The sequence below is a fragment of the Flectobacillus major DSM 103 genome (assembly GCF_000427405.1).
In the GTDB taxonomy this organism is placed as follows: domain Bacteria; phylum Bacteroidota; class Bacteroidia; order Cytophagales; family Spirosomataceae; genus Flectobacillus; species Flectobacillus major.
On sequence record NZ_KE386491.1, the window covers coordinates 3,729,812 to 3,845,154 of the forward strand.

Genomic DNA, 115,343 nt, shown 5'->3' on the forward strand with positions numbered 1-115,343 from the left:
CGCAATTGGTGTTCTGGATAATATCTATGCATTTCACCGCTACACTATCCATTCCAGCTACCTCATTCGAACTCAAGTCTACCAGTATCAATGGCACTGCAATCGTTGAGCGACCGTCTTTCACCACTGACTTAATAAACCGCCTACGCACCCTTTAAACCCATAAATCCGGACAACGCTCGCACCCTCCGTATTACCGCGGCTGCTGGCACGGAGTTAGCCGGTGCTTATTCTTATAGTACCGTCACCAAGCCTCGCAAGGCCTCCTTCTTCCTATAAAAAAGCAGTTTACAACGCATAACGCCTTCATCCTGCACGCGGCATGGCTGGGTCAGGCTTCCGCCCATTGCCCAATATTCCCTACTGCTGCCTCCCGTAGGAGTCTGGCCCGTATCTCAGTGCCAGTGTGGGGGATTATCCTCTCAGATCCCCTACCAATCATCGTCTTGGTGAGCCGTTACCTCACCAACTAACTAATTGGACGCATGCCCATCTATTATCGCCGAAGCTTTAACAATCAACTGATGCCAGTCAATCGTATTATGCGGTATTAATCTCCGTTTCCAAAGGCTATCCCCCAATAATAGGTAGGTTGCATACGTGTTACGCACCCGTGCGCCACTGTGTATTTCTACACCGTTCGACTTGCATGTATTAGGCCTGCCGCTAGCGTTCATCCTGAGCCAGGATCAAACTCTCCATTGTAAATCTCTTTAAATGTTAAGTTGTTCGTCTGTCTATTCTTTTTAAAAGAATCTCATAACGCACAACCTGTCCTTAGAATGTCGTATTATTCTTTTACTTCTCTTATCAGTTTCTCAAAGAACTCTTCCTCTTAATCAACTTTTTTACAGTCTCTTAAAATTTGATGCCAAATCTCTTCCGATTTAACTACCCTTATCCGTCGTTGGGAGTGCAAAATTCCGATTTTTTTTTCTTTCTACCAAACTTTGACAGGAAAAAAAACGATTTATTTTAAACAAAAAAGATAACTATTTGTTTTTTAGAACATTACGAACGAATATTTTTTGTATTTATTTACTACGTTTTTACAGTGTACATCAAAAATGATTCTCATAATACTAATATTGTGTAGTCGAAGACCTAATTATAGCAAAAGCCCGAATAGGTTATTATCCATACTCGGGCTTTTATTTACTATATAGTATTTCTATTCCGCTAGGAATGGGTATTTATAATCTAATGGTGATACAAAGTTCTCTTTGATAGTTCTTGGAGAAACCCATCGTAATAAATTAAGTGATGAGCCTGCTTTATCATTTGTACCTGACGCTCTGCCACCACCAAAAGGCTGTTGCCCAACAACTGCCCCTGTTGGCTTATCATTCAAATAGAAATTACCTGCAGCATTCTTTAATTTTTTGGTAGCTACTTCAAGTGCATATCTATCTTGAGCAAATATAGCCCCAGTAAGTGCATAAGGAGAAGTAGTGTCTACTAGTTCGAGGGTTTCTTCAAATTTTTCGGCATCATATACATATATAGTAAGTACAGGGCCAAAAATTTCTTCAGACATTGTTGTGAATCTTGGGTCTTTGGTCAGTACTACTGTTGGTTCTATAAAATACCCTTCTGATTTATCATATCCTCCGCCAGCAATAATCTCGACATCTTCGCTATTTTTAGCTAGTTCAATATAACCAACAATTTTATCGAAAGCTTTTTCATCAATAACAGCATTGACAAAATTAGAAAACGTTTCGACACTCCCTACCTTTATCTCAGATAAGAATGTTTTGGCATATTGCCATGTTTCTTCCCAAATAGTGTTGGGAATATAAGCACGAGAAGCCGCAGAACATTTTTGTCCTTGATATTCAAATGCTCCACGAACCAATCCTACTGCCAATGCTTGTGGGTTGGCCGATTGATGAGCAACTACAAAATCCTTTCCTCCAGTTTCGCCTACAATACGTGGGTATGACTTATAAATATGAATATTTTCGCCTATTGTTTTCCAGATATGTTGGAATACTTTTGTACTACCTGTAAAATGTACCCCTGCAAAATCTGGATGTTTGAATACGATATCGCCTGTAAGTGGCCCATCGGTATAAATCAAATTAATTACGCCATCGGGTAGGCCAGCCTCTTTTAATATCTTCATTAATACGTAGGCCGAGTAAATTTGTGTTGGTGATGGCTTCCAAACTACAACATTACCCATTAAGGCAGCAGAAGCAGGAAGATTACCTGCAATAGCTGTAAAATTGAATGGTGTTACAGCAAATACAAATCCTTCGAGTGGACGATATTCTAGTCTATTCCAAACAAATTCTGACGACTCAGGCTGTTGTGCATATATTTGGGTAGCAAAGTAGGCATTGAATCTTAGAAAATCTATCCATTCACATGCCGAATCTATTTCAGCTTGATAAGCATTTTTTGACTGCCCTAACATAGTAGCAGCGTTTAGCTCCATTCTATATTTGGTAGCAGATAAATCAGCGGCTTTTAGAAATATTGATACACGGTGTTCCCAAGATAGGTTAGCCCATTGCTCTTTAGCTTCCAAAGCCGACTCTATCGCCTTATTCACATGGCTTTCGTCGCCTTCATAATAATAGCCTAAAATATGTTGGTGCTGATGTGGGCTAGTTAATGGAAGTTTTTTTCCTTCCTTGATTTCCTCAGAACCAATAAACATAGGAATATCCAATACTTGCGATTTCATTTCGGCAAGTTTTGCTTGTAATGCTACTCTTTCCTTGGAATTGGGAGCGTAGCCAAAAATTGGTTCATTTTTAGGACTTGGTACGTTAAAAAAACCTGTGGACATTTGATGAAGTTTTAGTTTACATGGTAAAGTTACGGAGTTGTTTTGGTTATACCAACTACTGCTATAACACAGTAGTTTAGTTTAAAGGGTTAAGTAGGGAAGTATTTTTTGGAAGGTTTTTTCATCTAATAATTTCACTGCTAATAAATCTTTGAAGGATTCAAATTTTCCGTGTTGATTTCGGTAATTGATGATTGCTTTTGCTATGTAAGGTTTTAAATAAGGATGTCGAAATTGTTCGAATGAAGATTCATTAATATTAATTTTTATTGTACTAGGGTTCTTTAGTGTTGCATATTTCTTTACTTCTTGTATTACTGCAGAATCTAGGCCGTACACTTCGTAGAGTTGGTCGATGGCATAGAAACCTCCTAACATATCTCTATATTTAATAATGCGTTGAGAAAGCTTACTGCCTATTCCTTTTAGTTTTATTAGGGTTGTGGTATCGGCATGATTCAAATCAAAGCTTGTAATAACGGGCTTGGTCTGAGTAATAACCTTTAACTTATTATTATCGATAGCCTCTGATTGTGGAATCGTAATGTAAGGTTCTAATTGCAAATAGAGTTCTTCGGGAAAACCATAGATTTTCTTGACATCAGCTTTTTTACGGAAAATACCACCACTATTACGGTACTTCTCTATTCGTTTTGCTAACCAAAGAGGTATTCCTAATGCCGATAGGGCATCAACCGAAGATTCATTCGGATTGAAGTCATGTAATTGAATTACTTTTATGACCTCAGAATGCTCATTTTTAAAACTATTTGAATAGCTTTTCTGAGGTTTATCCACAAGTTCTAAATGAGCTAAGATTGTTTTCACATTTTGTTTGTCGATTAATAAAGAAGAACTTTCTTGTCTGGTGTTTATTTGCCATATAATAAAATGGCTAGTTACTAACACTATAAAGAGGAATATCATTACCAAAAAGCCTTGCATTTCGATTTTAGTGAAGCCAAAAAAACTTTGAATGTAGAACTGAATTTTCTCTTTCATGTGTAGGTAGAATTGAAGGTGAATAGATGAAAAAAAATACTTTATCAAAATAAAATTCTGTATTTCATCAAGATTGAAATAATTTTGTGCAATGTATTGTACGTCAATTTGTAAATACTGTTTTTAACTAGACGACAAATCGTAAGTTAGGTGTCTTAAAAATACAAAAGAAATCCTAATTTATTTTAACCAAAAAACGAATTTATGATACTCTATAGTACCAAACACGAAAGTCCTGATGTGTCTTTGGAAGAAGCTGTGTTTAGGGGATTACCTCCTGACAACGGTTTGTACATGCCTTATGAGATACCAACCTTACCTACATCTTTTTTTGAAAAAATAGAGAACTTGAGTATTTCGGAAATTGCCTTTGAGGTAACAAAGGCTTTATTAGGAGATGATATTGCCGATAATGACTTACAACAAATCATTGCTTCGTCAATCAACTTTGAAGCTCCTTTAGTAGAAATCGAAAAAGATACCTTTGTCTTAGAATTGTTTCATGGGCCATCTATGGCATTCAAGGATTTTGGTGCTAGGTTTATGGCTGCTTTGATGTCATATTTTTTACAGAAATCACATCAAGACATTCATATTCTTGTGGCTACTTCTGGCGATACAGGTGGTGCTGTAGCCCAAGGCTTCTATAACACTCCGGGAATCAAAGTAACTATTTTGTATCCTAAAGGTAAGGTTTCGGATATTCAGGAAAAACAACTTACTACTTTGGGGGGCAATGTTACGGCTCTGGAAGTAGATGGTACATTCGATGATTGCCAGCGTTTGGTAAAATCGGCTTTCTTGGATACAGAATTATCATCCAAATACAATTTGGCATCGGCCAATTCTATCAATATTAGTCGATTAATTCCTCAGTCTTTTTATTATTTTAGTGCTTATGCACAACTCAAAAAGCTAGGATATTCAAAGCCGCTCGTATTCTGTGTACCAAGTGGTAACTTTGGCAACCTTTCGGCTGGACTAATTGCCCAGAAAATGGGATTGCCCGTAAAGATGTTTATAGCTGCAACTAATGTTAATAACATTGTTCCTAACTATTTGGCAACTGGTATTTACGAACCCAAACCATCAAAAGAAACGATTTCTAATGCAATGGATGTAGGGAATCCATCAAATTTTGTTCGTATGCAAATTTTGGCTGGAGAGCAATATACTGAAGTTATCAAACATATTGTTGGCGACTTTAGTGATGATGTTGCAACAAGGGCTACGATGAAAGAAGTTTTTGAACGCACAGGCTATGTAATGTGCCCTCATACAGCAGTAGCTTACAGAGGGTTGAGTTCTTATGTACAACATCAAGGTGAAGAGGTTAGCGGAGTATTGCTATCAACGGCACATTATGCCAAGTTTTTGGATGTAGTAGAAGAAACCTTATCAACCAAAGTAGCAATTCCTGAAAGATTATCAGCATTGTTGTCGAAAGAGAAAGTAGCAATACCAATGAGTACCGTTTTTAGTGATTTTAAGAAGTACTTACTTTCATTATCATAAAAACAATAGGCTGTCAGCAAACTGACAGCCTATTGTTTTATAAGTACATTGATTCAATTTGTTGACTATATTTTGAATGAATCACTTTTCTTTTAAGTTTGAGTGTTGGGGTAAGTTCGCCACCTTCTATCGAGAAAAGTTTTGGAATTAGTACTACTTTCTTGACTTGCTCATATTTGGCAACATTATTCATCAAATGTTTGACATCGGCATCAAATTTCTCTAGCACTTTAGGGTTTTTGATGATTTGCTCATTGGATGAATATTCAATTTCGTGTTTGGTGCACCATTCTTTCAAAGCATTGAATTCTGGAACAAGCAGAGCCGATGGGAATTTTTGCCCTTCTCCTACAACAATAGCTTGTTCTATCAAAATAGACTCTTTGAGTTTGTTTTCGAGTAATTGTGGTGCCACATACTTACCTCCTGATGTTTTGAAAATCTCTTTTTTTCTATCGGTTATTTTCAGGAACTGTCCTTCTACAAATTCGCCAATATCGCCAGTATGAAACCAGCCTTCGCTATCGATAACCTCTTGAGTAGCTTCAGGCTTATTATAATAACCTTTCATGATACTTGGTCCTTTTACTAATATTTCGCCATCTTCAGCAATTTTTACTGATACATTTGGCAAAACAGAACCAACACAACCTACTCTAAAATTGGTAATGATACTTGATGATATTACTGGCGAGGTTTCGGTGAGGCCATACCCTTCCAAAATAGGAATACCTGCCGCCCAAAAGATTCTTGCTAAGCGAGGCTGCAAAGCCGCAGAACCAGAGGCTACCAGCTTGATATTGCCACCGAGTGCTTCTTGCCATTTACTGAAAATAAGTTTTCTTGCTATTGCTAACTGCGTATTGTACCACCAACCCATATCGGCCATTGGATCATATTTTAGGCCAAGGTTCAAAGCCCAAAAGAATAAACTCTTTTTTACACCAGTCAGTTCATATCCTTTAGCTACAATTTTATCGTACACTTTTTCCAGTAAACGAGGAACAGTTGCAAATACATGTGGCTTGATTTCCTTTAGGTTATCGGCTATGGTTTCCATACTTTCGGCATAATAAGTAGACACCCCATAGCGCATATACACATATACATCGGTACGCTCGTAAATATGACAAAGCGGTAAAAAGCTCAAGGCTCGGTCTGTTTCTTCTAGTTCAAGGTGCTTCCCTTCTATTAGCCCTTCTACGTTGGCTATAATGTTGCGGTGAGTAAGCATAACCCCTTTAGGTTTGCCTGTTGTACCAGAAGTATAAATAAGTGTTAATAAATCGTCGGACTGAACGGCATCCATATAGGGCTGTAGTTGAGCAATATCTTGCCCTTTGGCCAAATCTGTTACCTCAGACCAGTGTTTTGCCCCTTTAATATTATCGAAAGTATAAATTCCTTCAACCTCGGCAAGCGAAGCGGTAGCATCTTTGGCTTTTGATAATAAAGATTGGTCTGAAACAAAGACAAACTTTACGCCTGCATCAGCAAAAATATACTGATAATCCTCCATAGTAATGGTTGGATACATTGGTACAGAAACAGCTCCAAGTTGTTGTATTCCTAACTCGACAAAGTTCCATTCTGGACGATTATTGGAAATTATCGCAATTTTATCGTCTTTCTTGACCCCTAATTGCAACAAGCCCAAGCTTACCTGATTAACAATATCGATAACTTCTTTTGCTCCATATTTTCTCCACTGGCCATTTTGCTTATTAGCAAAAACATCTTCTTTATTTAGTGGTAAAACACATTTGTATAGCAAATCGAAAACTCTAGTGATGGCAAGATTACGTTTCATACTTTTCGCCTGTTGATTCAAACACGTTCTTATTTATGTACAATTATAACAACAATTTATTATAATCATTTACCCAAAGATAACAGGTTTAGCTATTTAAAAATAGTATGCAAGCATAATTTTTTTAAATTATTTTTAGATTTAATACTGGTATAAAATAGTATTTGAAAAACAAAAAAGGGTATTTTTTACGAATACCCTCATGATTATCTTAATGATTTTTGACTATTATATCTTCGGTTTTTCCGTTTGAATAAATGTATTGGAGTTCTACTTCAGGGTATACATTTTCTTCTAGTAGAATAAAGTTACCTAATTCGGTCATTTTATCGTTATCAAATTTTCCTGCGAAATATTCGCCATCTCTAAAATAAAATACACCTCGACCGTGACGAACGCCATTTTGGTATTCGCCTTCATACATTTTACTTCCATCTGCATAATAATGAATTCCGAACCCATGACGTTTTCCATTTTTCCACATTCCTTTATAGCTTCCTTGTGTTTTGTGGATAAAATACCCTGTACCATTACTACAGTTTCCTGAAATACAGCCTAGTTGTACACTTTTGTTAGTAACTTCTGGCTCTATTGTGGATAATTCAAGGGGGTCTTGAGGTTGGGGTATTATACTATTTTCTTGAGGCGTTTCAGCTGTATATCTTGTATCCTTTCTTTTTTCTTCTTCCCAGCCTTTGGCAATAGCTGCAAGACGCTGAGAGCGTGGAGGGTGGGTACTTGTCCATGTCTCTTGCTGAAAATGGTTCATCGCTAATTGGGCTTCTTCAAGGGTGGCACCCATTCGGTATAAACACGCTCCTGAAAATTCATCGGCTTCGAGTTCTTTTTTATGTTGGCTTCCTTGATTATTGGTAGGGTGATAGTATACTAAGTGCCCTACTTCATGAGCTAAAATCGATATAGCAGCCCAGTCTTTGCTAGTAATCTGTTCTACGCGACTCAAAAAGTTTTTATCATATATAATATGTGGAACGCCCTCTATTAATGTAGCATAGCAATTATCGGTTTCGGGACATTCTATCATTTTGAAAGGATTTCGAGATAGGTTCATAGACTCTGTAATTTTCTTAACCACCTTCTCGGCTCTACCTGTAGACATATAGGCTTGGGTTTGTAGGCTGCTACATATATCTGTATTTTTAACAGCTTTGCCAAAATAATGGCATATAAATACCTTTGGAGGAGTTTGTGCTTGAGTGGTGTGTAAAGCCAAACACAATAGAGATAGACAGAGTAATCCTATGCTTGAAGGTTTCATGGAAGTATTTGATTGAATTTACAGATGCTTTGTAAAGTTTATTCATTCAAAATTCCCTTCTTGGTTGGCTGTGGATAAAAAAGAAGGTCTGGTACAGACCTTCTTCAATACGAATTATAGTATTAGTTTATTGTGTCGCCACGAAGATTTCTAAATCTTTTTCTAGCCTCAGAGCCAAATATACTTCCAGGATATTTGGTTAAAAGCTCTTGATACAGTTTCATGGCTTTTGAAAATTCATTCTTTTTTTCTTGGTAGGTCTTGGCAAGAAGAAATAAAGCATCGTCGCCAAGGATGTCGGAAGGGTACTTATCCACAATTTTTTCTAATTGTTGAATACCTGCATCTATATTACCTTCTTTTAAATAAGTGCTTGCCATTAGATACAAAACTTCGTCTTCGAGTGGGTGTCCTTTGTGGATAACTAACATTTCTTTCATTTTGGCTATGGCTTCATCATTTCGATGCTGAAATAATAACAGCTCAATATTGGCATAATCTTGCATAGCTACTTCATTGCTATCTAAACCCGTATTATCTTGTATTAATAAGCTCAGATTCATTGCATCGTTGGCTATTTCTCTTGTTGTAGCCTGTTTTAGAATATCTAATACCTCTTTGGCCAAATCAAAATCACCTTTATAATAGGCTAATTTTGCATTTCGTAGCTTTGCATCATACCCTAGTGGGCTATCTTTCTGTGATTTTTCTACTTGTGAATATAATAAGGTAGCTTCCCAAGGCTCTGATTTCAAAATATAGATATCTCCTAGGTCTAGTTTGCACTTATCCACAAAGAGCCTATCGCCTGTGGATAACTTTATAGCCAACTCTAAAACAGCAACCGCCGTATCTTTTTCGTTTAGGTAAAACGCATATAATAGCCCTTTACTTCTCATAGCTTCAAGGGTTCGTTGATTAACGCCTAGTTCGTTCAACAATTTGGTGTATTCGTTGATAAGAATTCTAATATCATTTCGATTCACTGGATATGTGTTTTTTACGACTTCTTCTTTAGAGTTTATCAACAATCTTCGCCAAAGTGGATAATTCTGTAATTTGGGATATTCTCTTACTAAGTATTCAAATATCTTTCCTGCATTTAAAAAGTCTTTATTTTGGTAGGCCACAAAACCAAGGTCGGCCACCTGAGCTCCTTCACGTTTGTAACGCTTGTCCATAGCTCGTGCTTGTACAAATGCCTTGAAGAATTCTTTCTTTTGGGTAAGGTGCCAAATGAGCATTTCATTGTAATAAGGTTCATCAGGAAACTTCTGTACATAATTGTACAAAACCTTTTCCAATACCTCTATTTCTTTGTCTTCTTTGACTTCATCTTGTAAAATAGCCTGAAGTAGCTCACGGTTTTCGATAGGATGTCCAAAATTTAGGTATTCCTCAAGCATTTCTTGAGGTTTACCAAGCAGTCGGTACAACCTCCCTACTTGGAGGGCAAACTTGCTCTTATCCTTGAAGTATGCTCTATTTTGCTCTATCAATTGTATAGCTAAATCGTATTGGCTTTGGTTTGTGAGTTCACTAACCAACTGCATCGTTAAGGCATCATCTATCTTGGCTTTTTCAAAAGCCATATTAAATTGTTTTTGAGCTTCGTCTTTCTTCTCAATAAACGTTAATAGCTGAGCATAATCAATGATATAAATTGGATTATTTTCAGACCATTTGATTTGCTTTTTCAAAAACTTTTCTGCTTCCGAAAAATCTTTAAGCTTCACCAAGGTTTGTAAATAGGCTTTGTGGATACTTTGTGCAGATTCTTTATTTTTTGCCAATTTTTGAAAAATAGCTTTTGCCTTTTCATATTCTCCAGCTTTGACATATTCTAAACCCAGTTCAGCATCTTGAGCTAAAGTTTTCAAAGTGACTCCAATCAGACAGGTTACCAACAACAATATTCTTAACGATACCAATTTTAGATGCTTCATATTCATATATCTCAATTTTAGGATTCTCGAATCATTCTTTTTCCAACTTTGACTTTTCAACACAACATTAATTTAATAATATTTATTTTTTAAATTTTTTAAAAGAAAAGAAATCTACTATTCTTATTATGCTGTGGATTTGTGGATTACTTTCGTGGAAATTTTTTTTTCACGTTCAAATGTTCATAAGTATTTTTTTATACACATTAAAATAGGTATTTATTAACTATTAACTATTTGATTATTAATTAATTAACATTAATGGATAGTTATCCACATCCTTAGTGTGTGGATAAACAGCCTATTTTTGATGTGTGCTTATTTCGGGGATAATTGTGGGCAATGTACTGTATAACTTGTATAGTTATGCACGTTGATTAAAGCTAGAATATTGTTTCCACAATGTCTTAAATTCTATCCACAATTTTTGTACCTATTTTTGGGGTACTTATCCACACTTTTTCCCTATTCATTCACGTGTTTTGGGGAGTTATCCACAGCAATACTACTTTTCACCGATTTGGAAGTCAAAACCCGACAATTCAAAGTTCTGTTTGAGCTTAATCTTGTCTTTTATGTACATAATATCTTCGGGAAGTATGTTTTTATCCACATTTCCAGCATCCCATCTTTGATTTTTGTTATCATCAACGATTAATCGTATCATATATATACCAGGCTTGACAAAATCGAAGGTATAACTACTGGTGTTATTGTGGATAACTTGTCGTTCTACTTCTTTTTTCTCGTTGAGAAGCTGTACGATAAAGTTTTTATTGTGTGGATTAGTCACTTTACCCTCAATAAGGCCATAATTTTCGGGATCTCTGATAGGGTTAATTTGTTTAATCACTTTATTGGTATCGTTTTCCACAGAGATAAAGCTATTGGTTGGAATTGTAATTTTGACTACCTCTTTGGCTTTAGGGGCATTATCTATTTTGAATTTCAATTCTGTTTTTTCGTCATTCCATTGTAGATAACTTTCTTTCAGTTCTACTTTTTTGAGGGTATCGTTCAGTATTTCGATTTTTGAAATGTCGAATGTTTTGATGGGTTTACTAAAAGTGATTTTATAGCCAATCTCTTTTAAATCCACATCTTTTCCATTTTGTGGATAAATGTCGTATTTGAAATCATCTTTGATACTTTCTTCTTTTTTAGCTTTTATCTTGAATTTGATTTTTTGACTGAATTCAAAGCTTCTATCAAGTGAATCGATTACAATTAAATTGACTTTGGTGGTATCTGTGGATAAGTTTCTAGTATTAAATATTCTTAACTGATTCGCCTCGTTTTGTTGATAAGTCAGGCTGTCGGATGGTTGAGCAAATTGAATCTTTGCTTTTTTTATCCCTCTATTGAAATCTATATAATAGTACGAAGAAGTTGCACGAGTTTTTAGAATCTTAACGGGTGAGTTATCCACTTTGGCTAAGTTGATATTGAGGTTACTTAAATTTTTGGTAAGCAGGATTGTGTCTTTGATAATACCGATTTTTTCTTTTGTTTCCTCATATAATAGGTTGTTATTCACATCGGTAATGGCATATACTCTATATTTTCCAGTAGCAATATTTTCTATTTTAAAATTGCCACTACTGTCGGTTTTGGTAAAATAGTAAGGTTTTATTTTGGCTGGTCGCAGCGTGTCGGAGTATTTATAAAGCCCCACAGTAGCATCTAGTACACCTTTGTTTTCGATAAGGTCTTTTACATTTCCCTCTATTTTCAAAGAATCAATCGTTGAGCCAGTACTAAAAACGATTCTGATATTTTTGGCGGGATTTCGTTCGGTAATATCTTTAAAAGCTTCTCTGAAATTAAGACTATAGGTAGTACTATCTTTGAAGGGCTCTTCAAAAGTTAATCTAACACCTTTGGGAAGATTTTTGGAATTATAGAACCCCTCGATTGCAGGAGTTATCAACAATTGTTGTTGGATATTGTCGACATTGATGTATTCGTCAAATTGTAGTTCAATGATTTTGCCTTTGAAATTCTTGGTTTGATTTTCGGGAAAGCTTTTAACCAATTTAGGAGACAGTGTATCTTTTTTACCGCCTGTAGGTGCTACTACCTGTGCACAACTAAATAACATTTCTGTTATTATGAATCCGAGAAAAGTTATCAAGACTATGTTAATTGCTTTCATGTGTATATGTTGAAAACTTTGTTGATAAACGGTGTTAATGTGTATAACTTTTGGTTTATCGTGAGTATTGTTTTAAAATGAACGATATATGATATTTTTTATCCACAAAAATAAACCCTCGATGATAATTATTCATCGAGGGTTGTTGATAATTCTGTTGATAAGTCAAATTTAGCATTTATTTTTAGGAAGCCATCTATCTATTTCTGAATTAACACTAATTAACTTTTCTTTTTCTCAAATATGTAAATGATACTCGAATAGTTGTTATCGTTCTTCTCTCCTACCCCATTCGACTTGAGTCCGTTGAGAAAAGCTCCTATGTAGTTTGTTTTTCCTGTTTGGTATTTACTCGAAAGCATACTTACATAAAATGAGTCAAATTTCATAGGAAGATGCTTGACCAGCTCAAAGCCATGTGCTGCAAATAGCTGCTTGATGGTATCTTTTGAGAAATGGTATAAATGTCGAGGTACATCGTATGCCGCCCAACTTTCTTGATAAACCGAAGCGTCATAAGATTGGTAGTTGGGTACTGCAATAATAACTTTTCCGTCGTTTTCTATTTTATTGAAAAGCCAGTCGATAGTTTCGTTTAATAAATGTACGTGTTCTAGCACGTGCCACATTGTTATGATATTGAATTTTTGGTTGGTGAAAGCCGTGAGTACTTCAGAGGCTATTGAGGTATGAGTGATTTCTTCGGCTAGTTTACGGGCATCGTCGCTGGGTTCGATACCATTTACTTGCCAGCCATCTTCTTTGGCCGTATTCAAAAACATGCCAGTTCCACAACCCACATCCAAAAGTTTTCCTTTAGTATGATAAAGGCTATTGATAAGCTTCACTTTATCGAGTAGCGTAATTTTACGAACTTGGTGATAAATTTTTGCGACAATTCCTTTGGATGTATTGCTATGTGAAATATAGGCTTCGGACTGATAGTACTTACCTATTTCGGTAGCATTGGGTCTTGGATTGGTAAATTTAAAACCACAGGCAGTACACGCAACAATATTAAAAGCTTCGTGACTAACGGTATGGTCTTTACAAGTAATGAAATGGGTTGTTGTTGTATTTTTACAAACAGGACATTCTTCTATATATTCCAGCATTGTTTTTCAATTTACTTTTTTGATATTTTGGCAAATATACTAAAAGAAAAAGACCTGTAAGTGAAAATAAAACTTACAGGTCTTTTCTATAAAGCAAGGGTTATCGTCCCATGAATACCATTAAAACTGATATGTCTGATGCCGATACACCACTGATACGAGAAGCTTGTCCGATAGTAGCGGGTCTGATTTTGCTTAGTTTTTGTCGTCCTTCAATTGAAATTGCAGAAAGTTTTCCATAATCAAAATCTTGAGGAATAGATAGGTCTTCTAATTTTTGAAGTTTATCGACCATCTGTTGTTCCTTTTCTATATAGCTTTCGTATTTAACATTGATTTCGGCCTGTTCCAATATTTCACTATCAAATTGTTCTAAGAAGGTAGTAATATCTTGGCTTAGACTTTTGATATTTTCAAGATTGACATTGGGTCTTCTTAATAAATTCAATAAAGTAGTACCTTCTTTCAATCGAGCTGTTCCTAGAGCTTCTAGTTGGTCGTTGACATCGTCGGGTTTTACTTTTTTGAATTTTAGCTCATTGACAAGTTGAGCTGTTTTTTCTTTTTTGTTTTTTACCTTTTGTAATCTTTCGTCCGAAGCTAATCCTATAGTATATCCTTTTTCTGTTAGACGAATATCGGCATTGTCTTGGCGAAGGAGCGTTCTGTACTCGGCTCTTGAAGTAAACATACGGTATGGCTCTTCTGTACCTTTGTTGATAAGGTCGTCGATAAGTACGCCAATGTAAGCTTCAGAACGAGACAAAACAAAATCTTCTTTGTCTTGAGCTCTTTGATGTGCATTTATTCCAGCCATTAATCCCTGACAAGCAGCTTCCTCATAACCTGTAGTTCCGTTGATTTGGCCTGCAAAGAAAAGATTCTTGATTAATTTTGTCTCTAAAGTTTGTTTTAACTGGGTTGGAGGGAAATAATCGTATTCAATTGCATAGCCCGGTCTAAACATTCTTACGTTTTCAAAACCTGGAATTTTTTTCAAAGCAGCATACTGTACATCTTCAGGCAAAGACGTAGAGAATCCATTAACATATACTTCTACTGTATTCCATCCTTCAGGTTCTACAAAAATCTGATGTCTTTCTTTTTCTGCAAATCGATTAATTTTATCTTCTACCGATGGGCAGTATCTTGGGCCAAGGCCTTTTATTCGTCCTGCAAACATTGGTGATTTGTCGAAACCTGTTTTTAACACATCATGCACTTCTTGGTTGGTATAGGTAATCCAACAGCTTCTTTGCTCATTTAAGGGTTTTGTATCTAAATAGGAGAATTTAGCAGGATTTTCGTCGCCTTTTTGTTCTTCCATTTTTGAATAGTCGAGGCTTCGGCCGTCTACTCGTGGAGGAGTACCTGTTTTCATTCTGCCAGCTTCAAAGCCCAACTCTACAAGTTGTTCGGTAATACCAGTGGCTTTTCCTTCCGCTGTGCGGCCGCCACCAAAATTCTTTTCACCAATATGTATTAAGCCATTGAGAAATGTACCATTGGTAAGAACAACCGATTTTGCTCGGAATTCTATCCCTAATTGTGTTTTTATTCCTATAACCTGATTATTTTCCACCAATAATCCCGAAACCATTTCTTGCCAGAAATCAACATTAAGGTTTTGTTCTAATGCCAAACGCCATTCTTCAGCAAACCTCATGCGGTCCGACTGGCACCGAGGAGACCACATAGCTGGCCCTTTTGAGCGGTTTAGCATTCTGAACTGAATCATGGTTTTGTCAGAGATAATTCCCGACATACCACCTAGTGCATCTACCTCTCTTACGATTTGTCCTTTGGCAACACCACCCATTGCAGGATTACATGACATCTGTGCAATGGTGTTCATATTCATTGTAATCAACAATACTTTTGAACCCATTGTTGCGGCTGCATGAGCGGCTTCGCATCCTGCATGCCCTGCACCTACCACTATTACATCATAGTTATTATACATGATTGTTTATTATTTTCTACTTTGTTGTGACACTGTATTTGTATGAAATTACCTCAAGCTGTATTATTGGTATTGCTAATTGATAATTTAGAATATTTTTGTTTTGAGGATATATATTGCTTTATTATACTATCTACTCGTGAAATTTATGAAATGTTCCACGTGGAGACTTTTTGTGTTTTCACGAAAGGTTATTCATTAGCTAAATTGTTGTAAATAAAAATTTTCTTTCTCACGCATTCCTAGCTCATCTTCGTCCGAGTGGTCGTCGTATCCACAAAGGTGAAGTACACCATGTACCAATACCCTGAGTATCTCATTGGCAAAGCCAGTACCAAGCTCTTTGGCGTTATCTTCGACTCTTTCTACACTAATAAATATATCACCTTCAATAACCGTTTCGTCCTCTGAGTTATCGAAAGTAATAATATCAGTAAGAGTATCGTGATCTAAATACTCAACATTAATCTGGTGAAGATAGTTGTCTGAGCAAAAGATATAGTTGAGATTACCCATCTTAAAGCCTTCACTTTCAGCAACTTTTTTTAACCACGATTTTGTCTTCAGCTTTTGTTGAAGCGTAAAATCTACGTCTTCATTAAAAAATGTAATCATAATATATAATATCTGTTTTGAGATGAATGTATGAGTCGAGAGGCAAACTTCAATCTTTCTCTTTCAAAAATCCCTAAGATTGAAATGTAGCATGAAAAATAATTACAAAGATACGATATAAATTCGAGGTAGTGAAAATCAAACAATTATAACAATAATTTGTAAATTAGAATTGGAAATTAACCCTATTTTAAAATGAAAATATTTAACCACTTTACACTAATTACTCTTTTTCAATTATGCCCATTAATGCTAACCATTGCCCAAAAAGATAACCTAAGAAGAGACGATAAGTACTACGACACTGGATTGCCCAATAATTGTGACAAAGTACTGTATGCTGTATCGCAAAGAGGGGCTATCATTAATTTGGGGACACACGACAATTTGGTAGATCATTTAGTCATAGAGGCTCTCCTACCCTTTCGCTGCAACGCTATTGCCAAAAGTCTAAATAATAAAATCTTTGCTGTTCAAGCCGATAAAAGTACAGAACAGATAGTTTATGAATATAATTCGATAGCAAAGAATGGAAAATTTACCAAATGGGTATTGCCAGCCCATGATGATGGTGGCTGGATTTCGGCAGGGACTGACACTAAAGGAAAGCTGTATTTTGGCACAACAACTATGCGAACAATGGTAAGAATCGATTTGCGGAAAAAAGAAGTTGATGTGATTTGGGGGTCGAAAGATAAAATTAAGGGCGGTGAAAGAATGACTTGTTATGATGGATGTAACTTTTATATCAATGAAAGAGATGAAATTATGATAAAGGAAAACAAAAAAAATAGTAGCTATAGAATATCGCAGTATCCTAGCTTGGTATTGACTGAACAAAAAAAATGGAATAATCAATTTAATAACATAGTATGCAATGATTGGTACGAATACCGAAATACCAAAGATGAAGCTGTCTCGATATTTGCGACAAGAGACGGAATTGTGCAAATAAATGATAATCGATTAAAGCATATTCAACTTGATACGCTCAAATATGGAATATTAACGGATATAGCAGGTTGTGAAAGTTATGAGAGGCGTTCTCCATATATAGTGATTAATGAGAAAAAAGAGAAACTTATTTTAGAAGCTATTGCCAAAAAAGAAAATATTCGACTAGATAGAATTCTGTTTAAACAAGGCGAATCCAAAATTCTGACGGGTTCTTATGATGAGCTAGATGAATTGGTTGCTATTTTACAGAAAAATAAACAGATAAAAATTGTTTTAGAAGGACATACCGATATTTCGGGAAATCCAGAGGATAATGTTTTATTATCTTTAGAACGAGTCAATGCCTGTAAAGATTACCTAATATTGCAGGGAATCGATAAATCTAGGCTACAAGTAATGGGCTATGGAGGAAGTCGACCTATCAAAAAATTTGGAACAGAAGAAGAAAGAGCTATCAATAGAAGAGTTGAAATTAAGGTAATAGAATAAACATAAATAGTGATTGTTATTGAATAGAGTTTTCTCTAGTAAGATACAATGCTTTGCGGCTAAATATGTTTCATTTTGACACTTAATATGAAAAAGGCGGTCGAAAAACTAATTTCGACCGCCTTTTTCATGAATAGTAGCTCAATCTTTCTTATTTGAGCAAATAATAAACCTCTTCAAAGTTTACTTGATAGCCTTATGAATCCCAACAAATACCAATAGGTGGTCTCTTTTAATATTACCTATAATTTGGAATGATTCATGTTTATTATTGAATCTTCTTGAAATAGGAATCCACTTGTTGTTTGTAATAAGGGTTCAGATTTGGAGGAACCGTTTTGAGTAATTCAGTTTGTTTTTGCTTGTCTTTTACATACTGCTGAAATTGAGGAGGCACACGGCGTTCATAGTTTTTGGCAGTTTCAGACTTTCTTTTTTGGTCTTCTTCCTGTTCTTTTAATGCTTTTTCCGATTCCAACAAACGAGTCAATAGTTCTTGCTGACGTTTGATTAGTTCGGGGTTCAAGCGTTTATTTACAAGGTCTGTTTCTGTTTCTTCCATTTTCTTGATAAGGTCTTTTACCTCATCACCTAGTTTTTTACCTTGTTCTGTACCTTTGGCATTATCCATCATTTGTTGGAGCATCTTCCTAATTTGTGCCTGTTCACGTGCCATTTTAGCCAATTCTTCCGATATACCTCCCTTTCCTTGGCTTCCTTTCTGCATGGTTTGTTGCATTTGTTGATTAAGATTCTTCTGACTTTCACCCATGCCCTTTTGCTGACCTTTGCTTTTACTTTTTCCTTTGCCCGAGCCAGTCATCATCATTTGCTGATTTTGTTGCATTTGCTTTTGAACATCCGATAACAACAAAGCAAGGTTATTCATTGAGGTCATGGCAAATTGTTGCTTAGCATTGGTCATAGACATTTTACGTTCTTTAATGAGCTTGACGGCCTCGTTCATATAGGTTTTCATATTACCCATTTCGCGAGTAACAAAAGTTTCTATTTGTAATACACGTTTTGACAAAGTGTATAAACTATCTTCAATGACTTTGGCATCGTCTTGAAGCTTGATTTGTTCTTGAGATAATTTAATAAAGCGAGGGTCTGAAGGCGATATTCCTCTAAAATCCTTCATAAGGTTTTCTTGGTCGAACGAAAGTTTTACCAAATTTTCGAGTATTTCACGAAGCTGTTCTATATTTTCCTCATTCTCCTTCATTTCGCTTTGCTGCTTCATTTCCTGCAGTTTTTGGGCAAGGCTTTTCATTTTTTTAGCAGCTTTCTTTTGTTTTTCGGCAGCGGCCTTATTATCGCCTTTATCCATTTTTTGCTCAGAATCCTTTTGATCTTGTGAAATATCCTCTTGTTGTTCCTTATTCATATCGAGCGGGTCAGCGTTTTTAATCTCTTTATTAAGCTCTTCTGCGTCTTTGAGGTCTTTTTTAGTATCGTTAAATTCCTTGCTAAGTTTGTCTTGCTCTTTTTTCAAGGCATCATTTTGTTCTTTTTTTTCAGGGCTATTATCTGATTTTTTATCAAGTTCCTGATTTTTCTCGGCAAGATTTTCTTGCTTTTCAGCCTGTTTTTCTAAATCCTTGATAGCCTTATCGATTTTTTGGTCGAGCTGTAGTTTTTTGAAAAGGTTTTGCATACGTTCAAGTTCCTTTTCCATATTACGCTCTTTGTTGCGAAGCCTATCCATCTGCTCTATTAGCTTATTATCTTCAGGGTTTTGCTCCAGCATCTTTTTCAGTTCCTCATACATTTTCTGGGCTTCGGGGTCGAGCAGCTGATTCATCATTTTCTGAAGTGCTTCCATTTTTTGTTGCATTTCAGGCTTTTGTTCGTTGAAGCGTTGTTGTTTGTCCGTTAGGTTTTGGTTTTGTTCTTGCAACTTTTTGATTTCATTAATCAGCTCCTCTTTCTTTTTAGCAAGCTCTTCTACTAATTTTTTATCTTGAAAATCAAGTTCTTTTTTATTCTTTAGTCTATTTTCCAGGGCTGCTAATTCCTTTCTTAGCTTTTGTGCTTTTTCTATGGTTTTGTCTAATTGAGCTTCGGTTTTATCGACTGTATTTTCGATTTCTTTATTAATATCCTTTTTGCTTGGTACAGCATAGTTTAATACCTGTGAGCGGGTTGATTTTGGCCCATTTACGCCATCATTATCCCATACCTGAACAAAGTACTCGATACGGTCGGAAGGATTCAATTTAAGGCTATCTAAAGCCCATTGGTGATAGAAACTCTGAATCGTTTGGGTTTTATTGACAGGCAAGCCAAAAGAAGCATAATTTGCCGTCATAGGCTTACCATCGCGAATTACCTTATAAAATACAGCAAGCTTACTAAGGCCATAGTCGTCGGCAATATTCCCGCCCAATACCATGAAATTATATAGGGTCGAGTCTTTGTACTGTTCAAGGCTGAGTTGTGGGAATTTATCAGGAATAACGCTGATATTGAAACTAATGCCTTCTTTAGCATCAGTATATTGGTTTTTTAGAATAACTTGATAATTACTTGATTTGCTGGCTTTTAATGAAAAGTCAAAACCACCACCCAATAATTTTCTTTTAGCGGCATAACGTTTTTTGTCTCCTTCAAATACCAATAGAATAGAATCGGTATCGGTAACGTTAAAATCCCATTCAATCAGAGTACCCTCAGGAACGGTTATATTTCCGATATTCTGGAGACTTTCAGACGGTTTGCTGAGATAATTAGGGTAATTGAGGTTGATGTCGAAAAATGCAAGGCTAGGTTTGTTGACAAGTTCTACTTCATAATTACCTGATTTAAAGCCTGCTGCTTCAAATTGAAAATCGATATTGCTTTGTACCTTAGAAAAAGTAAAAGAATAATGTCGACTGTCGATAGACTCCATTTTGAGTTTACGGTCTTTGTGCAGAATATATACACTTTCAGGAATGGTATTTCCTTGAAGGGTTAATTTAATCGTAAAGTCTTCATTCTTAAAAGCTTGAAGCGATTTGTTGTCGAGCATAAAGCTAAAAGGTGCTTCTTCTTGATACTCATTTTTGAAATTGACAATACGTTCGGTACTTTTTGAAAAGAAAGCAGGATACAGCAACAAAACACCTACTATCAAAAATGTAGGAATTGCTAAATATTTGAGGTATCGTTTGTTATGGTCAATCTTGATAGCATCTGCAAACTTGATGATGGCTAATTGTTGCGATTTTTGTTGGATAGAAGCAGCAAGAAGTTCGTTTTGCTCTTGATTGAGTGCCTTCGACAACTGCAAGGTATTGAGCAATTTATCGGATACTTCTGGAAAATACTTTCCTATTTGCTCGGCAGCTTGTTCGTTAGACAATGGTTTTTTTGCTCCATAAAGAAAAACTAGAGGCTTTATAACCCAAAAAAACATTGAAATGCCAAAAGCCATAATAAACCCAAAGAACAAAAATGCTCGGAAGGTAGAGCCAAAATGGCCAAAATATTCGAGGGTATTAAAAACCAAAAAAGCGGACAGAATTACTGCCGCTGAAAATATAATACCTTTAACGAGGCGATTGAGGTAAAATTTACGTTTATATTCCTCAATTCGCATTAATAGAGAGGCAATAGGAGAATTTGTCATAGTTCGAAACGCTTCTGCGGATTTTATAACAATGCTTTATCCAAAATCATGCTAAATATTGGCAAAATCAATGATTGAAAGTAAAGGGATAGTATTTTGTAAGAAAAATTACCCTAAATAGGTGTTGAAAAACGATTAATCTATTTCGACAAGAGCTGGACAATGGTCAGAGTGTTTTGCTTCGGGCAAAATTAAGGCTCTTTTCAAACGACCCTCAAGTGCTTTACTAGCACAATGGTAGTCGATACGCCAACCCAAGTTTTTTTGCCTTGCCCCTGCCCTAAAGCTCCACCAGGTATAATGATGAGGTTCTGGATTAAAATGGCGAAAAGTATCAATAAAACCACTTTCCAAAAAGCCACTCATCCATGCTCGTTCTTCGGGAAGGAATCCTGAGCTATTGGCATTGGATTTCGGGTTATGAATATCGATGGCTTGATGACAAATATTGTAGTCGCCCGAAATAATCAAATTGGGAAAATTAACTTTGAGCTGGTCAATATATTGCTGAAAATCAGCGAGCCATTGAAACTTGAAATCCTGACGCTCTTGGCCACTCGACCCCGAAGGCATATACACAGACATCAACGAAAAATCTTCAAAATCAGTACGTAATACACGCCCTTCACGGTCATAAATTTCAATTCCACAGCCATATTCAACATGTTTAGGCTTTATTTTAGTGAGAATTGCTACACCCGAATACCCTTTTTTCTCTGCCGAGTACCAATAAATATGGTAGCCGAGGTCTTCAAACAATTGTTTTTCTATTTGATTTTCATCAGCTTTTACCTCTTGCAAGCAAATCATATCTGGATTAGCTGCTTTTAACCAATCAACAAACCCTTTGGTAATAGCCGAGCGAATGCCATTTACATTATAAGTTATTATTTTCATAAAATACACTATCTGAAGAGAGCTTGGCAAGCTTGTTAGTTTTAGGTAGCCCCAAAACTAACAAGTACCTAACAATTTTGGAATAATTACAATTTTAAAATACTTCTTTCTCAAAATACTCAATCACATGAGCTTTCAAAAGTTTTTCTTGTTCAAGCATATTCACAAATGGAAGCTTTTGTACAAGCTCCCAATGTGGCCAGCCATCTTGATCGAGCCCTTTTAATTCATAAATACCCGAAAAGCTCAATACCTTACAAATAGCAATGTGCATAAGGTCTTGTTTTTCTTCTTTGGTAAAAAATCTATGGCCTTTACCGAGTTCCTGAACACCAATTAAAAAAAGGACAGCATTGAGGTCGGCAGGACGTTTGCCCAGAATTTGCTCAAGTTTGTCGAGGAGAATATCCCAACTTTGACTGAGGTTTTCTATTTCTAAATCCATTGTGTGAAAGCCTAAAATACCTATAAAACACGATATTAAAGCTATTTATTGTTCTTGATGAAGAGCCTCCCAATATTCTACAGCTCTTCTTAAATGAGGAATAACGATAGTACCACCAATCAAGGTTGCTACCGAAAAGATTTCTTGCATTTCGGCATCTGTTACACCCAATTCGTAGCATTTGCCAAGATGATACTTCACGCAGTCGTCGCAACGCAAAACCATAGAACACGAAAGTCCCATCATTTCTTTGGTTTTTTCAGACAAAGCACCCTCGGCATAAGTATTGGTATCGAGATTGAAAATTCTTTTGATTACTTTGTTATCAGAGGAAAGAATTTTTTCATTCATTTTTCCTCTATAGTCATTAAAATCTTTAACTAAACTCATGGTCTTAATTTGTTTCTGAATAAATATGATAAATTTGAGACAGCGAAATGCTAAAATACAAATAAAACGGCTGAAAGCCTGATGTTTCGGGCAAAGTCATAGCGTTTTTAACCAACAATAGATTCTACAAAGATGTTCAAAGCCTTTCTTAATTTGATTTTGCCCATAACCTGTTGTGGCTGTTCTGAGCCATTATCTTTTGGAGAAACACATTTGTGTACCCATTGCCGTTTTGAGCTTCCCAAAACCAATTCTCATATAGAATTTTACCCCAAACTGGTACATAAGTTTGCTGGTCGGGTAAATCTAAAATATTCATGGGCTTATTTGAAATACACCAAAGGCGGTATAGTGCAGCATATTATGCACAGTATTAAGTATGGAGGTAATCAGGCATTGGGTGCCATGCTAGGTGCTTGGTATGGAGCAGACCTTAAAGCCAGTGGTTTGGGCAACGAATTTGACCTTATTATTCCTGTGCCTTTGCATCGCAAGCGATTATTGGAACGAGGCTATAATCAATCGGCTTGTATTGCTGAAGGTATTGGGCAGGGATTGTGTATTGAAGTAAACGAAAAAGCGTTAATTAGAAAGCAAGCTACGGTATCTCAAATCCATAAAAAAAGGATAGAGAGATTTGAAAATGTACAAGATGTATTTGAAGTAGTACAACCCCATGAAATCAAGGGAAAACGAGTGGTTATTGTTGATGATACCCTTACTACAGGAGCCACCTTAGAGGCCTGCGTATTGGCCTTACTTGAGGCCAAGCCCCTAGATATATCTGTTATCGTACTGGCACATGCCGAACTATAAATAAAAAGGGCAAACCCCATACAGAATGAAGTTTGCCCTTTTTTAATTTTATAGGTCTTATTTGTTAGTACCAGCCCTAATCATAGCACAACGGAAACCGATTGTTGCTGTTGACGAATCTTGGTCTAAATAACGACGTGTTCCAGGAGCCAGCCAATAAGCTACATCAGCCCATGAACCACCTTTATAAACACGTGATTTGTTGTCAATCATCGAGTTGTTATTCTTTCTATCGTAGTTTTTAGCATTATCCAAGAAATCATTTCTACGAATAGGGTTTAAGTCGTTCATGTCTTCATAAGATAATGGACGATACAAGTCATATACCCATTCATTTACGTTTCCTGCCATTTGGTAAAGCCCAAAGTCATTGGGTGGATAGAAATATACTTCTGTCGTAATAATAGCTTTATCATTAGATTTTCCAGCAATACCAGCATAGTCACCACGGCCACGTTTGAAGTTGGCAAGCATCTGGCCTTTTTGTTTACCTCTTGACGAACGCATAGAAGGGCCGTCCCAAGGATAAATACGCTGATTGGTTTGGTTTTCATCTTCGTATTGAGTCCCAATCATAGCTTTGGCAGCATATTCCCATTCTGCTTCGGTAGGAAGGCGATAAGCTGGCAAAACAATACCCGATTCGATAGGTAAACGTTGACCTGCTGTAAAAGCTGGTGCGGCTTTTGTTTCGGCTGCAGCTTTACCTTTACGACCTTTTGTAGATGTTTTTTTACTACTTTTTGCATTTTTAAGAGCAAGATCGTTGTTTACAGCGGCTGTTCTCCAAGAACAATAGTCGGTAGCTTGAGTCCAAGACACACCCACCACAGGGTACATCCGGAAACCAGGGTAACGAAGGTATTGTTCGATATAAGAGTCGTTGAATGCTAGCTCGTCTTTCCAAACCAAAGTGTCGGGGAGAGCCGATTCATAAAATTCTTGAGAAGAATCTTTTTGAACAGCATTCAAGTATTCGAGGTAGTGAACATTGGCAATTTCTGTTTCATCCATATAGAATGATTGTACAGAAACCGTTCTTTCGAGGTTGTCGCGGGTGTTGATAACATCCTCTTCCAAAGCCCCCATTGTAAAACGCCCCCCCTCAATAAACACGAGGTTGGGGCCTGTTGGCTGGCCTTTAAATTTTTTATCTACTTGGAAACCACCTTTTTTGTTGTAAGAAATCCCAGTAGCTGTACTGTTTTTCCCTAGCTTAACACTATCAGGTTTTTTGCTTTTGCAGCTACTTACTAAGGCAATACCCATTAGTAATACTGCTGCTGATTTGAGAGACAATTTCATTTCTTAGATAATTGGATTGTCGTGATATGATTATGAATTACGTAAATCTACATTTGACTAAACACAAAATTAGTGTTTTTGGTATAAAAACCTTTTGTAATAGGCAATTTGTTTGTGCTTTTCCTAAAATGTTTTTGCCTTACACTTAGGCTCTTCGAGGAATTATCGTGCAATAATGTTGGTTAAAATAGCATTCAACTCGTCGATAGAGGTTATTTTTTCAAAAATCAACATGATACGCCCTTTGGCTTCTTTCATCGAACATTTCTTAGAGTTGACTTTAATATAATCAAGAATCTTGCCAAAAACTGCTGATTTATAATACCTTTCGTTCTGGGAAGAAACGAAGAAACACTTTAAGTTATTATTCTTGAGTAATATTTTTTCGATTCCTAGCATTTCGGCTTTCCATCTAACACGCACAATATCAATCATATCGTTGACTTCAGGTGGAATCGGCCCAAATCTATCCAATACTGATTTTTGGAAATTTTGAAGGTCTTCTTCCGATTTCATATCGTCGAGTTGAGTATAAAGCGAAAGCCTCTCCGAAATACTGCTAACATATTGTTCTGGAATAAGTACTTGTAAGTCAGTTTCTATTTGGCAGTCAACTTTCAATTTTTGAGCCGTTTCAGACAAATCTTGTTCAAATAAAGCTCTGAATTCATTTTCCTTTAATTCCTGAACTGCTTCATCCAAAATTTTATGATACATTTCATAACCAAGGTCTGTAATAAAGCCACTCTGTTCGGCTCCAAGTAGGTTACCCGCCCCACGAATATCTAAATCTCGCATAGCTACTTTGAAACCATCGCCCAAATCCGAAAACTCTTCTAATGCTCCCAATCTTTTTCGGGCATCGGTTGTAAGCAATGATAAGGCAGGGGTTAGCAAATAACAAAAAGCCTTTTTATTTGAACGCCCTACCCTACCCCGCATCTGGTGCAAATCAGAAAGCCCAAAGTGATTGGCATGGTTGATAATCATGGTATTGGCATTTGGAATATCTAAGCCTGATTCTATGATATTGGTAGAAACCAATACATCATAATGCCCTTCTATAAAGCCCATCATTACTTTTTCGAGCTTTTCGCCATCCATTTGTCCATGAGCAATCCCTATTTTGGCATCGGGAACAAGCCTCAGTATTGTATTAGCTATTGATTCTAATTCGCCAACACGATTATGAACAAAATAGACTTGACCACCACGTTTTAGCTCATAACTAACAGCATCACGAATAAGAATATCGTTAAAAACATGTAGTTCGGTCGTAACAGGCTGACGGTTGGGCGGAGGTGTTGCTATTACCGACAAATCACGTGCTCCCATAAGCGAAAAATGAAGCGTCCTTGGAATTGGCGTGGCTGTTAGGGTAAGCACGTCTATATTTACCCGCATTTCTTTGAGGCGGTCTTTTACTTTTACTCCAAACTTTTGCTCTTCGTCAATAATCATCAAGCCAAGGTTTTTGAAAAGTACGTCTTTATTAACAATACGGTGCGTACCAATCAGAATATCGGTTTGGCCATTGGCTACCCTTTTGAGGGTTTCTTTGATTTGTTGGGTCGATTTAAAACGGTTGATATATTCTACACGACAAGGAAAATGCTCTAGTCTATCTCTGAAAGTTCTGAAATGTTGCATGGCTAGTACCGTTGTAGGTACTAAAATGGCCACTTGTTTGGAATCGGCAACGGCCTTGAATGCCGCACGAATAGCTACTTCTGTTTTGCCAAAACCTACATCTCCACAAACCAACCTATCCATTGGGTTAGGTTTCTCCATATCGGCTTTTACGTCGGCTGTTGCCTTAGCTTGGTCGGGGGTATCTTCATAGATAAATGACGATTCGAGTTCGGCTTGAAGGAAACTATCGGGCGAAAAAGCAAACCCTTTGGCCATTCTGCGTTGTGCATAAAGGGCAATAAGCTCTTTGGCAATATCCTGAACTTGTTTTTTTACCCTAGATTTTTTGTTTTCCCATTCTGGCGAACCCAATTTTGACATGGTTGGGGGACCACCTTCACGGCCAGAATATTTAGAAATTTTGTGTAAAGAATGAATCGAAACCATCAATACGTCATTGTCTCTAAATATAAGCCTAATAGCTTCCTGTTCGGATTGCCCAACGGTTACTTTATCGAGTCCCGCAAAACGCCCAATTCCGTAGTCGACATGGGTAACATAGTCGCCCACTTGTAGCGATTTTAGTTCTTTAAGAGTAAGAGCTTTTGATTTTGAATATTTGCTTTTTTCACGAAAACGATGAAATCTATCAAAGATTTGGTGGTCGGTATAACAAGTAATTTTGTTTTGTTCATCAATAAAACCTTCTCTCAACGAAATATTGAGAGGCTGAAACCTTACATTCTGGTCTATTTCTTCAAAAATCGTGGTGAGTCGTTCTAACTGCCGATGCGATTCGGACGAAATGATGTTGGTAAAATGAAAACCTTGATGCTCTCGTAGGTTATCGGCAAGGCGTTTAAAATCTTTGTTGAATGAAGGCTGTACTTTTGCTTGATAAAGCAGCTTTTCAGTTCCAGTTTTAAAATAAAATCTTTTTCCAAACTCAACAGTACCAAATGTTTTTATCTGATTAAGAAAACTTTTGCGGGTTTCAAAAAGTTGGTTGGGGTCGGAAACTACCTGAATACCGCCACTTCGAGCCAAAATTTGCTGCAAATTAGTTTCTACTTTTTCAAAACATTTCTCAACGATTTCCAAAGTCATTTCTACATCCTTAAACCAAAGACGGGTATTTTCGGGGAAAAAACTCAAAAAAGGTTCTCTGGTTTCTTGAATCAATTTGGTTTGCACATCAGGAATAATATTGATTCTAGAAACAGATTCTACCGATAATTGGGTTTCGGGGTCGAAAGTACGAATACTTTCGACTTCATCGCCAAAGAGGTCGATACGGTAAGGTAGCTCGTTGGCATAGCTAAAGACATCTATGATACCACCCCTAATAGAAAACTGGCCAGCTTCAAAAACAAAATCTGTTTTTTCAAAATCATAACTGCTTAGCATTTCGGCCAAAAATGCCGTGTCTAGTTTTTCGTTGATAGAAACAGTAAGGGTATTTTTGAGCAGAGAACGTCGGTTAATAACCTTTTCAGAAAGAGCTTCAGGATATGAAACAATGATAATACCTTCAGATTTGGGGTTATTGTTGAGCTTATTTAATACCTCGGCACGCATCAAAACATTGGCATTGTCGATATCTTCGTACTGATAAGCCTTTTTGTAAGACATTGGAAAAAGTAGGGGTATTTCGTCGCCAAGCAAACTTTGTAAGTCGTTGATGAAATAGGCAGCTTCTTCACGGTCGGGCAAAATGAATAAATGCGACTGACTGGTATTTTGGAGGTATAACGATGCGGCCAAAATAGCGTCCAAACTTCCCATTAATCCTTTAACTTGAATATGTGGATATTGAGAAATAGACTTGAGTTGCTCCGAAATCATTTGCACAAAACTGTCTTCACGGTAGAGCTTTAGGAAATCTTTAACGAGCATGATTTAAGGAAATAAGAAAGTATGAAAGACAAAACACCATTAGCCACAAAGACCCAAATACCGAATATTTGAGTCTTTGTGGCTATGTATATTACAAAAATAACGGGAAAAAGCGGGAAAAAGTTTTAATTCTTCAAAATCTCAAATTCTACCCGTCGGTTAATGGCCTGATTTTCGGGAGTATCGTTTGCTACTTTTGGCCTGTTTTTGCCATATCCTTTGGCAGTGATGCGTTCGGGGGCAATACCACGGCCAAGTAGGTAGGTGCGTACAATATCGGCTCGCTCTTGCGAAAGGCGGTTATTGATTTCGTCTGTGCCTACGTTGTCTGTATGTCCACTGATTTCGGTGGTAATACGACTATTAGTTTTGAGAAAATCAGCAATACGATTTAGCTCTGGATAAGACTCAGGACGAAGAGCTGCTTTTCCAAACTCGAAGAAGATGTTATTCATTGTTACTTTTGTACCTGCCTCAATAGGAGCTACAGCTATATCTTTACCTTCTATTTCAAGGTATTTACCATTGATTTTACTGAGGTCGATATTTTGCGAGCTACCCACATATCCTTCTATTTGTGTGGTAATACCATAGTTTTTGCCATAAGGCAATACAATTTTGTAAATACCACTAATAGGGTCGGGGCTGGCTTGGCCAAGTTCTTTTCCTGTAGTTAAATCTTCATAAATAATTTTGGCATTTTTAGGTACTTTACCTGTTTTGCTATCTATCAGTTTTCCCGAAACTAATACCACTGGGTCTGATTTGGTATTTTCAGGCTTGTCTGCAGGTTTTTTACTAGCCAAAATAGAAGGGTTGTTGGCTGGTTGAGCCTGAATGGGGCTGCTCTGCGAAACATCTAGTTTAAGGCGGAAAATATCTTTTTTGCCAAGCGACCCTTTGCCAGAAATAAAATAAGCATAATCGCCAGAAGCAGGAATGGTATAATAAGCGTCATATTCCTCGGTATTGATAGGTTCACCAATATTTTGAGGTTCAGTCCAATGAATCCACGTATCGTCTTTTCTCTTAGCAACATAAATATCATTACTACCCTTGCCCCCTTCACGATTGCTTGAGAAATAGAGTGTTTTGCCGTCGGCAGCTAGGAAAGGGGTGGTTTCGGTACTATTGGTATTGATGTCATCGCCAAGATTCATTGGAGTAGACCAAGTGCCATCATTTTCAAGGAAAGAAGCATAAATATCGTCTTCATCTGAGTTCTTTTTTTCGGAAAAAGCCATTAATAAAACCTTTCCATCGGCCGATAGAAAGCCATATTCGTTTTTCCCACGACTCAAACGTTCATATTTAGGCACGTCTATTTTTTTGGGAACACTCCAGCCCGTTTCAGTTTTTTTGGCAATCGAAAAACCACGAGTTTCATACTGGCCATTTACATAAGACCCCTTTACCAAGATGGTTTGGCCATCGGGCGAAATACTCAGAATACTGTTATATTGGTCTCGATTAAGGGTTTCGGGCATTCGGCGAGCGTTGGTCCATGCCCCCATTGTGTTTTCCGAAAACCAAATGTCTTGTGAACCCGCAATTTGTTCAGAGCCATTGACACCGTACTTATTTTGAGGGTGATTTTTGCGACCAAAATAAAGGGTTTTTCCATCAGGAGCCATCACAGGGTTCAGTTCAGAATATTCGGTATTAACCGCCGTACCAAGGTTTTCGGGTTTGTTTTGAGCGAGAATATCGGTCATCGAAACCGTGCCAACCAGAAGGTAAGCGAGTATGTTGTTATGGTTTTTCATTCCAAAAATAGCGTGCTTGAATAACGAATGATTAATATTAGGCAAAACGAATAGGCGTAAAAAAGATTGTTAGGCTTTATCAATCCACTTACCAACAGGGAAATCTGGGTAGTCGGCTTGTTCCATTCTATTGAGTAAGCTTTCAAAATTATCATCAATAAAAAGCATATCGAGGTTTACTTGTTTCAAGAAACCCTCCTCAACCATCTTGGCCATCATTTGAATAAGTGGGTCAAAAAAGCCATTGACATTCAATAAGCCTACAGGCATTTGATGGAGGCTGAGTTGCTTCCAAGTAAGTATTTCAAAAAGCTCGTCGAGTGTACCCCAGCCACCAGGCAAAGCAACAACGCCATCCGAAATTTTGGCCATTAATTGTTTGCGTTCGTGCATCGTTTCTACCACATGCGTTTCGGTAAGACCAGTATGTTGTACCTCCCACTTTTCCATAAATGATGGAATCACACCTATCACCTTACCCTTATTGGCTAACACCGCATCAGCAATCGTACCCATGATACCAACGCTTCCAGCACCATAAACTAATGTTTTATCTTTATCTGCTAATGTTTTTCCTGCTTGGGTAGCAGTATTTTTATAAATTTCATTGAAGCCTAACGACGAGCCGCAATACACTAAAATATTTTTCATGCTGAAAAGTTTGTGTGACTAAATTGAATAATATATTAAGAAACACAAAATAAGCTCTTTTCTGGAAAGTGTAGAAATCAATGCGATAAAATATCGTTAAGTGCCAATGATAGGTCTTCAAATTGGTACACAAAGTCGGTCTCTTTTTTGATACGATTATTAAGTACATAATTACCTCCTAGTACCAAACAGGCTAGTTCTCCAAATACTAGCTTTAATGCAAAAGCAGGTACATTGGGAAGCCATAATGGACGTTTTAATACCTGTGCAGATAATCGAGTGAGCGTTCGGTTGGTTGCTGGGTTAGGAGCTACTGCATTATATATTCCCTTCATTTGTTCATCAAACAGCGATTTGATAAATAATTTACACAAATCATCAATATGAATCCATGACTGAAATTGCTTGCCAGTACCAAGTGCCGCTCCAACGCCCCACTTAATTGGAAGGGTGATTTTGGGCAATGCTCCTCCTTGATTGCTCAGTACAATACCTATTCTAAGTTTGGTAGTACGAATGCCCAAAGTTGCTATTGTATCGGCTGAGGCTTCCCAAGCAAGCGTACATGTGGCCACAAAATCATGACCATGTGGGTATTCTTCCGAGATACGCTCCTCGCCAGTATCAGCTCCATAATAGCCAATACCCGAAGCCGACACAAACGCCTTGATATGATGCTTGAGTGAACCAAGCTTTTTAGCAATAAGCTCAATGGAGGCTGTCCGTGAAAAGATGATTTCTTGTTTTCGGGCGTCTGTCCAAGGCTTATCAGCAATACCAGCTCCTGCCAAATGAACCAAATAGTCGGCCTGAAGTAAAGCCTCGTCGTCGATGATTCCTTTGGCTATATCCCAATGATAGGTTTTTACTTGCGTATTGGTATTAGTAGGAGTACGACTTAGGTGCGAAACCGTATGACCTTGAGCTATTAGTAGGGCTGTTAAACGGCTGCCTACAAGTCCAGTACCACCTGTAATGAGTATATTCATGATTGAAAGGGTTGTTTTTAAGATAACAATATCATTAGCTAAGAGTTTGAGCGAAATGTAATAAATATTGATTTTCAATAAGTTATATTTCGATTAAACGTTCAGTCGAGTATTTGATAAAGATTTCTATCAATAGGCCTTTGGCCAATGCCGTTAAAACAGACAATGCTCTATTCTTCATGAAGCTAAAGGTACTTTAGGTGAGGGTAATATGCCTATAAAATATATCATAAATAGCGTTATTTCGATTGATTTATTATAGAATGAACGTTTGGTCGGTATATATTTTATTTGTCTTTAGATGGCAAAATAGGTTAAACCTAACAAGTTGTAGAATTGCTTCAATTTGCTAAAGCCATATAATTTTATCAAAAAAATATCTATCTTCGATTTTGGGATAAGTGCCCAGACAGGTTATAGGGTTATCCAAATAGATTCATCTCAAAACTGCTAATTAAAAAAAATGAAGCTGCATATCAAGAGTTTTTTATCTATGTTTGATGTTTTTGGTATTTTGGAAAGAGACCCATTTGGCAATTCCATGATAGTAAAAAGAATCATCATGTTTGTATTAGGTTGGATTACTTATGGGCGGTTGCGGGTATATAACAAAACCCGAATTTCGGGTACAGAACATTTAGAAAATTTACCACAAACAGGCGTATTATTTCTATCCAACCATCAAACCTATTTCATGGATGTAATATGTTTGTATCATGTTTTCTTTAGTGTAAAATGGGGCTTTCGTAATTCGATTAATTTCCCAGTATATTTGTTGGCCCCTAGGTCACGACTATTTTATGTAGCGGCTTCCGAAACGATGAAAGAAGGAGGTTTGTTGCCACGTATTTTCTCGCAGGCTGGAGCTATTTTGGTGAATCGCTCGTGGCGAGCCAAAGGGCAGAATGTACAAAGAGAGGTAGATTCTTCGGCCAATGACAAAGTTGGAAAAGGATTAAAATATGGCTGGGTTGTTAGCTTTCCGCAAGGAACAACCACTCCTTACGCCCCACTTCGTAAAGGAACGGCTCATTTAATCAAGGCTCATAACCCTATTGTTGTGCCTGTTGTAATTAACGGTTTTAGAAGGGCTTTTGATAAAAAAGGATTGCTTTTCAAAAAACGTAATACAACGCTGTCTGTAACATTTAAAGCTCCTATCAGGTTTGACCCAGATATGTCTACCGACGAAATTATGCACATATTAAGAGAACAAATAGAACAGCGTATTCCTGTTGAAAAATTGAAATGGAGACACGAAGAATCGTAATGGTATGTTGAATAAATCAAAGGGAATAGTTATCAATTATGTAAAGTATAAAGAAACGTCTATTATCGTGAAGATTTATACTGAAGAGTTTGGTATTCAGACCTATATCGAAAATGGTGTGAGAAGCTCAAGGTCGAAGAATAAAATTGCGTTGTTTCAGCCTTTAACTCTCTTAGATTTGGTGATTTATCATAAAGAAGGAAAGGATATTCAACGTATTGCCGAAATAAAATGTAATCATCCTTTCCATGAAATTCCGTATCAAATAGCCAAGTCTTCTATTGCCATGTTTATTACTGAAATACTGGTAAAAACCCTGAAAGAGGAAATGGCCAATAAGCAATTATTTGCTTTTGTGAATGATTCGATTGTGTGGCTTGATGAAGCCAAAGATCATTTTCAAAATTTCCATTTACAGTTTTTACTGAAGCTGTCGGCGTATCTAGGCTTTCTGCCTGAAACAGCTCAAGAAATGGCCGATGAATTAGCTTTACACGGACTGACCATCCAAGACAAGTCTGTTGTTATTGCTATCGAATCGCTATTGGTATCAGAATATGACAGGCCTCCCCTATTAACACTTACTCAGCGAAATACTATTTTGGCAATAACGCTCCAATGGTTTCATTTGCACATAGAGTCGATGGGCGAAATAAAGTCTTTGGCGGTATTGAAGGAGACTCTCCATTAGATTTTTCTTTTTAGCTCAAAATGTTTCCCTAAGTAAAGTCTTCTTACTTGTTCGTCATCGGCCAATTCTTGTGGAGTGCCTGCCTTGAGGATTTTTCCTTCAAAAAGTAAATAGGCACGGTCGGTAATCGACAAGGTTTCGTCGACATTGTGGTCGGTAATAAGAATACCGATATTACGAAATTTTAGCTTAGCCACAATACCTTGAATTTCTTCAACAGCAATAGGGTCAACTCCCGCAAAGGGTTCGTCCAACAAAATAAATTTAGGGTCTACAGCCAAAGCCCGAGCAATTTCGGTACGCCGCCGCTCGCCCCCCGACAATACTTGACCCAAGTTTTTTCTTACATGAGTTAGCGAAAACTCTTCTAAGAGTTGTTCGGTTTTCTCTTTTTGTTCTTTCTTCGAAAGACTTGTCATTTCCAAAACAGCTAAGATATTCTCTTCTACCGAGAGGGTTCTAAATACCGATGCTTCTTGAGCCAAATAGCCTATACCTAGCCTAGCACGTTTATACATGGGTAGGTCGGTTACATCTATATCGTCGAGGTAAACTTTGCCAGAGTTGGGTTTTACTAAGCCAGTAGCCATATAAAACGACGTTGTTTTGCCTGCTCCATTGGGGCCAAGCAAGCCTACAATTTCGCCTTGTGCTACTTGATAACTTACGTTGTTGTTGACCAAACGCTGTCCGTATTTCTTAACTAAATTCTCTGTTCTGAGTATCATATTTTGTCTTGGATGGAAATAAAATCATATTAACGCTAATCGTTGTCAAACTTTATATCTTTCAACATCAGCTGAAAGCTTTTCTTACCTTGCCACTCGTTGATTTCTATGGTATAGCAAATCGAGAAAGTAGGCGTAGTTTGGAGTCGTTCAAAGAAATCGTCGACCATACCAAAACCTACGCAGGTAAAGGCAGGAGAGCCTTCTTGATAAGCATTGAATTTAAGATGCTTTTCTTTCATTTTCATGGGCACACCATGAATTTTTACATGCTTACTCACAAATACAGGAGTCATATTGAGTGGGCCAAAAGGCGACATCTGACTCATGATTCGGTAGAATTTATCTGTAATAGCCGAAAGGGGCAAATTCAAATCTACCTCAATCATGGGCGAAAGTTGTTCGGGTAAAATACGCTGTGCTACGATTTCCTCAAATTTTCTACGGAAATTTTCTACTTCCGAAATCTCCAACGATAATCCAGCAGCAAACGTATGTCCACCAAATTGAATCAAATGTTCGGAACAGGCTTCTATTGCTTCATAAACATCAAACCCTGGTACAGACCTAGCAGAACCAGCGGCTTGGCCATGCGATTCGGTAAGAATAATGGTGGGGCGGTGGTATTGCTCGATACAACGGCTTGCCACAATACCAATAACCCCTTTATGCCATTTTTCGTTGAATAGAACCGTACTTTTAGCAGAAACAAACGCTTCGTTGGCCGAAATCATTTCGAGGGCTTCGCCTGTAATAGCAGTATCAAGTCCTTTGCGGTCGATATTATGTTTACTAATAATTTGGGCAAAATCGGTTGCCTCCTCATCGTTTTCAGATAAAAGAAGGTTAACGGCATCGTAGGCGTGTTTGATTCTACCAGCTGCGTTAATTCTTGGGCCAAGGCCAAAAACCACTTTGGTAATATCCATTTTACCTTCTAAAGATGCCGACTTAATGAGGGCTTTCAATCCTGTTCTTGGCAAGGTGTTGAGCTGTTGCAAACCAAAATAAGCCAACACCCGATTCTCGCCAACAATAGGCACAATGTCGCACGAAATACTGGTTACAACTAAATCCAGATAGGGCAATAGTAAACTTTCTGAAATGTCATGTACTTGGCAATAAGCCTGCAAAAGCTTGAAGCCAACCCCACAGCCCGTTAGTTCTTTGAAAGGATAGCCACAATCATCTCGCTTGGGGTCTAGTACTGCCACAGCAGGCGGTAGGTCGCTGTCGGGACGGTGGTGGTCACAAATAATAAAATCAACGCCATGTTCTTTAGCCCATTGTACCTTATCTGTCGACTTGATTCCACAGTCGAGGCTTACAATGAGTTTAAAGCCATTTTCGTAAGCATATTCAATCCCCTTTTGCGAAACGCCATATCCTTCGGTATAGCGGTCGGGTATATAAAACTCAAGATTTTGATAAACATTTTTATGTAAAAAGCCATAGAATGTTGCTACCGAGGTAGTACCATCGACATCGTAATCGCCATACACCAAAATTTTCTCTTGTCGTTCAATCGCCTCGGTAAGTCTAGCTACAGCCTTATCCATATCGGCCATAAGGAATGGGTTATGCAATTGGTCTAAACTTGGACGAAAAAAGGTTTTGGCTTCATCAAAAGAAGTAATACCTCGCTGTCCTAGAAGTGTAGCAATTTCGGGCGATATCTGGATAGTTCGCACCAATTCTTCTACCGTATTATTGGATGGGTTAGGCTTAAATATCCAACGTTTTTCTACCATGAAAATATTTTTATGAATCAAAAATTTCCTTTAAAAATCTAAAGTAGTTACAAAGTTAAACCTTGTTATTTGGCATTTCAATTAATTAAGCTCTTTTAAAGAAAATTAACGTTTAGTTAAAAACAATTAGATTGAAGTATATTAGGCAATAAATCGTCGAAAGTCTATACTTTTGCAGAATTTTAATCAACTCTTTCCCACTTCAAAATCAGATTATTAGCATGAAAAAAGTAGTATGTGCATGCGTTATTGCTCTATGGTGTTTTTGTGATATAGCTTTTACTCAGAATCAAAATTGGTCTCTTCATTTTCAACAAACGGTTATTTCTCAGCATAAACCGTCTTTTAAAGTTCCTTATGAAGGAGCAAACAGCTTGTCAGATACAGCCGAAACACAAACCTCTTTAACTACTACCATATTTATAGGCCGAAGGCTTTGGTCAGGAGCGGCTCTTTTTATCAACCCTGAATTGGCGGGTGGTAGTGGCCTTTCACAAGCCCGAGGCATTGCTGGTTTTACTAATGGCGAATGCTTTAGAATAGGTAACCCTGCTCCTGCGATTTATATGGCTCGTATGTTTATTCGTCAAGATATTGCCTTGTCTGATGAGCGAAATGGAAAACTCGGTAAGCACGTAATCGGAGAGCAACACGCTTATCCTACTGGTAAAGAGGATGATGGTATTAATAGTATTGCTGGCGAACGACCGCTCAATCGACTAACATTTGTACTTGGTAAGTTTTCGATAGCTGATTTTTTTGATAATAACCTTTATGCACACGACCCTCGAACCCAGTTTATGAACTGGTCATTAATGGCCAATGGAGCTTGGGATTATCCTGCCAATACAAGAGGATACACTTGGAATGCCTTGCTAGAGTATGTTCGTGAAAAATGGGCTGTGCGTGTGGCCACATCGCTTGTACCTACCTATGCCAACGGCCCTACACTAAACTGGAGTTGGTCTGGCAACCAGTCAAATACCCTAGAAATAGAAAAAAGTACCAATATCATGGGCTTGGTAGGAAAAGTACGAGTGCTAGGATTTTATACAACAACTATTATGGGTAGTTATGATTTGGCTGCTCAAATGACCTCGCCCGATATAACTGCTACACGAGCTACTGGTAGAAATAAATATGGTGTTGGTATCAATTTGGAACAAGCTGTAGCCAAAGATGCGGGGGTATTTTTTCGGGCGTCTATCAACGATGGCAAAAACGAAACATGGGCTTTTACTGAAATAGACCAAGCTATTAGTGCAGGGTATGTCAATACCAATCCTTTTGGAAGACAAGATGATTCGTTTGGTCTAGCGGTAGCATTGAATGGTATATCAAAAGAACACCGTAATTACTTAAATAAAGGAGGGTATGGGTTTATTATTGGCGATAGTAAATTGCCCAATTATGCTGCCGAAACCATAAGTGAAATCTATTATTCAGCCAAAATTACTGACTGGCTAACCCTTTCTCCCAATTATCAATTTATTATGAATCCTGCCTATAATAAAGACCGTGGCCCAGTACATGCCTTTGCGTTGAGGGTACATTCCGAATTTTAATATTCGATCTCTTTATTTTGCTTGCTAAAGGCACAAGAAGGTTTTAGGCAATTGCTCAGAAGCCATTTTGTGCTATAGTATCAATTGATTGCGTGCACTGTTATATCAAATTTCTGAATAGGGTTAAAAAAGGCTTTGTATTTCATTCATAGAAGTGGAATAAGGCTCATAAATTCGAAATTTTTTAACCCCTCAGATATCATTAATTGGGTATTTTAAAAGTCTTTTCTCTTTACCAAAAGAAGCTGTTTTATCGTTAAATTAGCTTTCCCAATTTTCCTCAATATTAAAACTATCTATTTCGTGAAAAAAATTACAAGAATCCTTCAATGGGGTTTGATGATTGTTCTTGGAGGACAGTTATCGCTTGCCCAACAAACTAACGTGCCTCATTCGTTACAAGAAAGAATGCAGTGGTTTCAAGATGCCAAACTTGGGGTATTTATCCACTGGGGTATTTATGCCGTAAAAGGAGTAGATGAAAGCTGGAGTTTTTATAATAAAAAAATCAGTTATAAAGATTATATGAGTCAGCTCAATGGCTTTACTGCTAGCAAGTACAATCCCGAAGAATGGGCTGCTCTTATCAAAGAAAGTGGGGCTGGTTATGCTGTACTTACAACCAAACATCACGATGGTGTAGCTTTGTGGCCCACCAAAGAAAACCATTATAGCGTGGTAAAGAACGCTCCTGCTAAAAGAGATTTACTCAAACCATTTTTTCAAGCTCTTGATAAATATGGCATTAAGCGGGGGGCATATTTCTCGCTTATCGACTGGAGTCATCCCGACTACCCTGCTATTACACGAGATAGCAACCGTTATAAAATGGAAAATGATCCTGCTCGTTGGCAAAGATTCCAAAAGTTTTTGCATGCCCAAATTGCCGAACTAAATACCAATTATAAGCCCGACTTATGGTGGTTTGATGGCGAATGGGAGCATAATGCTAAAGAATGGCAAGCTGAAAAAATCAATGCTAGTATTCTTCAGGCTAACCCTTGGGCTATTAGCAACGACCGATTACAGGACTTTGGCAATTATGAAACCTATGAGCAAACAATACCTCCAACCAAACCCAAGAAATTTCCATATTGGGAAGCCTGTATGACTTCTAATTTGAATTGGGGCTATCATCCCGACGATACCAATTATAAAACGCCTTATCAAGTGATTTCTATTTTTGCCGATGTAATTAGCAATGGCGGTGTGTATTTGTTTGATATAGGCCCCAAAGAAGATGGTACAATTTCTACCGAACAGGTACATTTATTGAAAGAACTTGGTAAATGGAATAAAAAACACAAAGAAGCCATTTTTGGTACATTGGCAGGTATTGAGGCTGGTCATTTTTATGGCCCCACAACCATTGCCAAAGATTCAACTACCTTGTACTTATTTTTGCAACCTAATACCAGCGGACAAGTTATGCTAAAGGGACTTGACAATACCATCAAGAAAATACGTGTAGTGGGTACAAATCATCTGTTGACCCACCAAGTACAAAGTAAAATGACATGGGGAAATGTACCAGGAATTGTCTACATAAATATACCTGCCGAGGTCAATGACCAATACATGACTGTACTAGCGTTGGAGTTAGATAAGCCCCTGAAAATGTATAAAAGTGATGGCGAAAAATAGTAAATCTATTTAGATACAAAGACCGAATTACAGATACAGTACGGCTAAACAAGCATTAAATTAAACCTAAAACTTTTATAAGCATTTATACGGCTTTAACTAAAAAAAGCTAGGTAGTTGGGCTCTATAACAGAACCCAACTACCTAGCTTTTTTTTAGTGGCTTTTTGATTAGCTATTAAACACCTTCGGCTACTACTTCTTTCACCTCAGGAACCATTCTTGTAAGTAAATTTTCAATACCAGCCTTCAAAGTCATTGTAGAAGAAGGACAGCCCGAGCAAGAGCCCTGTAATAATACTTTCACAGTACCCTCGTTGAACGAATGAAAGTTGATTGCTCCACCATCAGATTCAACAGCAGGACGAACATATTGGTCTAAAACAGCCTTGATTTTCACAACAGTATCTGAATCTGGCTCGCCCGACGAAGCGGTTTCATGAGCTTTGATAGTAGATTGAGTGAAAACTTCTTTTTTATCTTCAAAGAATTTTTTCAAAAATTGTTTTAAGTTAAATAATTGGTCTTCCCATTTTGTTTCTTCGTCTTTGGTAATTGTAACGAAGTTAGATGAGATAAACACTCTTCTCACAAAATCAAATCCGAAAATCTCAACAGCCAAAGGTGAGTTTTTATCTTCTGCAATAGCTTCTGATGGCGTTGCATAGTCAAAAGACGCTCCTTCTGGAACTAATTCAAAATTGAAGACAAACTTCATTGAATTAGGATTGGGCGTTGATTCTGTATAAATAAATATTTGTGATTTTAACATGATTCCTTCGTAATTTGTTTATTGGACTTGGTTGTTCTAACAAATACTATTCAAAATTAGTTTGGAATTCTGGATAAATGCACAATGTTTTTCGTAAAAAAAAAGAGATAGCCCTTTATACCTCTGGAATATTTACTTGTCTGGGATACGCCCTATTGGCGTATACAGTGAAAAGAAGTCACTTTGGCGAGCTATTTATTATCATAAGTTTGTTGTTTGGGTTATATATATGGATAGTTAACCACTCTGAAGGGTCTATGCGGGTATTGCTCCGATTGGCCTTTATTGTTAAAGGAGTTTGGCTATTGGCCACTCCTGCCCTATCCGACGACTTTTATAGATTTCTTTGGGATGGTAATATGCTGGTTATGGGGCAAAACCCTTACGCTATTTTACCCTCAGCTTATCCCAATCTTCCATATTTTACAGAGCTCAATTCGCCTAACTATTATACAGTATATCCACCAGTGAATCAATTTATTTTTGGTTTGGTAGCTTGGCTATCTTGTAATAATACACTAATAGGTATTGTTACACTAAGAGTATTGATACTGCTGGCCGACTGGGGGAATATTTATTGGATAAAGAAAATAGCTAGCCGACTAGGCTTGTCACCAAGAATAGTTTTGTGGTATGCTTTTAATCCGCTTATAATTGTTGAGCTAATAGGAAATCTACATTTTGAAGCTATTATGATTTTTTTTCTTTTGGGAATGTTCTATCGAGTTCTCAAAACAATGGAATCGCCTAAAACATGGCGATATACAAACGGAATATCAATAGCCTTATGGTACAGTTTGGCTGTATCGACAAAGCTAATCCCATTATTACTTGCACCAGTATTGATTCGGTTTTTGGGTTGGTCAAAAGCCTTTTTTATATTAGCGGTGTCGGGCATCATATTTGCTTTGGCATGGATACCATTGATAGATTCACAAGTTATCCACAATGTATGGTCGAGTGTGGATTTGTATTTTCAAAAATTCGAGTTCAATGCTTCCATCTATTATATCATACGAGCATTGGGTTTTTGGTTGACTGGTTTCAATATAATCCAGTGGTCGGGCGGAGGCTTAGGAATAGTTTCTTTGGTGTGTATACTCCTATTAGCTTGGGGCAAATATGATTCAATAATAATAAAAAATACCACTAAACTTTCAGAACAAATATTTATCATAGCCTTATTTAGCTTTAGTACTTACTATTTCAATGCCACGACGGTTCATCCTTGGTATATTACCACAATCGTAGTATTTAGTTTGTTCACGTCTTACCGATTTGTGCTGATATGGTCTTGGGCTACCATGATGTCGTATCATGCGTATCGCCAAAGTGTTGTTAATGAGGATGTTTACTGGATTGTTTTAGAATATTGTATTATTTTTGTAGTGCTTTCTTATGAGCTGATTGTCAGAATATTAGAGAGTAAACACTACCAAAAGTAGTTTTTTTGTTGGGAATCCCTCCGATTATGCCGAACTTAGTAGAGTGATTTTCGAATACTAATGTTAAAATGGCATTAGCGTACAAACCGTAAAAATTAGCTAATACAAATGTTAGATATTATTCAACTGCTTCCTGATTCGATTGCGAACCAGATTGCTGCTGGGGAGGTTGTTCAGAGGCCGGCCTCGGTGGTGAAGGAGTTGTTAGAGAATTCCATCGATGCAGAAGCCACCCAAATACAGCTTATTATAAGAGAAGCAGGCAAAACACTGATTCAGGTAATAGACAACGGCAAAGGAATGTCCGAAACTGATGCCCGAATGTGTTTTGAGCGTCATGCCACTTCCAAAATCCGTACCTCCGACGATTTGTTTAAAATCCGAACAATGGGTTTTAGAGGCGAAGCTATGGCCTCTATTGCAGCGGTTTCGCAGGTTGAACTCAGAACTCGCAGAAGCACCGAAGAATTAGGCACGCTGGTACGTATCGAAGCTTCAGAGCTAAAAGCCCAAGAAGCGGTGTCGACTATGGAAGGGAGCAATATTCAGGTGAAAAATCTCTTTTTTAATGTACCCGCTCGACGCAACTTCCTCAAATCGAACCCCGTTGAAATGCGTCATATCATCGAGGAGTTTCAGCGTGTGGCATTATCCAATCCTAAAATTGCTTTTACCTTATATCATAACGATGCCGAAATTTATAATTTGCCTTCAGGAAAACTAAGCCGCAGAATTGTAGATTTATTTGGTAAATCGTACCGTGAGCAATTGGCTTCGTGCGAAGAAGAAACATCGTTTGTAACCGTTCATGGTTTTGTTGGTAAGCCCCAATTTGCCAAAAAAACTAGAGGCGAACAGTTTTTCTTTGCCAATAATCGGTACATCAAAAATAGCTATTTGAACCATGCCGTAATGACTTCCTTTGAAGGACTCATTCCTGAAGGTTCGCATCCTTTTTATGTATTGTTTATTGAAATAGACCCTGTTCATATTGATATTAATGTACACCCTACCAAAACAGAAATCAAGTTTGACGATGAACGAACGGTATATGCTATTGTTCAGGCGGCCGTTAGAAAAGCCATGAGCCAGCATAACTTGACCCCTTCGTTAGATTTTGATACGGATGTCAATTATACCAATCAGTTTTTCTCATTTAGTAATACGCCTTTTCCAAGCAAAATGAATGGCTCGGAAAGTATTGGAAGAACCGAAACAACTTTTTCTCAGCCCGAACCTTCGCCACGAGAAAAGTCTAATTTGACCAATTGGAATAAACTTTATGAAGGACTAAACCGTTCGGCCGATGATTTTGACCAACAACCCAAACAACAAAGTGGGCTTGACTTTGGCTCGGATTATCAAGAGCAGCAACCTTTTACCCTCAAAAGTAAAGCCAATGATATTGCCGATTCTCGTCCACAACGAACTTCGCAAGATTCGGATGCTACTACTTTCCAAATTCATAATCGGTATATTATCTCGCAAGTAAAGTCGGGAATGTTGCTCATAGACCAACGGGCGGCTTATGAACGGATTTTGTACGAAAAGTTTGCTCAGCACTTACAAAAAAATAATGGGGCATCACAACAATTGCTATTTCCGTCTACCATTAAATTAACCTCTGCCGATTTTCATCTATTGGTAGAAATACAGGATGAAATCAAAAATTTAGGCTTTGATTTAAGCGTAATTGGGCACGATTCATTTATTGTGAATGGTATTCCTGCCGATTCGCCCGATGAAAACGAGCAAGAGCTAATAGAAGGATTATTAGAGCAATTCAAAAGAAATGAAGCTGAATTACATTTAGACAAAGCCGAAAACTTGGCAAGAGCCATGGCCAAACGCTCGGCAGGCCGATTTGGTGTTAGTAGACTAACCAACCAAGAAATGAATACATTGGTTGAGCAACTCTTTGCATCGTCAACACCAAGTTATTCACCAAGTGGCGATCTTACTATGAAAATTTTGGGATTGGCAGAAATGGCTAATTTATTTTTAAAATAATTTATGAAAACATCAAAAATTGCTTTTGGCTTATTGGCTATATTTTTATTTTCAGGTGTAGCGGTTTATTTTAAATCTTGCCAGACCAAAACAGAAACTAGCGAAAGCCAAACGCCCGAAACGGCTTTGTTGCCAGCTCCTACTTTCAATGCCGATTCAGCCTATTATTTTGTGAATACACAAGTAAGCTTTGGGCCAAGAGTACCCAATACCAAAGCTCATAAAGCCTGTGCTGCATGGCTAGTAAGCCAGTTGAAAGGATATGGCTGTGAGGTAACAGAACAAAAATTTGTAGCAACTACTTACGACGGCAAAAAACTTGATGCTGTCAATATTATAGGTTCGGTAAACCCTTCGGCTCCTAAACGAATCGTACTTGCTGCCCACTGGGATTCTCGTTCTATTGCCGACAAAGACAATCATGACAAAGATAAGCCTATTGATGGTGCCAACGATGGTGCAAGTGGTGTGGGTATATTGTTAGAAATAGCCCGAGCTATTAAAACAGCTCAAAGTAAACCCAATGTAGGAGTAGATATTATTCTTTTCGATGCCGAAGATACTGGCGAGCCAGATGGATACAGTGGCCCAGCTACCGAAAATGTTTGGTGGTGTTTGGGTTCTCAGTATTGGGCTGCACATAAGCACAAAGACAACTACCAAGCCTATTATGGTATATTGTTAGACATGGTTGGTGCTAAAGGGGCGATGTTTCCACACGAAGGAATGTCAATGCAATACGCTCCAATGATTGTAAGAAATATCTGGGATATTGCTTCACGACTAGGATATAGCTCGGTATTTATTGACCAAGATGGTGGTGCATTAACCGACGACCACGCTTTTGTTAATGAAGTGGGTAAAATACAAATGATTGATATTGTTGAGCTACGCCCCAACGACCCTAAAACTTTTGGGGCATATCATCATACTCATGGCGATAACATGAGTATAATTGATAAAAATACCCTAAAAGCAGTTGGCCAAACAGTATTAACAGCCCTTTATCAAGAATAAACAACCATGAGATACATAGCATAAAAAAGATATAAAGCCCCAAACACTGATAAAAAAGCAGTTTGGGGCTTTTTTTTACCTAAAATTCAAAAGGCTTTCTTAATACACTCAAAGGATAAAAATAACTTTCTTACCTTTGTGAATCTTTTTCAATCAACGACCAAATGGAACAAACAGAACAACTAAAACTCGTATTTCTTAACGATGTACATACTTCTTTAGGGGCAAAAATGGTACCTTTTGCAGGATATTCAATGCCTGTATTATACACCAACTTGATTCAAGAGCATCATGCCGTTCGCAATGCTGTAGGCGTTTTTGACGTATCGCACATGGGCGAGTTTATTGTAAAAGGAGAGCGTGCAACAGAGTTTTTACAATATGTTACCTCCAACGATGTATCGGCTTTGTACGATGGTAAAGTACAATATTCTTGTTTGCCCAACGACAAAGGCGGTATTGTTGACGACCTTTTGATTTATAGAAGAACCGAAAATGAATATTTCGTTGTAGTAAATGCCTCAAATATCGACAAAGACTGGAATTGGATGCAAAGCCATAATTCTTTTGGGGTAGAGATGCAAAATATCAGCGACGAAATCAGTTTGTTTGCTGTACAGGGGCCTAAAGGCGTGGCAACTATGCAAAAATTAACGGATTTGGATTTAGGCTCGATGGAATACTATACCTTTAAGGAAGGTACAGTTGCAGGTATCGAAAATGTATTGATTGCTACAACAGGATACACTGGTGCAGGAGGAATGGAGGTATATGTCAAAAATGAATATGCCAAAGTAATGTGGGATGCTATCTTTGCTGCAGGCGAAGAGTTTGGTATTGTACCTGTAGGCCTAGGGGCTCGTGATACACTACGTACCGAAATGGGCTATTGCTTGTATGGTAACGATATCGACGATACTACATCGCCTATCGAAGCAGGCTTGGGTTGGATTACCAAATTCAACAAGGAGTTTGTGAATGCTGCTTTTCATAAGCAAATAAAAGAAAATGGCCCTACCAAAAAATTAGTGGCTTTTGAAATGATAGATAGAGGTATTCCACGTCAGCATTACGAAATTATGGATGCTACGGGCAATATTATTGGCGAAGTAACCTCAGGAACACAATCGCCATCGCTTAGTAAAGGTATTGGCTTGGGCTATGTAGCCACAGAATTTAGTAAATTAGGAACCGAAATTTATATCAATATCCGAAACAAATATTTGAAAGCTCAAGTGGTAAAACTTCCTTTTTTGAAGTAATCACTTTCAAAAGTTTACCATAATAACAAAAGCATTGGGCAAGAAGCCTTCAGGCCAATTACCCGATAAAAGCGGTTGTTATGGTAAGCTTTTTATTTTAGCATATAAATAAGAACAGCATAAGTGTATGAAAACAATTGATGTTTGCTTAACTCCAGAATTATTACACCTCCATAATATTGAAAACTCAATTGTGGTAGTTGTCGATATTTTCAGAGCTACTTCGTGTATGACCACCGCCTTTGCCAATGGAGTTGGCTCTATTATTCCTGTTGCAACTATCGACGAATGTGTGTCATATCAGCAAAAAGGGTATCTGGCTGCTGCCGAACGTGATGGAAAAACACCTGATGGTTTTGATTTTGACAATTCTCCATTCAGCTATATGGTCGACAAAGTAAAAGGTGCAACAATTTGTGTTACTACTACCAACGGAACTTTGGCTATTACCAAATCAAAGTCGGCAGTGAAAGTAATGGTTGGGTCATTCCTGAACCTAGGTGCTTTGTCAAGCTATCTTAAAGAGCAACAATATGATGTACTGGTGTTGTGTGCAGGCTGGAAAGGTAAACCTAATTTGGAAGATACACTTTTTGCAGGGGCATTGGTAGAACGCCTCAAAGACGAATTTATCATAGAAGAAGATTCGGCCTTGATGGCTTTGCGTCAATACCAAGGAGCTAAAGATGACCTGCTTTCGTATGTGGCGTCGTCGTCGCATGTACGAAGGTTACAACGTTTGGGTATCCAGAAAGATATTGCCTATTGTCTCCAACAAGATTTGTACGATGTATTGCCTGTTTTGAGGGGGAATGCTTTAGTAAATATGTAAGAAAACCGTATTGATGTTTTCCTTCAGGGGGCTGTCTACAAAGGCAGTCCCTTTGTTATGAAAGCTTATTTGATACAAGATAATACCTAACTAACCCCTAAAAAGGTAAATGTGACCAAACGATGCTAAATCGTCAGAAGAAGGAACTATTAAACTATAAAACCTTCGTAGTATGAATGTAGATATTGCATCTCTCAAAGAACAACTTCTAGTAGGCTTTACCCAATATGGGGGCAAAATTTTGTTAGCTATTTTAGCCTTTTCGGTAGGGCGTGTCGTTATTGGTAAACTTTCAAAGTTGCTATTGAGCAAAATGAATAGTAGTCATATCGACAAAGATGTACAGCCTTTCTTAATTTCTTTAATTACAGTAGGTCTCAATGTGATGTTGTTGCTAAGCTGTGCGGGTATTTTGGGTATTCAAACCACCTCGTTTGTAGCAGTGTTGGGTGCTGCAGGTTTGGCTGTTGGCTTGGCTTTGCAAGGTAGTTTAGCCAATTTTGCAGGTGGTGTACTTATCCTTATTTTCAAACCATACCGTGTTGGCGATTTGATTTCGGCAGCGGGTTTTACAGGACACGTCGAATCTATTCAGATATTCAATACCGTTTTGGTAACACCCGACAACAAAACTATTATTTTGCCCAATGGCCAATTAGCTACCGCTCCTATTACTAATATATCTGGCAAAGGGGTTATTCGAGTAGATATGGTTTTTGCTGCTGGAAATCAAAATGATCTGGCTACCCTCAAAAAAGCCCTAAGTAAAGCTGTAAACTCATGTGAATCAGCTTTGAAAGACCGTGCTCATGATATATTATTAACCAAAATGACCGAAAATGCACTTCATTTTGATGTACGTGTTTGGACGGTATCAACCAAATATTGGGATACTTATTATGGAATGCACGAAGCCGTAAAAGCACAATTTGATGCTCACCAAATTCAAGGGCCACAAATCAAGCTAACAATCAATGATTTGAAAATCTAAATTAAAGCTGTACGAAAGATTAAATACAACAGGAATCATCCCGAATTTTGGGATAATTTAAAATAGTGCCTTCTTGTTTGTGTTTATTGGGAAAAAAGCACACAAATGTTAGGTATTTATTGAACAAGGCGGTCGAAAAACTAATTTCGGCCGCCTTGTTTGATTTAGAAATTCGGGATGACTCATGTTTGAGGTTTTAGTACCAATGATTTAGTAAATTTTGGGTCATAAGTTTATTGTATTAGTTACCATAAGGGTTTAAATGATACCACGTCTACGTCGTGAAATAGGTAAGATTTGCTTATTGGTCAATTCTACAAAATCTCTGCTGACCGATGTGATAAAATTGCGATTAACAATATACTTACGATTGATTCTAACAAAGCTATCATCAATTTTGGTATGTACTGTTCCTAGCGTTTGGGCAATAACCGTTTTTTTGCCTGTAATAAAATGAATGAACGTATAATTAATATCGCCTTCTAAGAAGAGAATATCAGAGGTTGAAAAATAAGCTTTTCTACCAATAACAGAGCGGGTGGGAGACAGAAAGTTCTTCATAAACATGTAGGAGCTATTAATGTTGTAAGAATATTTAGATAGACACAAATATCATGATACCAATCGTTTGTTCAAATACTCAATATTTAGTATTTATAGCCTTATTTTTATGATTTTGACACTAATTATTGGTATGATATTGTATCAAGTAAAATTACTGCTAGCCAATACCTCCATGCAATAGCCCTTTGTAGTCATCTTGTCTTTATATCCAACCATTAACCAAACTGGTTTTGATAAGCTCGGCAGAAGAGAAGCAGCCCATTTTTTTTAGCATATTTTTACGATGATTTTTAACAGTATGCTCGCTCAGACATAGGTCGTCGGCAATTTGTTTACTACTGCGGCCTTCGGCCATTAGCAATAGTACTCTTTTTTCAGAAGCCGAAATAGGATTCTCGTTTTGCTGATTACTAGGTTTAAATTTTGTTTTAATTTTTTTGATGTCATTGTCATCGCTGGTGTCCAGAATATAGTGGGTAAAAGCCTTGTCGGGTTTAAGGTTGGATATATCGGTGATAATATTCAAAAAATAAATTGGTTGCATTTCTTCATTGAAAAGAATCGGGATACTCTGCCCCAGAATATGAATAGATTCTCTGTTTTTTACTTTGAACTCGGCCGTAAAATTGGCTTTTATGTAGGGTCTGTTTTGTGGAGGTTGTTTGTATAAATAGTCAAAATAGTCGATTCCGCCCTTTATGAGCTTGATGAGGTCGGGCAGATAATAGGCTTTCAAGATAAAACTGTACCTTTTACCTACAACTTCCTCTGGTTGGTAGCCAAGCATTTTATAGAAAGAACCACCCGCCTTGATAATTTCCATATTCACACTATCGGCAATCACATAACAGTAGGTATCAATAGAATGATAAATTTTGAGATATTCATCTAATTGAAAATTCTCTTTAGAATGAATCGTACTTTTTTTACCCAAAGCCCTTTGAGCAAAAGAACTAAACTGCTGATACGTTTTGTGTAATTCTTTAAAAAGTTTAATATTCATAGAGCTTTGATAATTAACTTAGTAATGTGTTATTAATTAGGCATAGAACAAATATAATACTATCCTTATCTAAAATTGGGGCTAGTGTAATTATTAAAAGGTGAATAATTCAAAATGAAAACTTCTTACCTTTGTCCAATAAATAAAATACTCTTATGAACCTAAATCTCTCTCTTACTTCAAGCAAAGCTGAAGTTTTTGAACAAATCGCCGCAGAGCTTTCTTCATTAGGCTTCAATGTTGTTAAACAAGACCAAACTCGCCCTTGGGGTGGTTTTTTTGTTATCGACGAAACCCAAGCAGCCGCATTTGCTGCTACGTATTTCCCACATTTAGAAATGTCGGAAATTCAAATTACCAATAAACTAAGTCCCAAAATTTTGGTGGTTGCTCCAGAAAAACGCCTTTCTTGGCAATACCACTTCCGCCGTGCCGAAATATGGAAAGTAATAGCAGGCACAACAGTTGGGGTAAAAATTAGTCCAAATGACGAAGAAGGAGATGAAATAAAACAACTAGAATCAGGAAGTTTTATTCAGATGGACAAAGGCGAACGCCACCGCTTAATTGGTCTTAGCTCGTGGGGGGTCGTAGCCGAAATTTGGCAACATACCGACCCAGAACAACCTTCAGATGAGGATGATATAGTAAGATTACAAGATGACTTTGGTCGTTAATACATTGAAGCCGTTCTGGAGGGAAAAAAACTCCAAACGGCTTTATTTGTATAGTTATATTTATTAAAAAAATAGTTATAATATGGGAATTCCCCTAAAATCCACTAATACAAGTCATTAACCGCTTATCCTAGCCTTTTTCCAGTCATACTTTTTAGCCTCCCCTTTCTTACCAAAGTTCTAAAAAACTTTGAACCTTTTGAAAGTTTCCATAGTTTTGTCTTTGGAAACTATTCAACCTCTAAAAGTTTCCCGCATCGTTTTGACGGCTATCTACCACTAAAATTTTATAAAAAACATTTAATTCAGCATGGATATTAAAGATAGAATCATCGAACAAAGTACCACTTTGTTTTTTCGTTATGGCATCAAATCTATAACGATGGATGATATTGCAAAGGAGCTTGGGATTTCTAAAAAGACTATTTACCAGCATTTTACAGATAAAGACGATGTTGTATATCAGGTATTTTTAAACTTTTTTGAAAAAGATAAATGCGAATACCTACAGCTAGAGTGGATGGTCAATAATGTTATCGAAAAAATGGTGAGGTCTATGAAAATGGCCGAGCAGTCATTTAAGGAAGTAAATCCATCGTTGATTCATGACCTCAAGAAATATCATCCAAGAGCATGGAATTTATTTTTGGAATATAAACAAAACTTCGTTCTTGAAAGCACCAAACAAGACCTTCAAAAAGGGATAGATGAGGGCTTATTTAGAAGTGATTTACAGCTAGAAATAATCGCAAGGCTGCACCTGGGGCTAATAGAGGTAGGGTTTGACTACCAAGCGTTTCCTCCCAACCGTTTTTCTTTTATTGAAGTTCAATTAACATTTTTAGACCATTTTATCAGGGGCATTGTCTCAGAAAAAGGACTTATTGCCTACTTACAATACAAAGAGCATATTCAGTAACCATTGCCATAATCAACATATTGATTTTAATATTTTACTAATTAACAAGTCAAAATGAAAACTAAACTTACAAGTAGCGTGCTGGCTTTCAGTATATTGCTCACTTCGGTTGTCTCCCTTGCCCAGCAAAGTTACTCGCTCAAAGAAGCGGTAGATTACGCAGTGAAAAATCACTCGAATGTAAAAACAGGCCAAATAGACATACTCACTGCCGAAGCTAGGGTAAATGAGATAAAGGCTATGGGGCTACCACAATTGAATGGGAATATTGGATATACCAATAACCTTATTATTCAACGTGTTTTTATTCCTGCCAAAACCTTTGACCCCAATGCCAAAGATGGTGACGTTGTAGCCGCCGAATTTGGGGTACGTAATAGCGGTAATGCTGGTGTTAATTTTAGCCAGTTGCTTTTTGATGGCTCGTACACACTTGGCCTAAAGGCTGCCGATGTTTATAAAGAGCTATCCAAAAAATCGTTGGTTCAAACCAAACAACAAGTAGCCGAAAATGTTATGAAGGCTTATTACGGTATCTTGGTAAATCAGGAAAGGCTACAAATCTTGCAGCTTAATATGGGACGTTTGGATTCTTTGTACAACCAAACCAAAGCGATGAACCAACAGGGGTTTGTCGAAAAAATAGATGTACAAAGGCTGGAAGTTCAGAAGAATAACCTCAATATCGAATACAAAAATGTTGAGCGTTTACAAGAGTTGAGTTATTATTTGCTCAAATACCAAATGGGCCTAAAACCTCAAGAAGAGGTAGTCCTAACCGACAAGCTGAGTGCTGTGAATATCAATGAGTTTATACCAGAACACGAAACCACGTTTCAATACGCCGACCGTATAGAGTACTCGATTCTCCAAACCCAAGACCGCCTGGCACAGCTAGACCTCAAAAATCAAAAAGCAGGTTATTTGCCAAAAGTTACTATGAATGGTAGTTATGGGTATAGTGCAGGTCGCCCACAGTTTACCGACCTCATTACCAAGCCTTGGTTCAATGCAGCCACCTTAGGTGTTGCTATCCAGATTCCTATTTTCGATGGATTTGCGAAGAAATACAAAATTATCCAATCTCAAAATGCTTTAACAAAGCTCAAAGAAGGGTTTAATTTCTTAGAAAGCTCTATCGACTTCCAGATTAAGCAAGGGCAAATTACTTTGAAAAACGCCTACGAAACCCTACAAGAACAAAAGCTTAATATGGAGCTGGCCAAAGAAGTGGTACGTGTTAGCAAAATCAAATACGAACAAGGGGTAGGCACAAACCTAGAATTAGTGAATGCAGAGTCGTCTTATAAAGAAGCTCAAACAAATTACTATACTACATTATATAACGTGTTGATTGCTAAAGTTGACTTGGACAAAGCAAAAGGCAAACTATTTACAGAATAATCCCAACATTAAAATCTGAAAAATCGCAAGATATGAAAATCAAATACTTAGCATTATCATCTGTCGTTTTATTAGCCGCTTGTAATAAACCTACCGACAAAAAAGCTGAATTAGAAGCTCTCAAAACTCAGCGTCAAGAAATTGAGGCAAAAATCAAACAACTTGAAAAAGAAGTTGGTGGTGTAGCCAAAAAAGAAGAACAAAAAATTGTTACAGTGGCTGTTAGCCCTATCCTAGCCCAAAGCTTCAAACATTTTGTAGAGGTACAAGGCTTGGTAACATCCGATAATATTGTACAGGTAACCCCACAAATTAGTGGTCAATTGACCAGTATTTTAGTTTCGGTAGGACAGTCTGTAAAAAAAGGACAACTTGTTGCTACTATCGACAACAATGTAATGAGAGAATCTTTGGCCGAAATCAAACAACAATTGGATTTGGCTACCACTTTGTTCAATAAGCAAAAAGCTCTTTGGGATCAACAAATTGGTACAGAAGTACAATACCTTCAGGCCAAAGCCAACAAAGAATCTTTGGAAAAAAGAATCGTAACAATGGAAACTCAATTGGCTATGACCAAAGTGTATGCTCCAATGTCGGGAACAGTAGAGGTAGTTCGCCAAAAAGTAGGTGAAATAGGAATGCCTGGCTCTCCTATTTTTCAGTTGGTAAATTTGGGCAACTTAAAAGTAGTCGGAAAAGTAGCCGATACTTATTTGGGTTCTGTAAAACGTGGCGATGCCATGAATGTCAAGTTTCCTGATATAAACAAAGAGCTGAATACTCAGATTGGTGTTGTTGATGCCCTTGTTGACCCAGTTTCGAGAACATTTGGTGTAGAAGCCAAAATCCCGAATCTTGGAGGATTGTTGAAGCCCAACCAAATTGCCATTATCAATATCAACGATTTGTCGAAAGCCAATTCAATTGTAATTCAACAAAACTTGATTCAAAAAACCGAACTAGGAGATATTGTTTATGTAGCTGTTACCGAAAATGGTAAAAAGGTAGCTCGTGGCCGCAAAGTGAAGTCTGGCTTGAGCTATAACGGAACTATCGAAATTACAGAAGGCTTAAATGCTGGCGATTTATTGATTACACAAGGTTATCAAGACCTCGTAGATGGAACTCCAGTAAGTTTTTAATTGACTCATAGGCATTAGAAACCCCTCTTGCCTATAGCATTTTGCTTAAAGCATTCTATTCAAACATTAAAAATGGAAAATAAAGATAACGATATACAAGAATTACCACACGGAAGTGGTGGTATTTATAAAATGATTGGCTGGTTGGCCAGCAATCAAACAACGGTATATATTTTTACTTTCATGGTATTTTTGGCAGGATTAGGTATTTATAATAGCCTTCCCAAAGAACAATTCCCTGATATTAAAGTACCGCAGATTTATGTACAAACGGTTTATTTTGGAACAACTCCTGCCGATATAGAAAACGTAATCAACAAGCCTATTGAAAAGCAGTTGAAAACAATTTCGGGGGTAAAACGCATCAAATCCAATGCACTACAAGATGTATCGGTAATCTTGGTAGAGTTCAATCCCAACGTAAAAGTGGAGGATGCCTTACAGCGTGTGCGTGATGCAGTAGATAAATCGAAAAAAGATTTACCTCAAAAACTTGACTCTGGCCCTACTGCTCAGGATGTAAACTTTTCAGAATTTCCTATTATGAACATCAACTTAGCAGGAAATTACCCCCTCGAAAAGCTGAAAGATTATGCAGAAGAACTACAAGACCAGATTGAAGGGTTGCCCGAAATTACCCGTGTCGATATTATTGGGGCTTTAAAACGTGAAATTCAAATCAATCTTGACCTTTATAAAGCTCAAGCCTCGGGTTTAGCCTTTAGCGATATTCAAATGGCCGTACAGGGCGAGAATATCAACGTTTCGGGTGGCGACCTCAACGTCGATGGAGTACGTCGTACACTTCGTGTAAAAGGTGAATTTAAGAATGTAGAGCAAATCCAGAATATTATGCTTCGCTCGTCGTCGGGTGCTATGATTCGTCTGGGCGATGTAGCCGAGGTTGTCGATAGCAACGAAGAACGCCAAGATTTTGCTCGTTTAGATAACCGTGCGGTGGTTACGCTCAACGTTATAAAAAGAAGTGGTACCAACTTGATTTCGGCTTCAGAGCAAATCGAAAAGATTTTGGAAGAATACAAAGAAAATCGTTTGCCTCAAGGCGTAAAAGTACAAGTAACAGCCGATTCATCGGAGCGTACCAAAGCCGACTTAGACGATTTGATTAATACCGTAATCCTAGGGTTTATCTTTGTGGTATTGGTATTGATGTTCTTTATGGGTGTTCGTGATGCCATTTTTGTAGGTTTATCGGTGCCATTATCGGCTTTGATTGCCTTTATTCCTTTATATTTTTCTGGGTTCACTCTGAACACCATTGTGTTATTTGCCTTCTTGTTGGGCTTGGGTATTGTGGTAGACGATGCCATTGTGGTAATCGAAAACTCTCACCGTATTTTCAACCAATTCCGTAAGCTAAGTATTATCGAAGCCGTAAAATTGGCAGCATCAGAAGTATTTTTACCAGTATTATCGGGTACACTTACAACAATTGCACCATTTGTACCATTGTTGTTTTGGCCAGGTATTGTGGGTGAATTCATGAAATTTTTACCAATAACTTTGATTTATACTTTATTTGCATCGTTGTTGGTTGCTTATGTAATGAACCCTGTTTTTGCTGTTTCATTCATGAAACGTCACGACGAGGAAACACACCACGTTGAAGGAATCAAAACCCTTCGTAAGCCTTTAATTGTATTAGGTTTGTTGGCAGTTGTGGGTTATGTAATGAGTTTTGGCTTAGGTAATTTCTTTGTGTTCATTGCTGCTTTGTATGTGTTTAATCACTTTGTATTAACACCAAAGATTATTGTTCCATTCCAAGAAAAAGCTCTTCCAGCTTTCAAAAACTGGTATCAAAGCATTGTATCTTGGGTAATTACAGGATACCGTCCAGTATTCATGGTAATTGCAATGTTTGGGTTGTTGGTATTTACCTTTGTGATGATGGGTATTGTTCAGCCAAAGGTGATATTCTTCCCTAGTGGCGACCCCGACTATGTGTATGTTTACCACGTAATGCCAGTGGGTACAGATGCCCGTACAACCGACTCGGTAACAAAAATTATTGAGAAAAAGGTTTTTGATGTTATCAAGAAAAACCATGCAGAACAAGCCGTTAACTCGGTTATATCGAACGTTGGTAAAAATGCAGGGGACCCATTTAACCCCGATCGCTCAAATACTCCACAAAAATCGAAAGTGACTGTAGCTTTTGTCAAAAAAACTGAGCGTGGTGATATTTCTTCTGAAAAGATTCTACAAGAAATTCGTGCGGAATTAAAGAAAATTCCATTGCCTGGTTCTGAAATTTCGATAGAAAGAGAACAAAATGGCCCACCAACAGGAAAGCCTATTGCGGTAGAAATTGCAGGTGACGATTTTGCGGTTCTTCAAAAACTAGAAAAAGAAGTACGTGAAAAAATCGAGAAATCGGGTATTCAGGGTATCGACGAACTAAAAAGTGACTTGATTACCAATAAGCCTGAAATTATCGTAGATGTTGACAAACAAAAAGCACAGCGTGAAGGGATTTCTTCATCGCAGATTGCCTTGGCTATTCGTACAGCGTTGTTTGGTTCTGAGATTTCTAAATTCCGTGACGATAAAGATGAATACCCGATTCAGTTGCGTATCAAAGAACAAGACCGCAACCAAATAGAGAAACTCTTGAGTATGAATATTACTTATCGTGATATGACCATGGGTGGAGTATTGCGTAAAGTACCTTTAAACTCGGTGGCCAATATTAGCTATTCAACTACTTTTAGCCAGATTAACCGCAAAAATCAGCAACGGGTTATTACCTTGGGGTCGGATGTTGTTATTGGTTATAACGCCAACCAAATTGTAGCTCAGATTCAAGATTTGGTAAAAGAAATGGATATTCCTAGTGGATACACTGTAAGGATGGGTGGCGAGCAAGAAGAACAAGCCGAAACAGCTAACTTCCTTAGCGTAGCTTTCCTTGGGGCTATTCTATTGATTTTCTTGGTATTGACTATTCAGTTTAACTCTATCTCAAAACCAATCATTATTTTCGGTACTATTTTATTATCATTGATTGGTGTATTGCTTGGCTTCATGGCATTTGGTATGACTTTCTCTGTAATTATGTCGGGGGTAGGTATTATTGCCTTGGCGGGTATTGTGGTAAAAAATGGTATTCTATTAATTGAATTTACCGACGAGCTAAGAAGCAGAGGCTATGGGCTGAAAGAAGCAATCGTTGAGGCTGGAAGTGTACGTTTAACACCTGTATTATTAACTGCATCAGCGGCTATTTTAGGGCTTGTTCCATTGGCTGTAGGTTTGAGTATCGACTTCGTTGCTATGTTCACAGAATTTAACCCACATATTGCTTTTGGAGGTGATAGTGCTGTATTCTGGGGTATTTTAGCATGGACAATTATCTTTGGTTTGAGTTTCTCGACTGTCCTAACCTTAGTAATTGTACCTTGTATGTATTATATCAATGAACGGGTGCGTACTAAGTTTTTTAAGAAAAAAACAGTAGAAGAAGTATAACATGAGTCATTCCAAATTTAGTAAATTGTGAATGAGTGATTCTGAAAACATAAGTTATCTCGAATTTTTAGAACTAACAAGGCGGTCGAAATTAGTTTTCGACCGCCTTGTTGATTAATAGCACGATGGTCTACCTCGTGAATCCCAGTAAATACAAACAATTTTAAACTATCCCAAAATTCGGGATGACTCATGTTTGATATTAATCTACTAAATAACTTATTTTTAGACACCTACTATTACGTCTCTATTGCTGCAAAGTAGGCACAAAGAAGAAGTACTCATTACTCAATTTAGAATAAGGATTACTAATTGAATTCTAAAAAGGCTCTTTCCAAAATACTATCTATATTATTTTCTTCATCTTTGGCCGAGATATTTATTTTAATATCGGGGCTAACCCCATTTTCTATATCTTGTTTTTGGCTATTAGAAAACGCCATAGCTGAAAAGCGGTACAACCAGCCGTTGAGCAACTCTCCGCCAATAGGCCCAGCTCCTCCGCCTCCTGTAATATCGCCAACCAAAACAACATTTTTTTGCTCGGACATAGCCGAAACAAACATATTTGCAGCACTAAATACCCGTCTATTGGTAAGTACCACCACTTTTTTATAAAAAGGAGTACCCGAAGGCTCAACATACACAGGGGTATATGCTTTAAAATCGTTGGGTTCTTCGCTATTTTTACTTCTGGTATAGCCAATTAAGGTTTTTTGCGAAACAATATGTTTCATCAGTGTTTTGATATTTTCTACTGACCCCCCACTATTATCTCTTACATCAATAATAAGGCCTTTGGTATTTACAAAGTCCTGAAAAATGGTATCCCATTCGCTATCTTTCAACGAACTCGAAAAACTACCATAGTAGAGATAGCCAATATTTTGCGGAAATACGATATGGCGTATTTTTTGTCCATAACCAATTTTTAAATACTGATTGGTTAAAATACTATCATTAAAATTACGAGCATACCCTCGCAATAAACCTTGATTAGAATAATAAGTATAAGAAAAACGTGTATTCGGAATTTGGAGGTTTACGTGTCCATCCTTTAGCTCGTTCATCATTTGGCTCATAACTGTAAAAAAAGCCTCTTGGCTAAGACTATCATTTACCCTAGCATAATATTTAGTATGAATAGCATTCCAGTCAATATGTTTTAACTCAAAGTAGCAATATTTATCATGAATCGTTTTCCAGAGTAATTCAAAGTTATACACATTGGTATTTTGTTCATCGGGCGAAATCAGCAGGCGTTCGCAGCCAGTACATACAAGCGTAATGAGTAGTATTAACCTATATTTCATATTTTGGAGCATAAATGTTAAAAAATAATCACTTTGCCAAGCACCAATGAAGTATTCCCAAAGCGTAGTTCAGACGGTTTATCAAAAGATTTGAATTGCCAGTCAATTCCTAATCGCCAAGCTGTTTGGCGGAGCGAGTGTTTGGCATTGGGTTTATTCTTAAAAGCAAAATCAAAGTACGTTTTATTCTGAACCAATAAAAAATGATTGAGGCTACCCACATAAATGTATTTTCCTAAGTTGCGGATTAACTCTTCTTTAAAGTAGGCATCATGGGCATACCCCGAGCGTCCCAATACACTAATAATAGGAATATTAAGGGTATTTTGGAATAAAATAGGATATTGCAAAACACTAAAGCTTTTGGCATAAACAAGTGCCAAACCAATATGCGAGCCTGCATCTACCGACACCTCGTTGTTGCCATAGCCAAGTTTGTATATATCCGACACACGCGAGGCAAAAGCAAGGTTGGCAAAGCCTCCTATATACAATGAAGAGCTAGGCTGTTGAACAACTTGGTAGTGTTGGGCATAGTGTAATTGAAACTCAAAACTCCATATTTGCAGTGTTCGGGAGGTTTGTGGAATACCTAAACGAAGTGTGGATAACTTTGTGGATAACTTTTTGCCTTTTTTAGCATTATAGCTCATTTCTGCCCCAATTGAGGGTAATTGATACCTAATTGGGCTTAAAAAATTGTCTCTAAACGTTGTAGAGCCTATTTTTAATAAAAAAGCCTTAGATTGGGAAAATGGAAGTGTATCAGCCGAAATTTGTGCATAACTTCTTCCTAGACTACCACAAAGCAATAAAAACAGTACAAATCTCATCCTTTTTAATCGAATTCATCGAGTATTATGTCATCAATAGAATTTTGAAAGAAATCAATTAGTGGTAGTAAAAGAAAACGGAATATCTTCCTTGAAGATTGTTATTTTTAGGCAATTTTCAGTGTTAAAATCATCATAACACAGCCTTGAACAACTACTTGCTAGGAAAATATTCCGTTAAATTATATAAAATGGCAATGACAAACTATTTTATTGCCAAGAGAAGCAAAATTTTAGGATAGTATATTATGATTGGGCTTATTTAGCATTCGCCTGTTTCAATATCACAACTATTGTTTTGGGTTTCTACTGTTACTGCTATTTCTTTGATAACTTGTTGAAGGGCCTCTTCAAATACCTCGCTTGGTTGTGCCCCCGACAAGGTATATTTTTTGTTGATAATATAAAACGGAACTCCGCTTACACCCAATTGCCTGAAATAGTGCATTTCTTCTTTTACTTCGTCCGAACCCCTATCTGAAGCTAAAATAGCCAAAGTTTTTTCAGACGGCCAGCCTATTTGTGTCAAAATAGCAACCAAAACATCTTTATCGGTCAAATCTAGCTTATCAATAAAATAGGCTTTCAATAGAGCTTCTTTTAATACTGCCTGTTGGCCATTTTCGGCAGCTACAGCCAAAAGTCGGTGTAAATGGAAAGTATTAATAGCTTTTGGGAGTTGCTCAAAGTCGAAATCAAGCCCCGTTGTTTGGCCTGCTTGCTCAACTTGATAAAATTTTTGTAAATAACCATCCCCAAATCTATTTTGTGCGTATGTATTGAAGTCTACTCCTTCTGAAGGAACAGAGGGGTCTAATTGAAAAGGGTGATATATAATTTGCACATTATCAGAAATTTGCGTATTTTCAATAGCCTTTTCAAGTCTACGTTTTCCTATGTAGCACCAAGGACATACTACATCAGAAACAACATCTATTCTAATGGTTGGTTTTTTGTCAGTCATAATGAGTTAATCTGTTTTTTTCAAAACACCTAATCTTCTTTTTAAATTCCTACAAATACATTTTGCATAGTTGGTTTGTTGAAACAATCTAGTAATCAAATAGTTAATATAAATGTTTAGTCTGTTTCATTCTTGATAAATTCTAACGAATATGAGGAAATTGTATTTTTATGTTTTTGCGGCTCTTTTATTGATGAGTGCATGTACTCGAAACAGTTTTCAGGTTGGCTCTGCTTGCCACCGAGAAATTGAAGACGAGGTTTTTAAACCTAATTATGAGTCTTTCACCTGTATTGAAAAACAATTTACAGTGATGGATACGACCTACAAGTTTGAGGCCGTTATCGACGAAATAGATACCCAAATGCGGCTTAGGGGGTATTTAGACACCAAGGAACGCCCCAACCTTATTGTATTCTATGCACTGTTTCCGAGTGATGTTAATTTATCTGTACTTCAACGTTCTTTTCGGGGGTTAGGTAAAGAAAACATGAATGAAGAACTCAAAAGAGTAAAGCTACGTAAGGGAACTCTGCTACTACAATTTGTTGAAAATGATACTAACCGCCCGATTTGGATGGGTTATGCGGCTGGTATTGCTCAACAGCCTACCAATGTTATCGACGAAAAGGCTTTGAGAACAGCCACTCGACAAATTTTTGATAATTATAGAATCTTTGCCAAAAATTACTTGGCAGGAAAGCCCACTTCGAGCATGGTAATTGCCAGCAAATAAGCCTTAACAAATACCATACAAATAAATGAGCCTACATTACAGGGGCTCTTTTTTATTTTTTTAATTAGAATAGTGCAAAAAAATCTTGCAATGTTAAAAAATTGTTAAATATTTGTGTCCTGTACATTAAATGTTTGACAATAACCCCAATAGCAAGATGAAAAGGATATTCGCATTATTGGTAATAGCCTATTTGGCAGGAGCTTGTAGCAGACAAAAGTTTGCTGTACAAGCCAACAATGACCATGTAATGAGTCATAATTTTAATCAAACATATCAGGTAATCATTAGCCAAAGCGAATCGCTATTGGCTACCCAAAATCAATCGGCTATTTTGGAAGAGATAGACAATCAAATGAAAGCAAGGGGTTTTCGTAAATCAGAGCAGTCTCCCGATATTATTATTGTTTTTTCTTTGTATGAAAATAAGTTGAAAATTAAGGATAGTCGCAAACTTGATGAAGACCTTCCCGAATACTCGACCCGTAGAGTAACCCTCAAAGGCGGAACACTCATGATTCAGATGATAGATGAAAACCTCAATAAATCTATTTGGTTGGGTATGGCATCGGGTTTTCTGAAACCTAAAACAACCTTAGAAGAACGACAAATAAAAGCACTTACTAGAAGTATTTTGGACGAATACAAAACGGTAGCATACGGTTATTTGCCCAGAAATTAATTGCAGCAATAAACTGTTGAGGAGGCTGTTTCATCTTGATGAGATAGCCTCCTTTTTATTTATCGAGTGAGCAACGAAATGATGCTTTGGTACTGAGGGTATAAATCGATGAGTGTAGCCCTATCGGCTAATTCAAAGCCATCAAAATCAAAACCAGGGGCAACCGTACAGCCCACCAACGAATAAGGGCTATTGATATGGGGCTTTGATGCAAACCAACAACCCGCAGGTACAACAGCCTGAAATACTTCGTCGTGGTCAGGGTTGTTTCCTAGTTTTATGATATTCAATACGCCATTTTTATCAATCACATAAATATCTAATGGCCCACCAGCATAAAAATGCCACATTTCATCAGACTCAATTCGATGAAAAGCCGAAAAATGATGATTTTCTAAAAGAAAATAAATACCTGTCGAAAAGCACCTATTGCCTTTAAACCTTTGGGGAAGTACCGATTGTGGAATATTTTCGGAAGAACGATACGTTTCGGCAAAATATCCGCCCTCAGGATGCGACAACATATTAAATTTTTCTACCCAATAGCGAGCATTTTTAAGAGAATTTTCCATGAATACAAAATTATTGTGTGGAGGTAATAGTATTTTTAATAAATTTTTAAACAAGCTTGCAACATTCCTTTAATGGGTGGTGTCATTACCTCGAAAATCAGCAAATTGTTATTCGTCACAAAAATTCATCGTTATGAAAATCAAACGATTAACCATTCTGAAAAATCTCTAACGAATAACATTATAAAACACTGGAACAAACACTTTACATAGACCGACATCTACATTTGGTTGAGGCTTGCCGCAGGGGCGAACGCAAGGCTCAGTATGAAATATATCGGCTTTATGCTAAGTCGATGTTTAATGTTGCTGTCAGAATTCTAAACCACGTGGGAGAAGCAGAAGACGTTCTGCAAGATGCATTTTTGGATGCTTTTACCAAAATTAATGATTTTCGACAAACTAGCACCTTTGGGGCTTGGCTCAAGCAAATTGTAATCAATAGAGCCTTGAACCAACTCCGACAGCGAAAAGCCGAAATTATTGATATAGAAGGAGTAGCCGACGATGTAGAAGACGAAGTATATGACGACGAAGCAATAGACTGGGAGGTGGCTCGTTTACAGCAGGCTATCCATCAATTGCCCGACGGATTTAGAACCGTACTAAGCCTATATCTTTTTGAAGGATACGACCATGAGGAAATTGCCGAGATTTTGGGCGTAGCTGAGTCTACCTCACGTACGCAATATATCAGAGCTAAAAAACGACTTTTAGAAATTTTAAAAAAGGCATAATCGACATTGCCATAAAGAAGATTTGATATTGTAAATCGCTTTTCGGAATTATAGATATGTTATAGAATATGATGAATCATTCAAAAAAAGCTTCAAATCGCTTAGAGCGTTTCGTAAGAGATAATCGAGATGAGTTTGAAAACTTTGAACCATCGGTAGGATTGTGGGATAAAATAGAACAACATTTGCCCGCCAACCAAGATGAAACCAAAACGGTTAAAAAAAATAATATTATCACCATTATCCCTGATGTACAGCGATACTGGCGAGTAGTGGCTACTGTTGCCTTAGTTTTGGGAATTAGCTCTGTGTATTTTTTTAGAAAACAGACCGAAAGCTCAGACCTTATCGTAAATCAGGTAAACCCTCAGTATAGCAAGCAAATGGTACATTATGCTAACCTTATCGAAACCAAACGTGATGAAATAAAACAAATAGCCACCAACGAGCCAGCCCTTTATAAAGAGTTTTCGGAAGAGATCGAGAGGCTCAACCACGACTACCAAAGCCTGAGAGCGGAATTGCCCCAAACCCCCAATCAGGAAGAGTTAGTGAAAGCAATGATTCAAAATCTGCAAGTACAATTAGATATTTTGAATCAACAGTTATCTATTATTCACAAAGTTAAAGAAGCAAAGAAAAATCATGGAAAGATTATTCAAAATATATAAAAATGTATTTGTGCTGATTTTTGGGGTGTCGTATGGCATATTAGCACAAAATACGGTCGATGGGAATTTGCGTGCAAGTACCACCAATACCCGTGAAATAAAAACTATGACTATTAGCAGTACGGGTCAGGTAACTATCAATAACAATAGAAGTGTCAAGCAATCCCAAGCTAATTGCCTTGTTATTACTGAGGGCGAAGCTGCTGGCTTAGGTAATGCCGAAAAACGCAAAACTATTTTGAAAACCTATCAAGTAGATGCCAAAGATCAACTTCAGATACACAATCAACATGGTATGGTGAATGTTGAGCTTTGGAATAAAAATGAATTCAAAATAGAAATAAGTATTACGGGCTATGGCAATACCGAAGAAAAAGCCCAAAGTTATGTTGATGGAGTGAATATTGCTGAAATGAGGGTTGGTGATAAAATCGTTTTAAGAACAGAGATTGGTTCTGAAAGTAGCAATAATAAGTGGTGGTCTAATTGGTCTTGGAAAAGTAAAGATGGCTCTGAGAGTGTCGAACGTCAGGGTGTTGAAGTTAATTATCAGGTATTTATGCCCAAGAATAATGCTTTAGCAGTTTCTAATAAATACGGTAATACGCATGTAGCAGAGTTTTCGGCACCTTTAACGATTAATACCAATTACGGTAACTTTACCTCTGAGCGATTAACGGGTACAGAAAAAGATATTAATGTACAGTATGGTAAAGCAACCATTAGGCAGTTAGATGAAGCTGATTTAAGAATTGCCTATTCAAAACTGATTATAGACAAAGCGAATTTGCTGAAATTGAAAAATAACTTTGGCTCGCTCAACCTCGACCAAGTAAATACCTTAGATGGAAATATCCAGTATTCTAGCGGTAAAATTGGTACAATTAGAGATAATGGCAAAATTTATATTAGTTTTTCGGATGGCCTAGAACTAATAGATTTGCCAAGAAGCCTCAAAACACTAGACATAAAGTGTAATTATACTTCCGTGAAGCTTCCTGTTACATCCGAATGTAATGCTGATTTTGATGTAACAGTCAACTATGCCAATTTTAAATACCCTTCAGGAAAGTTTAGCTTTACAGTAAATCCTGATGATAGTAACGAAACCAATCGTATGGGTTGGATGCCTACCAAAACCTATAAAGGCAAAATAGGCAAAGGTTCAGGTACAAAAATCGTAATTCACTCAAATTATGGTGGTGTAAAGTTTTTAGAAAAATAAAGCCTAGTAAATACCTCATCGAGGCAATAAGTAACCCTTTAGCTTGTTGCCTCGGTGTAAGCCAAACACCTCTATTTCTTAGTGACATCAAAGTACTGAATAGGTACATTCAAATGATTGAGTAGTTGCTGGGTTCTTTCGGGGCGGGCATCGGTAAGAAATACCTGCTCGAAAGTACCATCAATCATCATTTCTATGAGTTGCTGAATCCTTCTGTCATCGAGCTTATCGAAAATATCGTCGAGTAATAAAATAGGCTGAAATCCCTTCTCAGAAGCTAATAGCTCAAATTGAGCCAACTTTAAGGCTATTACATACGATTTTTGCTGGCCTTGCGAACCAAACTTCTTTAAGGTGAAATTATTGATTTCAAAAAGAAAATCGTCTTTATGAATACCCATGGTAGTTCGTTGGGCGGCCAAATCTCGTTGGCGATTTTTCCCAAAAATATTTTCAAAGCCCTCCTGCATCACTTCCGATTCATATACCAGTGAAACTTCTTCACGGCTTTCAGAAAGATTGGCATAGTGTTTTTTGAAAATAGGAAGAAATTTTGCCAAAAAAACCAAACGAGTAGCATGAATTTTTAGGGCATATTCGACCAGTGGGTCGGAATAAATATCTAATAAATCGGCATCAAAGTAGTTTTTTTCAGCAAATTGTTTCAATAAAGAGTTTCGTTGAGCTAAAATTCGATTGTAAAGCAAAAGATTTTCTAAATACTCATGGTCGAGTTGAGCAATAACACCATCAAAAAATTTTCTGCGTTCTTCGCTTCCTTCTCGTACAATATCGGTGTCGTTGGGTGAAAGTAAAACCACAGGAAATTTGCCTATATGCTCAGAAAGTTTTTCGTAAGGTTTTTTATCGTGAAGCACGGCCTTCTTTTGTCCTCTCTGAAATGAGCATGTAATCTGAGCTTCTTTATTGGTATTGGCATCTATATTAGCAAAAATACCATCAATCATCATATATTCGGCCTCATGATTGATACACAGAACGTCTTGAGTACTTATCGAGCTTTTAGTTAGAGCCAAGAAATAAATGGCATCGAGCAAGTTGGTTTTGCCACTTCCGTTTTCCCCAACGATACAGTTTATCCTTTTTGAAAAGTCAAAATTGCCGAATTCGTAGCTTTTAAAATTGGTTAAACTGATTCGTTGTAAGTACATATTATTGATAATGAATGCTTGAGTTAATGTTTATGTCTAATAATCAACCGTCTATTGTGATATTTTTTTGGTCGGTTCTTGGTTTTGTACTAATTTCGCATTGCAAATTAACGCCTGTTTCGGGGGATTGCAAATCCTTGACAGCCCACATTCGGATTGCAGGTCCGGATGAGCAAGAGCGAATAAGACGTTGATTTTATTCCCTCATTTACTTAATCGTAAGATTCGACGCAAGTTAATCACTCATTCACTCATTTAGAAAAATGGCAAAGAAAGCTGAAAACAAAGTAAAATACTCGAAAGAGACCTACATGTACTGGTACGAGTCGATGGTACTCCAACGTAAATTTGAAGAACGTGCAGGACAATTGTATGGTCAGCAAAAAATTCGTGGTTTTTGTCACCTTTATATCGGTCAAGAAGCTTGTTCTTCAGGAGCTGCCTCGGCACTTCGTGAAGGTGATAAGTATATTACTGCTTACCGTGACCACGGTATTCCATTGGCTTTGGGTTCAGACCCTAACACAATCATGGCTGAGCTTTTTGGAAAAGCAACGGGTATTTCAAAAGGAAAAGGTGGTTCAATGCACATTTTTGATAAATCAGTTGGATTTGTAGGTGGGCATGGTATCGTAGGAGCTCAAATTCCTTTGGGGGCAGGTTTGGCTTTTGCTGAAAAATACAAGAAAACTGGTAACCTTTGCATTTGTTACTTTGGTGACGGTGCTGTTCGTCAGGGAGCTTTGCACGAAGCATTTAACATGGCTATGACTTGGAAACTACCTGCTATTTTTGTGGTAGAAAACAACGGATACGCTATGGGTACTTCCGTAACACGTACTTCTAACGTAACTGACCTTTATACTATTGGGGAGGCTTATGATATGCCATCTGAGCCTGTCGATGGTATGAATGTAGAGGCTGTACACGAGGCAGTTGCCCGTGCAGCTGAGCGTGCTAGAGCTGGTGAAGGACCAACTTTCTTAGAATTCAAAACGTATCGTTATAGAGGACACTCAATGTCTGACCCTCAAAAATACCGTACTAAAGAAGAGGTTGAAGCCTACAAAATGCGTGACCCAATCGAGCAAGTGAAAAAATCTATCTTAGATAATGAATTTGCTACAGAAGAGGAATTGGCTGCTATTGATGCTGCTATCAAAGTAAGAGTTGAAGCTTCGGTGAAATTCTCGGAAGAGTCGCCTTGGCCAGACCCATCTGAAGCATACAAAGATGTTTATGTAGAGGAATATCCATTTCCTGTAGAATAATAATATCTGAACGAAATATGCCCTCATGGTTTCTGTATGGTAGTGGTTTATCATACAAAAAGCATGAGGGCATATACTTTTTTCAGGGCAACACTCGCTTTTTACGACTGAAAGATACTTTGGTAAATTTCGGGCTTAAACCCAACTGCTATAACGGTATCTGATTCAAGGATAGGTCTTTTTATCACCGATGTTTGATGAAGCATCAGTTCTATAGCCGAAGCTTGGTCTGTGGCTTTTTGAGCATCTTCTAGTTTTTTCCAAGTTGTGCCAGCTTTATTGACCAATGTTTCCCAAGGGTATTTTTCTAACCATTCTTGGAGTTTTTCTATTGTAATACCCTCCTTCTTAAAATTATGAAATTCGTAAGGAATATTGTTGTCTTTTAGCCAAGTGATAGCCTTTTTTACGGTATCACAGTTAGGAATGCCATATATTTTGTACATAATTATGATTTGGTTTCTAATAATTTTTTAAGAGCCAACATTTCGTCACGAAGTCGAGCCGCAACAATAAAGTCTAGTTCTTTGGCTGCCTTGTCCATATCGGCTTGCACTTGTTTTATTTGTTTTTCTATTTCAGGTTTGCTCATATAAGCCATCACAGGGTCAGCGGCGAGCTGTAATTCTTGTGGTTCGGTATAATAATTGTTTTTGCTTGGCTTGCCCATCATATCGGCAATAGAGGTTTGTTCCATAATGGCTTGTTTTGAGCGTAAAATAGTTTTTGGCGTAATACCATTTGCTCGGTTATATTCCATCTGGATAGCTCTTCTTCTGTTGGTTTCTTCAATTGCTTTTTGCATTGAACCAGTCATACGGTCGGCATACATCAATACTTTTCCTTGGTCATTTCTAGCTGCACGGCCAATTGTTTGAATTAACGAGCGAATATCCCGCAAGAAACCCTCTTTGTCGGCATCCATAATGGCTACAAGCGATACCTCAGGCAGGTCTAATCCTTCACGGAGAAGGTTAACCCCTACCAAAACATCAAAAACACCAAGGCGTAATTCTCGAAGTATTTCAACCCGCTCCATTGCTTTAATTTCTGAGTGGATATAACGGCATTTTATTCCTACCCTTTCCATATACTTAGAAAGTTCTTCGGCCATTCTTTTGGTTAGAGTTGTTACCAAAACCCTTTCTTCTTTTTCTATCCGAATGTGTATTTCTTCTAAAAGGTCATCTATTTGGTTAAGGCTTGGTCTAACTTCAATCTCTGGGTCCAATAGTCCCGTTGGGCGAATGATTTGCTCTACCACAACGCCCTCAGAGCGACGCAGTTCATAGTCGGCAGGTGTTGCACTGACAAAAACCGTTTGTCCACTAATATCCTCAAACTCTTGGAAAGTTAATGGGCGGTTGTCCATTGCACTTGGCAAGCGAAAACCATAATCAACCAATGCTTCCTTGCGAGAGCGGTCGCCGCCCCACATAGCCCTTATTTGGGGCATTGTTACGTGGCTTTCGTCTACAACCAACAAGAAGTCTTCAGGAAAGAAATCTAATAGGCAGAAAGGGCGTTGTCCAGATTTTCGTCTGTCAAAATACCTAGAATAATTTTCGATACCCGAGCAATAGCCTAGCTCTCGCATCATTTCCATATCAAATTCTGTTCTTTGCTTAATGCGGTCGGCTTCCATGAGGCGACCTTCACTTTCAAAAAACTTAATTTGTGCCATCATATCATCCTGAATTTCGTTGATAGCCCTCATCAAAACATCTCGACCCGTTACAAATAAATTAGCAGGAAATATAGCAACTATCTTTTCATCAGATAATTTTTTACCACTTATTGGGTCGATTCGCTGAATAGCTTCTATTTCATCGCCAAAGAAAATAATTCTATAGCCAAAATCAGCATAAGGAACATGAATATCGACGGTATCGCCTTTTACCCGAAATGTACCTCTTTGAAACTCTGCTTCTGTGCGGGAGTACAGAATCTCTACGAGTCTAAACAAAAATTGATTTCGAGAAATAATCTCTCCAATGGCTATTCTCAAAATACTCCTTTTGTACTCGTCGGGGTTTCCCATACCATAAATACACGAAACCGAGGCCACCACAATAATATCTCTGCGTCCCGACATCAGCGAGGAGGTTGTCGATAAGCGGAGTTTATCAATTTCTTGATTAATAGCCAAATCTTTCTCGATATAGGTATTAGTAGTAGCAATATAGGCTTCGGGCTGGTAGTAGTCGTAATAAGAGATAAAATACTCGACGGCATTTTCTGGGAAAAACTGCTTAAATTCTCCGTAAAGTTGAGCTGCTAAAGTTTTATTATGGCTCAGAATCAGAGTTGGGCGATTAAGCTGAGCAATCATATTGGCAATAGTAAAGGTTTTTCCAGAGCCTGTAACGCCTAGTAGTGTTTGGTTGGCTTCACCCTTTTGGATGCCATCTACCAATTGGGCTATGGCTTGAGGTTGGTCGCCAGTAGGCTTATATTCTGAAGAAAGTTTAAAATCCATAAGGGTTATTTTTTAGAACTTATAAAGTTAAAAAAAGTGTTGGTAATTTTGGTCTTTACAAAACAATAATACAGTTTTGTGGGTAGTTACTAATAAAAGAACCACAATCATTATGGCGGCCTTTCCGCTCAAGGCCCTTAGTATTTTATGAAAATCATTCCTCTGTTAGTTTTTGGTGTTTTCTTGTTATCCTTTCGTTATCAACAACCTCTTGATTCAATAAGTTTGAACAAACATAACAAGCGTGCTGTATTTGACTCTATCCCCTTTTGGTATGACGAGTTTGATTATGAAGGATTGCCCGATCCCGAAAAATGGAACTATGCCGAAGGTGGCCATGGCTGGGGTAATGGCGAGTTTCAATATTATACGGCCAATCGCCTCAAAAATACACGAGTTGAAAACGGACGATTGGTTATAGAGGCTCACAAAGAGGATTTTGAGGGAAATACCTATACGTCGGCTCGGCTTGTTACCAAAGATAGACAGGATTTTGAATATGCCAGAATAGAAGTTAGGGCCAAATTACCCACAGGACGAGGTACATGGCCTGCTATTTGGATGCTGTCGTCTGAAAAGAAATATAGCCCCGATAATTGGCCAGAAAATGGTGAAATAGACATCATGGAACACGTTGGGTATAACCCAGGAAGCGTACACGCAACTGTACATACCTATTCGACATTGCGTATACCAGGCGATAACCCCCTCACTCGGAATATGATAGTTCCTGATTTTAACACAGCTTTTCATACTTATCGGGTAGATTGGTACCCCGAAGGTATAGATATTTTTGTAGACGATGAACCCTATTTTTCTTTCAAAAATTCTCAAAATGGCTGGGAGGAATATCCTTTCGACCATCCGTTTCATTTGTTGCTCAATATTGCAGTAGGCGGAGGCTGGGGAGGGCTTCGGGGCGTTGATGATAGTATTTTTCCACAACGAATGGAAGTAGATTATGTGAGGGCATATAAATACCTGCCCAATGAGTAAAGAAATGCCTAAAAAAAATAAAAACCCGAATGCTACAAGCTCACGGGTTTCTGGTTTCACTCTCAAAATTAAATTTTGAATCTTTGACGAGAGACGTATCTCTGCAATTATAGCCTTTTTGCCTCTTCCCAATACACATCCATTTCGGCTAGGGTCATATCTTGTAGGGTTTTCCCTGTTTCTTTTGCTTTTGATTCAATATGCTGAAACCTTTTAATAAACTTTTTATTGGTTCTTTCTAAAGCTGTTTCTACATTGATATTGATAAATCTAGCATAATTTACCAACGAAAATAATAAATCACCAAACTCGGCTTCTGCTTTTTCAGTATCAATAGCCGCATTGTCGTTTACATTAAATTCGGCTTTAAATTCCTGCATTTCCTCTTCTACTTTTTCCCAAACCTGGTGTTTTTCTTCCCAATCAAAGCCTGCACCTCTTGCTTTCTCTTGGATTCTCATGGCTTTTACTAGGGCTGGTAGCGAGCTTGGTACACCCGATAGTACAGATTTGTTACCTTCTTTGATTTTGAGGGCCTCCCAGTTTTGTTTTACTTGTTCCTCGTTTTCTACTTTTACATCACCATAAATATGTGGGTGGCGATTAATCAGTTTTTCACAAAGACTGTGTATTACATCGGCTACATCGAAAGTATTGGTTTCGGAAGCGATTTTTGAATAAAAAACCAAATGGAGCATTATATCACCAATCTCCTTTTTGATTTCTGTCATATCGCCTTCCAAAATAGCATCAGAAAGCTCATAAGTTTCTTCAATCGTTAAATGCCTCAGTGAATCAATCGTTTGCTTTTTATCCCAAGGGCATAGCTCTCGCAATTCGTCCATAATTGTCAACAAGCGGTCAAAAGCTAGTAATTGTTCTTGTCTTCTTTCTGGTAATGCGTCAATTTTTTTTCTTTCCAACTTGCCAAATCGTTTGGTTTGTTTGCAAAGTTAATGAATCTTATTTATAAAATCCCCAATGTATTATAGGACTTTTTGGGTTTTTGAGTATTGTTACTTATATATTTTCTTTATTATCAACAATCAGCACATAAAAAAGCCCCATTCTACACAGAATGAGGCTTTTGATACCTTCGTAAAAGTATTAGAGTCTTTTCCATTTAATGGCACAACCAACCGACTTTGTGGTATTTACTACTACAGGTCGATTAGAGAGCAAGCTATTTACGGCATCTTCAACATATTTTTTGGCAACGCCGTTGGCATCCTGAGTGTTATCGTCGATTGCACCAATGTATTGAACCGTAAAACGGTCACCTTCTTTTTTCAGAACAAATGCCGAAGGCGTTCTGCTTACCCCAAACGCCTTGGCAATATCTTGTGTTTCGTCTTGTACATAAGGAAACGAAAACCCTTTGCTTTGAGCAGCCAATTTCATATTGGCAAAGGAGTCTTCTTCATAAGCATTGGGGTCGTTGGGGTTAATGGCAATAACAGGATACCCCCTTGAGGCAAACTTATTGTTTAACTCCGAAATACGGCCTTCATAAGCTTTGGAAAACGGGCAGTGATTACAAGTAAAAATAACAATATAGCCTTTGGCCGAGCGGTTGTCGCTTAGCGATACCATTCTTCCATCCACATTTTTTAAGCGAAAATCGCTTACCGATTCCCCTATGTCATAGCCACGATTATCGGCTTGTTGATAATTGAAGGCAGAAATGGCTAGTATAGCTAGTACAAAAAGGCTGGCTATACTATAGAGATAGGTTTTTTTCATAATATATTTGATATGCTGATTCATGATTGAATGTCTTTTATACTTCGCTTCTAATATAACAACGATTAAATGCTTTTTTCCTCAATTCTACTTAAATATACAGTATTTGCTTCTGGTTTCTGACAGGTTGTGACTGCATAATTACATGATTTTTATAATCTTTTGAATATTTCCATTGTTTTGTTTTCTATCAAACGTTCAAAGGCTCTATTACGTACACAGACAATTGATAACTATTAGACGAAGTATTTTGCTAAAGTATCGAAATAGTATATATCTTTTATAATAGTACTAAAATAAGATGTTTTGTCAATGAATAAGACGTATAAATAGGTCTTAAACATCTGTTAAACAGATATTTGTTTGTAATATTGTGACAAATACTAAATAATATAAAATTAGTAATTAATCAAGAAATAAAAGCCACTATTTACTCAATATTGTTAAATTGAAGGATTTTATTTCTAAACTTTTGATTTTTAATCAATTAGAAATAAAAAAAAGTGAAAACTTGATTTCTATTTTTAAAAGTTAATTATTAACTTTGCATCCCTTTTTAGGGCAAATGAAAAATGTCAAATCGTTAATTAGCTAAACATCATTCATTTGCTTGTTGCATAGTTAGTTAACACAATAACACAAAAAAAAATGTACGCAATCGTAGAAATCGCTGGTCAGCAATTTAAAGTTGAGAAAGACCGTTACCTTTACACGCATCGTTTGGCGGGTGAGGAAGGCGCTGCACTAGTTTTCGACAAGGTACTTCTTGTTGATAATGAAGGAGACATCAAAGTAGGTGCTCCAACTGTAGAAGGTGCAAGTGTAAGTGGTAAAATTTTGGCTCACGTTCGTGGCGAAAAAGTTATCGTTTTCAAAAAGAAACGTCGTAAAGGCTACCAAAAGCAAAACGGCCACCGTCAAGATTTGACAAAAGTATTAATCGAAGGAATTACATTCTAATTAGCCTTAAGTTGATTGTATGTTTAAAAGCTTTTGGCTTTTATTGTATTTATAACTTATCGTAAAAAAATTACAAAGAAATGGCACACAAAAAAGGTGCGGGTAGTTCGAAGAACGGCCGTGAGTCACATAGTAAACGCTTAGGTGTTAAAATTTACGGTGGACAGCCAGCTATTGCTGGTAACATTATTGTTCGCCAGAGAGGTACTGCTCACAATCCTGGACAAAATGTAGGACTTGGTAAAGACCACACTTTGTTTGCTTTGATAGATGGCACTGTACACTTCAAGAAAGGTTTTAAAGGACGTTCATACGTTGAAGTATTACCTGCATAATATAAAAAAAGCTGGCTTAGTAATAAGCCAGCTTTTTTTATAAATTAGATTCCGGCAATTTTGTCAGATTCAATGATTTCGATAGATGGTGGGTTTTGGGCGTTGGCTCGACTTATCAACATTTTGACAATTTTATCTACATGTACGCCTCTGTATTTTTTGAGGCTTCCTAGCAGCAAAGGCTCAATAAGCTTTACCAAAATTATTCCAATTTTCTCCCCTATTCGCTTCTCTTGTCGGTTGCCCAAAATAATTGAAGGCCGAACACTCACAAAATGACTAAACTGTAATGATTTTAGTTTTTCTTCCAGATCGCCCTTGGTACGCAAATAAAAATTAGAAGACCGCTCGTCGGCCCCTATCGACGATACCAAAAAGTATTGCTCGATACCATTGGCTTTGGCTATTTTTGCTATTTCGTAAGGATAAGTACAGTCAATTTTGTATTGAACAGCTTTGCTACCCGCTTTTGCAAGGGTTGTACCCATAGCACAAAAAAGGATATCACCTTGAACCAAACTGCTGTCGGGATTATCAAAGTCAAATAATACTTGCTGTAGTTTAGGATGTTGGAGCGGTACTTTTGTTCGTACCAATAGTACAACGTTACTATAAGTAGTATCGGCTAACAAAGCCTTTGTTAGGGTACTACCAACCAAGCCTGTGGCTCCAATAATGATGGCCTTTTTCATGAATAATGATAAATTAACCCAACAAATGCCATTTGAAGCCCCATTTGGCCAAACGGTATTTGATGGATACTCTGAGTACACCCAAACCGTACTTTGAACTACGCATAAAGTTAATAGAAGATGCTTCGTCAAAATATTTTGTTGGACAAGTTACTTCTGCAATATCGAAACCATGCCAGAATATCTGAGCAATCATTTCGTTATCAAATACAAAATCGTCGTCACAACGCTCGAATGGTACTTTTTCTAGTACTTCTCTTGAGAATGCACGGTATCCTGTATGGTATTCTGATAATTTTTGACCTAATAAAATATTCTGAAATAAAGTTAGAAAGCGGTTGGCAATGTATTTATACATAGGCATTCCTCCTCTTAAAGCCCCCATACCCAAAATCCTTGAACCAAATACGACAGGATAAAGCTCGTTGCCAATAATAGAAATCATGGCTGTTAGCAACAAAGGAGTATACTGGTAGTCGGGGTGCAACATAATGACAATATCGCCATTGAGTTCTAGGGCTTTATTATAGCAAGTTTTTTGATTACCGCCATAGCCCTTATTTTTGTCATGTCTAATTACATGTTCAATCCCAAGCGATTTTGCTACATCAACGGTATTGTCTGGACTGTGGTCGTCTACTAAAATTACCTCATCGACAAGGTCGAAAGGAATTTCCTTATATGTTCTTTCGAGGGTTTGAGAAGCCTTATACGCAGGCATTACAACGATAACTTTCTTGTTGTTATACATTTTTGGAAAATTTTCTGTGTTATGCTAAATAACCAAGCAGATTTTATAAATGAAATATTCGGCAATTTATGATTTTGCAAATTTCTAAACAAAATAGATACCAAACTTATATTTGAGTCCATATTCTTGTCAATTCATGTAATTTTGACTAAAATATAATACGTTGCTATTGTGGAGAGCTGTTAATATAGGGTTTTGCCAGATAAGCGTGGGTAATAGCAAAAGAGTTTAACATTGAAAAATCGATAAAATACGTGATAGAATATTCCTTACAAACCATATTAAAAACTTATGCCAAGCGACTCACCAACCTGAGCTCGAAAAATAAGTCGTTACTGTTACTCAATTTACCCAACGAACAGTTTATAGATGTTCATGAACTTGATTTTTTACAAAATCAGCCTTCTTTTTCGATAATAGAGCAGTTGATTGCTCAAAAAAATGCAATATCGCTATGCGATACCCTCGACCCTCGCAACGAGCGTGTCAACGAGGTAAGCAAACGGCTCAAAAAAATTGCCCGAACCGAAAAGTTTATCGAGGATGAGCGAGGTGCAAAAGACTTATATGTGGGGTATCCAATGGTAAAAGGTAAACTCATGGATGGTACGCCTGTTCGTTGTCCGTTGTTGTTTTTTCCTGTAACACTTATTCAGAAAGTACAGAAACTTTCGCTCAATGCAGGATTAGATTCGGGTTCGGGTATTAAATGGCACTTACAACGCCGAGAAGAACCTGTTACATTCAACAGGAGTTTTTTGTTGGCATATTCACATTTTAACGAAATCAAGATTTTTGACAACTTCATAGAATACAGTTTTGAAGATTTCTCAAAAACTTCACTTGAGTTTCGTACCCAGCTTTATGAATTATTGAAGGTATCGCCTCTCAATGTTAATTTTAATCAGGAGCTTTTTACGAATCAGTTACATTTTTTTGAAAAGATGTTGAAAGCTGATTTAGAAACTACCGAGCGAAATGGCGAGCTAAAATTATATCCTCAGGCTGTTTTGGGTATTTTCCCACAAGCGGGTTCGTTTTTAGTACCCGATTATGAATACCTTTTGGCCGAATCCGAGCAAAATACCACAGGTTTATTTCGTGAAGGCGAAATGCAGTGGCTTATTCCTTCGATTCTACAACCACCACATTTCAAGATTCGAGAAGAAAAACTGATTACTCCTTTGCACATGGATGCTTCTCAGGAGCAAGTGCTTCGGGATATTAAATATGGCAAATCATTGGTAGTACAAGGCCCTCCTGGCACAGGCAAATCGCAATTGATATGTAATTTGATAGCCGACTTTACGGCCAGAGGCAAAACCGTTTTGGTGGTTTCTCAAAAACGGGCCGCCCTCGATGTCGTTTATGAGCGTTTAGCCAAAATTGGTATGCAAAACTTTGTAGGGAGTATACATGATTTTAAGAACGACCGCAAATACCTATACGACCAAGTTCTACATCAAATAGAGCAAATCGAGGCCTATAAAAGTCATAACTTAAGCCTCGATAGCATTTTTCTGGAAAGGACATTCGACCAAGAAAGTAGAAAAATAGATAAAATAGTAGAAGAGTTACAGGATTTTAAAGATGCCCTGTTCGATACGTCCGTTTGTGGGGTATCTGTCAAAGAGCTTTATCTTACCAGTTCGCCACAGCAGCCGTCGGTAGATTTAAGTACTTCTTATCAATATTTTAAACTAGACGAAATCGATGATTTTGTGAGTCGTCTCAAAAAATATTATCAGTACCAGCAAAACCTTACCGATACATCTATTGGCAAGCAGTTTTGGGATAAGCGTTTGCGGTTTAATACATGGGCTTTTTCAGAAAAGAAACTAATTCAACAGGCATTTGTCGATACTCTACAGAATATCCAGTCTACAGTTCAGCAGTTACATCTTTTGCTAGAAACACCACCGCAATATGAAGATTTAGGTTTGTTTGAACGAGAAAAAGACGCTGTTGTTTCTCTACAAAAAAAACTAAAAAACGAACGTGATTATCAGACATTTGTCTATAAAAGAAAACAAAAAATTACAATTCGGGTACATCAACTCAATCAGCTATTCGAGCAAGTAAAAGTATGGTTTGGAGGACAAGGTATCGAGGTAACATTACCTTCTAGCCAGCTATTGCCTTTTATGGGCAAGCTATCAGATGCCCTTGATGCCAAAACCCATGCTTTTGGGGGAATGATGTGGACACTTTTCTCAAAACAAAAAAAGGAAATTCAAGATGTTGTTTTGGCCAATGGCCTGAGTCTTTCCAACGAAGACCTACAAAAGCTTCAAGAGCGTCTTCACAACAGAATTGCTTTAGAAAAGTGGTGGCAAGAATGGAAATATCTTTTTGAAAAACAAACTCACAACGACACTCAGCCCGTATGGGTTGGCAAAGGTTTTAGGTGGTTTGAACGCCACTTTGAACAGCTTCGTCATGCCATAGAAGCAGACGAAATTTGGCAAAAATTACATCTTGGACTCTATCTTGATGTTCAAGTGTTGTCATGGAAAGACTTTAGCCAGGATTTGACAAACTTTTTGAACATTATACAGCCTTACACAGAGGCTAGTAAGATAGCCCACAAGTATTTGTCGGTAGAACAACAAAAAATGTTAATGTCGGTAAAAGCCTCACAGGCGGTAGATATTACCCAATATTTGGACGAACATTTCGATTTACTTCATGAAGCCGACCAAATACATCAGTCGTTTACTAAGCCCGAGTTGGAGCTTGTCGACAAGCTCCACGCATATCAAGATACTTCAGTTGAAAAAATAAAGTTATTGATAAATAGCCTAAAGCTAGCTTGGATAGATGCTATTGAGCAAAAATCGCCTATTTTGCGAGGGGTAAGCTCTTTGAAAATTACACAGCTCGAAGAAGACCTTCAAGCTGCTATTGAGAAAAAGCAACAATTGAGTAAAGAGATTTTACAAATGAAATTGCGGGAACAAACCTATAGCTGCTTGGAAGTAAACCGCCTAAAAAATGTAACAACCTATCGCGAACTTAAGCATCAGGTTTCTAAAAAAAGAAAAATATGGTCTATCCGTAAACTCATGGCCGAATTATCGGACGAAGTTTTCAACTTGATACCTTGTTGGTTAGCTTCGCCAGAAACCGTTTCGGCAGTATTTCCCCTAACCACCAATAATCTAGCAGTTTCAGGCAAAAATGACAAAGATTTTCATGCAGTAGTGTTTGATTTAGTGATTTTTGACGAAGCCTCTCAGTGTTATGCCGAGCAAGGAGTACCGTCTATTTTTAGGGGTAAACAAATCGTTATTGCAGGCGATTCAAAACAATTAACCCCTTCAGATTTGTACCGTGTACGCTTTGACGAAAATACCGATGATATTCCAGCTCTAGAAGTTGATTCATTTTTAGATTTAGGGTGTCAATATTTGCCACAATTACAGCTACAGGGCCATTATCGTAGCCGTTCGCTAGATTTAATAGATTTTTCTAATCAACATTTTTATAATAACTCTCTACAATTGTTGCCTACTTTTGAAGACATGAATCATAAAGAGCCTGCCATTGATTTTGTAAAGGTAGATGACGGTTTATGGCAAAATAATGCCAATTATGCCGAAGCTATGCAAATACTAACTACAGTGCAAGCTCTCAGAGACTCACATCCACAAAAATCAGTAGGAATAGTAACGTTCAATTTCAAGCAGCAAAGCCTTATTCAAGACCTGTTGGAACAGCATATCAACAGGCAAGACAAAGGCCCTCTGGAGGCCCACAAAGAGCCCATTTTTGTAAAGAATATCGAGAACGTACAAGGCGATGAAAGAGACATCATTCTTTTCTCTATTGGCTACGCACCAGATGCTTCAGGAAAATTTAGCATGAATTTTGGGACACTCAATGCTTCAGGAGGTGAAAACCGTTTGAATGTAGCAATTACACGAGCCAGAGAAAAGATAATTATCGTAAGTAGTATTTTGCCACACCAGTTGAATGTTGAAAACGCCACCCACGAAGGGCCAAAGCTATTGAAAAAGTATTTGGAATATGCCAAAAGGGTAGCCGATGGCTTGTACACCCCTACCGTTGTGCCATCGAAAGTATATTGGGCTAATTGGCTTTTGAAAGAACAATTAAGCAATAGTGTGGTTAATTATTTACAAGAATTACCCTTTGCCGATATTACCGTAAAAAGAGACCAACGCTATGATTCTTTAATCCTGACCGACGACGACCTATTCTATGAAGGTTTATCGGCCAAACAAACTTTTGCCTATATTCCGCAAAGTTTACGACAAAAAGGATGGAAATTTAGCCGTATCTTCAGCCGAGAGTACTGGAAAAATACAAAATACCCCAAATAACTATGAAAAATGTCTTATTGCACTTGAGAATACCCTTTTCTTTTTTTCTCATGCCTGTTTATTGGTTTGCTTTAAGCCAAAGCAACCTAAGTCATAGAGGTATTGCAGTAGGCATTTTTATCTTATTACATTTGTTTATTTATCCAGCGTCCAATGCCTACAATAGTTATTATGATAAAGACGAATCATCAATTGGTGGGTTAGAAAATCCACCACCAGTTTCCGAAAGCCTTTTTTATACAGCATGGATACTCGACATTATGGCCATTGTTGTAGCATGGGCTATCAGTGGGTGGATATTGGCACTGGCTTTATTGATTTACAGTAGTGTATCCAAAGCCTATTCAAACGAAAGGATTCGCTTAAAAAAATACCCTATTATTAGTTGGCTTACCGTAGGTATTTTCCAAGGAGCATTTACTTATCTTGCCATTATTCAGGCAGTCGATAATATAGCCTTATCGTCACTATGGCAATGGAAATACCTTTTCCCTGCCCTACTGAGTTCATGTAATTTACTTGGATTTTACCCCATGACTCAAGTTTACCAACATAAAGAAGATGCCAAGCGAGGCGACCTCACTATAAGTCGGTTATTAGGAATCCGAGGTACTTTTTTATTTACGGGATTTATTTTTTTGGTGGTAACGATCGGATTTTTTCTTTATTTTCAAAAAAACGAACTCTTCGGTATCCCCGTAATGGCACTTTATTTGGTAATTATGTCGCCAGTTTTACTTTTTTTTAATGGTTGGTTCTTAAAAATTCTCAAAAATGAGGACGAAGCCGACTTTAAAAATACTATGAAATTAAATTTAATAGGCTCTTTTTGTCTGAATACATTTTTTATATTACTTTTTTTGAAATTTTTTTTCTGATTTAAAGTTTGTGCAAAAAAATGATAATCAAATATTTATGTGTAACTTATAAGGTTATTTGAAAAAAAGTTGAAAAAATTTCTTTCAAACACTTGCACAGTAAAGTTATAACGCCTAATTTTGCATCACAATTCAACGGAATCGTAAGCGAAAGTAGCTCAGCTGGTAGAGCGCAACCTTGCCAAGGTTGAGGTCGCGGGTTCGAACCCCGTCTTTCGCTCAGCTAAAAAGCACCTTAAGGTGCTTTTTAAGTTTAGTAGGTAGAAGATTTATCTTCGACTGAAGCCAGGGTGGTGGAACTGGTAGACACGCAGGACTTAAAATCCTGTGAGCCGCAACGCTCGTACGGGTTCGATTCCCGTCCCCGGTACACCTAAGGCAATTAAGTGCCAAGCAAAAAGAGTATAAATAGCTAAATTTTAGCCGTTTATACTCTTTTTTGTTTCTAACAGATACCTTTTGTTATTTTTTATTTAAGCATAATATCGTCCCCCAATCGTCCTATCCCTACAAAATTAACTATTGATTTATTGTGTGAAAAATAAAAAAGAAATGCCGCTGATTATTCTGGTGGCATAACCGTCTTGCCCGAATATTTTCAGCAATTCATACTACGAAGTTTATTTTCCCTATAAGCTTAGGATAATAATGACTTATCGATATTTCTACTTCTTAGAAGTATCAATAACAATCTGTGACAAAGGAAAAGCTAAAGATTTTTTCTTCCTATTGGCAATAGAATAACCCTTCTTTTTGAATCTATGTCTTTATGAAGTATTACTATGCTTCAGGAAATAGGAAAATGGGTTTCTCTAATCAAAACATCATCTTTGTAGTCAAAAAAAATATAATTTAATTGAATATATTTTGACGTATACGCTGTATATTAGTAAAAAAAACACCTTACTAATCTAAATTCAACGCTTATGTATTTTGATAATTCATTTACTCCAAACCAAATTCTTATAAGACTTCTTGAATGTATAGTGCCAACTTTTCCTATGTTATGGGTATCAGACAATCTGGGTACTTCTATAAATTCTAGTTAGCTACGCAAATATCACATATCCCTCTAGACATTTTATTGTTCAAACACTTCTGATTAAAAGACTATACCCGTATGAACTTTTTACATCAACTGATAAGTAATAATAGTACTACAGAGTTACTTGAAATCGAAAAATTAACGTCATGTTTTAAACTACATACTATATCTAGCGGAACAATATTGTTAGATGTAGGCCAAATTTCTAATAACATTTATTTTGTTAAATCTGGTACTTTAAGAGAATTCAAGTATACAGATGAAGATATAACATCTACTCTCTCCTTAATCCCCGAAAATAATTTTTCATTTATCCCTGATAGTTTTTGGAAAAAGAGTCCAACGATGATTGGCTTGCAGGCACTTGAAAAAGTAAAACTATACTCGATAACAAGAGAGGATTTGAATTATCTGAAACTAGAATTGAGCTTAGGCACAAAACTAGAATTGCTAATAAACTCAAATGTCCTCGCTAGAACTTTATCCTATTGTTCCATTTTACGTGAAACACCAGAAGTTAGACTAGAATGGTTTAATCAATTTTATCCTGGGCTATCTAATCGAATCCCACACAAATATATTGCATCTTATCTAAATATTAGACCTGAAACATTAAGTAGAATAAGAGGTAGATGCTCTAATAGTAGAAAAAATATGGTGTAAATATGTATAATTCTACGCTTATATATTGATTTGAGTCAATTGATTTAATGATTTGAAGCAATTTGAATTCATGTTCAGTTAGCTTAATTTTGAAATCAAGCAAGCGAATGATTCACTTGTGAGTTCTTAAATCAAACCTTCTAAAATTTAACTTATTATGAAAGCGAAACTTTTCTTAGCGTTATCTGTAGTAGCATGTGCAGTAACTGTATCTCTAGCTTGTGGTAGAGCAGAGTGTGGTGGCGGAAACGACAAATGTTGTAGTTCTGGAAGTATTACTTACTACACCACAGCGACACCACCTCAAGAAGTATAGACTGTAGTATTGAGACTATTTTATAGAGCTATTCCCAAGGAAACAAAGGAATAGCTCTTTTAATATATTCTTATAGCGATTGCTGAATTTGTTATCACAAGTTATTTACATCATACTAATGTTAATAAGAATGAAATTCAAGTTTCTATTATTTTTTGTACCAATTATTGGGCTAGGGTTAATGTACAAGCAATCCCAAAAGAAAACATTGGAACATGATTTCCAGAGAAAATATATAAAAAGCAATAGTTTGAAAATCGCCCAAACAATTTCCAATTTACTGGTAGATGGATTATTCCTTGACGACTCTTTGCTTTGGGTAAACTCACGAAGCAAAATCATTGCTATTGATAAAGGTGGAAAAATTTTCAAAAATATTCCTGCTAAAAAAGGAGAAAATAATCCGATTGTCAATTTTTATATTAATCAGGATTCTCTTTATTTCTACCAAGGAAATTCTTCAACAGTCTCTATTTCTTCAATAAAAAACAATGCTTTGCAATACAATAGCGTAAAAGATATTCGATTTAACTTCCCTATTATTGATTTTGCAAAATCTAGTAATTTATTGGTGTTTTTGGCATTACAAAACAATGCAAGCTTTTTAGTTAAAAGTGCTGATTTAAGCGGAAAAAATATACAAGAATTCTCCACTTCATTTGGGAATATTGAAGGAGGCGATATGATTTATTCAGGGAAATTAATTTCGTCTTTTGGGAAAACTTTGTTTATACCTTTTTATACAGATTCAGTGGTCATATTTAATAATAATGAGCTAAAAACCAGTTATGCTTCTTTTATTGATAGAGTAAATCAAAAAGTTGAATATAATCTTAATGGAGATAGATATACATTAAAGAAGGGTGTGCAGATTTTACGAATAGGAGCCTCAATAGTTAAGGACTATCTGTTTGTTAGCTCTTTTGTAAAATCAAAAAATGAATCAATGGAAGCTTTTAGAAAGAATACTACTATTGATGTTTATGACTCAAATACATTTTCTTATCTATTTAGCTTTCAAATACCAAACTATCACAATTTAAGAATCGGTGACTTCAGCATTTCAAGTAATATGCAGCTAGCAGCCAAATATAATGATACTGTAGTGATATATGACATTAAAGACCTTTTGAACAATAATCAAGATGCACAATAATAAAATATTGATAGTACTTAAATATCTTATTGCGATATTATTTATATACGCAGGTGTATATAAAATAATAGATGTTGAAATTTTTAAATCCCAAATGGGAGAATCTCCCTTACTTCCTGAAACATTGATACCATATATTGCTATCATCTTACCTATTTCAGAGATAGTTCTTGGTCTTTGCTTAATTTTTAATATTCAAGTTCTTTTTTCCCTCTGGACATCCTCACTTTTAATGGTGTTTTTTTCTAGTTACCTCATTATATTATTTACTATGTATGAAAAGCCTCCATGTGCTTGCGGAGGTATTTTAAGTAAAATGGATTATCCTGAGCATATTGTGTTCAATATTATTTATACTCTAATTTGTATTGTAGCCGTATATCTTTATGAAAAAAAGCAAACGAATTAACTACTTTATAATAGGCTTATTGCTGCTTAATTCTTTCGTCATTAACGCTCAATCAGTAACAAAGTTTATCATCAAAGATAGTTTATCAATGACTCCTTTATCGTACTCAAGCATAAAGGTTTATAATAAGAAGAGAAATAGCACTACAGGCGGGATCTCGGACTCACTTGGAGTGTATTCGTATAAATCGAATAAAATTGATAGTCTCATTATTTCTGCTAGTTATGTTGGCTTTCATCCTAAATCGGTAAAATATATCGCATCTGATACTACCTATATCATTTTACTCTCCCCTCAAAAAGAGTTTATGGATGAAATATTAGTTAAGGGAAAAAAAGCCTTACTAGAAGTTATGCCAGATAGAACAAGGTTAAATATTAACAAGACGCTAGAAAGTGGCAAAAAGATAGCCGAAACACTAAGAAAGTTACCATTCGTTGTTGTAACTGGTGATGACATATTAATAAAGGGAAAATCAAACTTTAGAATATTTAAAGATGGTGTTCCGAGTAATCTTACCATAAGAGATTTAAGAAACATGCCCTCTATAATGGTTAAGTCAATTGAAATCATCTATTTCCCATCATCAAAATACGAAGGCGAAGTAGAACAAATTATTAATATTATTACCAATAAGGATGATATTTACAATGGAGGAACCATGTGGGCTGGTACAGGTATCCGTTCTGGAGGTATTTTTAATATTAGTACTCTTGGAATAAATACATCTTCCATCACTCCCCTAAAAAGCAGTAATTTTTCTTTTAGCATTAGCGATGACAAAATTACCTATAATACACAGACAGAACAATTTGTCAATAAAAATCAGTATAATCAAAGTGTAAATTCAAAGAGTAGGTCTTCTGATTTTAACTTAGGTTATTCAATGGCTTTCCAATTACCAAAATCACAGTCTATAAGTTTGGGTATTGATTCTCATTTCGAGCCTAAAGTCGAAAATGCTGATATTACAACCGCTCCTGGTGCTGAACTAAGAGAAAATAAAGTGACAAATCATATATGGTCTTTAAATTTGAATGCCAACTATAGTAAGATTTGGAAAAATAAATCAGCTTTTTATTTCTCTAACCTCTTACAATATGGCAACTCTCAATATGAGCTAAATTCTCAAAATGAATCGGTTAGTTTTTATAACCAAAACAAAAGTAAAACACTTTCATACATAAATCAGATGGACTATAGCTGGAATACTTTTTATGGAATTGCGGCTGAAGTAGGAGGTGCTTTTATTTTAAGACACTATTCCCAAAACCTAAACTATCAAACAGGTTTATTAAACGACGACCTCAATTATACGCAGAGTATTCAGGGGGGATATGTAAGTCTTACCAAAAAATACCAAAAAATCTTTTTGAGAATTGGAACAAGGGTTGAAAATACTTACAATAAGTCAGAAAATGATACCTCTTTCAACGCATTAAATATTCTTCCGAGAGCATTGATTAATTATACATTATCAAAAACTTCTAAAATATCTCTCTCTTACAGTAGAAGAGTACAAAGACCTGAATTACGTTTTTTGACTAAATTCAGAGATGTTTCCAATCCCCTAAGTTTAGTGTACGGAAACACAAAACTTCAAAATGAGCTGTATGATGCATTAAGTCTAAATTATACCTTATCGTTAGGAGCAACCAATATAAACCTATCTGCAATATCAACATGGGGACAAAATAGAATCAGTAGTATTAGAACAGCAAATGATAGCCAAGTATTATTAACATACTTTAATGTAGCCAAATCCTCGTCTTATGGATTAGAATATAGTATTAATACAAGTCTATTATCTGACAAGCTATACATTTTTTCATCAGGCTCACTAAAAGAATACAAAATAGAAGGATGGACATTTCAGAATTCAGGATGGCTTAAAAGCATTAATTTGGGATTCACATTTGCACCATCCGATAAAGTTTCCATTGATGTTTTTGGAAACATGTTATCTAATAATGTAGCTCTTCAGGTATCAGCAGGTAATAGTTTTTATATGGATTGTATATTAAACTACAGATTATCCAATAATTCAACGCTAACATTTAGAACTCAGAATCCTATTATAGATAAAGTTGAAACTAAATATAACACTGATGCCACAGGTATTTATATTTCATCCCTAAATCACTATCAAGGTAGAACGATTCAGGTATCATATAATCATTCATTTGGTCGAACAAAAAATGCAGCTTCGAGAACCAAAGAGATAAAAGTTAGTGATTTGAAGAAAGAAGAATAATATAATTTTGTCTCAATAAGCAGTTTTAACGTTATAGATACCCCCAAAATGGTTTTGTGAAAATGTTGTCATGTATCTGATGTCAAATAATACTTTGCTGTCATTTTCTGGTTTGGACAACATCATCGTTGTGGTGTGATTTTTTGACTTTCTGGGCAACAGCATCCCATATCTGTAATAGATTTAATCTCTAATTAAATATTTGAGCCCCAAAATGGCGGTTTTCCTTGATTTTCATCCATTCGTTTTCAGAATCACAATCAGGTATAGCGGCTTTTGCATGGATGAATAGCATGTTGTTCTCAAAATAAAATATTATCTATAAAATACAGGCTTATTCGGTTGCTTTTGCTAGTGTGTCGTTTTTAGTGCTAAACGGAAGTATTTGTCTTAAACGATATATATGGAATAAAATATGCCGTTCAATTTATTTTTAGTGTGATAAAATAAGGTTGAAATCGCTCATGGTTGAGAACTTAGATTTTCTATTAACTGGCGAACTTTTTCACCAGTTAATAGAAAAATTGTATAGGCCTCAATAACTTCTTTTTCAGCAAAAAGGGTTTCTCCTATTTTTGATTAGCCAAAAACTCTACCAAATCACGAATTTCCCTTTTAGATAATAAAGAACCCATTGGAGGCATACTCGATGGAATATTTTCTCTTTTAGCAATCCTTGCCACAGGAATCACCAAAGGTTCGGCATCGGAGGTTGTAATCACCAATTCATGGTCATTTTCTCGGGCTAATGTACCTGTCACTTCTTGTCCATCTTTTAGTTTTAAAGAAACCGTTCCGTAGCCTGGCGAAAGCCTAGCACTTGGTTCAATAAGGGCTTGTAGGAGTTGCTCACGCGTTAGGGTACTTCCGATTTTAGATAAGTTAGGCCCTACCGAACCACCTTCACCACCCAATGAGTGACAACGGACACATTGTGCTGTTGAATTGTAATTGAAGGTATTCCAACCATTATTGCGATTTCCTCCAAATAAGGCATCAGCATATTCTTCCATTGGCGAAGCACTCGGTTTTATGGCTGCAATTTTGGCTTTTAAAGCTTCAGAACCAGACGCATCAACGGCTTCTTTTAATTCTAAGGAAACACTTGGCGATAACTGTTTTTCTTGTAATTGGTCAATCAATCCTCCTAGAATAGCCTGAGTTTTGTCAAGAGCAAGCTTGCCCAATACCACCAACATTTGTTGTTGTTCTTTGATACCACCTTTGGCAAAAATAGTTTTGACAATAGCAGGAAGGCTTTCGGCCGACACGTTGTTATTATTCAAAAGGCCTAAGGCAACAGTTCTAACGCTTTCGTCTTTGTCTTCCATACCTTTTTTGATAATAGCCTCAATTTGGGCGTAATTCAATTTATTCAAGGCTGGTAAAATAGCTATTTTTACTTTATTGCTTTCGGTATTGGCATAAATAGTGGCTAGTTCGGTATTAAATTCTGTAATATTCAAATCCGATAATAACCCAGCCATAGCTACTAATGATTCGGGGTTAGTTTCTTTCAAGAACTTACCGATATAAGGCTCAATTTTTGTTTTTACCAATGCTCCGTCTCTTTCTAGCTTACCACGATAACGTCCGTCCACTCTATCCAAAACCGATGGATTTGACCACGAACCTAAAGTTGCTAAGGCTTCAGCCTTAATGTCGTCTTTGATGTCGGTACGGGTCGAAAACTTAATCAATAAATCAAGCTCTTTTTCTGTTCCTACACGCAAGGTAGCATTGATAGCACGGCGAAGCAATGGTTCAGAAGTAAATCGGGTTTCGCTCAAAGTAGCCGCCAAAGCTGGCAGTGCATTCGGAATAGATAAGTCGTCGTTGATTGCACGTGCTGCTTCTGTGACAATATATTCATCTTTATCATTCAAGAAAACAGCGATATTGTCGTTTTTCATTTTTCGTAATACCAATACTGCGGCTACACGAAGAGCCTTACTAGGGCTTTTGGCAAGGGCTACTACAGGCTCAACTTTGCCGATACGAGACAACGCCAAAACTGCCGCATGACGTAAATAAACATCTTCGTCGTTGTTGGCTTCTAAAAGCTGAATCAAAGGGTTTACGGCATCTTGGTAAGCAATACGGCCAAGGGCTTCGGCAGCATAGAATTTTACTCGTGGATTGTTGTTTTGTAATAAAGGCACTAGTTCGCTTCCAATAGCAGGAATTTTGGCATCGCCCAAAATTTTGGCAGTTTGTGCGATAATCTCAGCGTCTTTATCTTTCAAAAGAGCAATAAGCGGTGATGCAAAAGAAGCATCTTTACGAGCCAACTGGCCTATGCCCCAAATAGCATGAATACGAGCCAATTGATTGGTATTCTGATTAATTGCTTTTGTGAATTGAGCAAAGCCTTTGTTTCCTCTATTAACCAATTCAAACTGAGCCTTTTGGCGAATACGCATATCGACATTCGACAATAAACCATAAAGAACATCGTCGGTTTGTTTGGCATAATCTAGTTGAATCAAACGCTTGGTTTCTTGTCTGATAGCTTCGTTATCATTTTTATCTTTCGATACGTCAAGTTTCCATACACGGCCATAATTTTTGGTATCCCAGCCATTAATCCAGTCGGCTACATACAATGCTCCGTCTGGGCCAAATTTAATACCTGTTGGTAAAATACCGCTAACGAGGTCTTTTTCGCCATCAAGTTCAAACGAAGCACCTTTGGGTTTAAGCCCAAACGACCAAATATGAGAACGTGTAGGGCTACCCACAAACTCAACCAAGAAAAATTTATTTTTCCATTCAGACCCCAAGGCTGTGCCAGGGTTATATACCATTCCAGTTGGGCCATTGTGGTAGTTCATAATAGGCGGGATAATATAGGCTGCTTGTCCTTCCCAACGAGGTTTGTAGAGTTTTTCGTCCATCCAAACATTAAACTTATTGTTTTTTGGGTCGGTGTATTTGCCGTATTGCCAGTTAGAACGCCATCCAGCATCCGAGCCTTCTACTACGTGAACTAATCGTTCGCTTTCGCCAGGGTAGTCGCCATCGTTATCGGATGAAATAAGGTTGCCATATTGGTCAAATACAAACTCGTGGGTATTGCGTAAACCCGCTGCAAAAATTTCAAAATCACTTCCGTCTGGATTAGAACGAGCAATAATACCCGAATTTGGGTTTTCAAATTTTTTGCCATCGGCCGTCGTAATATTAGCACCAATATCGCCGATATTCCAGTAAATACGTCCATCGGGGCCTTCGGTAACGCCCGACATACCGTGCCCCCCAAAGCCAATGTGTACACCGTATCCATGACTAATGGAGGTTTTTTTGTCATAAACGCCATCGCCGTTGGTGTCTACCAAACGCCAAAGGTCGGGTGCAATACCAATAAACATTTCTTTAGCTCGAACCAAAAGCCCCCCTGCTACATCGGTAACTTCTTCAAAAAAGTCATTGACAACTCGTTTTGAAATATCCGCAATACCATCGTTGTCGGTATCTTCCAAACGCCATACTTCGTCTTTTTCTACAGTAAGGTCACGCCAGTCGTGGCTACCATCTTCGTTCAGATCTTTGAGCCATTCATTTTCTTTGCTTCGTTCGGGCGAAAATGTTTTTCGTAAAAAGGCACGTCTATCTTCTACGGTTTGTAAACCGATAGATTCAGTCATCCAGTCTCGGTGACCACGAATATCAAATTCAGAGTTTTTTTGGCGATTGGTACGAATCAAATATACTCTTCCTTGGTCGTCTATCGACATTGCTACGGGGTCAGGAGCAAGCGAATCAGATGCCCAAAGGTGCATTTGTAGGCCATCAGCCAATTTGATAGGCGTTTTTTCACGGATTTCTTTGGCTTTTACACTAGCTTTTGAGCCGTCCTCTCTAATGATAATTGCTTGTTCTTTTTTTCCGAGCTTCGCACATGATACAATCAAGACGGTAGAAGCGGAGGCCATGAGTAATTTGTTTTTAAGAAATTTTCTTAAAGTCATTGTTATATAAGTTTTGAAGATTAATTCAAATGTTAAAGGTCAGGGATTAGCCTCAGATTTGCATCCTGCTCTGTTATAAATTCTAGGAGGTTTTTAGATTTACGCTCAAATCAAAACTACAGGTATATGATTGTAGTGTACGAAAAGTTGAAAAATTTTGGATGGTTTTTCCTTATCTCTCTTCTATAAACAAGGAATAAAACTCTATTCTATTATCAGAAAGCCCCAATCATAGCTAAGTTTTCATACTTTTCTATTATATGATTGAAGATATAGTAGATTTATACTCATGTAAGAAGACTTTTTTTATACATCTACATGATGTCATCCTTAATTTAGTGATAATTTTCACTAGTAAAGCCGCAATACTTTACGGCTAAAGATGTGTCATTTAATATACAAAAGGCGTTCGAATAACTAATTTCGAACGCCTTTTTTCATGAATAGCCACTAATTTTCTATCATTTGAGTAATTGATAAGCCTCATCAAAATTCACTTGGCGACCTTATCAAATCTCAACAAACACAAAGAGGTGGTCTCTTTTAATATTACCTAATGGGGTATGACTCATGTTTGGATAGACATAAAGATTTTTTTCAACTTATTTTAAAGGAATACCCCTTTGAGTTAAGAAGGCTGTAGCATTGGTATCACCACGGGCTACAGCTTTTTGCATAGCTTTTATACCCTTTGGAATATCGCCATGCTGACCGTATTCTAAACCAATATTATAGTCAAAACTACCGTCTTTGGGGTCGGCGGCAGCCCCTTTCTCCCAAATCCTGATAGCCTCTTGCCAGCGTCCAAGTTCTTTATAGGCTACTCCTAAGTTTTTGTAGGCTGTCATGGCTTTTTTATCAATCTTCAAGGCTTTTTCTAGTACCTCAATTTCTTTGAGGTGGTTGCCTGCATGATTATAAATGGTACTGATATTAATATAAGGGTCGGCAAATTTGCTATCTAACCCAATGGCTTTGTCATAATATTTACGACCTTCGGCTTCATTACCTTTTTTGCACAACGCCAAGCCCATGATATTATGGGCAAATTGGTTTTTATTATCAGATTTATCCAACGCTATTTGGCTTTCGGTGATTGCTTTGTCATATTCGCCAGTATAATAATAGGCCGCTCCAAGCATCCAGTGCAGATTTTTCATCTCTTCGGGCTTGAGTTTTAGGGCTGCCTCAAAATTTTCGACGGTTAATTGGTATTTCTTTTCGTCAAAGTAGATTTGTCCTAAAGCAGTATGTACATCGGCTGTTTTAAAAGTAGTTTTATGCGTTTCTTCAAAAAAGAACTTTGCTTTCTCGCTGTCTTTCTCTAAAAACCAATACCAACCTAAGTTACTTGTTACCATTGGGTCGGATGGGTATTTTTCATAAATCGGTGTAAAAAGCGTAAGGGTATCTTTCCACTTGGTTGATTGCCTGAACGACAAAAAGGTAAATGCTAATAGCAAAATTGTAGCTATACTTGGCATGGCTTTATGCGTAGAAGCCTTGGAATAAAGGTAGTTGGCTAGGAGTCCTAATAACAATAATGGGCCTATAGAAGACACATAGAAATAGCGGTCGGCCATTAAGGCACTACCAACAGGCAATACTTGCGACACAGGGAAAATAACAATAAGGAAGTACAACCCTCCCCACCAAACGAGCTTGTTACGGCGACCCCAAAAGTAAATAATAACCGCAACTAAGGCTATACCTATAAACGCCGAGTAATATATAGAAGGAATAGAGCCTGCGGGTTTTTGAGGATAAGGATAAAACGCTAGTAGATTGACAGGAACGAGCATTTTGAGCCAATAAGACAATACGCCATAATTAATCATAAAGAAGCGTTCGCCAAAAGTATAAGACGCATTAATAACCTTGGTGGCATTAGCTCCTGCCTCGCTTTGTGCCTTGATTGAAATAATACCAAATACCAAAGAGGCTATTAAAAATGGAATTTTCTCAATGCCGATTTTTATAATATTTTTTCGATTCAGTAAAAAATAATCGGTCAGTAAAAATACTACTGGCAAAATTACGGCCATACCTTTGGCAAAACATGATAATAGAAACAGGCCAAAAGCATACCACAAACGTTTATTGTTCCATTGTGTTTGCCCATCGGTATCTACTAGTTCGTCGGTATATCGCAAATATTGCCAAAACGAAATCAACAGAAAAAGAGTATAAAGTACGTCTTTGCGTTCTGCTGCCCACACAACCGACTCAACGTGCAAAGGGTGAATCGCAAAAAGTACAGCAGTAACAGCTCCCACCAAAAAGTTTTTACTGAGCTTTTCGATAAGCTTAAACACAAAAATGCTATTGATAATATGAATAATAGTATTGTTGAGGTGATATACCCAGGCTGTGTCTTTTACCAAAGAATATTCTAAATAATAGGTTAACATGGTAAGTGGATGCCAGTTGCCCAAATAAAATTTGCTTACTAATAGGTAAAGATTATCGAAAGATACTTTTCGCAAATCTTCGTCATTGACAATATAAAACATATCGTCCCAAACAAAGCCGTTTTGAAAACCTGGTAAATAGGCTATCAAAACCACCCCAACAATTAGGCCAAGCAATATTTTGAAATTGCGGGGCGTATATTCAATTGGACTAATAGTAACTTCGGGTTCGTGGTTTGTTTTTAAATTATTAACTACTTGCTTAAGCTGTTGAGGCTTGGCGGGTTGAACAGACTTATTCTTTGCCATAAATTGCTAAATATTGATTTTCGAAGAGCTAGACGTTTGTGAGTAAAATTAATCACAACTTTTCTCAAACAAAAATTGTGCGAAACTTATCCGCACTCATTTTGTAGAATCAATAAGTCTATACTATCAAATACATTTGCTCTACTAAAAGCGAGCTAGAGCGTTTCGAGTAAATTCGCTTAGTACTAATTTGCCGCTTATTTCGGCTCGTTCATGTAGTAGCCATTCCCAATGCTCGGTATTGACCCATAGAATTTGTTTGAGAGCCAGCAGGGCATCGGGGTTATACCGAGCTAATTGGTTGGCGAACTGCTCAATAGAATCATCCATTTTTTCGATAGAGTCCAATACCTCATAAAATAAACCTTGTTGAAATGCCCATTCTGCCGAATAAAATTCTGTAGGGTTCAATGCCATTTTGGAAAATGAGGAAAGTCCAATTTTTCGAGATACTGCTGGTTCTATTACCGCAGGAACAATTCCAATACTAAGTTCGCTCAATTTGATACTTGCCCATTGAGTAGCAAAGCAATAATCCGTTGCCGCTGCTAAGCCCACGCCACCGCCAACGGCTTTACCTTGTACTCGACCAATAATTATTTTGGAAGATTCCCGACAAGCATTAATTACCTTGGCAAAGCCACTGAAAAATATTTTCCCAGCCGACATATCCTGTATTTGACGTAATTCATTAAAATCTGCCCCCGAACAAAAAGTTCTGTCTCCTCCACTTTGCAAAATTATTACCCGTACATTTGAATCTTTGCCTAATATTTGAATAGTATTTGCTAATTCTTCCAAAAGTACAATTGGCATAGCATTGGTAGGGGCTTGCGAAAAGGTAAGTCTAGCAACCCCCATTGCTGTAATAGATAAATCTAAAGATGAAGATGTTTTTAGGTTCATAATAAAAATATTTTTATAAAAATAAGTACTATTCCGTTACTAAAACAAAGTATTTTCGTTATATAGCATATATAAAGATGCTAAAAAAACAGCAAACCTAATAGTACAAAGGTGTTTATCTTGTATTATCAACATGAAAATTTTCCTTCATCAATAACCCTTTAACTACAAAATGTACAATTCAAAAACAGATTTAGTACGCCTAGCCGCAAAAGAATTTGCAGAAAGATATATCCGTCCAAATGTAATGGAATGGGACGAAGCCCAGTATTTTCCTATCGACCTCATGCACAAAATGGGCGAACAAGGTTTTCTGGGAGTTTTGGTTCCAGAACAATATGGTGGGGCGGGTCTTGGCTACCAAGAATACGTAAGTATTATCGAAGAAATTGCCCAAGTATGTGGTTCTATTGGTCTTTCTGTGGCGGCTCATAATTCGCTTTGTACCAACCACATTTTACAGTTTGGCAACGACAACCAGAAACAGCAGTATTTACCCAAGCTAGCATCGGGCGAATGGATTGGGGCATGGGGGCTTACCGAACCCAATACAGGCTCAGATTCGGCAAGGATGGCTTGTACGGCCAAGCTAGATGGCGATGAATATGTGCTGAATGGCTCTAAATGCTGGATTACCCATGGGAAGTCTGGCGATGTGGTTGTTATTATGGCTCGTACGGGCGATATAGGAGCTAAAAATAATGCTACAGCCTTTATTGTGGAAAGAGGTAATCCTAGGCTAAAATTTGGTAAAAAAGAAAATAAATTAGGCATGCGTGCTTCCGAAACAGCCGAGGTAATTTTGGAAGACTGTCGAGTTCCTATTTCGGCAAGATTAGGACAAGAGGGCGACGGCTTTAAGCAGGCTATGAAAATATTGGATGGTGGCCGTATCTCTATTGCAGCTCTTTCGTTAGGAATTGCCAAAGGGGCTTTGGCTGCTGCTGCTCGATACGCTCAGGAACGACAACAGTTTGGTCAGGCGATTGTTAATTTTCAGGGTATAAGCTTTAAATTGGCCGATATGGCTACCAAAGTGCATGCTGCCGAACTTATGACTCGGCAGGCGGCTATGCTCAAAATGGAAGGGAGTAATATGACCAAAGAAGCTGCAATGGCTAAGTACTATGCCTCGGAAATAGCTGTAGAAGTGGCTACCGATGCTGTACAAATTTTTGGAGGGTATGGCTATACCAAAGATTTTCCCGTTGAGAAGTTTTATCGAGATGCCAAACTATGTACCATCGGTGAAGGTACTTCCGAAATCCAGAAAATCGTGATAACCCGTGAGGTTCTCAAAGATTTTTAACCCCAAACATAAGTCATCCCGAATTTTGGGCAATATTAAAAATTCCCTATTTGTGTTCATTGCGATTCATAAGGTAGTCAAGTGAATTGTGATGAGGCTGAACAATTGCTCAAATGATAGAAAAATAGCGGATATTTAGGCAAAAGGCGTTCGAAAAACTAATTTCGAACGCCTTTTGCCTATTATAATGATACACCTTTAGCCGCGAAGCATTATATCTCTACTGCTGAAAAGCATCTTCAAAAATAATCACTATTCACTCAATTTGGGGTGACTCATGTTTTTTATGCTACTACCACAGGAATAATCAGCCTAAATTCGCTTCCCTCATGGAGTTTACTTCTTACTTCTATTTTACCTTTGTGGCCTTCTACCATTTCTTTGACATAATATAGCCCCAATCCAAAGCCTTTTACATTATGGACATCGCCTGTGTGTACCCTAAAAAACTTATTGAAAATATGCCTTTGGTCTTTTTCGGTAATGCCAATTCCGTTGTCTTTGATACTGATAACGAGGTAGTTGCCTATATTTTGGGTTTTGATAGTGATATTTGGCGTTGTTTCACAATACTTAATACCATTGTCGATAAGATTGTGGATAATATTGCTAAAATGCAGCCTGTCGGCTTTGATAATCGTATTTTCTGCCTGAAGAATCACCTGCAAATCGCCTCCACGCTCTTTGAAAATAGGCTCACAATTAAGGGTTAGTTCTTCTAATAAATCATGAACATTTACTTCTTCCAGATTAAGTTTATCTATCTTTTGGTCGATATTGGCAGTTTGCAAAACAGTATCTACATTTTTTTTCAAACGAGCTGCCTCCTTTCTAATAATCGACGCATAACTCAGCAAACGCTCAGGTGTCTGAATGATTTCGGGTTTCATAAGTACTTCCGACGAAATAGAAATCGTAGAAATAGGCGTTTTAAACTCGTGTGTCATATTGTTGATAAAGTCATTCTGGACTTCGGAAAGCCTTTTTTGCTTAAAAATAACCATCAAAGCATATACAAAAAATGACATAACCACCAGCAATATAGTTGACGAAAAAAACCAGTTGTCTAAATCGCCCAAAAGAAAATATTTTTTATCGGGAAAATATACCCCAAAATAATAGTTATGGATATTTAGGTCGGGAAAGTTATAATGTGCTGTAGAATCATTTTTATCACAATTTTCAGAATGACACACAAACGACTTAAAATTGATTCGGTCTTTCAAACAGTCATAAATACCGTACTCAAAGTTGAGTCGAATATCACTTCTGGCAAACTCCTGTTTCAGAAACTCCTCTAGTACTTTAGCGTTGATGGTATCGTTGGTTTGTACGGTATAATAATTAGAAGTAACACGTTCTACGGGCTGTAGTAGCTTGTTGTTGGGGTTTTTATTAAAGTCCAAAACCCTACGGCTTACCAGCCGCAAAGCAGAGGTAACTCGTTGGTCGAAATCCCTATCTTGAATATTATAGGCTTGACGAAACCAAAAATATTGTATAACAATCACTCCAGCCATCAGCAGGATAGACAGAGCAACAAATATGCGTAAGGTTTTTGAATTCATGGTTCAAAATTAACGCTTCTATTTCAGAACTGTTGTATAGCTTAACATTTCATTAACAGACCTGTCGTTTTATGTACAGTTTTCGGTAATTTTAGTAACAACTTGTCTATGTTTTAGGAATTTTTAAGAAATATTTTTTGCCTTTTAAAACAAATATTTAAACAGCTTTAAAACCAATTGTGCTTATGAATAGCATTTTATTAGTAATCCTGATTGTACTGGTGCTTATTAATATCTGGATAACATTTGCTCGTAAATCAGAACCTAAAAATGAAGAGCTGAAATTTGAGGTTCAAAAAATAAGTTATGATTTAGTTAAGTTACAGAATATCCTGCGTGACGAACTAACCAATAACCGAGAAGAGAATCGTCGTGCGTCTCAGGATAGTCGTAAAGAAATCAGTCTGGCTTTTAATACTTTAGGACAAAATGTATTACAAAATAGTAGCCATTTGAATGCTGCTCAGAATAACCAGTTTGAGACATTTTCAAAGCAGCTTGGCTTTTTTATACAAAATGTAGAAGAAAAAATGCTTCGTTTGCAAAATACCCTACAACTTTTGGGCAAAGAAAACCGAGAGGAAATAACCCTAGCTCGTCAGGGTACAGAAAAGCAGCTCGACAAAATTCGTGAAACAGTAGCCCAGCAACTACAAACCCTACAAAGTGAAAATGCCAAGAAATTAGAAGAAATGCGTAATACTGTGGATGAAAAACTCCAGTCAACCGTCGAAAAGCGATTTAATGAATCGTTCAAAATTATTAGCGAACGCCTCGAACAAGTACACAAAGGGCTTGGCGAAATGCAAACGTTAGCTTCGGGAGTAGGCGACCTCAAAAAAGTATTAACTAATGTAAAAACACGTGGTAATCTTGGCGAAATACAACTTGGGGCTATACTAGAGCAAATCCTCTCGCCAGAACAATACGAACAAAATGTGAGTGTAAAAGCAGGAAGTCAAGAAAGGGTAGAATATGCCATTAAATTACCTAACAAAAACGAGGACTCGCAAGCAGTATTATTACCCATCGACTCGAAGTTTCCTAATGAAGATTATCAGCGACTACTAGAGGCTTATGACAACGCAGGGGTATTGAGTACCAAAGCGATAGAAGATATATCAAAACAATTTGAGAATGCCATCAAGAAAAATGCCAAGGATATTAAAGACAAATACCTCAATCCTCCGCACACAACAGACTTTGCCATTATGTTTGTACCAACCGAGGGGCTGTATGCCGAGATACTTAGACGAACAGGGCTTTTTGAGACCCTACAACGAGATTACCGTATTTCGGTAGTAGGGCCAACTAATTTAGCGGCATTTTTGAGTAGCTTGCAAATGGGTTTCCGCACATTGGCAATTGAAAAACGTTCGAGTGAAGTATGGGAGGTATTGGGAGCTGTCAAAACAGAGTTTGGGAACTTTGGGCGAGTGCTTGGCAAAACCAAAAAGAAACTACAAGAAGCTACCAATGTGATTGACCAAGCCGAAATTCGGAGTAGAGCAATAGAACGAAAACTCAGAACAGTACAGGAGCTGCCCCAAGACCAAGCTACCTTGCTATTAGGCGAATCCATAGAAATAGAATTAGATAATAGAGCTACCGAAGATGAAGACTAATAGGAAGGAACATTTTTGATAAAACTTACCTTATATAAATGTCTTTAAAAACATCAAAACCAATTTTAACATGGAATACAGACAATTAGGGGCATCGGGACTAAATGTGCCTGTGCTTAGTTTTGGTACTGCTACATTTGGCGGAGGTAACGATTTCTTTAAGGCTTGGGGCAGTACTCAGGTCGATGAGGCAACTCGCTTAGTAGATATTTGTCTCGAAGCAGGGCTTAATTTTTTTGATACAGCCGATGTTTATTCACAAGGACTTTCTGAAGAAATATTGGGTAAAGCTCTTGTTGGTAAAAGAGCCCAATCTATTATTTCTACAAAAGCTACTTTTCCTTTTGGCGATGGCCCCAACAATCAAGGTTCGTCACGTCACCGCTTAATTACACAAGTAGAAGGTAGCCTAAAGCGTTTACAAACTGACTATATCGACTTATTTCACATGCACGGATTTGATGGCAATACGCCTATCGAAGAAACGCTTCGTGCATTAGACGATTTGATTCAAAGTGGCAAAATTCGTTATATCGCGGCCTCTAATTTTTCGGGATGGCACTTGATGAAATCATTGGCCTTATCAGACAAATACGGTTGGAATCGTTATGTGGCTCATCAGGTATATTATTCGTTGGCCAACCGTGAGTACGAATGGGAACTAATGCCTTTGGGTATCGACCAGCAAGTAGGAGGAATTATTTGGTCGCCATTGGCGGCTGGCCGCTTGGGAGGTAAATACCGACGTAATCAACCTTTACCACAAGATAGCCGTGTGGCTCAGGGCGGAAGCCCGATTCCACAGGCTGTTATTGATAATGAGGTTTTTTATAACATTATAGATACCCTCGACGAAGTAGCCGAAGAAACAGGCAAAAGCCTAGCACAAGTAGCCATTAATTGGCTTTTGCAGCGTCCGACAGTTTCGAGTATTATTATTGGGGCTCGCAATGAAGAACAGCTTGTCCAAAATCTTGGAGCTGTAGGGTGGAATCTTTCGGTAGAACAAGTTAAAAAGCTAGACCAAGCCAGCGAAATACCAACGATTTATCCGTATTGGCATCAACGCCAAAATACCCAACTGAACCCTTTACCTAAATTTTATTAATTTGGTGTGTATTACCTTAAAGAACAAACTACGTTTTCAAGAAAGAATGAATTATGCACCTTTCTGAAAAGGATTCAGTAATAAAATAATCCCCAAGAGAACAGGCTACTTATGTCTATTTCTCTGGGGATTATTTTATGATAGGCTACTCAAATATCGCCGTAGTTTACCTGAAAACACGGCAACCTCATTACTAATCGCCAAAAATCAACAAGGTCTGGGTGGTTTTCTAAAACCAATTTTATCCAAAAGCGGTCTTGAATATGTTGTTCAAAGAGTTCTTTTTTGACGATAGTATCCTTTCTGGAGTCCCCTATGGGTCGCATCAATAAAGCATTGTAAGCGATATTATTATAAGCTAGCCAGTTGGTGGTTGGTCTTCGAGCATTTTCATCTCTTGTTGTCAATAAAATAATTTTATATCCTGCCTGATGATAATTTTTGAGTAAATCAGCTACCGATTCATTGAGCAAGTCAGCCTCGCAACGATATACTTCATGAGGATTTCGCTCGTGCAAAACAGCCAATGTATTATCGACATCACAAATGATAGCTTTGGGCAAAGAATCATCCTGTTCGATAGGTTGATATAATTCTTCTTTGGATAGAATATGCTGGCGATACATTTTGGCAATTACCGAACTCCCTACTTTTTTATCACGGAGTTCGTCCCGTTCAATACATACCTCTAGGGTAGTGTCAAATGTTTTGGTTTGAATTTCTACTTTATCTTTAAAAATCTGTTCGTATTTATTTACAGCTTTCTGAATACGCTCGATAGGGCGTTCCCAAAGATTGGTATCATCAACCACCACATTTTTACCGTGTTTCAAAGCCTCGATAAGCATTATATCACGAAGTTGTTCTACAAACTGCTCATTTTCACGCGAATGCACACTGTTGTCGAGCATGGCCCGCATATCGTCTTTGTTGAGGCGTTTCCATTTCCCTTCCGATTTTTCAACAAGTTGTTTGGCAAAGGTAGATTTACCACTGGCGGGTAAACCCTGTAAGATAAGTACAATTTTCATAGACTATTATCAATAAAAAACGCCCTAAACAAGGGCGTTTTCTTTTTTATCTTCAGGAAAAACAAACTTAATAGGTCTTGCCACCTTTTCTTTGAGTAAAGCTATTTCGAGAACTTCATCAACGTTATCCACAAAGTGAAAAGTAAGGTCAGCAATATAAGCTGGAGTTATTTCTTCGATGTCTTTTTTATTTTTGTTACAAAGAATAATTTCCTTAATTCCTGCTCGTTTGGCAGCCAGAATTTTTTCTTTGATACCACCTACTGGCAAAACTTTTCCACGAAGTGTAACTTCGCCAGTCATGGCCAAATGAGGTTTTATCTTACGTTGTGTCAAAGCCGAAGCAATTGACGTTGTCATAGTAATACCTGCCGATGGACCGTCTTTGGGTACAGCACCTGCTGGCACGTGAATATGCAAATTATAATAATCAAAAATTCGGTAGTCGATGGCATAGTCGTCGGCATGAGCACGCAAATACGAGAGAGCTGCCATGGCCGATTCTTTCATGACATCGCCCAGTTGCCCCGAAAGTGTGAGGCCACCCTTGCCACGATTAAGAATAGATTCAATAAACAGGATATCGCCACCAACGGGTGTCCACGCCAAGCCAGTAACTACACCAGCCACATCGTTGCTTTCATAAATATCTTTATCGAAAATCTCAGTACCTAATAATTTTACAACGTCATCAGCCTTTACCGTTTTAGGGTATTCTTCCTCCATTGCAATCGACTTCGTAATCTTTCTGACAAGCTTTCCAACTTCTTGTTCAAGCTTTCTTACGCCCGACTCGCGGGTATATCCCTCAACCACCTTTTGAATAGCAGCATCGGTAATTGTAATACTTTTAGGGTCAAGGCCGTGTTCTTGTTTTTGTTTAGGCACAAGGTGTTTTTTAGCGATTTGCACCTTCTCTTCCATGGTATAACCACTAATGTCGATAATCTCCATACGGTCACGAAGAGCCGAGTGGATTGTGTCTAGGGAGTTGGCCGTTGCAATAAATAGCACCTTCGACAAATCGTATTCTACCTCTAAGTAATTATCTAAAAAGGCATTGTTTTGTTCAGGGTCTAGTACCTCCAACAACGCCGACGACGGGTCGCCACGGTGGTCAGTACCTACTTTATCTATTTCGTCAAGGATAAACACAGGGTTTGAAGAACCAGCCTTTTTGATATTTTGGATAACCTTACCAGGCATAGCCCCTATATAGGTTTTGCGGTGTCCTCTAATTTCGGATTCGTCATGAAGCCCACCCAAGGCCATCCGAACGTACTTACGGCCAAGAGCTTTGGCTACCGACTTACCCAAAGAGGTTTTACCAACACCAGGAGGTCCATATAAGCACAAAATTGGGGCTTTCATATTGCCTTTCATTTTTAAGACAGCAAGGTATTCGATAATACGTTCTTTTACCTTTTCTAGCCCAAAGTGGTCGGCATCAAGAATTTTTTGAGCTTTTTTCAGGTCAAAATTATCCTTGGTGTATTCGCTCCAAGGTAAGTCTACGAGTAGCTCAACGTTATTGATAAGCATTGAATACTCGGGCGACATCGAGTTGGTGCGTTGTAATTTACCAAGTTCTTTTTGGAAATGGTCGGCTATTTCTTTCGTCCATTTTTTATTAGCACCTTTGGCACGTAATTTATCAATTTCGGCCTCGGGGCTATCGACGCCCAATTCCTCCTGTAATACCTTAATTTGCTGACGCAAATAATAGTCTCGCTGCTGTTGATCAATATCGCTACTTGCTTTGCTCTGAATTTCTCGTTTGAGTTCTAGCAAATCAATATCGGTCATCATATATTCAAGCAACTTTTGGGCTTGTTCAATACCGCTAAAAGTTTCGAGAAGTTGTTGTTTTTCGGCCAATTCAGCATTGATATTAGCCGAAAGAAAATGAATCAAAAAGCTTGGCGACTCAATATTGTCGAGAGCAATCTGGGCTTCTCTTGGTATTTCAGGATTCAAGAAAAGGATTTTCGAGGCAGCTTCTCTCAATGACTGCACTAATGCCTTGTTTTCTCGGTTGAGTTTTACAGGGAAATTATCGTCTATATAACTCACTTTTGCTAACAAATGGGGTTCTGTTTTGATATACTCTTGTACCTCAAAGCGTTTACGACCTTGAACAATGATAGTGATATTGCCACCTGGCAAGACAATCATTTTCAAGATATGTGCCACTGTTCCAACTTTGTATAAATCGTCACCAACAGGTTCTTCTTTACTAGGATTTGCTTGCGTAATTACCCCAATGGTACGGTCGCCTTTGTAGGCTTTTTTTACAAGACGCACAGATTTTTGTCGACCAACGGTAATAGGAATCACCATTCCTGGAAATAAAATAATATTGCGGATAGGAAGAATAGGTAATTCATTTGATAGTTTGCCTAGTTTCTCATCATCTATCTGCTCGGCACCAAGTGGTATCAGCTCTATCCCATCGAAATCCGAAATTTCGGCGAGTTGTAGATTATTTAAGAATTTTTTATTGTAGCTCATGTTCTCCTTTCAAAAATATTGGATAAGCGGTAAGGGATTATACAGTGGTTAAATAAGTTTTAGAAATGGTAAGTTTGGAATCTTAAACTTCAGTAAGGTTATATTTAAGTATATATTATGCAGTAATATTACCGCCCTCTGCCATATTGGCAGAAACTCCCTAAAATTACATTTAATTGTTCTCACTTCAAAAGCGAATTATTTAAAGGTCAAAAGCTATGCCAATATAATTATTGTCAGCCTTTTTACAGAATAATCTAGCTATTCTTTAGCAATTCAATTATTTAACGTAAAATTTTAAAGTTCTTGATAAAGTAAAACGGGCTTGAGGCCTATAAAATTATACATGCTTATTGATCGATTGAGTAGACCCTCTATTGAAGAAGCGAAACTAATAGATATTTACTATTTAACAACTGAAAAATAGGATTAATTCAAGTTGTGTGCTTGAAAAATTTGTGTTTTATCAAAGAGAAGACTATTTTTAGACAAACCCTACTTTTCATGACAACTAAAGTATCTTCAAGCAAGACCGAAATCCTTGCTGGTATCAGTTCTTTTTTGGCTACTATGTATATTATTGTAGTCAATCCGTCTATTCTTAGCCAAGCAGGTATGCCCTTCAATTCGGTACTAACAGCCACCGTATTGCTGAGTTTTTTCTGTAGCTTGATGATGGGTATTTATGCCAAAAACCCTATTGTTGTAGCTCCAGGCATGGGTATGAATGCGTTTTTTACCTTTACGGCTGTAAAAGGCTTGGGTATTAGCTATCAGATAGCCTTAGGGGCTGTATTCTGGGCAGGCGTTATTTTTGTGCTATTATCTGTTCTGAATGTACGCACCTATATTGTACGTGCTATTCCACAACCTTTGCGGTTTGCGATTTCGGCGGGTATTGGGTTATTTATTAGTTTGATTGGTCTCGAAAATGCGAAGTTTATTATTGCCAATCCTGCTACATTGGTTGGTATTGCCAATTTTCATGACTCTATTATTTTGACTTTCTTAGTGGGGTTATTTATTACTTCTATTCTTGTGATTCGTCGGGTTAGAGGCGGTATTATTATTGGTATTTTGGCTACTACTTTACTGGCTTTGCCTATTGGTAGAGTTTGGGGCGATGCCTCGGCTATCAATTTTGGGCAAGCTACTCTTGTGAATTGGAAAGGGGTATTTTCTTCGCCCGACTTTGGGTTAGTCTTCCAGCTTGATTTAGTTAATTCGCTCAAGCTATCGTTATTCCCTGTTGTTTTTGCTTTTGTTTTTACTGATATGTTCGACAGTATTTCAACATTTGTGGGACTTGCCGAAGCTGCCGACTTATATGACGAAAATGGCGAGCCTCGTAATGTCAAAAAATCATTAATGACCGACGCCGTGGCTACCTTACTAGCAGGTATTTTGGGTACAAGCCCCGGTACAGCATATATAGAATCGGCTGTTGGTATTGAACAAGGTGGTAGAACGGGTCTTACTGCCATAACGGCAGGTATTTTATTTTTACCTTTTATGTTTTTATCGCCACTATTATCTATCATTCCAGCTATTGCAACTGCTCCAGCATTGGTTATTGTAGGGGTTTTTATGATGAAACCTGTTACTAAAATCAACTGGTCGAAACTTGATGATGCTATTCCTGCTTTTTTGGCTCTTATTCTTATTCCTTTTTCTTATTCAATAACGCAGGGAATTATTTGGGGCTTTTTGAGTTGGACTATCTTGAAAGTGGCAATTGGTAAGCACAAAGAAGTGTCGTTGGCTTTATGGGTTATTGACTTATTCGCTATAATCGCCCTAACATGGGGGCATTAGTGGCAGGCATAGAGTTAAGTTGTCTACCACTTCAATTTTCAACAAACGATTAAATAGACTATTATGCAAATGATTACCCAAAAACTAGTAGGGCTACTTTTGGTTCTATGTATTAGCCATGCTGTTATGGCTCAAAAACCACTTACAGCTATTGTAGGGGCTTTTAATGCTGAAATTCAGTTGCTTGAAGATTCCTTGAAGAATAGACAAGAACATCGTATTAAAGGCGTTCGTTTCTTAACGGGAGAATTGAGAGGAATGCCCGTAGTATTAGCTTTGACAGGTGTTGGAAAGGTAAATGCAGCCATGACCACTACTTTATTGATGACCCACTGGCAGCCCAAGCAATTATTGTTTACGGGCATTGCGGGAGGTGTTCATCAAGACCTATCCCCGGGCGATATTGTTATTGCTCAATCATGTGTTCATCACGACTTTGGACATCTCCAAGCCGAAGGTATTACTTTGCGTCCAACCCGAAATCCAGCCACGCTTATTCCCAATCCGATTTATATTCCTGCCGATACAATGCTATTGCAATTGGCTCAAAAAGTATTTGTTAGTTGCCCATATCAGGCTGTAGGCAAAAATAATCGGATGCCCAAAGTTATGACAGGTATTATAGCAACAGGCGATGTATTTGTTAATTCTAAGCCAAAAGTAGACGAATTACGCAATAAAATAAAAGCTGATGCTATAGAAATGGAAGGAGCAGCTGTGGCTCAGGTATGTTGGCAGATGCAAGTACCTTGCTTGGTATTGAGAAGTATTAGCGATAATGCCAATGGACAAGCACATCAGGATATGCCTAATTTTGAAAAAATAGCAGCCTATAATTCAGCAAGTTTGGTATTGGGTATTTTAGCCAAATTATAGTTGTGCCAGAGTTATCCACGGTGAGCGAAAATTGTGGATAACTTTTGTGGGTAATACACAAAAAAAGCTCACAGTAGCAACTATTGAGCTTTTTTAAATACCTAACCACTAATACTCTTTTGTATAAAATCAGTGTTGATTTTATCTATATGATAGAATATGCCAGAAGGCATTATGCTTCGTTTGAAAAAAAGTTCTGTAATTCATCGACTGAAACGTATTTTACCACTTCACCCAAAACGATAACGGCAGGATTGGCAAGATTATTTCGTTCGGCAACTAATTTAATATTTTTTGCAATGCCAACGCCAACTTTTTGATGAGTGGTTGTTCCATGCTGAATAATGGCAACGGGCAACTCTTCTCGCTCTAGCTCAGAACAGATGGTAGCAATTTGTTCAAGTTTGTTCATTCCCATCAAAATGACAACCGTAGCAGATGTTTGTAATGCCAAGCGTAGATCGTTGGAAAGTGAACCATCAGATTTTGTTCCTGTAATAACCCAAAAGCTTTCGCTAACGCCACGGGTTGTCATCGGAATACCCGCATAGCCAGCTGCAGCAATAGAAGATGAAATGCCAGGTACATAGGCTGTTTCTAAGCCAAATTGCTTAGCATATTCGATTTCCTCCATACCACGCCCAAATATAAAAGGGTCGCCCCCTTTAAGACGTACTACATGACCATACATATAGGCTTTTTCAACAATCATAAAATTGATAGCATCCTGCGAATGACTTTCGCCTGGGCGTTTGCCTACATATATGTTCTCACAACTGTTACTACAATAATCCAATAATTCGTTGGCAATCAAAGCATCATATAATACCACATCGGCCGACTTCAGAGCTTTGATGGCTTTTACAGTAATCAAATCGGGGTCGCCAGGGCCAGCCCCTACCACAGTAAGGCGAGGTTTAGGCTCTAGTGTATGGAAATTTTCTAAATTTATCATTTCACGAATTAAATAAAAAAGGGTGTATTAGCCAATGTTCAAAACATTGACCCTTTACACCCTTTGTCACTAGATTGAAATTATGCCTCAATCGTTTGTTCACGATAAGCTTTTGCCAATGCTAAAAATGCTTTTGCTTCAGCAATATAAGATTGAGCAAACTCAAAAGAAGGTTCGTTTTGGTTGATTTGCAAGACTAACTCTTTGAAAGTCTTATCGCCCGTTGAGATTTCTCCTTTTGCTACAAAATGCTCGTCAAACTTCTCAATTACAGCATTTTGTGTCGAAACACTTACGCTTTTGTCTAATAATAATGCTTTGGCAGCACTTACAAAAACACTATAAGCATGATAAATGGCATCTGCAATACGGTTTTCGTTGAAGGCTGTTTCTGTCCAAGCAAATTTTTCTTCCGACTCAAACAGCAATGTTGCTACTAAGTCAATCATTACGCCAGCACATTCACCTACACCAATTTCTGTAGCAAATTGCTCTGAAGCACCCCAGTCGATAAAGTCATCATCTTTTAGAGTTGTCAAATCAGCTACTGGTTTCAACAAATTATAGAAATATTTTTCGCCCTGACGGTCATAATAAGCATTAAAATATTCACCTTCGAGTGCGTTTTCTTCGTAATTGTTTAACAATACACGTAAAACTTCTGGTCCACGTTTTGAAGGCACTTTGATAACTTTGTCAGCTACTCGGCCTATACCATTGCCCACAGTACCACCACCAAGCAATACTTGCAATGCAGGAAGGACACGTTTATTGGCGGCTTTCAATGACGAACCATGGAAACCTATATTAGCCATTCCGTGCTGTCCACAAGAGTTCATACAGCCCGAAATTTTGATTTTAATATCGTTATTATGAATCAAATCAGGGAAATCCTCGGTAATAACAGCTTCTAATTTCGAGGTAATATTAGTACTATCCGAAATCGCCAAATTACAAGTATCTGTACCTGGACAAGCCGTAATATTAGCAATAGAATTAGCACCAGGCGAAGCCAGTTCATGAGCCTTTAGTACTTCATAAACAAAAGGTAAATTTGCTTCAGGTACAAATTTGAGCATCAAACCTTGGTTGATACTTACTCTAATATCATTGGCAATATATCCTTCTAATTGTTCGATCAAAGAACGAGAAGTAGTTGAGCTAATATTTCCATTCAAAATACGTACATATACCCCAAAGTATCCAGCTTGCTTTTGAGCAAAGGCGTTGGTAGCTAACCAAGTTTGGTACTCAGCTGTTGTTGGAGTAGGCGTACTGGCTGTCAAGGTTGGCAAATACCCTTCTATTTCGGTTTCGCTGAACCCATCAGTAGCCACCTCGAAGGTTGTATTCTTCAAAGCCTTTCTTTCTACATTTACTAATTCAGTGAATGTATCAAAGCCTATTTTTTGAAGCAAAAATTTTAAACGAGCCTTATGTCTTGAATTACGTTCGCCATGACGGTCAAACACTCGAAGAGCTGCTTCAATATAAGGAATCACTTGGTCGGTAGCCAAAAACTCAAAAGCTACCTGAGCTAGCATAGGTTGAGCACCCAATCCACCACCTACAACTACTTTGAACCCCCTTTGTCCATCAACAACTTTCGGAATCAAACCAAAGTCGTGCATATAAGCCAAAGCAGTATCCTCTTCCGAGTTAGAAACTGCTATTTTGATTTTACGCCCCATTTCCTGACAAATTGGATTGCGAAGGAAATAGCGGAAAATCGCATCGGCGTACGGAGTAACATCAAAAGGTTCGTTTGGATCAATACCCGCAGTTGTAGAAGCTGTTACATTACGTACTGTATTGCCACAAGCCTCACGCAAAGTAATATCGTCTTGCTCTAATTTAGCCCAAAGCTCAGGAGTACGTTCTAGCGAAACGAAGTGGATTTGTACGTCCTGACGAGTAGTCAAGTGTAAATTACCAATAGAATATTCGTCAGAAATATCAGCAATGCGTTTCCACTGCTTAAAAGTCATCTTGCCATAAGGCAATTTAATACGTACCATTTGTACGCCTTGCTGACGTTGACCGTACACCCCACGAGCTAAACGGAGGCTACGGAATTTTTCTTCATGAATTTTTCCTTCTCTGAATAGTTCAATTTTACGAGCTAAATCAAGAATGTCTTTTTCAACAAGTGGATTTTCGAGTTCAGTTCTGAAACTTTGCATTGCTAATTTATTTTAACGTTTAAAATAGAGCCATTTGGCACAAAACATCTAAGGTGCAAATGGTCTAATTAAAACCAATAACCTATTTAAGTAACATACTCTATCAGGTATGTAGATTTTAATACAAAACTAAATAAGAAATTTCGTGTATCAAGGGTTTTTCCAAAAAAAAGTTTATTATTAATTTTAAACATTCAAAAAATCCAAGTAAGTTTGCTATTAAGGTCTAGTGTCTGAGTAATAATCAATTATAACGGCTAGTTATTCATATATACAACTTTTTGACATGTTTTTGAGTTCCAAGAAGTTGACCTATAACCCCCACAAACCCATGAAAAAAAATCTAACTCTACTAGTAGCTTTAGTAACCGCCCTTTTGTCTAGTTGTACCGACAACAAAAAAGTTGCTGAATATCAAGACCAAATTCGCAGGCTTGAAAGTCAAGTATTGAAAGAACGCCAAGAAAACGCCGAATTAAGTAGCTTCCGTTTTAGTCTTGAAAGCCAATTCAAGAAAAAAAATGAGGACTATATGAAATGTCAAGAAGATAGTAAAGATACCTTTGAAACATTGACAATCAAGTATAATCGCTTATTGGACGACTACAACAAAATTCAGGCATCGTACCGTTCATTGAACGAAACATACGAATCGAATAAGGTCAATTCTGCCAAGGTTATTGCTGAACTAGAAGAACGAGTTAGAAATATTAAAGTTTCTAAAAGTAGAAGACGTAGATAACTATTATATACTGATAGTACATATTAGATTTTAAATTTCTGATTTCAGAAAATGGGTAAAATAGCCTAGCTCTTCATAAAAAGAAGTGGAATAAAGCCAAAAGCAAATACCCGACATCTGAAATTTTCAATATATAAAAAAATAGAGCTTGGTAATATTTTATCAAGCTCTATTTTTTTATCCGAAATCCCCTACCATTTAATCAATCAACAAGTAAAGAGTTGAATTTGGCAAACTATTTGCTTAATTTTAAAACAGAAAGATAGTAGGCAATCCTAAATTTTGTATTGCTCGTAGATACTGAGTATTTATTTTGAAACAACTACTAAATACAGTAGGTACAAACTATTAGAACGAAGAAAAGGCTGTTAATATTTGTTAACAGATGTTAAAAATGATAGCAATTTTTTTGGATTTAATGTAACATCAGCTATCTTTGAAACAACCAATCAAAAAACTTCGAGTAGTCACTTAAAAAAACAATATAGGAGAAACAATATGATATAAAGCTTTACGTTAACCAAATAGATTTATCAAGATGGAAAAAATCCATGTTAACGACAGTGAGCTTGTATCACGCTATATTCAAAACGGTGACGAACATGCATTCGAGACTCTTGTTCGCAGATACAAATCAAAAGTTTATACAACCATTTATTTAATTGTTAAAGACACATTCGTGGCTGAGGATTTGTTGCAAGACACATTTATCAAAGCTGTAGACGTTTTGCGTTCTGGCAAGTATAATGATGAAGGTAAATTTTTGCCATGGGTGCTAAGAATTGCCCATAACATGGCGATTGATTATTTCCGTCGCGAAAAACGCTATCCTAATATCGTATTCGAAGATGGCAGCAGTGTGTTTAATACATTAGACTTTGCAGAAGACTCTGTTCAAGATTTGCAAATTCGTAATGAAACTCACAACCATCTAAGAGACTTGATTAAACGTCTTCCTGACTCGCAAAGAGAAGTGCTGGTGATGCGTCATTACGAAGATATGAGTTTTCAAGAGATTGCCGACGCCACAGGTGTTAGCATCAATACGGCATTGGGGAGAATGCGTTATGCGTTGATAAATCTACGCAAAATGATGAGCAAACATTCTCCAAGTTATGATACAAACCTTTACGCAGAATGACGTTATCCGTTACGTCTACGAGGAAACAACGGAAGAAGAGAATCTTCTGATTCAAGATGCATTGGTGCACGACACCGAAATGCTGGAGTTCTATCTTGATATGCTCGATGTAAAAATCGGTATGGACAATAGCTACAGTGAACCTTCCTCAAGATGTACCGATAATATTCTGTCGTACTCAAAGAGTAAAAATAATAGTCAGTCAAAACATCATTTTATTGCTTAACCGATAGGGGCAGTAAAGTGATGTTTTTTGTTTTCCCAGTCATACCGATTGGGACTAGAATTATTTGTCTTTCTGCTTACCAATATGATAATATATTTTGATGGAAAATAGCGATTACGCTGCCAAAAAAATATTTTAAGTAATTTTCTCCTTATTTTTGAGCTCCTAATATTATTGGCATCGTATGTCAACCTATAAGTTATGCTCAAAAAAGAACGTTACCGTTTATTAATAGACTATTTTACTCATAATTTTCCTGTTGCAGAAACGGAACTGCACTATACTACACCCTTTGAGTTACTGGTGGCGGTAGTATTGTCGGCTCAGTGTACCGACAAACGGGTAAATATGGTAACTCCGGCCCTATTTGACCGCTTTCCAACGCCTGAGTCGTTGGCACGTGCCGAATTTGAGGAAGTTTTTCATTATATCCGCTCTATTTCATATCCCAACAATAAAGCAAAGCATTTGATTGGATTGGGGCAAAAGCTAGTCGATAACTTCAATTCGGAAGTTCCTAGCACCATTGAGGAGCTTCAAACGCTACCTGGAGTAGGTAGAAAAACAGCTAATGTCATCGTCTCGGTTATTTATAATCAGCCTGCTATGGCTGTAGACACACACGTATTTAGGGTTTCTCATAGAATTGGGCTGGTAGCCAAAACGGCCACAACACCTTTGGCTGTAGAAAAAGAATTAGTCAAAAATATCCCAGAATCATTAGTGCCTGTGGCACACCATTGGCTGATTTTACATGGAAGGTACGTTTGTATTGCTCGTTCTCCCAAATGCGAAGAATGTAAGCTGACGCACCTTTGTCAGTATTTTAATAAACCTCCTCATCTGAGAAAAGACAGTCCTAAGTTATAAGTATGCTAAAGGCCAGCACTAACTAAATCCGACGCGATACAAACCTCTATTGATTATGATTGATTACCTGTTTGCTAATTGGTTAGAAAACCTCGGTGTAGTAACTACCCTAATATGTGTTTGGCTCAATACCCAACAAAATATTTGGGGTTGGTTTTGGGCTATTATTAGCTCTACTATTTATGGTGTTATTTATTGGAAATTCCAGCTCTATTCCGATATGGAGTTGCAGATTGTATTTATTCTATTGAGTATTTATGGCTGGTATCAGTGGCTTTTTGGAGGAAATCAAAAAACAGAATTGCCTGTAAGTAGAATGCCTCAAAAGCTCATAAGTGTTTGTTTGTTAGTTTGGTTGGCCTTTACGGGCCTTTCGGGTTACTTGCATGGCAAATACACCGATGCTAGCTTGCCTTATATCGATTCTTCGCTTACGGCTATTAGCTTGATAGCACAGTGGATGATGGCCAAAAAGTATATCGATAACTGGATTTTGTGGATTGTAGCTAATGTTGGTTATGTAGGTATGTATTTTTTTAAAGGCCTGCACGGCACAAGCCTTTTATATGTATTACTATTGGTATTGGCTATAAAGGGATATACCGATTGGCGAAAGTCTATCGTGTAAAATCAACCATTTCATTAAAAATACCACGACGAGCCTGCCAGTCTTGAACAGCCCTGCCTGTTCCTGCTGGCCAAGGTTTGATTTCTTCAGGTTTTTTGCGTTGATAATCTACTAATTCTTCGCTTAATTGAATTATTCCCGTTGCTCTAACATGATAGGTAATAAGTAACTGATTCATTCTGTGAAACTCGTATAACCCTACCAATTCTACGATTTCGCCGTCCAAATTCAATTCTTCCTTTACTTCTCTTAAAATACCCTCTTCAGGTGTTTCGCCTGATTCTAAAAAACCAGTAATAAGAGCATACCAAGTGGTAGGCCAAGCGGCATTTCGTGCCAAAATAATGTCACCTTCATGTTCTACGATAGCCGCAACAACAGGTATAGGGTTGTTCCAATGTACAAAACCACAGCTAAGGTCATCGTTACAGGCTAATCGTTCTCGGTCATCTTTTAGCTTTAAGACAAGCTCCTTTCCACATTGTGGACAATATTTCATTTTTGACATTAGAATTTACGAATTAAAATTACGCCTAATAATAGAAAAAACGCCCCTATAAGCCTTCCTGCCGATATTTCACGAATAGGAAGGTTGAAAAGTCCAAAATGATCCATTAGCATAGAAACAGTCATTTGTCCAGCAATCACCAAGCCAAAGGTGAGTGCCACCCCTAGCCTTGGCATGAGTACAATAATAGTACTTACATAAAATGCTCCTAAAATACCAGCCAACCAAACATACCACGGGGCTGTTCTAAATGCTGTAAACTGATTCATCGGAATTTGTGCTATAATAGCATAAATAACTAAGGCAATAAAGCCTGTAAAAAAAGAGAGAATCGCTGCCAGAATAGGATGTCCAACTATTGTTGACATTTTACCATTGAAGGCTGCTTGGGTCGGGAAAACTGCACCGCATAAAAAAGCAAGAAATATAAAAATATATTGCATTTAGAACAAGGAAGAGATAATGGTTTGCCAATCATTTGATATATTGTAAATATACATTTTATCACAATAATAAAACTATGAAGAAAACATTTGCAATAAGCATTCTGTTCATTTTATTTCAAGCAAATATCTGGGCTCAGCTTACACCCAATAGTACGAAAATTGATAAGGTATTGGAAACCAAACTACAAAACCTAGTAAAAGGCTTTCATGGCGATGTTGGGATATATGTGAGGCATCTTAAAAAAAATAAAATGGCAAGCATTCAGCCCGATTCTATTTTCCCAACAGCCAGTATGATTAAAGTTCCTATTACCATTGGTTTGTTCAACAAAATAGAACAAGGGCTATTAGATTATCACGCTGTTTTGACCTTTCGGGATTCGCTTTTGTATGCTGGTGACGATATTTTGGGGTCATTTAAAGATGGTGAAAAAATAGCTTTAGCTAAAGTCGCTATGCTTATGATTACGACATCCGATAATACAGCCAGTTTATGGTGTCAGGCTATGGCAACCGGTACAGGTATCAACGAGTGGCTAGATAGCAATGGTTTTAAAGATACTCGTGTCAATTCACGAACTCAAGGACGTGAGCCTGCTCGTAAAAAATATGGTTGGGGACAAACCACACCAAGAGAGATGGCAGAGTTATTCGTAAAAATCAGAGAAGGGAAAGTGATTAGTCCAGCAGCTAGTGAGCGTATTTATCGAAACCTAATTAGAATATACTGGGATGGAGAAGCTTTAAGTCAAATTCCTCCAACGGTACAAGTGGCTTCTAAGCAAGGAGCTGTTAATCAATCTCGTTCGGAAGTACTGCTTGTAAATGCTCCTTCAGGCGATTATGTGGTGGCAGTGATTACCAAAAATCAAAAAGATGAATCATGGGAAAGAACTAATGAAGGCTATGTGTTTTTGAGGGCTATCTCAAAAACAGTATGGGAACATTTTGAGCCAAAATCAAGCTGGAAACCCACAGAAGGAATGGATAAGTGGTATTAGAAGGGCAAAAAAAAGAGGTTACAAAAGTAACCTCTTTGGGGAGAATGATGGGGCTCGAACCCACGACCCTCGGTACCACAAACCGATGCTCTAACCAACTGAGCTACACTCTCCGTTTTTTGGTGATGCAAAATTAGGTATTTATTCAGTATTAGGCAATATTTTGAGGTTTTTTTTTGTAAAAATAATCAAAATATTGCCTAAACTTTTGATTATCTAGGCTTTAGCAGATTGGTATCTTGCTTCAGCGATATTCCAGTCAATTACATTCCAGAAAGCATCAATATAATCTGGACGCTTGTTTTGGAACTTTAAGTAGTAAGCGTGCTCCCAAACATCAAGACCAATCACAGGAAAGCCTTTTACATCAGCAACGTCCATCAATGGGTTGTCTTGATTTGGTGTAGAAGAAATTGCTACTGAACCATCTGCCTGAGCTACTAACCATGCCCAACCAGAGCCAAAACGACCGATAGCTGCCTTTTTGAATTCAGCTTTGAAATCTTCAAAAGTACCAAACTTAGCATTGATAGCTTCGGCTAAAGTACCTACAGGAGCACCACCTCCATTTGGAGAAAGGATATTCCAGAATAGGTTATGGTTGAAATGACCTCCACCGTTGTTGCGAACTGCTGGCGAAAGCGTGCTAATTGTTGCCAAAAGCTCTTCCAGAGTTTTACCTTCCAATTCTGTTCCAGCAACGGCTGCGTTCAAATTGGTTACATAAGCGTTATGATGACGGTCATGGTGGATTTCCATTGTCAACGCATCGAA

At 37.4% G+C, this 115,343-nt stretch carries 88 protein-coding genes, 3 tRNA genes and 2 other annotated features (1 of these 93 cut by a window edge); of the genes, 45 read left to right on the plus strand and 46 right to left on the minus strand.

The features are described 5' to 3' along the window. Window positions 1-140 (minus strand) — a sequence feature (16S ribosomal RNA rRNA prediction is too short). Window positions 141-170: 30 nt separating this feature from the next. Further along, window positions 171-697, minus strand: a sequence feature (16S ribosomal RNA rRNA prediction is too short). Window positions 698-1,171: 474 nt separating this feature from the next. Continuing rightward, window positions 1,172-2,800: an L-glutamate gamma-semialdehyde dehydrogenase gene (gene pruA, locus FLEMA_RS0136470; RefSeq protein WP_026996566.1), complete on the minus strand. Its 1,629-nt coding sequence runs from the start codon at window positions 2,798-2,800 to the stop codon at window positions 1,172-1,174. Window positions 2,801-2,881: 81 nt separating this feature from the next. Beyond that, the gene (locus tag FLEMA_RS0136475) at window positions 2,882-3,628 is read right to left on the minus strand and encodes a ComEA family DNA-binding protein (protein ID WP_159102705.1); all 747 of its coding nucleotides are present in this window, start codon (window positions 3,626-3,628) and stop codon (window positions 2,882-2,884) included. A 378-nt stretch (window positions 3,629-4,006) separates the two neighbouring features. On the opposite strand from FLEMA_RS0136475, the gene thrC reads away from it, so the two are divergent. Beyond that, on the plus strand, window positions 4,007-5,317 hold the full coding sequence (thrC, locus tag FLEMA_RS71460; RefSeq protein WP_044172488.1) for a threonine synthase: 1,311 nt from the start codon (window positions 4,007-4,009) through the stop codon (window positions 5,315-5,317). 37 nt (window positions 5,318-5,354) lie between these two features. Here the strand turns inward: thrC and FLEMA_RS0136515 are convergent, their stop codons facing one another. The 7 genes from FLEMA_RS0136515 to ybeY form a co-directional block, all read right to left on the minus strand. Continuing rightward, the gene (locus FLEMA_RS0136515) at window positions 5,355-7,127 is read right to left on the minus strand and encodes an AMP-dependent synthetase/ligase (RefSeq protein ID WP_026996569.1); all 1,773 of its coding nucleotides are present in this window, start codon (window positions 7,125-7,127) and stop codon (window positions 5,355-5,357) included. 211 nt (window positions 7,128-7,338) lie between these two features. After that, window positions 7,339-8,247, minus strand: coding sequence for a M48 family metalloprotease (locus tag FLEMA_RS71465; protein WP_159102706.1), 909 nt, complete (start codon window positions 8,245-8,247; stop codon window positions 7,339-7,341). A 281-nt stretch (window positions 8,248-8,528) separates the two neighbouring features. Next, complete coding sequence (locus FLEMA_RS0136535; RefSeq protein ID WP_052354167.1) at window positions 8,529-10,358, minus strand: tetratricopeptide repeat protein; 1,830 nt, start codon at window positions 10,356-10,358, stop codon at window positions 8,529-8,531. Between the two features lie 499 nt (window positions 10,359-10,857). Beyond that, window positions 10,858-12,453: an Ig-like domain-containing domain gene (locus tag FLEMA_RS0136545; RefSeq protein ID WP_026996571.1), complete on the minus strand. Its 1,596-nt coding sequence runs from the start codon at window positions 12,451-12,453 to the stop codon at window positions 10,858-10,860. A gap of 275 nt (window positions 12,454-12,728) precedes the next feature. Further along, window positions 12,729-13,622, minus strand: coding sequence for a class I SAM-dependent methyltransferase (locus tag FLEMA_RS71470; RefSeq protein ID WP_044172490.1), 894 nt, complete (start codon window positions 13,620-13,622; stop codon window positions 12,729-12,731). 100 nt (window positions 13,623-13,722) lie between these two features. Then, window positions 13,723-15,585, minus strand: a complete 1,863-nt coding sequence (gene mnmG / locus FLEMA_RS0136580) for a tRNA uridine-5-carboxymethylaminomethyl(34) synthesis enzyme MnmG (RefSeq protein ID WP_026997898.1) — start codon at window positions 15,583-15,585, stop codon at window positions 13,723-13,725. 198 nt (window positions 15,586-15,783) lie between these two features. Continuing rightward, window positions 15,784-16,200: an rRNA maturation RNase YbeY gene (gene ybeY / locus FLEMA_RS0136600; RefSeq protein WP_026996572.1), complete on the minus strand. Its 417-nt coding sequence runs from the start codon at window positions 16,198-16,200 to the stop codon at window positions 15,784-15,786. Window positions 16,201-16,395: 195 nt separating this feature from the next. On the opposite strand from ybeY, the gene FLEMA_RS76235 reads away from it, so the two are divergent. After that, on the plus strand, window positions 16,396-17,646 hold the full coding sequence (locus FLEMA_RS76235) for an OmpA family protein (RefSeq protein ID WP_081681351.1): 1,251 nt from the start codon (window positions 16,396-16,398) through the stop codon (window positions 17,644-17,646). A 268-nt stretch (window positions 17,647-17,914) separates the two neighbouring features. Here FLEMA_RS76235 and FLEMA_RS0136640 read toward each other — a convergent pair whose 3' ends face one another. The 4 genes from FLEMA_RS0136640 to FLEMA_RS0136670 form a co-directional block, all read right to left on the minus strand. Then, a complete protein-coding gene (locus FLEMA_RS0136640) occupies window positions 17,915-21,262 on the minus strand; it encodes a coiled-coil domain-containing protein (RefSeq protein WP_026996574.1) in 3,348 nt (1,115 codons plus the stop codon). Between the two features lie 135 nt (window positions 21,263-21,397). Further along, window positions 21,398-22,159, minus strand: coding sequence for an exodeoxyribonuclease III (locus tag FLEMA_RS0136650; protein WP_026997899.1), 762 nt, complete (start codon window positions 22,157-22,159; stop codon window positions 21,398-21,400). A 94-nt stretch (window positions 22,160-22,253) separates the two neighbouring features. After that, window positions 22,254-22,604, minus strand: coding sequence for a hypothetical protein (locus tag FLEMA_RS0136660; protein ID WP_026997900.1), 351 nt, complete (start codon window positions 22,602-22,604; stop codon window positions 22,254-22,256). A gap of 45 nt (window positions 22,605-22,649) precedes the next feature. After that, window positions 22,650-22,994, minus strand: a complete 345-nt coding sequence (locus FLEMA_RS0136670; RefSeq protein ID WP_026996575.1) for a carboxymuconolactone decarboxylase family protein — start codon at window positions 22,992-22,994, stop codon at window positions 22,650-22,652. 132 nt (window positions 22,995-23,126) lie between these two features. Between FLEMA_RS0136670 and FLEMA_RS71480 the strand changes: the two genes are divergently transcribed. Then, window positions 23,127-23,810 carry a ComF family protein gene (locus FLEMA_RS71480; RefSeq protein ID WP_044172493.1) on the plus strand — a complete coding sequence of 228 codons (684 nt, stop codon included), beginning with the start codon at window positions 23,127-23,129 and terminating at the stop codon, window positions 23,808-23,810. Between the two features lie 57 nt (window positions 23,811-23,867). On the opposite strand, the gene gldJ is transcribed toward FLEMA_RS71480, so the two are convergent. From gldJ to FLEMA_RS0136735, 5 genes are all read right to left on the minus strand, one after another. Further along, the gene (gene gldJ, locus FLEMA_RS0136695) at window positions 23,868-25,115 is read right to left on the minus strand and encodes a gliding motility lipoprotein GldJ (protein WP_026996577.1); all 1,248 of its coding nucleotides are present in this window, start codon (window positions 25,113-25,115) and stop codon (window positions 23,868-23,870) included. A 162-nt stretch (window positions 25,116-25,277) separates the two neighbouring features. Next, window positions 25,278-28,643, minus strand: coding sequence for a transcription-repair coupling factor (gene mfd, locus FLEMA_RS0136705; protein ID WP_026996578.1), 3,366 nt, complete (start codon window positions 28,641-28,643; stop codon window positions 25,278-25,280). 125 nt (window positions 28,644-28,768) lie between these two features. Next, window positions 28,769-30,409, minus strand: coding sequence for an OmpA family protein (locus FLEMA_RS0136710; protein WP_026996579.1), 1,641 nt, complete (start codon window positions 30,407-30,409; stop codon window positions 28,769-28,771). Window positions 30,410-30,478: 69 nt separating this feature from the next. Then, window positions 30,479-31,060, minus strand: coding sequence for an LOG family protein (locus FLEMA_RS71485; protein ID WP_044172496.1), 582 nt, complete (start codon window positions 31,058-31,060; stop codon window positions 30,479-30,481). A gap of 77 nt (window positions 31,061-31,137) precedes the next feature. Further along, the gene (locus FLEMA_RS0136735; protein WP_026996582.1) at window positions 31,138-32,049 is read right to left on the minus strand and encodes a TIGR01777 family oxidoreductase; all 912 of its coding nucleotides are present in this window, start codon (window positions 32,047-32,049) and stop codon (window positions 31,138-31,140) included. Window positions 32,050-32,512: 463 nt separating this feature from the next. Between FLEMA_RS0136735 and FLEMA_RS71490 the strand changes: the two genes are divergently transcribed. Both FLEMA_RS71490 and recO read left to right on the plus strand, forming a co-directional pair. Further along, window positions 32,513-33,319, plus strand: a complete 807-nt coding sequence (locus tag FLEMA_RS71490; protein WP_044172498.1) for a lysophospholipid acyltransferase family protein — start codon at window positions 32,513-32,515, stop codon at window positions 33,317-33,319. 4 nt (window positions 33,320-33,323) lie between these two features. Continuing rightward, entirely contained in the window at window positions 33,324-34,010 is a 687-nt protein-coding gene (recO, locus tag FLEMA_RS71495; protein ID WP_044172500.1) for a DNA repair protein RecO, read from the plus strand. Here the strand turns inward: recO and lptB are convergent. Both lptB and recJ read right to left on the minus strand, forming a co-directional pair. Beyond that, the gene (gene lptB / locus FLEMA_RS0136790) at window positions 34,007-34,738 is read right to left on the minus strand and encodes an LPS export ABC transporter ATP-binding protein (RefSeq protein WP_026997901.1); all 732 of its coding nucleotides are present in this window, start codon (window positions 34,736-34,738) and stop codon (window positions 34,007-34,009) included. The two genes, recO and lptB, sit on opposite strands and share 4 nt — an antisense overlap. A gap of 35 nt (window positions 34,739-34,773) precedes the next feature. Then, window positions 34,774-36,489 carry a single-stranded-DNA-specific exonuclease RecJ gene (recJ, locus tag FLEMA_RS0136800; protein WP_026996584.1) on the minus strand — a complete coding sequence of 572 codons (1,716 nt, stop codon included), beginning with the start codon at window positions 36,487-36,489 and terminating at the stop codon, window positions 34,774-34,776. A gap of 221 nt (window positions 36,490-36,710) precedes the next feature. Here recJ and FLEMA_RS71500 point away from each other — a divergent pair, with 221 nt between their 5' ends. Together FLEMA_RS71500 and FLEMA_RS71505 are read left to right on the plus strand one after the other, a co-directional pair. After that, window positions 36,711-38,054, plus strand: a complete 1,344-nt coding sequence (locus FLEMA_RS71500; RefSeq protein ID WP_044172502.1) for a carbohydrate porin — start codon at window positions 36,711-36,713, stop codon at window positions 38,052-38,054. Window positions 38,055-38,357: 303 nt separating this feature from the next. After that, entirely contained in the window at window positions 38,358-39,698 is a 1,341-nt protein-coding gene (locus FLEMA_RS71505) for an alpha-L-fucosidase (RefSeq protein WP_218918538.1), read from the plus strand. Between the two features lie 177 nt (window positions 39,699-39,875). On the opposite strand, the gene FLEMA_RS0136885 is transcribed toward FLEMA_RS71505, so the two are convergent. Beyond that, the gene (locus FLEMA_RS0136885) at window positions 39,876-40,469 is read right to left on the minus strand and encodes a NifU family protein (RefSeq protein ID WP_026997902.1); all 594 of its coding nucleotides are present in this window, start codon (window positions 40,467-40,469) and stop codon (window positions 39,876-39,878) included. Window positions 40,470-40,636: 167 nt separating this feature from the next. Between FLEMA_RS0136885 and FLEMA_RS71510 the strand changes: the two genes are divergently transcribed. From FLEMA_RS71510 to FLEMA_RS71535, 6 genes are all read left to right on the plus strand, one after another. Further along, window positions 40,637-41,914: an MptA/MptB family glycosyltransferase gene (locus FLEMA_RS71510; RefSeq protein ID WP_159102708.1), complete on the plus strand. Its 1,278-nt coding sequence runs from the start codon at window positions 40,637-40,639 to the stop codon at window positions 41,912-41,914. A gap of 108 nt (window positions 41,915-42,022) precedes the next feature. Beyond that, entirely contained in the window at window positions 42,023-43,924 is a 1,902-nt protein-coding gene (gene mutL, locus FLEMA_RS71515) for a DNA mismatch repair endonuclease MutL (RefSeq protein ID WP_044172503.1), read from the plus strand. Window positions 43,925-43,927: 3 nt separating this feature from the next. After that, window positions 43,928-44,941 (plus strand): M28 family peptidase, encoded by a 1,014-nt coding sequence (locus FLEMA_RS71520; protein WP_044172505.1) that lies wholly within the window; start codon window positions 43,928-43,930, stop codon window positions 44,939-44,941. Window positions 44,942-45,105: 164 nt separating this feature from the next. Next, a complete protein-coding gene (gene gcvT, locus FLEMA_RS71525) occupies window positions 45,106-46,203 on the plus strand; it encodes a glycine cleavage system aminomethyltransferase GcvT (protein WP_044172506.1) in 1,098 nt (365 codons plus the stop codon). A 127-nt stretch (window positions 46,204-46,330) separates the two neighbouring features. Continuing rightward, window positions 46,331-47,035 (plus strand): 2-phosphosulfolactate phosphatase, encoded by a 705-nt coding sequence (locus FLEMA_RS71530; RefSeq protein ID WP_044172508.1) that lies wholly within the window; start codon window positions 46,331-46,333, stop codon window positions 47,033-47,035. Window positions 47,036-47,207: 172 nt separating this feature from the next. Beyond that, window positions 47,208-48,026 carry a mechanosensitive ion channel family protein gene (locus FLEMA_RS71535; RefSeq protein WP_044172510.1) on the plus strand — a complete coding sequence of 273 codons (819 nt, stop codon included), beginning with the start codon at window positions 47,208-47,210 and terminating at the stop codon, window positions 48,024-48,026. A gap of 258 nt (window positions 48,027-48,284) precedes the next feature. Here FLEMA_RS71535 and FLEMA_RS71540 read toward each other — a convergent pair whose 3' ends face one another. Together FLEMA_RS71540 and FLEMA_RS77130 are read right to left on the minus strand one after the other, a co-directional pair. Next, the gene (locus FLEMA_RS71540) at window positions 48,285-48,587 is read right to left on the minus strand and encodes a LytR/AlgR family response regulator transcription factor (protein WP_044174966.1); all 303 of its coding nucleotides are present in this window, start codon (window positions 48,585-48,587) and stop codon (window positions 48,285-48,287) included. Window positions 48,588-48,792: 205 nt separating this feature from the next. Next, window positions 48,793-49,593, minus strand: coding sequence for a LuxR C-terminal-related transcriptional regulator (locus FLEMA_RS77130; protein WP_026996595.1), 801 nt, complete (start codon window positions 49,591-49,593; stop codon window positions 48,793-48,795). A 155-nt stretch (window positions 49,594-49,748) separates the two neighbouring features. Between FLEMA_RS77130 and FLEMA_RS71545 the strand changes: the two genes are divergently transcribed. The 5 genes from FLEMA_RS71545 to FLEMA_RS71560 all read left to right on the plus strand — a co-directional run bounded on the left by FLEMA_RS71545 (window position 49,749) and on the right by FLEMA_RS71560 (window position 57,230). Beyond that, a complete protein-coding gene (locus tag FLEMA_RS71545; RefSeq protein ID WP_044172512.1) occupies window positions 49,749-50,270 on the plus strand; it encodes a cupin domain-containing protein in 522 nt (173 codons plus the stop codon). Window positions 50,271-50,580: 310 nt separating this feature from the next. Further along, window positions 50,581-51,189: a TetR/AcrR family transcriptional regulator gene (locus FLEMA_RS0137145; protein WP_026996596.1), complete on the plus strand. Its 609-nt coding sequence runs from the start codon at window positions 50,581-50,583 to the stop codon at window positions 51,187-51,189. Window positions 51,190-51,243: 54 nt separating this feature from the next. Beyond that, window positions 51,244-52,593 (plus strand): TolC family protein, encoded by a 1,350-nt coding sequence (locus FLEMA_RS71550; RefSeq protein WP_044172514.1) that lies wholly within the window; start codon window positions 51,244-51,246, stop codon window positions 52,591-52,593. A gap of 32 nt (window positions 52,594-52,625) precedes the next feature. After that, window positions 52,626-53,738, plus strand: a complete 1,113-nt coding sequence (locus FLEMA_RS71555; RefSeq protein WP_044172516.1) for an efflux RND transporter periplasmic adaptor subunit — start codon at window positions 52,626-52,628, stop codon at window positions 53,736-53,738. Between the two features lie 132 nt (window positions 53,739-53,870). Beyond that, entirely contained in the window at window positions 53,871-57,230 is a 3,360-nt protein-coding gene (locus FLEMA_RS71560; RefSeq protein ID WP_044174973.1) for an efflux RND transporter permease subunit, read from the plus strand. 308 nt (window positions 57,231-57,538) lie between these two features. Here the strand turns inward: FLEMA_RS71560 and FLEMA_RS0137295 are convergent, their stop codons facing one another. From FLEMA_RS0137295 to FLEMA_RS71570, 3 genes are all read right to left on the minus strand, one after another. Then, window positions 57,539-58,543, minus strand: coding sequence for a S41 family peptidase (locus FLEMA_RS0137295; RefSeq protein ID WP_159102709.1), 1,005 nt, complete (start codon window positions 58,541-58,543; stop codon window positions 57,539-57,541). Between the two features lie 17 nt (window positions 58,544-58,560). Then, window positions 58,561-59,376, minus strand: coding sequence for a DUF3316 domain-containing protein (locus FLEMA_RS71565; protein ID WP_044172520.1), 816 nt, complete (start codon window positions 59,374-59,376; stop codon window positions 58,561-58,563). A gap of 262 nt (window positions 59,377-59,638) precedes the next feature. After that, the gene (locus tag FLEMA_RS71570; protein WP_044172523.1) at window positions 59,639-60,340 is read right to left on the minus strand and encodes a DsbA family oxidoreductase; all 702 of its coding nucleotides are present in this window, start codon (window positions 60,338-60,340) and stop codon (window positions 59,639-59,641) included. A gap of 151 nt (window positions 60,341-60,491) precedes the next feature. Here FLEMA_RS71570 and FLEMA_RS71575 point away from each other — a divergent pair, with 151 nt between their 5' ends. Both FLEMA_RS71575 and FLEMA_RS71580 read left to right on the plus strand, forming a co-directional pair. Further along, the gene (locus FLEMA_RS71575) at window positions 60,492-61,076 is read left to right on the plus strand and encodes a DUF4136 domain-containing protein (protein ID WP_044172526.1); all 585 of its coding nucleotides are present in this window, start codon (window positions 60,492-60,494) and stop codon (window positions 61,074-61,076) included. A gap of 157 nt (window positions 61,077-61,233) precedes the next feature. Next, the gene (locus tag FLEMA_RS71580) at window positions 61,234-61,758 is read left to right on the plus strand and encodes a DUF4136 domain-containing protein (protein ID WP_159102710.1); all 525 of its coding nucleotides are present in this window, start codon (window positions 61,234-61,236) and stop codon (window positions 61,756-61,758) included. 59 nt (window positions 61,759-61,817) lie between these two features. Here the strand turns inward: FLEMA_RS71580 and FLEMA_RS0137360 are convergent, their stop codons facing one another. After that, complete coding sequence (locus FLEMA_RS0137360; protein WP_026996603.1) at window positions 61,818-62,330, minus strand: cupin domain-containing protein; 513 nt, start codon at window positions 62,328-62,330, stop codon at window positions 61,818-61,820. Between the two features lie 191 nt (window positions 62,331-62,521). Here FLEMA_RS0137360 and FLEMA_RS71585 point away from each other — a divergent pair, with 191 nt between their 5' ends. The 3 genes from FLEMA_RS71585 (at window position 62,522) to FLEMA_RS71595 (ending at window position 64,963) form a co-directional block, all read left to right on the plus strand. Further along, on the plus strand, window positions 62,522-63,067 hold the full coding sequence (locus tag FLEMA_RS71585; RefSeq protein WP_044172533.1) for an RNA polymerase sigma factor: 546 nt from the start codon (window positions 62,522-62,524) through the stop codon (window positions 63,065-63,067). Between the two features lie 68 nt (window positions 63,068-63,135). Beyond that, on the plus strand, window positions 63,136-63,738 hold the full coding sequence (locus tag FLEMA_RS71590; RefSeq protein WP_144080133.1) for a TrbJ/VirB5 family protein: 603 nt from the start codon (window positions 63,136-63,138) through the stop codon (window positions 63,736-63,738). After that, window positions 63,713-64,963, plus strand: coding sequence for a hypothetical protein (locus FLEMA_RS71595; protein WP_052354171.1), 1,251 nt, complete (start codon window positions 63,713-63,715; stop codon window positions 64,961-64,963). Before FLEMA_RS71590 ends, FLEMA_RS71595 begins: the two co-directional genes overlap by 26 nt. Window positions 64,964-65,034: 71 nt before the next feature. Here the strand turns inward: FLEMA_RS71595 and recF are convergent, their stop codons facing one another. Beyond that, entirely contained in the window at window positions 65,035-66,135 is a 1,101-nt protein-coding gene (recF, locus tag FLEMA_RS0137435; RefSeq protein ID WP_026996605.1) for a DNA replication/repair protein RecF, read from the minus strand. A gap of 263 nt (window positions 66,136-66,398) precedes the next feature. Between recF and pdhA the strand changes: the two genes are divergently transcribed. Continuing rightward, window positions 66,399-67,406: a pyruvate dehydrogenase (acetyl-transferring) E1 component subunit alpha gene (gene pdhA, locus FLEMA_RS71600; RefSeq protein ID WP_044172537.1), complete on the plus strand. Its 1,008-nt coding sequence runs from the start codon at window positions 66,399-66,401 to the stop codon at window positions 67,404-67,406. A 101-nt stretch (window positions 67,407-67,507) separates the two neighbouring features. Here pdhA and FLEMA_RS0137475 read toward each other — a convergent pair whose 3' ends face one another. Both FLEMA_RS0137475 and uvrB read right to left on the minus strand, forming a co-directional pair. Further along, entirely contained in the window at window positions 67,508-67,852 is a 345-nt protein-coding gene (locus tag FLEMA_RS0137475) for an arsenate reductase (RefSeq protein WP_026996608.1), read from the minus strand. A 2-nt stretch (window positions 67,853-67,854) separates the two neighbouring features. Continuing rightward, the gene (gene uvrB, locus FLEMA_RS0137480; RefSeq protein ID WP_026996609.1) at window positions 67,855-69,885 is read right to left on the minus strand and encodes an excinuclease ABC subunit UvrB; all 2,031 of its coding nucleotides are present in this window, start codon (window positions 69,883-69,885) and stop codon (window positions 67,855-67,857) included. Between the two features lie 147 nt (window positions 69,886-70,032). On the opposite strand from uvrB, the gene FLEMA_RS71605 reads away from it, so the two are divergent. After that, the gene (locus FLEMA_RS71605; RefSeq protein WP_052354172.1) at window positions 70,033-70,881 is read left to right on the plus strand and encodes a glycoside hydrolase family 16 protein; all 849 of its coding nucleotides are present in this window, start codon (window positions 70,033-70,035) and stop codon (window positions 70,879-70,881) included. Window positions 70,882-70,988: 107 nt separating this feature from the next. On the opposite strand, the gene mazG is transcribed toward FLEMA_RS71605, so the two are convergent. Beyond that, window positions 70,989-71,804 (minus strand): nucleoside triphosphate pyrophosphohydrolase, encoded by an 816-nt coding sequence (gene mazG, locus FLEMA_RS0137510; protein ID WP_026997903.1) that lies wholly within the window; start codon window positions 71,802-71,804, stop codon window positions 70,989-70,991. Between the two features lie 184 nt (window positions 71,805-71,988). Further along, the gene (locus FLEMA_RS0137520) at window positions 71,989-72,648 is read right to left on the minus strand and encodes a thioredoxin family protein (RefSeq protein ID WP_229359482.1); all 660 of its coding nucleotides are present in this window, start codon (window positions 72,646-72,648) and stop codon (window positions 71,989-71,991) included. A 624-nt stretch (window positions 72,649-73,272) separates the two neighbouring features. Between FLEMA_RS0137520 and rplU the strand changes: the two genes are divergently transcribed. Both rplU and rpmA read left to right on the plus strand, forming a co-directional pair. After that, the gene (gene rplU, locus FLEMA_RS0137540; protein WP_026996613.1) at window positions 73,273-73,584 is read left to right on the plus strand and encodes a 50S ribosomal protein L21; all 312 of its coding nucleotides are present in this window, start codon (window positions 73,273-73,275) and stop codon (window positions 73,582-73,584) included. Between the two features lie 80 nt (window positions 73,585-73,664). After that, the gene (rpmA, locus tag FLEMA_RS71610) at window positions 73,665-73,919 is read left to right on the plus strand and encodes a 50S ribosomal protein L27 (protein WP_044172539.1); all 255 of its coding nucleotides are present in this window, start codon (window positions 73,665-73,667) and stop codon (window positions 73,917-73,919) included. Window positions 73,920-73,963: 44 nt separating this feature from the next. On the opposite strand, the gene FLEMA_RS0137560 is transcribed toward rpmA, so the two are convergent. Together FLEMA_RS0137560 and FLEMA_RS0137565 are read right to left on the minus strand one after the other, a co-directional pair. Next, complete coding sequence (locus tag FLEMA_RS0137560; RefSeq protein ID WP_026996614.1) at window positions 73,964-74,611, minus strand: NAD(P)H-binding protein; 648 nt, start codon at window positions 74,609-74,611, stop codon at window positions 73,964-73,966. Between the two features lie 13 nt (window positions 74,612-74,624). Continuing rightward, window positions 74,625-75,362, minus strand: a complete 738-nt coding sequence (locus FLEMA_RS0137565; protein WP_026997904.1) for a glycosyltransferase family 2 protein — start codon at window positions 75,360-75,362, stop codon at window positions 74,625-74,627. Between the two features lie 254 nt (window positions 75,363-75,616). On the opposite strand from FLEMA_RS0137565, the gene FLEMA_RS71615 reads away from it, so the two are divergent. The 8 genes from FLEMA_RS71615 to FLEMA_RS71640 all read left to right on the plus strand — a co-directional run bounded on the left by FLEMA_RS71615 (window position 75,617) and on the right by FLEMA_RS71640 (window position 86,429). Further along, window positions 75,617-79,708, plus strand: coding sequence for an AAA domain-containing protein (locus FLEMA_RS71615; RefSeq protein WP_052354173.1), 4,092 nt, complete (start codon window positions 75,617-75,619; stop codon window positions 79,706-79,708). 2 nt (window positions 79,709-79,710) lie between these two features. Then, window positions 79,711-80,586 (plus strand): UbiA family prenyltransferase, encoded by an 876-nt coding sequence (locus tag FLEMA_RS71620; protein ID WP_044172541.1) that lies wholly within the window; start codon window positions 79,711-79,713, stop codon window positions 80,584-80,586. A 147-nt stretch (window positions 80,587-80,733) separates the two neighbouring features. Further along, a tRNA-Gly gene (locus tag FLEMA_RS0137700) sits at window positions 80,734-80,806 on the plus strand. A 64-nt stretch (window positions 80,807-80,870) separates the two neighbouring features. After that, a tRNA-Leu gene (locus FLEMA_RS0137705) sits at window positions 80,871-80,956 on the plus strand. A gap of 750 nt (window positions 80,957-81,706) precedes the next feature. Then, window positions 81,707-82,294, plus strand: coding sequence for a Crp/Fnr family transcriptional regulator (locus tag FLEMA_RS71625; RefSeq protein ID WP_044172544.1), 588 nt, complete (start codon window positions 81,707-81,709; stop codon window positions 82,292-82,294). A 446-nt stretch (window positions 82,295-82,740) separates the two neighbouring features. After that, on the plus strand, window positions 82,741-83,766 hold the full coding sequence (locus FLEMA_RS71630; RefSeq protein ID WP_044172547.1) for a hypothetical protein: 1,026 nt from the start codon (window positions 82,741-82,743) through the stop codon (window positions 83,764-83,766). Then, window positions 83,756-84,175 carry a MauE/DoxX family redox-associated membrane protein gene (locus tag FLEMA_RS71635; RefSeq protein WP_044172549.1) on the plus strand — a complete coding sequence of 140 codons (420 nt, stop codon included), beginning with the start codon at window positions 83,756-83,758 and terminating at the stop codon, window positions 84,173-84,175. Before FLEMA_RS71630 ends, FLEMA_RS71635 begins: the two co-directional genes overlap by 11 nt. After that, the gene (locus FLEMA_RS71640) at window positions 84,153-86,429 is read left to right on the plus strand and encodes an outer membrane beta-barrel family protein (RefSeq protein ID WP_044172552.1); all 2,277 of its coding nucleotides are present in this window, start codon (window positions 84,153-84,155) and stop codon (window positions 86,427-86,429) included. Before FLEMA_RS71635 ends, FLEMA_RS71640 begins: the two co-directional genes overlap by 23 nt. Window positions 86,430-86,998: 569 nt before the next feature. Here the strand turns inward: FLEMA_RS71640 and FLEMA_RS0137845 are convergent. The 3 genes from FLEMA_RS0137845 to FLEMA_RS0137875 form a co-directional block, all read right to left on the minus strand. Then, window positions 86,999-90,400, minus strand: coding sequence for a PVC-type heme-binding CxxCH protein (locus tag FLEMA_RS0137845; protein WP_026997905.1), 3,402 nt, complete (start codon window positions 90,398-90,400; stop codon window positions 86,999-87,001). A 602-nt stretch (window positions 90,401-91,002) separates the two neighbouring features. Further along, window positions 91,003-93,120, minus strand: a complete 2,118-nt coding sequence (locus FLEMA_RS0137860) for a tetratricopeptide repeat protein (protein ID WP_044172555.1) — start codon at window positions 93,118-93,120, stop codon at window positions 91,003-91,005. 144 nt (window positions 93,121-93,264) lie between these two features. Beyond that, on the minus strand, window positions 93,265-94,026 hold the full coding sequence (locus FLEMA_RS0137875; RefSeq protein ID WP_044172558.1) for an enoyl-CoA hydratase/isomerase family protein: 762 nt from the start codon (window positions 94,024-94,026) through the stop codon (window positions 93,265-93,267). A 172-nt stretch (window positions 94,027-94,198) separates the two neighbouring features. On the opposite strand from FLEMA_RS0137875, the gene FLEMA_RS71645 reads away from it, so the two are divergent. After that, entirely contained in the window at window positions 94,199-95,335 is a 1,137-nt protein-coding gene (locus tag FLEMA_RS71645; protein ID WP_044172560.1) for an acyl-CoA dehydrogenase family protein, read from the plus strand. Window positions 95,336-95,619: 284 nt separating this feature from the next. Here the strand turns inward: FLEMA_RS71645 and FLEMA_RS0137925 are convergent, their stop codons facing one another. Next, window positions 95,620-96,903: a sensor histidine kinase gene (locus tag FLEMA_RS0137925; protein WP_026997907.1), complete on the minus strand. Its 1,284-nt coding sequence runs from the start codon at window positions 96,901-96,903 to the stop codon at window positions 95,620-95,622. Between the two features lie 185 nt (window positions 96,904-97,088). On the opposite strand from FLEMA_RS0137925, the gene rmuC reads away from it, so the two are divergent. Continuing rightward, complete coding sequence (gene rmuC / locus FLEMA_RS71650; protein WP_044172564.1) at window positions 97,089-98,528, plus strand: DNA recombination protein RmuC; 1,440 nt, start codon at window positions 97,089-97,091, stop codon at window positions 98,526-98,528. 70 nt (window positions 98,529-98,598) lie between these two features. Beyond that, the gene (locus FLEMA_RS71655; protein WP_044172567.1) at window positions 98,599-99,636 is read left to right on the plus strand and encodes an aldo/keto reductase; all 1,038 of its coding nucleotides are present in this window, start codon (window positions 98,599-98,601) and stop codon (window positions 99,634-99,636) included. A 149-nt stretch (window positions 99,637-99,785) separates the two neighbouring features. Here the strand turns inward: FLEMA_RS71655 and FLEMA_RS0137995 are convergent, their stop codons facing one another. Then, window positions 99,786-100,667 carry a phosphatase domain-containing protein gene (locus FLEMA_RS0137995; protein ID WP_026997908.1) on the minus strand — a complete coding sequence of 294 codons (882 nt, stop codon included), beginning with the start codon at window positions 100,665-100,667 and terminating at the stop codon, window positions 99,786-99,788. 24 nt (window positions 100,668-100,691) lie between these two features. Then, a complete protein-coding gene (gene lon / locus FLEMA_RS0138000; RefSeq protein WP_026997909.1) occupies window positions 100,692-103,178 on the minus strand; it encodes an endopeptidase La in 2,487 nt (828 codons plus the stop codon). 504 nt (window positions 103,179-103,682) lie between these two features. Here lon and FLEMA_RS71660 point away from each other — a divergent pair. Continuing rightward, on the plus strand, window positions 103,683-104,993 hold the full coding sequence (locus tag FLEMA_RS71660) for an NCS2 family permease (protein ID WP_044172570.1): 1,311 nt from the start codon (window positions 103,683-103,685) through the stop codon (window positions 104,991-104,993). Window positions 104,994-105,062: 69 nt separating this feature from the next. Then, window positions 105,063-105,869: a 5'-methylthioadenosine/adenosylhomocysteine nucleosidase gene (locus FLEMA_RS71665; RefSeq protein ID WP_081681429.1), complete on the plus strand. Its 807-nt coding sequence runs from the start codon at window positions 105,063-105,065 to the stop codon at window positions 105,867-105,869. 172 nt (window positions 105,870-106,041) lie between these two features. Here the strand turns inward: FLEMA_RS71665 and cobA are convergent, their stop codons facing one another. Continuing rightward, entirely contained in the window at window positions 106,042-106,824 is a 783-nt protein-coding gene (cobA, locus tag FLEMA_RS0138060; RefSeq protein WP_044172575.1) for a uroporphyrinogen-III C-methyltransferase, read from the minus strand. Between the two features lie 80 nt (window positions 106,825-106,904). Beyond that, window positions 106,905-109,007 carry a nitrite/sulfite reductase gene (locus FLEMA_RS0138070; protein WP_026996631.1) on the minus strand — a complete coding sequence of 701 codons (2,103 nt, stop codon included), beginning with the start codon at window positions 109,005-109,007 and terminating at the stop codon, window positions 106,905-106,907. A gap of 331 nt (window positions 109,008-109,338) precedes the next feature. On the opposite strand from FLEMA_RS0138070, the gene FLEMA_RS71670 reads away from it, so the two are divergent. From FLEMA_RS71670 to pnuC, 4 genes are all read left to right on the plus strand, one after another. Beyond that, window positions 109,339-109,749 (plus strand): hypothetical protein, encoded by a 411-nt coding sequence (locus FLEMA_RS71670; RefSeq protein ID WP_144080134.1) that lies wholly within the window; start codon window positions 109,339-109,341, stop codon window positions 109,747-109,749. Window positions 109,750-110,287: 538 nt separating this feature from the next. Continuing rightward, window positions 110,288-110,890, plus strand: a complete 603-nt coding sequence (locus FLEMA_RS71675; RefSeq protein ID WP_044172581.1) for an RNA polymerase sigma factor — start codon at window positions 110,288-110,290, stop codon at window positions 110,888-110,890. 427 nt (window positions 110,891-111,317) lie between these two features. Beyond that, window positions 111,318-111,986 carry an endonuclease III gene (gene nth / locus FLEMA_RS71680; RefSeq protein WP_044172583.1) on the plus strand — a complete coding sequence of 223 codons (669 nt, stop codon included), beginning with the start codon at window positions 111,318-111,320 and terminating at the stop codon, window positions 111,984-111,986. Between the two features lie 55 nt (window positions 111,987-112,041). After that, window positions 112,042-112,614, plus strand: a complete 573-nt coding sequence (pnuC, locus tag FLEMA_RS71685; protein ID WP_044172585.1) for a nicotinamide riboside transporter PnuC — start codon at window positions 112,042-112,044, stop codon at window positions 112,612-112,614. Here the strand turns inward: pnuC and FLEMA_RS0138180 are convergent. Further along, window positions 112,604-113,122 (minus strand): NUDIX hydrolase, encoded by a 519-nt coding sequence (locus FLEMA_RS0138180; protein WP_026997911.1) that lies wholly within the window; start codon window positions 113,120-113,122, stop codon window positions 112,604-112,606. The two genes, pnuC and FLEMA_RS0138180, sit on opposite strands and share 11 nt — an antisense overlap. Then, the gene (locus tag FLEMA_RS0138185) at window positions 113,122-113,565 is read right to left on the minus strand and encodes a DMT family transporter (protein ID WP_026997912.1); all 444 of its coding nucleotides are present in this window, start codon (window positions 113,563-113,565) and stop codon (window positions 113,122-113,124) included. The genes FLEMA_RS0138180 and FLEMA_RS0138185 overlap by 1 nt, the downstream gene beginning before the upstream one ends. Before the next feature lie 77 nt (window positions 113,566-113,642). On the opposite strand from FLEMA_RS0138185, the gene FLEMA_RS71690 reads away from it, so the two are divergent. Then, window positions 113,643-114,569 carry a serine hydrolase gene (locus tag FLEMA_RS71690; protein WP_044172588.1) on the plus strand — a complete coding sequence of 309 codons (927 nt, stop codon included), beginning with the start codon at window positions 113,643-113,645 and terminating at the stop codon, window positions 114,567-114,569. Window positions 114,570-114,605: 36 nt separating this feature from the next. Here FLEMA_RS71690 and FLEMA_RS0138210 read toward each other — a convergent pair. Both FLEMA_RS0138210 and FLEMA_RS0138215 read right to left on the minus strand, forming a co-directional pair. Further along, window positions 114,606-114,682, minus strand: a tRNA-His gene (locus tag FLEMA_RS0138210). Window positions 114,683-114,785: 103 nt separating this feature from the next. Beyond that, window positions 114,786-115,343, minus strand: the 3' portion of a protein-coding gene (locus FLEMA_RS0138215; protein WP_026997913.1) for a superoxide dismutase. It continues 54 nt past the right edge of the window; the window shows 558 of its 612 coding nt (coding positions 55-612); its start codon lies beyond the right edge, outside the window; its stop codon occupies window positions 114,786-114,788.

Bases quoted from the DNA above. Each gene is read 5' to 3' on its own strand.
- FLEMA_RS0137560 (WP_026996614.1), bottom strand. From the start codon at position 74,611: ATGAAAAAGGCCATCATTATTGGAGCCACAGGCTTGGTTGGTAGTACC.
- FLEMA_RS71640 (WP_044172552.1), top strand. From the start codon at position 84,153: ATGAAAAAAAGCAAACGAATTAACTACTTTATAATAGGCTTATTGCTG.
- FLEMA_RS71645 (WP_044172560.1), top strand. From the start codon at position 94,199: ATGTACAATTCAAAAACAGATTTAGTACGCCTAGCCGCAAAAGAATTT.
- FLEMA_RS0136885 (WP_026997902.1), bottom strand. From the start codon at position 40,469: ATGTTAAAATCACAAATATTTATTTATACAGAATCAACGCCCAATCCT.
- rpmA (WP_044172539.1), top strand. From the start codon at position 73,665: ATGGCACACAAAAAAGGTGCGGGTAGTTCGAAGAACGGCCGTGAGTCA.
- FLEMA_RS71535 (WP_044172510.1), top strand. From the start codon at position 47,208: ATGAATGTAGATATTGCATCTCTCAAAGAACAACTTCTAGTAGGCTTT.
- cobA (WP_044172575.1), bottom strand. From the start codon at position 106,824: ATGATAAATTTAGAAAATTTCCATACACTAGAGCCTAAACCTCGCCTT.
- FLEMA_RS71595 (WP_052354171.1), top strand. From the start codon at position 63,713: ATGGAAAGATTATTCAAAATATATAAAAATGTATTTGTGCTGATTTTT.
- FLEMA_RS0136670 (WP_026996575.1), bottom strand. From the start codon at position 22,994: ATGAGTTTAGTTAAAGATTTTAATGACTATAGAGGAAAAATGAATGAA.
- FLEMA_RS0137475 (WP_026996608.1), bottom strand. From the start codon at position 67,852: ATGTACAAAATATATGGCATTCCTAACTGTGATACCGTAAAAAAGGCT.
- FLEMA_RS71490 (WP_044172498.1), top strand. From the start codon at position 32,513: ATGAAGCTGCATATCAAGAGTTTTTTATCTATGTTTGATGTTTTTGGT.
- recO (WP_044172500.1), top strand. From the start codon at position 33,324: ATGTTGAATAAATCAAAGGGAATAGTTATCAATTATGTAAAGTATAAA.
- FLEMA_RS71465 (WP_159102706.1), bottom strand. From the start codon at position 8,247: ATGTCTACAGGTAGAGCCGAGAAGGTGGTTAAGAAAATTACAGAGTCT.
- mfd (WP_026996578.1), bottom strand. From the start codon at position 28,643: ATGCTCGTTAAAGATTTCCTAAAGCTCTACCGTGAAGACAGTTTTGTG.
- FLEMA_RS0138180 (WP_026997911.1), bottom strand. From the start codon at position 113,122: ATGTCAAAAATGAAATATTGTCCACAATGTGGAAAGGAGCTTGTCTTA.
- FLEMA_RS0137565 (WP_026997904.1), bottom strand. From the start codon at position 75,362: ATGTATAACAACAAGAAAGTTATCGTTGTAATGCCTGCGTATAAGGCT.
- FLEMA_RS0137295 (WP_159102709.1), bottom strand. From the start codon at position 58,543: ATGAAATATAGGTTAATACTACTCATTACGCTTGTATGTACTGGCTGC.
- FLEMA_RS0137925 (WP_026997907.1), bottom strand. From the start codon at position 96,903: ATGAATTCAAAAACCTTACGCATATTTGTTGCTCTGTCTATCCTGCTG.
- FLEMA_RS71480 (WP_044172493.1), top strand. From the start codon at position 23,127: ATGTTCAAAGCCTTTCTTAATTTGATTTTGCCCATAACCTGTTGTGGC.
- FLEMA_RS71635 (WP_044172549.1), top strand. From the start codon at position 83,756: ATGCACAATAATAAAATATTGATAGTACTTAAATATCTTATTGCGATA.
- FLEMA_RS71485 (WP_044172496.1), bottom strand. From the start codon at position 31,060: ATGAAAAATATTTTAGTGTATTGCGGCTCGTCGTTAGGCTTCAATGAA.
- FLEMA_RS0138070 (WP_026996631.1), bottom strand. From the start codon at position 109,007: ATGCAAAGTTTCAGAACTGAACTCGAAAATCCACTTGTTGAAAAAGAC.
- nth (WP_044172583.1), top strand. From the start codon at position 111,318: ATGCTCAAAAAAGAACGTTACCGTTTATTAATAGACTATTTTACTCAT.
- FLEMA_RS71545 (WP_044172512.1), top strand. From the start codon at position 49,749: ATGAACCTAAATCTCTCTCTTACTTCAAGCAAAGCTGAAGTTTTTGAA.
- uvrB (WP_026996609.1), bottom strand. From the start codon at position 69,885: ATGGATTTTAAACTTTCTTCAGAATATAAGCCTACTGGCGACCAACCT.
- gcvT (WP_044172506.1), top strand. From the start codon at position 45,106: ATGGAACAAACAGAACAACTAAAACTCGTATTTCTTAACGATGTACAT.
- FLEMA_RS71500 (WP_044172502.1), top strand. From the start codon at position 36,711: ATGAAAAAAGTAGTATGTGCATGCGTTATTGCTCTATGGTGTTTTTGT.
- mutL (WP_044172503.1), top strand. From the start codon at position 42,023: ATGTTAGATATTATTCAACTGCTTCCTGATTCGATTGCGAACCAGATT.
- pnuC (WP_044172585.1), top strand. From the start codon at position 112,042: ATGATTGATTACCTGTTTGCTAATTGGTTAGAAAACCTCGGTGTAGTA.
- FLEMA_RS71630 (WP_044172547.1), top strand. From the start codon at position 82,741: ATGAAATTCAAGTTTCTATTATTTTTTGTACCAATTATTGGGCTAGGG.
- recJ (WP_026996584.1), bottom strand. From the start codon at position 36,489: ATGGTAGAAAAACGTTGGATATTTAAGCCTAACCCATCCAATAATACG.
- pruA (WP_026996566.1), bottom strand. From the start codon at position 2,800: ATGTCCACAGGTTTTTTTAACGTACCAAGTCCTAAAAATGAACCAATT.
- pdhA (WP_044172537.1), top strand. From the start codon at position 66,399: ATGGCAAAGAAAGCTGAAAACAAAGTAAAATACTCGAAAGAGACCTAC.
- FLEMA_RS0136515 (WP_026996569.1), bottom strand. From the start codon at position 7,127: ATGAAACGTAATCTTGCCATCACTAGAGTTTTCGATTTGCTATACAAA.
- ybeY (WP_026996572.1), bottom strand. From the start codon at position 16,200: ATGATTACATTTTTTAATGAAGACGTAGATTTTACGCTTCAACAAAAG.
- FLEMA_RS71625 (WP_044172544.1), top strand. From the start codon at position 81,707: ATGAACTTTTTACATCAACTGATAAGTAATAATAGTACTACAGAGTTA.
- FLEMA_RS71540 (WP_044174966.1), bottom strand. From the start codon at position 48,587: ATGAAGAACTTTCTGTCTCCCACCCGCTCTGTTATTGGTAGAAAAGCT.
- FLEMA_RS71690 (WP_044172588.1), top strand. From the start codon at position 113,643: ATGAAGAAAACATTTGCAATAAGCATTCTGTTCATTTTATTTCAAGCA.
- FLEMA_RS71470 (WP_044172490.1), bottom strand. From the start codon at position 13,622: ATGCTGGAATATATAGAAGAATGTCCTGTTTGTAAAAATACAACAACA.
- rmuC (WP_044172564.1), top strand. From the start codon at position 97,089: ATGAATAGCATTTTATTAGTAATCCTGATTGTACTGGTGCTTATTAAT.
- FLEMA_RS0137360 (WP_026996603.1), bottom strand. From the start codon at position 62,330: ATGGAAAATTCTCTTAAAAATGCTCGCTATTGGGTAGAAAAATTTAAT.
- FLEMA_RS0137145 (WP_026996596.1), top strand. From the start codon at position 50,581: ATGGATATTAAAGATAGAATCATCGAACAAAGTACCACTTTGTTTTTT.
- FLEMA_RS71620 (WP_044172541.1), top strand. From the start codon at position 79,711: ATGAAAAATGTCTTATTGCACTTGAGAATACCCTTTTCTTTTTTTCTC.
- FLEMA_RS71530 (WP_044172508.1), top strand. From the start codon at position 46,331: ATGAAAACAATTGATGTTTGCTTAACTCCAGAATTATTACACCTCCAT.
- FLEMA_RS71670 (WP_144080134.1), top strand. From the start codon at position 109,339: ATGAAAAAAAATCTAACTCTACTAGTAGCTTTAGTAACCGCCCTTTTG.
- FLEMA_RS76235 (WP_081681351.1), top strand. From the start codon at position 16,396: ATGAAAATATTTAACCACTTTACACTAATTACTCTTTTTCAATTATGC.
- FLEMA_RS71520 (WP_044172505.1), top strand. From the start codon at position 43,928: ATGAAAACATCAAAAATTGCTTTTGGCTTATTGGCTATATTTTTATTT.
- FLEMA_RS0137845 (WP_026997905.1), bottom strand. From the start codon at position 90,400: ATGACTTTAAGAAAATTTCTTAAAAACAAATTACTCATGGCCTCCGCT.
- FLEMA_RS71655 (WP_044172567.1), top strand. From the start codon at position 98,599: ATGGAATACAGACAATTAGGGGCATCGGGACTAAATGTGCCTGTGCTT.
- FLEMA_RS0137860 (WP_044172555.1), bottom strand. From the start codon at position 93,120: ATGGCAAAGAATAAGTCTGTTCAACCCGCCAAGCCTCAACAGCTTAAG.
- FLEMA_RS0136710 (WP_026996579.1), bottom strand. From the start codon at position 30,409: ATGAAAAACCATAACAACATACTCGCTTACCTTCTGGTTGGCACGGTT.
- lon (WP_026997909.1), bottom strand. From the start codon at position 103,178: ATGAGCTACAATAAAAAATTCTTAAATAATCTACAACTCGCCGAAATT.
- FLEMA_RS77130 (WP_026996595.1), bottom strand. From the start codon at position 49,593: ATGAATATTAAACTTTTTAAAGAATTACACAAAACGTATCAGCAGTTT.
- FLEMA_RS0137875 (WP_044172558.1), bottom strand. From the start codon at position 94,026: ATGAACCTAAAAACATCTTCATCTTTAGATTTATCTATTACAGCAATG.
- FLEMA_RS0136735 (WP_026996582.1), bottom strand. From the start codon at position 32,049: ATGAATATACTCATTACAGGTGGTACTGGACTTGTAGGCAGCCGTTTA.
- FLEMA_RS71555 (WP_044172516.1), top strand. From the start codon at position 52,626: ATGAAAATCAAATACTTAGCATTATCATCTGTCGTTTTATTAGCCGCT.
- FLEMA_RS71575 (WP_044172526.1), top strand. From the start codon at position 60,492: ATGAGGAAATTGTATTTTTATGTTTTTGCGGCTCTTTTATTGATGAGT.
- mnmG (WP_026997898.1), bottom strand. From the start codon at position 15,585: ATGTATAATAACTATGATGTAATAGTGGTAGGTGCAGGGCATGCAGGA.
- FLEMA_RS71550 (WP_044172514.1), top strand. From the start codon at position 51,244: ATGAAAACTAAACTTACAAGTAGCGTGCTGGCTTTCAGTATATTGCTC.
- FLEMA_RS0137520 (WP_229359482.1), bottom strand. From the start codon at position 72,648: ATGAATCAGCATATCAAATATATTATGAAAAAAACCTATCTCTATAGT.
- FLEMA_RS0138185 (WP_026997912.1), bottom strand. From the start codon at position 113,565: ATGCAATATATTTTTATATTTCTTGCTTTTTTATGCGGTGCAGTTTTC.
- FLEMA_RS0136660 (WP_026997900.1), bottom strand. From the start codon at position 22,604: ATGGATTTAGAAATAGAAAACCTCAGTCAAAGTTGGGATATTCTCCTC.
- FLEMA_RS0136545 (WP_026996571.1), bottom strand. From the start codon at position 12,453: ATGTTATTTAGTTGTGCACAGGTAGTAGCACCTACAGGCGGTAAAAAA.
- FLEMA_RS71665 (WP_081681429.1), top strand. From the start codon at position 105,063: ATGATTACCCAAAAACTAGTAGGGCTACTTTTGGTTCTATGTATTAGC.
- FLEMA_RS71605 (WP_052354172.1), top strand. From the start codon at position 70,033: ATGAAAATCATTCCTCTGTTAGTTTTTGGTGTTTTCTTGTTATCCTTT.
- gldJ (WP_026996577.1), bottom strand. From the start codon at position 25,115: ATGAAATTGTCTCTCAAATCAGCAGCAGTATTACTAATGGGTATTGCC.
- FLEMA_RS71565 (WP_044172520.1), bottom strand. From the start codon at position 59,376: ATGAGATTTGTACTGTTTTTATTGCTTTGTGGTAGTCTAGGAAGAAGT.
- FLEMA_RS0137995 (WP_026997908.1), bottom strand. From the start codon at position 100,667: ATGAAAATTGTACTTATCTTACAGGGTTTACCCGCCAGTGGTAAATCT.
- FLEMA_RS71570 (WP_044172523.1), bottom strand. From the start codon at position 60,340: ATGACTGACAAAAAACCAACCATTAGAATAGATGTTGTTTCTGATGTA.
- FLEMA_RS71580 (WP_159102710.1), top strand. From the start codon at position 61,234: ATGAAAAGGATATTCGCATTATTGGTAATAGCCTATTTGGCAGGAGCT.
- recF (WP_026996605.1), bottom strand. From the start codon at position 66,135: ATGTACTTACAACGAATCAGTTTAACCAATTTTAAAAGCTACGAATTC.
- FLEMA_RS71590 (WP_144080133.1), top strand. From the start codon at position 63,136: ATGATGAATCATTCAAAAAAAGCTTCAAATCGCTTAGAGCGTTTCGTA.
- rplU (WP_026996613.1), top strand. From the start codon at position 73,273: ATGTACGCAATCGTAGAAATCGCTGGTCAGCAATTTAAAGTTGAGAAA.
- lptB (WP_026997901.1), bottom strand. From the start codon at position 34,738: ATGATACTCAGAACAGAGAATTTAGTTAAGAAATACGGACAGCGTTTG.
- FLEMA_RS71660 (WP_044172570.1), top strand. From the start codon at position 103,683: ATGACAACTAAAGTATCTTCAAGCAAGACCGAAATCCTTGCTGGTATC.
- FLEMA_RS0136650 (WP_026997899.1), bottom strand. From the start codon at position 22,159: ATGAAAATAATAACTTATAATGTAAATGGCATTCGCTCGGCTATTACC.
- thrC (WP_044172488.1), top strand. From the start codon at position 4,007: ATGATACTCTATAGTACCAAACACGAAAGTCCTGATGTGTCTTTGGAA.
- FLEMA_RS0136640 (WP_026996574.1), bottom strand. From the start codon at position 21,262: ATGACAAATTCTCCTATTGCCTCTCTATTAATGCGAATTGAGGAATAT.
- FLEMA_RS0136535 (WP_052354167.1), bottom strand. From the start codon at position 10,358: ATGAATATGAAGCATCTAAAATTGGTATCGTTAAGAATATTGTTGTTG.
- FLEMA_RS71675 (WP_044172581.1), top strand. From the start codon at position 110,288: ATGGAAAAAATCCATGTTAACGACAGTGAGCTTGTATCACGCTATATT.
- FLEMA_RS71560 (WP_044174973.1), top strand. From the start codon at position 53,871: ATGATTGGCTGGTTGGCCAGCAATCAAACAACGGTATATATTTTTACT.